This window comes from Pedobacter sp. KBW06, assembly GCF_003852525.1.
Classification (GTDB): domain Bacteria; phylum Bacteroidota; class Bacteroidia; order Sphingobacteriales; family Sphingobacteriaceae; genus Pedobacter.
In genome coordinates, this window is sequence record NZ_QAJL01000002.1 from 632,300 (window position 1) to 747,642 (window position 115,343).

Annotated in this window: 99 protein-coding genes and 2 tRNA genes (2 of these 101 running past the window's edge); 48 read left to right on the forward strand and 53 right to left on the reverse strand. The window is 42.3% G+C overall.

The window, feature by feature from the left end:
- Positions 1 to 719, forward strand: the 3' portion of a protein-coding gene (locus DBR43_RS12795) for an alpha/beta hydrolase (protein WP_124581381.1). It extends 274 nt beyond the left edge of the window; the window shows 719 of its 993 coding nt (coding positions 275-993); its start codon lies off the left edge, out of view; it ends in the stop codon at positions 717 to 719.
- On the opposite strand, the gene DBR43_RS12800 is transcribed toward DBR43_RS12795, so the two are convergent.
- The 7 genes from DBR43_RS12800 to DBR43_RS12830 form a co-directional block, all read right to left on the reverse strand.
- The gene (locus tag DBR43_RS12800) at positions 716 to 1,678 is read right to left on the reverse strand and encodes a YpdA family putative bacillithiol disulfide reductase (RefSeq protein WP_124581383.1); all 963 of its coding nucleotides are present in this window, start codon (positions 1,676 to 1,678) and stop codon (positions 716 to 718) included. The genes DBR43_RS12795 and DBR43_RS12800 overlap by 4 nt on opposite strands.
- A gap of 21 nt (positions 1,679 to 1,699) precedes the next feature.
- Positions 1,700 to 3,115 (reverse strand): MBL fold metallo-hydrolase, encoded by a 1,416-nt coding sequence (locus DBR43_RS12805; RefSeq protein WP_124581385.1) that lies wholly within the window; start codon positions 3,113 to 3,115, stop codon positions 1,700 to 1,702.
- Between the two features lie 96 nt (positions 3,116 to 3,211).
- Positions 3,212 to 3,871 carry a formylglycine-generating enzyme family protein gene (locus tag DBR43_RS12810; RefSeq protein ID WP_124581387.1) on the reverse strand — a complete coding sequence of 220 codons (660 nt, stop codon included), beginning with the start codon at positions 3,869 to 3,871 and terminating at the stop codon, positions 3,212 to 3,214.
- Between the two features lies 1 nt (position 3,872).
- Entirely contained in the window at positions 3,873 to 4,892 is a 1,020-nt protein-coding gene (locus tag DBR43_RS12815; protein ID WP_124581389.1) for an asparaginase, read from the reverse strand.
- A gap of 3 nt (positions 4,893 to 4,895) precedes the next feature.
- Positions 4,896 to 5,663, reverse strand: a complete 768-nt coding sequence (locus DBR43_RS12820) for a TatD family hydrolase (protein ID WP_124581391.1) — start codon at positions 5,661 to 5,663, stop codon at positions 4,896 to 4,898.
- A 106-nt stretch (positions 5,664 to 5,769) separates the two neighbouring features.
- Complete coding sequence (locus DBR43_RS12825; RefSeq protein WP_124581392.1) at positions 5,770 to 6,810, reverse strand: FKBP-type peptidyl-prolyl cis-trans isomerase; 1,041 nt, start codon at positions 6,808 to 6,810, stop codon at positions 5,770 to 5,772.
- Positions 6,811 to 6,977: 167 nt separating this feature from the next.
- Positions 6,978 to 7,988 carry a DHH family phosphoesterase gene (locus DBR43_RS12830; RefSeq protein WP_124581394.1) on the reverse strand — a complete coding sequence of 337 codons (1,011 nt, stop codon included), beginning with the start codon at positions 7,986 to 7,988 and terminating at the stop codon, positions 6,978 to 6,980.
- Positions 7,989 to 8,095: 107 nt separating this feature from the next.
- Here DBR43_RS12830 and DBR43_RS12835 point away from each other — a divergent pair, with 107 nt between their 5' ends.
- From DBR43_RS12835 to DBR43_RS12845, 3 genes are all read left to right on the forward strand, one after another.
- The gene (locus DBR43_RS12835) at positions 8,096 to 8,515 is read left to right on the forward strand and encodes a nucleoside-diphosphate kinase (RefSeq protein WP_073232224.1); all 420 of its coding nucleotides are present in this window, start codon (positions 8,096 to 8,098) and stop codon (positions 8,513 to 8,515) included.
- Between the two features lie 118 nt (positions 8,516 to 8,633).
- Complete coding sequence (locus DBR43_RS12840; RefSeq protein ID WP_124581396.1) at positions 8,634 to 9,362, forward strand: FKBP-type peptidyl-prolyl cis-trans isomerase; 729 nt, start codon at positions 8,634 to 8,636, stop codon at positions 9,360 to 9,362.
- A gap of 52 nt (positions 9,363 to 9,414) precedes the next feature.
- Complete coding sequence (locus DBR43_RS12845; protein WP_124581398.1) at positions 9,415 to 9,594, forward strand: hypothetical protein; 180 nt, start codon at positions 9,415 to 9,417, stop codon at positions 9,592 to 9,594.
- 4 nt (positions 9,595 to 9,598) lie between these two features.
- Here the strand turns inward: DBR43_RS12845 and DBR43_RS12850 are convergent, their stop codons facing one another.
- Positions 9,599 to 9,889: a DUF721 domain-containing protein gene (locus tag DBR43_RS12850; RefSeq protein WP_124581400.1), complete on the reverse strand. Its 291-nt coding sequence runs from the start codon at positions 9,887 to 9,889 to the stop codon at positions 9,599 to 9,601.
- A complete protein-coding gene (gene recF / locus DBR43_RS12855) occupies positions 9,882 to 10,985 on the reverse strand; it encodes a DNA replication/repair protein RecF (protein WP_124581402.1) in 1,104 nt (367 codons plus the stop codon). The genes DBR43_RS12850 and recF overlap by 8 nt, the downstream gene beginning before the upstream one ends.
- A gap of 204 nt (positions 10,986 to 11,189) precedes the next feature.
- Here recF and DBR43_RS12860 point away from each other — a divergent pair, with 204 nt between their 5' ends.
- The 3 genes from DBR43_RS12860 to ytxJ all read left to right on the forward strand — a co-directional run bounded on the left by DBR43_RS12860 (position 11,190) and on the right by ytxJ (position 12,974).
- A complete protein-coding gene (locus DBR43_RS12860) occupies positions 11,190 to 11,858 on the forward strand; it encodes a tetratricopeptide repeat protein (protein WP_124581404.1) in 669 nt (222 codons plus the stop codon).
- Between the two features lie 76 nt (positions 11,859 to 11,934).
- Positions 11,935 to 12,426 carry a 6,7-dimethyl-8-ribityllumazine synthase gene (gene ribH / locus DBR43_RS12865; protein ID WP_124581406.1) on the forward strand — a complete coding sequence of 164 codons (492 nt, stop codon included), beginning with the start codon at positions 11,935 to 11,937 and terminating at the stop codon, positions 12,424 to 12,426.
- Between the two features lie 215 nt (positions 12,427 to 12,641).
- A complete protein-coding gene (gene ytxJ / locus DBR43_RS12870; RefSeq protein WP_074612045.1) occupies positions 12,642 to 12,974 on the forward strand; it encodes a bacillithiol system redox-active protein YtxJ in 333 nt (110 codons plus the stop codon).
- Here ytxJ and DBR43_RS12875 read toward each other — a convergent pair.
- Positions 12,964 to 13,368 (reverse strand): OsmC family protein, encoded by a 405-nt coding sequence (locus DBR43_RS12875; RefSeq protein WP_074612044.1) that lies wholly within the window; start codon positions 13,366 to 13,368, stop codon positions 12,964 to 12,966. The two genes, ytxJ and DBR43_RS12875, sit on opposite strands and share 11 nt — an antisense overlap.
- 352 nt (positions 13,369 to 13,720) lie before the next feature.
- On the opposite strand from DBR43_RS12875, the gene lipA reads away from it, so the two are divergent.
- From lipA to DBR43_RS12890, 3 genes are all read left to right on the forward strand, one after another.
- Complete coding sequence (gene lipA, locus DBR43_RS12880) at positions 13,721 to 14,599, forward strand: lipoyl synthase (protein WP_069379571.1); 879 nt, start codon at positions 13,721 to 13,723, stop codon at positions 14,597 to 14,599.
- Between the two features lie 61 nt (positions 14,600 to 14,660).
- Positions 14,661 to 15,212 carry an RNA polymerase sigma factor gene (locus DBR43_RS12885; RefSeq protein ID WP_124581409.1) on the forward strand — a complete coding sequence of 184 codons (552 nt, stop codon included), beginning with the start codon at positions 14,661 to 14,663 and terminating at the stop codon, positions 15,210 to 15,212.
- 1 nt (position 15,213) lies between these two features.
- A complete protein-coding gene (locus DBR43_RS12890; protein ID WP_124581411.1) occupies positions 15,214 to 16,083 on the forward strand; it encodes an anti-sigma factor domain-containing protein in 870 nt (289 codons plus the stop codon).
- Here DBR43_RS12890 and DBR43_RS12895 read toward each other — a convergent pair.
- The 4 genes from DBR43_RS12895 to DBR43_RS12910 form a co-directional block, all read right to left on the reverse strand.
- Entirely contained in the window at positions 16,080 to 17,027 is a 948-nt protein-coding gene (locus DBR43_RS12895; protein ID WP_124581413.1) for an NAD(P)H-hydrate dehydratase, read from the reverse strand. The genes DBR43_RS12890 and DBR43_RS12895 overlap by 4 nt on opposite strands.
- Before the next feature lie 10 nt (positions 17,028 to 17,037).
- Positions 17,038 to 19,881, reverse strand: a complete 2,844-nt coding sequence (gene uvrA / locus DBR43_RS12900; RefSeq protein ID WP_124581415.1) for an excinuclease ABC subunit UvrA — start codon at positions 19,879 to 19,881, stop codon at positions 17,038 to 17,040.
- Positions 19,882 to 19,995: 114 nt separating this feature from the next.
- Positions 19,996 to 21,048: a 2Fe-2S iron-sulfur cluster-binding protein gene (locus tag DBR43_RS12905; protein WP_124581417.1), complete on the reverse strand. Its 1,053-nt coding sequence runs from the start codon at positions 21,046 to 21,048 to the stop codon at positions 19,996 to 19,998.
- Positions 21,049 to 21,133: 85 nt separating this feature from the next.
- Positions 21,134 to 21,988 (reverse strand): lytic transglycosylase domain-containing protein, encoded by an 855-nt coding sequence (locus tag DBR43_RS12910; protein WP_124581419.1) that lies wholly within the window; start codon positions 21,986 to 21,988, stop codon positions 21,134 to 21,136.
- A gap of 175 nt (positions 21,989 to 22,163) precedes the next feature.
- Here DBR43_RS12910 and DBR43_RS12915 point away from each other — a divergent pair, with 175 nt between their 5' ends.
- Both DBR43_RS12915 and DBR43_RS12920 read left to right on the forward strand, forming a co-directional pair.
- Entirely contained in the window at positions 22,164 to 23,687 is a 1,524-nt protein-coding gene (locus DBR43_RS12915) for a pseudouridine synthase (RefSeq protein ID WP_124581421.1), read from the forward strand.
- A 240-nt stretch (positions 23,688 to 23,927) separates the two neighbouring features.
- The gene (locus tag DBR43_RS12920) at positions 23,928 to 24,998 is read left to right on the forward strand and encodes a lactonase family protein (protein ID WP_233602961.1); all 1,071 of its coding nucleotides are present in this window, start codon (positions 23,928 to 23,930) and stop codon (positions 24,996 to 24,998) included.
- A 65-nt stretch (positions 24,999 to 25,063) separates the two neighbouring features.
- Here DBR43_RS12920 and bshA read toward each other — a convergent pair whose 3' ends face one another.
- The 3 genes from bshA to tilS form a co-directional block, all read right to left on the reverse strand.
- Positions 25,064 to 26,209 carry an N-acetyl-alpha-D-glucosaminyl L-malate synthase BshA gene (gene bshA, locus DBR43_RS12925; RefSeq protein WP_124581425.1) on the reverse strand — a complete coding sequence of 382 codons (1,146 nt, stop codon included), beginning with the start codon at positions 26,207 to 26,209 and terminating at the stop codon, positions 25,064 to 25,066.
- A gap of 71 nt (positions 26,210 to 26,280) precedes the next feature.
- On the reverse strand, positions 26,281 to 26,763 hold the full coding sequence (locus DBR43_RS12930; RefSeq protein WP_124581426.1) for a hypothetical protein: 483 nt from the start codon (positions 26,761 to 26,763) through the stop codon (positions 26,281 to 26,283).
- Positions 26,764 to 26,820: 57 nt separating this feature from the next.
- Positions 26,821 to 28,203 carry a tRNA lysidine(34) synthetase TilS gene (gene tilS, locus DBR43_RS12935; protein ID WP_124581428.1) on the reverse strand — a complete coding sequence of 461 codons (1,383 nt, stop codon included), beginning with the start codon at positions 28,201 to 28,203 and terminating at the stop codon, positions 26,821 to 26,823.
- Between the two features lie 261 nt (positions 28,204 to 28,464).
- Between tilS and DBR43_RS12940 the strand changes: the two genes are divergently transcribed.
- Positions 28,465 to 30,882 carry an OstA-like protein gene (locus tag DBR43_RS12940; RefSeq protein WP_124581430.1) on the forward strand — a complete coding sequence of 806 codons (2,418 nt, stop codon included), beginning with the start codon at positions 28,465 to 28,467 and terminating at the stop codon, positions 30,880 to 30,882.
- On the opposite strand, the gene DBR43_RS12945 is transcribed toward DBR43_RS12940, so the two are convergent.
- Together DBR43_RS12945 and DBR43_RS12950 are read right to left on the reverse strand one after the other, a co-directional pair.
- The gene (locus DBR43_RS12945) at positions 30,845 to 31,432 is read right to left on the reverse strand and encodes a non-canonical purine NTP diphosphatase (RefSeq protein ID WP_124582078.1); all 588 of its coding nucleotides are present in this window, start codon (positions 31,430 to 31,432) and stop codon (positions 30,845 to 30,847) included. The two genes, DBR43_RS12940 and DBR43_RS12945, sit on opposite strands and share 38 nt — an antisense overlap.
- Positions 31,432 to 32,016 (reverse strand): hypothetical protein, encoded by a 585-nt coding sequence (locus tag DBR43_RS12950; RefSeq protein WP_124581431.1) that lies wholly within the window; start codon positions 32,014 to 32,016, stop codon positions 31,432 to 31,434. Before DBR43_RS12950 ends, DBR43_RS12945 begins: the two co-directional genes overlap by 1 nt.
- A 112-nt stretch (positions 32,017 to 32,128) precedes the next feature.
- Between DBR43_RS12950 and DBR43_RS12955 the strand changes: the two genes are divergently transcribed.
- From DBR43_RS12955 to DBR43_RS12965, 3 genes are all read left to right on the forward strand, one after another.
- Complete coding sequence (locus DBR43_RS12955; RefSeq protein ID WP_124581433.1) at positions 32,129 to 32,719, forward strand: hypothetical protein; 591 nt, start codon at positions 32,129 to 32,131, stop codon at positions 32,717 to 32,719.
- Positions 32,720 to 32,782: 63 nt separating this feature from the next.
- On the forward strand, positions 32,783 to 34,147 hold the full coding sequence (locus tag DBR43_RS12960; RefSeq protein WP_124581435.1) for a peptidylprolyl isomerase: 1,365 nt from the start codon (positions 32,783 to 32,785) through the stop codon (positions 34,145 to 34,147).
- 4 nt (positions 34,148 to 34,151) lie between these two features.
- Positions 34,152 to 35,114, forward strand: a complete 963-nt coding sequence (locus DBR43_RS12965) for an AAA family ATPase (protein ID WP_124581437.1) — start codon at positions 34,152 to 34,154, stop codon at positions 35,112 to 35,114.
- Between the two features lie 79 nt (positions 35,115 to 35,193).
- Here the strand turns inward: DBR43_RS12965 and DBR43_RS12970 are convergent, their stop codons facing one another.
- From DBR43_RS12970 to mutL, 7 genes are all read right to left on the reverse strand, one after another.
- Positions 35,194 to 36,078: a glycerophosphodiester phosphodiesterase gene (locus tag DBR43_RS12970; RefSeq protein ID WP_124581439.1), complete on the reverse strand. Its 885-nt coding sequence runs from the start codon at positions 36,076 to 36,078 to the stop codon at positions 35,194 to 35,196.
- Positions 36,079 to 36,189: 111 nt separating this feature from the next.
- Positions 36,190 to 37,047 (reverse strand): DUF4440 domain-containing protein, encoded by an 858-nt coding sequence (locus tag DBR43_RS12975; protein ID WP_124581441.1) that lies wholly within the window; start codon positions 37,045 to 37,047, stop codon positions 36,190 to 36,192.
- Between the two features lie 79 nt (positions 37,048 to 37,126).
- Positions 37,127 to 38,587, reverse strand: a complete 1,461-nt coding sequence (gene cysS / locus DBR43_RS12980) for a cysteine--tRNA ligase (protein WP_124581444.1) — start codon at positions 38,585 to 38,587, stop codon at positions 37,127 to 37,129.
- Between the two features lie 18 nt (positions 38,588 to 38,605).
- A complete protein-coding gene (locus tag DBR43_RS12985; RefSeq protein WP_124581446.1) occupies positions 38,606 to 39,718 on the reverse strand; it encodes an endonuclease/exonuclease/phosphatase family protein in 1,113 nt (370 codons plus the stop codon).
- Positions 39,718 to 40,581, reverse strand: a complete 864-nt coding sequence (locus tag DBR43_RS12990) for a rhomboid family intramembrane serine protease (RefSeq protein ID WP_124581448.1) — start codon at positions 40,579 to 40,581, stop codon at positions 39,718 to 39,720. The genes DBR43_RS12985 and DBR43_RS12990 overlap by 1 nt, the downstream gene beginning before the upstream one ends.
- The gene (locus DBR43_RS12995) at positions 40,574 to 41,323 is read right to left on the reverse strand and encodes a rhomboid family intramembrane serine protease (protein WP_124581450.1); all 750 of its coding nucleotides are present in this window, start codon (positions 41,321 to 41,323) and stop codon (positions 40,574 to 40,576) included. Before DBR43_RS12995 ends, DBR43_RS12990 begins: the two co-directional genes overlap by 8 nt.
- Positions 41,324 to 41,328: 5 nt before the next feature.
- Positions 41,329 to 43,185, reverse strand: coding sequence for a DNA mismatch repair endonuclease MutL (mutL, locus tag DBR43_RS13000; RefSeq protein WP_124581452.1), 1,857 nt, complete (start codon positions 43,183 to 43,185; stop codon positions 41,329 to 41,331).
- Between the two features lie 331 nt (positions 43,186 to 43,516).
- On the opposite strand from mutL, the gene DBR43_RS13005 reads away from it, so the two are divergent.
- The 4 genes from DBR43_RS13005 to DBR43_RS13015 all read left to right on the forward strand — a co-directional run bounded on the left by DBR43_RS13005 (position 43,517) and on the right by DBR43_RS13015 (position 47,628).
- Complete coding sequence (locus tag DBR43_RS13005; RefSeq protein WP_124581454.1) at positions 43,517 to 45,151, forward strand: amidohydrolase; 1,635 nt, start codon at positions 43,517 to 43,519, stop codon at positions 45,149 to 45,151.
- Positions 45,138 to 46,955 (forward strand): serine hydrolase domain-containing protein, encoded by a 1,818-nt coding sequence (locus DBR43_RS13010; protein ID WP_124581456.1) that lies wholly within the window; start codon positions 45,138 to 45,140, stop codon positions 46,953 to 46,955. Before DBR43_RS13005 ends, DBR43_RS13010 begins: the two co-directional genes overlap by 14 nt.
- A gap of 107 nt (positions 46,956 to 47,062) precedes the next feature.
- Positions 47,063 to 47,221, forward strand: coding sequence for a hypothetical protein (locus tag DBR43_RS33185; RefSeq protein WP_199757035.1), 159 nt, complete (start codon positions 47,063 to 47,065; stop codon positions 47,219 to 47,221).
- Between the two features lie 8 nt (positions 47,222 to 47,229).
- Positions 47,230 to 47,628, forward strand: coding sequence for a DUF1579 domain-containing protein (locus DBR43_RS13015; RefSeq protein WP_199757036.1), 399 nt, complete (start codon positions 47,230 to 47,232; stop codon positions 47,626 to 47,628).
- Positions 47,629 to 47,709: 81 nt separating this feature from the next.
- On the opposite strand, the gene DBR43_RS13020 is transcribed toward DBR43_RS13015, so the two are convergent.
- Positions 47,710 to 48,672 carry an isopenicillin N synthase family dioxygenase gene (locus DBR43_RS13020; protein ID WP_124581458.1) on the reverse strand — a complete coding sequence of 321 codons (963 nt, stop codon included), beginning with the start codon at positions 48,670 to 48,672 and terminating at the stop codon, positions 47,710 to 47,712.
- Between the two features lie 266 nt (positions 48,673 to 48,938).
- On the opposite strand from DBR43_RS13020, the gene msrA reads away from it, so the two are divergent.
- Together msrA and DBR43_RS13030 are read left to right on the forward strand one after the other, a co-directional pair.
- Positions 48,939 to 49,529, forward strand: coding sequence for a peptide-methionine (S)-S-oxide reductase MsrA (gene msrA, locus DBR43_RS13025; RefSeq protein ID WP_233602962.1), 591 nt, complete (start codon positions 48,939 to 48,941; stop codon positions 49,527 to 49,529).
- 247 nt (positions 49,530 to 49,776) lie between these two features.
- Positions 49,777 to 50,253 (forward strand): copper resistance protein NlpE, encoded by a 477-nt coding sequence (locus DBR43_RS13030; protein WP_124581461.1) that lies wholly within the window; start codon positions 49,777 to 49,779, stop codon positions 50,251 to 50,253.
- Positions 50,254 to 50,426: 173 nt separating this feature from the next.
- On the opposite strand, the gene DBR43_RS13035 is transcribed toward DBR43_RS13030, so the two are convergent.
- The 3 genes from DBR43_RS13035 to DBR43_RS13045 form a co-directional block, all read right to left on the reverse strand.
- Positions 50,427 to 51,128 carry an AIM24 family protein gene (locus tag DBR43_RS13035; protein ID WP_124581463.1) on the reverse strand — a complete coding sequence of 234 codons (702 nt, stop codon included), beginning with the start codon at positions 51,126 to 51,128 and terminating at the stop codon, positions 50,427 to 50,429.
- Positions 51,129 to 51,409: 281 nt separating this feature from the next.
- A complete protein-coding gene (locus DBR43_RS13040; protein ID WP_124581465.1) occupies positions 51,410 to 52,699 on the reverse strand; it encodes an SGNH/GDSL hydrolase family protein in 1,290 nt (429 codons plus the stop codon).
- Between the two features lie 23 nt (positions 52,700 to 52,722).
- Positions 52,723 to 53,937 carry an OmpP1/FadL family transporter gene (locus tag DBR43_RS13045; protein WP_124581466.1) on the reverse strand — a complete coding sequence of 405 codons (1,215 nt, stop codon included), beginning with the start codon at positions 53,935 to 53,937 and terminating at the stop codon, positions 52,723 to 52,725.
- Between the two features lie 327 nt (positions 53,938 to 54,264).
- Here DBR43_RS13045 and DBR43_RS13050 point away from each other — a divergent pair, with 327 nt between their 5' ends.
- From DBR43_RS13050 to DBR43_RS13060, 3 genes are all read left to right on the forward strand, one after another.
- Entirely contained in the window at positions 54,265 to 54,897 is a 633-nt protein-coding gene (locus tag DBR43_RS13050; protein WP_124581468.1) for an NAD(P)H-dependent oxidoreductase, read from the forward strand.
- A gap of 167 nt (positions 54,898 to 55,064) precedes the next feature.
- Complete coding sequence (locus tag DBR43_RS13055) at positions 55,065 to 56,240, forward strand: DUF4105 domain-containing protein (protein ID WP_124581470.1); 1,176 nt, start codon at positions 55,065 to 55,067, stop codon at positions 56,238 to 56,240.
- A gap of 95 nt (positions 56,241 to 56,335) precedes the next feature.
- Positions 56,336 to 59,053 (forward strand): carboxypeptidase-like regulatory domain-containing protein, encoded by a 2,718-nt coding sequence (locus tag DBR43_RS13060; RefSeq protein ID WP_124581472.1) that lies wholly within the window; start codon positions 56,336 to 56,338, stop codon positions 59,051 to 59,053.
- Here the strand turns inward: DBR43_RS13060 and DBR43_RS13065 are convergent, their stop codons facing one another.
- A complete protein-coding gene (locus DBR43_RS13065) occupies positions 59,054 to 60,604 on the reverse strand; it encodes a PspC domain-containing protein (RefSeq protein WP_124581474.1) in 1,551 nt (516 codons plus the stop codon).
- Positions 60,601 to 60,939, reverse strand: a complete 339-nt coding sequence (locus DBR43_RS13070; RefSeq protein WP_124581476.1) for a PadR family transcriptional regulator — start codon at positions 60,937 to 60,939, stop codon at positions 60,601 to 60,603. Before DBR43_RS13070 ends, DBR43_RS13065 begins: the two co-directional genes overlap by 4 nt.
- A 375-nt stretch (positions 60,940 to 61,314) precedes the next feature.
- Here DBR43_RS13070 and DBR43_RS33190 point away from each other — a divergent pair, with 375 nt between their 5' ends.
- Complete coding sequence (locus DBR43_RS33190; RefSeq protein WP_199757037.1) at positions 61,315 to 61,473, forward strand: hypothetical protein; 159 nt, start codon at positions 61,315 to 61,317, stop codon at positions 61,471 to 61,473.
- A gap of 95 nt (positions 61,474 to 61,568) precedes the next feature.
- Here DBR43_RS33190 and DBR43_RS13075 read toward each other — a convergent pair whose 3' ends face one another.
- The gene (locus DBR43_RS13075) at positions 61,569 to 62,711 is read right to left on the reverse strand and encodes a putative sensor domain DACNV-containing protein (protein ID WP_124581478.1); all 1,143 of its coding nucleotides are present in this window, start codon (positions 62,709 to 62,711) and stop codon (positions 61,569 to 61,571) included.
- A gap of 24 nt (positions 62,712 to 62,735) precedes the next feature.
- Entirely contained in the window at positions 62,736 to 64,982 is a 2,247-nt protein-coding gene (locus DBR43_RS13080; protein WP_124581480.1) for a TonB-dependent receptor, read from the reverse strand.
- 147 nt (positions 64,983 to 65,129) lie between these two features.
- Here DBR43_RS13080 and DBR43_RS13085 point away from each other — a divergent pair, with 147 nt between their 5' ends.
- Genes DBR43_RS13085 through DBR43_RS13095 form a run of 3 tightly spaced genes read left to right on the forward strand, consistent with a single transcriptional unit; the run spans position 65,130 to position 67,446 of the window.
- A complete protein-coding gene (locus DBR43_RS13085; protein WP_124581482.1) occupies positions 65,130 to 65,792 on the forward strand; it encodes a metal-dependent transcriptional regulator in 663 nt (220 codons plus the stop codon).
- Between the two features lie 49 nt (positions 65,793 to 65,841).
- The gene (locus tag DBR43_RS13090; RefSeq protein ID WP_233602963.1) at positions 65,842 to 67,134 is read left to right on the forward strand and encodes a DUF2130 domain-containing protein; all 1,293 of its coding nucleotides are present in this window, start codon (positions 65,842 to 65,844) and stop codon (positions 67,132 to 67,134) included.
- A 12-nt stretch (positions 67,135 to 67,146) separates the two neighbouring features.
- The gene (locus DBR43_RS13095) at positions 67,147 to 67,446 is read left to right on the forward strand and encodes a hypothetical protein (RefSeq protein WP_124581484.1); all 300 of its coding nucleotides are present in this window, start codon (positions 67,147 to 67,149) and stop codon (positions 67,444 to 67,446) included.
- A gap of 1 nt (position 67,447) precedes the next feature.
- Here DBR43_RS13095 and rlmF read toward each other — a convergent pair whose 3' ends face one another.
- From rlmF to DBR43_RS13130, 7 genes are all read right to left on the reverse strand, one after another.
- Positions 67,448 to 68,389 carry a 23S rRNA (adenine(1618)-N(6))-methyltransferase RlmF gene (rlmF, locus tag DBR43_RS13100; protein WP_124581486.1) on the reverse strand — a complete coding sequence of 314 codons (942 nt, stop codon included), beginning with the start codon at positions 68,387 to 68,389 and terminating at the stop codon, positions 67,448 to 67,450.
- Positions 68,390 to 68,433: 44 nt separating this feature from the next.
- Positions 68,434 to 69,837 (reverse strand): alkaline phosphatase, encoded by a 1,404-nt coding sequence (locus DBR43_RS13105; protein WP_124581488.1) that lies wholly within the window; start codon positions 69,835 to 69,837, stop codon positions 68,434 to 68,436.
- Between the two features lie 85 nt (positions 69,838 to 69,922).
- Positions 69,923 to 70,963: an endonuclease/exonuclease/phosphatase family protein gene (locus tag DBR43_RS13110; RefSeq protein WP_233602964.1), complete on the reverse strand. Its 1,041-nt coding sequence runs from the start codon at positions 70,961 to 70,963 to the stop codon at positions 69,923 to 69,925.
- Between the two features lie 88 nt (positions 70,964 to 71,051).
- Entirely contained in the window at positions 71,052 to 72,581 is a 1,530-nt protein-coding gene (locus tag DBR43_RS13115) for a SusD/RagB family nutrient-binding outer membrane lipoprotein (RefSeq protein ID WP_124581490.1), read from the reverse strand.
- Between the two features lie 11 nt (positions 72,582 to 72,592).
- On the reverse strand, positions 72,593 to 75,922 hold the full coding sequence (locus DBR43_RS13120; protein ID WP_124581492.1) for a SusC/RagA family TonB-linked outer membrane protein: 3,330 nt from the start codon (positions 75,920 to 75,922) through the stop codon (positions 72,593 to 72,595).
- A gap of 236 nt (positions 75,923 to 76,158) precedes the next feature.
- A complete protein-coding gene (locus DBR43_RS13125) occupies positions 76,159 to 77,292 on the reverse strand; it encodes a FecR family protein (protein WP_124581494.1) in 1,134 nt (377 codons plus the stop codon).
- 87 nt (positions 77,293 to 77,379) lie between these two features.
- A complete protein-coding gene (locus DBR43_RS13130; protein WP_124581496.1) occupies positions 77,380 to 77,949 on the reverse strand; it encodes an RNA polymerase sigma factor in 570 nt (189 codons plus the stop codon).
- 253 nt (positions 77,950 to 78,202) lie between these two features.
- On the opposite strand from DBR43_RS13130, the gene DBR43_RS13135 reads away from it, so the two are divergent.
- The 4 genes from DBR43_RS13135 (at position 78,203) to DBR43_RS13150 (ending at position 79,625) form a co-directional block, all read left to right on the forward strand.
- Positions 78,203 to 78,559, forward strand: a complete 357-nt coding sequence (locus tag DBR43_RS13135; protein WP_124581498.1) for a diacylglycerol kinase family protein — start codon at positions 78,203 to 78,205, stop codon at positions 78,557 to 78,559.
- Positions 78,549 to 79,274: a DNA repair protein RecO gene (gene recO / locus DBR43_RS13140; protein ID WP_124581500.1), complete on the forward strand. Its 726-nt coding sequence runs from the start codon at positions 78,549 to 78,551 to the stop codon at positions 79,272 to 79,274. Before DBR43_RS13135 ends, recO begins: the two co-directional genes overlap by 11 nt.
- A 125-nt stretch (positions 79,275 to 79,399) precedes the next feature.
- A tRNA-Val gene (locus tag DBR43_RS13145) sits at positions 79,400 to 79,474 on the forward strand.
- Between the two features lie 76 nt (positions 79,475 to 79,550).
- Positions 79,551 to 79,625 (forward strand) — tRNA-Val (locus tag DBR43_RS13150).
- Positions 79,626 to 79,693: 68 nt separating this feature from the next.
- Here the strand turns inward: DBR43_RS13150 and DBR43_RS13155 are convergent.
- Positions 79,694 to 81,172 (reverse strand): TPM domain-containing protein, encoded by a 1,479-nt coding sequence (locus DBR43_RS13155; protein ID WP_124581501.1) that lies wholly within the window; start codon positions 81,170 to 81,172, stop codon positions 79,694 to 79,696.
- A 230-nt stretch (positions 81,173 to 81,402) separates the two neighbouring features.
- Here DBR43_RS13155 and DBR43_RS13160 point away from each other — a divergent pair, with 230 nt between their 5' ends.
- The 5 genes from DBR43_RS13160 to DBR43_RS13180 all read left to right on the forward strand — a co-directional run bounded on the left by DBR43_RS13160 (position 81,403) and on the right by DBR43_RS13180 (position 87,983).
- A complete protein-coding gene (locus DBR43_RS13160) occupies positions 81,403 to 81,813 on the forward strand; it encodes an HYC_CC_PP family protein (protein ID WP_124581502.1) in 411 nt (136 codons plus the stop codon).
- 76 nt (positions 81,814 to 81,889) lie between these two features.
- Positions 81,890 to 83,272: a TolC family protein gene (locus DBR43_RS13165; RefSeq protein WP_124581504.1), complete on the forward strand. Its 1,383-nt coding sequence runs from the start codon at positions 81,890 to 81,892 to the stop codon at positions 83,270 to 83,272.
- 12 nt (positions 83,273 to 83,284) lie between these two features.
- Positions 83,285 to 86,434, forward strand: a complete 3,150-nt coding sequence (locus DBR43_RS13170; protein ID WP_124581506.1) for an efflux RND transporter permease subunit — start codon at positions 83,285 to 83,287, stop codon at positions 86,432 to 86,434.
- A 5-nt stretch (positions 86,435 to 86,439) separates the two neighbouring features.
- A complete protein-coding gene (locus DBR43_RS13175) occupies positions 86,440 to 87,528 on the forward strand; it encodes an efflux RND transporter periplasmic adaptor subunit (RefSeq protein ID WP_124581508.1) in 1,089 nt (362 codons plus the stop codon).
- 5 nt (positions 87,529 to 87,533) lie between these two features.
- Positions 87,534 to 87,983: a hypothetical protein gene (locus tag DBR43_RS13180; RefSeq protein ID WP_124581510.1), complete on the forward strand. Its 450-nt coding sequence runs from the start codon at positions 87,534 to 87,536 to the stop codon at positions 87,981 to 87,983.
- Positions 87,984 to 88,097: 114 nt separating this feature from the next.
- Here the strand turns inward: DBR43_RS13180 and DBR43_RS13185 are convergent, their stop codons facing one another.
- Positions 88,098 to 89,057 (reverse strand): hypothetical protein, encoded by a 960-nt coding sequence (locus tag DBR43_RS13185; protein WP_124581512.1) that lies wholly within the window; start codon positions 89,055 to 89,057, stop codon positions 88,098 to 88,100.
- A gap of 216 nt (positions 89,058 to 89,273) precedes the next feature.
- Here DBR43_RS13185 and DBR43_RS13190 point away from each other — a divergent pair, with 216 nt between their 5' ends.
- Entirely contained in the window at positions 89,274 to 89,840 is a 567-nt protein-coding gene (locus DBR43_RS13190) for a hypothetical protein (RefSeq protein WP_124581514.1), read from the forward strand.
- Positions 89,841 to 89,929: 89 nt separating this feature from the next.
- On the opposite strand, the gene DBR43_RS13195 is transcribed toward DBR43_RS13190, so the two are convergent.
- Positions 89,930 to 90,274, reverse strand: coding sequence for a nuclear transport factor 2 family protein (locus DBR43_RS13195; RefSeq protein ID WP_124581516.1), 345 nt, complete (start codon positions 90,272 to 90,274; stop codon positions 89,930 to 89,932).
- A gap of 159 nt (positions 90,275 to 90,433) precedes the next feature.
- On the opposite strand from DBR43_RS13195, the gene DBR43_RS13200 reads away from it, so the two are divergent.
- Positions 90,434 to 96,808, forward strand: coding sequence for an alpha-2-macroglobulin family protein (locus tag DBR43_RS13200; RefSeq protein WP_124581518.1), 6,375 nt, complete (start codon positions 90,434 to 90,436; stop codon positions 96,806 to 96,808).
- Between the two features lie 103 nt (positions 96,809 to 96,911).
- On the opposite strand, the gene DBR43_RS13205 is transcribed toward DBR43_RS13200, so the two are convergent.
- Both DBR43_RS13205 and DBR43_RS13210 read right to left on the reverse strand, forming a co-directional pair.
- Positions 96,912 to 98,015 (reverse strand): DNA alkylation repair protein, encoded by a 1,104-nt coding sequence (locus tag DBR43_RS13205; protein ID WP_124581520.1) that lies wholly within the window; start codon positions 98,013 to 98,015, stop codon positions 96,912 to 96,914.
- 19 nt (positions 98,016 to 98,034) lie between these two features.
- A complete protein-coding gene (locus tag DBR43_RS13210; protein WP_124581522.1) occupies positions 98,035 to 98,883 on the reverse strand; it encodes an AraC family transcriptional regulator in 849 nt (282 codons plus the stop codon).
- Positions 98,884 to 99,018: 135 nt separating this feature from the next.
- Between DBR43_RS13210 and DBR43_RS13215 the strand changes: the two genes are divergently transcribed.
- Together DBR43_RS13215 and DBR43_RS13220 are read left to right on the forward strand one after the other, a co-directional pair.
- Entirely contained in the window at positions 99,019 to 100,020 is a 1,002-nt protein-coding gene (locus DBR43_RS13215; protein ID WP_124581524.1) for a zinc-binding dehydrogenase, read from the forward strand.
- 41 nt (positions 100,021 to 100,061) lie between these two features.
- Positions 100,062 to 100,550 carry a cupin domain-containing protein gene (locus DBR43_RS13220; RefSeq protein ID WP_124581526.1) on the forward strand — a complete coding sequence of 163 codons (489 nt, stop codon included), beginning with the start codon at positions 100,062 to 100,064 and terminating at the stop codon, positions 100,548 to 100,550.
- Positions 100,551 to 100,598: 48 nt separating this feature from the next.
- Here DBR43_RS13220 and DBR43_RS13225 read toward each other — a convergent pair whose 3' ends face one another.
- Positions 100,599 to 101,420 (reverse strand): ATP-binding protein, encoded by an 822-nt coding sequence (locus tag DBR43_RS13225; protein WP_124581528.1) that lies wholly within the window; start codon positions 101,418 to 101,420, stop codon positions 100,599 to 100,601.
- A gap of 431 nt (positions 101,421 to 101,851) precedes the next feature.
- Here DBR43_RS13225 and DBR43_RS13230 point away from each other — a divergent pair, with 431 nt between their 5' ends.
- From DBR43_RS13230 to DBR43_RS13240, 3 genes are read left to right on the forward strand one after another with little or no spacing between them, the layout of a single operon-like run.
- Entirely contained in the window at positions 101,852 to 102,997 is a 1,146-nt protein-coding gene (locus tag DBR43_RS13230; RefSeq protein ID WP_124581530.1) for a glycoside hydrolase family 105 protein, read from the forward strand.
- 41 nt (positions 102,998 to 103,038) lie between these two features.
- Entirely contained in the window at positions 103,039 to 104,337 is a 1,299-nt protein-coding gene (locus DBR43_RS13235; protein ID WP_199757038.1) for a PQQ-dependent sugar dehydrogenase, read from the forward strand.
- Positions 104,338 to 104,344: 7 nt separating this feature from the next.
- The gene (locus DBR43_RS13240) at positions 104,345 to 104,779 is read left to right on the forward strand and encodes a c-type cytochrome (protein WP_124581532.1); all 435 of its coding nucleotides are present in this window, start codon (positions 104,345 to 104,347) and stop codon (positions 104,777 to 104,779) included.
- Between the two features lie 9 nt (positions 104,780 to 104,788).
- On the opposite strand, the gene DBR43_RS33195 is transcribed toward DBR43_RS13240, so the two are convergent.
- Genes DBR43_RS33195 through DBR43_RS13255 form a run of 4 tightly spaced genes read right to left on the reverse strand, consistent with a single transcriptional unit; the run spans position 104,789 to position 106,511 of the window.
- Positions 104,789 to 105,022 carry a hypothetical protein gene (locus DBR43_RS33195; protein ID WP_199757039.1) on the reverse strand — a complete coding sequence of 78 codons (234 nt, stop codon included), beginning with the start codon at positions 105,020 to 105,022 and terminating at the stop codon, positions 104,789 to 104,791.
- Positions 105,023 to 105,034: 12 nt separating this feature from the next.
- Positions 105,035 to 105,484 carry a type 1 glutamine amidotransferase gene (locus tag DBR43_RS33200; protein WP_199757040.1) on the reverse strand — a complete coding sequence of 150 codons (450 nt, stop codon included), beginning with the start codon at positions 105,482 to 105,484 and terminating at the stop codon, positions 105,035 to 105,037.
- A 2-nt stretch (positions 105,485 to 105,486) separates the two neighbouring features.
- The gene (locus DBR43_RS13250; protein ID WP_124581534.1) at positions 105,487 to 106,218 is read right to left on the reverse strand and encodes a YggS family pyridoxal phosphate-dependent enzyme; all 732 of its coding nucleotides are present in this window, start codon (positions 106,216 to 106,218) and stop codon (positions 105,487 to 105,489) included.
- A 59-nt stretch (positions 106,219 to 106,277) separates the two neighbouring features.
- Positions 106,278 to 106,511, reverse strand: coding sequence for a thioredoxin family protein (locus DBR43_RS13255; RefSeq protein ID WP_124581536.1), 234 nt, complete (start codon positions 106,509 to 106,511; stop codon positions 106,278 to 106,280).
- Positions 106,512 to 107,055: 544 nt separating this feature from the next.
- On the opposite strand from DBR43_RS13255, the gene eboC reads away from it, so the two are divergent.
- Positions 107,056 to 107,949, forward strand: a complete 894-nt coding sequence (eboC, locus tag DBR43_RS13260) for a UbiA-like protein EboC (RefSeq protein WP_233602965.1) — start codon at positions 107,056 to 107,058, stop codon at positions 107,947 to 107,949.
- On the opposite strand, the gene DBR43_RS13265 is transcribed toward eboC, so the two are convergent.
- A complete protein-coding gene (locus DBR43_RS13265) occupies positions 107,942 to 109,387 on the reverse strand; it encodes a PQQ-dependent sugar dehydrogenase (protein ID WP_124581537.1) in 1,446 nt (481 codons plus the stop codon). The genes eboC and DBR43_RS13265 overlap by 8 nt on opposite strands.
- 226 nt (positions 109,388 to 109,613) lie before the next feature.
- Here DBR43_RS13265 and DBR43_RS13270 point away from each other — a divergent pair, with 226 nt between their 5' ends.
- Positions 109,614 to 111,998: a phosphocholine-specific phospholipase C gene (locus tag DBR43_RS13270; protein WP_124581539.1), complete on the forward strand. Its 2,385-nt coding sequence runs from the start codon at positions 109,614 to 109,616 to the stop codon at positions 111,996 to 111,998.
- Between the two features lie 62 nt (positions 111,999 to 112,060).
- On the opposite strand, the gene DBR43_RS13275 is transcribed toward DBR43_RS13270, so the two are convergent.
- The gene (locus tag DBR43_RS13275; RefSeq protein ID WP_124581541.1) at positions 112,061 to 112,306 is read right to left on the reverse strand and encodes an isoleucyl-tRNA synthetase; all 246 of its coding nucleotides are present in this window, start codon (positions 112,304 to 112,306) and stop codon (positions 112,061 to 112,063) included.
- A 239-nt stretch (positions 112,307 to 112,545) separates the two neighbouring features.
- Here DBR43_RS13275 and ileS point away from each other — a divergent pair, with 239 nt between their 5' ends.
- Positions 112,546 to 115,343 carry the 5' portion of an isoleucine--tRNA ligase gene (gene ileS / locus DBR43_RS13280; RefSeq protein WP_124581543.1) on the forward strand. Its footprint extends 598 nt past the window's final position, so 2,798 of the gene's 3,396 nt are visible here — the first part of the coding sequence; its start codon is at positions 112,546 to 112,548; its stop codon lies beyond the right edge, outside the window.

Genomic DNA, 115,343 nt, shown 5'->3' on the forward strand with positions numbered 1-115,343 from the left:
GAAATCCTGTGCACCTTCATTTAGCAAAAGAAATTAAAGCCAACCTATACCTCGCCCGTCTTGCAGACCATGGCGTGGATACCACTGCTGCGATGGAGTATTTCACCGCCGACCGCCTCTGGGAAAGCGCCAAACAAGCCATGGAAATTGGAAAGAAATTAGGAAAGAAAATTATTCTTGTCGGCACCTCTACCGGAGGAACACTGGCTTTAAAGCTGGCTGCAACCTATCCGGATCAGATCAACAGCCTGATTCTCATTTCTCCAAATATTGAGATCAATGATAAAATGGCTTTTATGCTCAATGCACCCTGGGGATTACAGATCGCCCGCTTAGCACTTGGAGGTAAAGAAAGGGTAATCGAGGGAGAGTCTGCCACTTATGAAAAATACTGGTACACCCGTTACCGTCTGGAATCTACCGTACAACTTCAGGAACTGGTAGAAACCAGTATGAATAAACAGACTTTTGAAAAAGTGAAACAACCTGTTCTACTGCTTTATTATTATAAAAACGAACAGGAACAAGATCAGACAGTAAAAGTATCTGCGGAACTGAGCATGTTTGATGAGCTGGGTACACCAAAAGATTTAAAAGTTAAAACGGCGATCCCTAACGGAGCAAGCCATGTATTGGGTTCCCACATTACATCCAAAGATATTCCGGCAGTAGAGAAGGCTATAGATAGCTTCACACACACCGTATTGAAGATTAACTAGGACTGAGCAGCTATATGGGCAAAGATTTGCTCCGCATGCACCCTGCTGTTTTCAATAAACCATTTGTGGGTATCCATCCCACCACAGACCACTCCTGCCAGGTATAAGCCTGGCAGATTGCTTTCCATGGTTTCCGGATCATAGAAAGGCTGACTGCCATCTCCCATCTCCACGCCCAACTTTTTCAGCATGCCAAAATCAGGCTGATAGCCAGTCATGGCGATTACAAAATCATTCTCAATGACCTGCTCTCCTTCCGGAGTTTTAATTACGACCTGATCCGGCGTAACAGACAGTACTTCTGAATTAAAATGAGCGGTGATCTCTCCTTCTTTAATCCTGTTTTCGATATCTGGCCTTACCCAATACTTCACATAAGAACCGATCTCTCCGCGACGAATGACCAGGGTTACCTTTGCCCCCTTCCGGTAAGTTTCCAGTGCGGCATCTATGGCAGAATTATTTGCGCCGATCACCACCACATTCTGAAAAGCATACAAATGCGGATCTTTGTAATAGTGGGTAACTTTAGGCAGCGTTTCGCCCGGAATCCCCATCAGCAAAGGGATATCATAGAATCCTGTAGCAATGATAACCTGCTTTGCTTTATAAGTTGTTTTGGAAGTTCCTACTTCAAACAGTCCATCCGTCTCTTTCCTTACTTTCTCTACCCTTTCAAACAAATGGATATTTAAAGAGAACTTTTCAGCTACTCTCCTGTAATACTCCACGGCTTCATTGCGGTTAGGTTTCGGATTGATGCTTACAAAAGGAACATCACCGATCTCCAGACGCTGGGAAGTTGAGAAAAAGGTCATAAAAACCGGATAGTTGTACAAACTGTTAACCAGGGCTCCCTTCTCCACGATGACATAACTCAGCCCGGCCTTTTTCGCTTCAATAGCACAAGCCATACCTATAGGGCCGGCACCGATAATCAGTACATCGTAGTCTTTCATCAATTTCTTATGTTTTTGTGGTTAAGCCTTCATTGCTTTTGAGGGACAGGCAAAGTCTGTGCGTTTTAAACCCGTAGATTTAATCGCTCCATAACCACCCGCAACATCAATCACATTTTCTACTCCACGTGCTTTTAGAATCGAAGCTGCAATCATAGACCGGTAGCCTCCTGCACAATGAATATAATAAGTCTCCTTATGGTCAATTTCATTCGTCCATTCGTTGATATAATCCAGGGGACGCGTTAAAGTCTGTTCCAGGTGCTCCGCTTCATATTCTCCAGGTTTCCTGACATCAAGCGCATTAATGTTTTCATTATTATTCAATACCTGCTCAAATTCTGATGCAGAAATAGAGCTGATGGTATCCAGGTCTTTACCAGCAGATTGCCACAATACAATTCCATCAGATAAGAAACCTATGGTATTGTCGTAACCAACTCTTGCCAGACGTGTAATCGTTTCTTCCTCTTTTCCCGCATCGCAAACCAACAATAAAGGTTGCTTTAAATCGGTGATCAAAGCGCCTACCCATGGGGCAAACTGTCCGTTAAGTCCAATATTTACCGAAGAAGGAATAAAACCTTTAGCAAAAACCTGCGGATCTCTGGTATCAAGAATCACAGCTCCGCTCAGGTTGGCCATGGCTTCAAATTCATCAGGAGATAAAGGCGTCAGGCCTTTTTCATAAACTTCGTCAAAACTCTCATAACCATGTTTGTTCATGGCTGCATTTTTAGCAAAATATTGTGGTGGAGGTAAAATACCTTCCGTTACTTCTTTTATAAACTGTTCTTTTGTTTCCGCTTTCAATGCATAGTTCACTTCTTTCTGGTGTCCCAGTGTATCGAAAGTCTCCTTACTCATATTTTTACCACAGGCAGAACCCGCCCCATGGGCAGGATAAACAAGGATATCATCCGGAAGGGTCAAAATCCTATTTTGTAAGGAGTCATATAAAGTAGCAGCCATGTCTTCCATCGTCAGTTCTCCTTTCTGAGCCAGATCAGGGCGACCAACATCCCCGATAAACAAGGTATCACCTGTAAAAATACAATATGCTTTACCCTCCTCATCTGTTAACAGATAAGTAGTGGACTCCGGCGTATGGCCTGGTGTATGTAAAGTGGTAATGGTCAGTGCGCCGATCTTGAATTGTTCTCCATCTTTTGCAATCAGCGACTTGAAGCTCGTCTGAGCGGTCGGTCCGTAGACAATCTCAGCTCCTGATTTTTCGGCAAGGTCCACATGTCCGGACACAAAATCCGCATGAAAATGAGTTTCAAAAATATACTTTATCGTTGCATTGTCTTTTTGCGCACGTTTCAGGTAAGGTGCAACCTCACGCAAAGGATCAATGATTGCTGCTTCGCCGTTACTCTCTATGTAATAAGCCGCCTCTGCTAAACAACCCGTATATATCTGTTCTATCTTCATTCCTGTCTATATGCTATTGAAATACAAAATTAAGGTTATAATTGAAGTACCGCAAATATTCCCTTATTAATGACATAACTATAGGGAAGGAACGGATCATAAAGATCTGGCGAGCCGGAAACCAAGGTCATCAATTTTAAACGAGGTTGGATGGCTGCGCCTGCGGTTTGTGGCCAGACACCCTCTCGCTTCATCGCACCAGCCCCCTCCGCGAAAGATGCGGTAAGAACCGTAAACTTCTTCGTCATAGATATCCGAGCACCATTCCCAGACATTTCCAAGCATATCATACAAACCCCAGGCATTCGGAACCTTTGTACCAACTTCATGGCTGCTGTTCTGGGAATTCGCCTTATACCAGGCAATTTCGTCAAGATCACCATACCTGGCTTCCAACCTTCCTGCTTTACAGGCATACTCCCATTCGGCCTCCAGCGGAAGCCGGTATCCATTAGCTTTGAAATCAAAGAGAATATCATCGCCAATGAGGTAACATTCATTGAGGCCTGATTTTCGGGAAAGCAGGTTACAGAAAGTAATGGCATCTTTCCAGGTGACCTGTTCCACAGGATTTTTATCTCCATGAAAGAAAGATGGAGATTCTTTTGTAATAGAGGAATACAGGTCTTGAGTTACCGGATATCTGGCAATCAGGAAAGAGTCAATTTTCACCGCCCATTCCTTTTTGATCCGATCGTCCCTCAATACAATTTCCCCGGCGGGTATTGCAACCAGTAAATCCTTATCGATTTCCATATTAGCTGGCCGTCAGCTCGCCTCTTAAAGATTGTTCCATTAAAATTGCAACTTCTTCATTTGGCAAGCCCTGCCCCATCAGGTACATCAGTTTAGTGATCGTTGCTTCAAAAGTAGTATCATAACCACTAATGACCCCCATTTGCTGAAGTTTCTTACTCGTTTCATACTTACCCAATTCCACAGAACCTCTTTTGCATTGTGTAATATCGATAATCAGCTTACCACTGTTAACGGCATCCTGCAAACTGGAAATGAACCATTCGGCAGTCGTCGTATTTCCGGAACCAAATGTTTCCAGCACAATGGCATCTACACCTGATTTGGTAATCGCATGAACGGCCTGTGATGAAATTCCAGGATAAAGTTTTAATACACCAATATTTGAATTGAAGCTGGTATGTACCTTAAGCGCTTCAGTAGGTTGTTTTGCAATGTAATTCTTAAAAAACGACAGGTGTACGCCTGCTTCTGCAAGAATCGGATAATTTGGGGAACGGAAGGCTTCAAATTTCTCCGAATTGTATTTAATGGACCTGTTACCGCGAAACAACTGGTAGTCAAAGTAAATACATACCTCTGGAACCATTGCCTTTCCCTGTTTTTTCATGGCCGCTATTTCCAGTGCCGTAATCAGGTTCTCTTTTGCATCTGTTCTGATCTCCCCTATTGGCAATTGAGATCCGGTAAGGATGACAGGTTTAGAGAGATTTTCTAACATAAAGCTCAATGCAGATGCGGTAAAGGACATGGTATCTGAACCATGCAGCACCACAAATCCATCAAACTCTTCATATTTATCCTGAATCAGCTTCGCCAGCTGCTCCCAAATCAGGGGATCCATGTTAGAGGAGTCAAGAATGGGATCAAAAGAATACACCGAAAGGTCATAATTTAAGCGGGCCAGTTCGGGTACATTTTGTTGAATCTGTTCAAAGTTAAAAGGTATAAGGACACCGGTTTTAGGGTCATTTACCATCCCTATGGTTCCACCGGTGTAGATGATCAGTATTTTGGTCATTGATTAAATGTTAAAGATGCTCCTGGAATTTGCTGTGGTTACTTCAGCGATTTCCTCTATATTGGTCTGGTAAATATCTGCTAATTTCTCGGCAATATGAACAAGATAACTGCTTTCATTTGGTTTCCCGCGGAAGGGAACCGGAGCCAGGTAAGGAGAATCCGTCTCTAAAACCAGGTTTGCCAGGGGAATCTCTTTCAACACTTCATCAAGGCCTGCTTTTTTATAGGTCACCACGCCACCAATTCCCAAATAAAAACCAAGGTCTATGGCTTTTCTGGCTTGTTCCAGATTACCCGTAAAGCAATGCAAAATCCCTCTTAACTTATCGTCTTTCTCTTTTTCCAGGATCTCAAAGATCTCGTCAAAGGCCTCACGACAATGAATAACGATGGGTAAATTAAGGTCCTTTGCCCAGTTAATCTGCTCAGTAAAGGCAATCTGTTGAATCTCCAAAGTGGTTTTATCCCAATGAAGGTCAATGCCGATTTCACCAATGGCATAGATCTCCCGGTCTGCAATACTTTCACAAATCTCGTCCAGTACCAACTCATAATCTTCTTTTACATCGCAGGGATGTAAACCTGCCATGGCAAAACAATGACCAGGGTATTTTTTAACCAGGTCATCAATCTTTGCGATCGAAGCAATATCAACATTGGGTAAGAACAAACGTTCTACTTTGTTATCGAAGCAACGTTGCATCAATAGGTCCAGTTTTTCAGGGTCTGTCTCGTAATATAGGTGGGTATGGGTATCCGTAAAAAGCATAGACAAAGTTAATAAAAAAACCCTGTCCGGAATATCCGGACAGGGTTTGTATTTTATGGGCAACACCCGGTCATGCTTTCAGACCACGATGTTCCTTTTTATTTTATTAGTGTTTGTGACCTTCATGCCCTGCTGCTGCTGGTGCAGTTGCCGGAGCTGTGGTTACCGGTGCAATAGTAGCACCTGCTACACCTGCCGGAGCAGCTTTAGGTTTTTTGATGTCAGATAATTCAACTTCAAATACCAATGGAGAGAAAGGACTGATACCGCCTTGTTGCATACCACCTTCACCATAAGCAAGGTTTGAAGGAATGATCAACGTCATTTTTCCACCTTTACCAATTAATTTTAAGCCTTCATCAAATCCTGGGATTGCACGACCTAAAGTGATCGGACGAGGACCATAAGTAGCCATAGGATTGTGTTTACCTGATTCCTTAGCGATTTTCTCATCACTGGTATCAAACACATTGTCTTTACCATTAGATTTTTTAGTCGTTAATTTACCAGTATAGTTTACCATCATGGTATCACCTAAAACAGGTTTTTCTGCGTTACCTGGTTTGCTGATTACATATTGTAAACCTGATGCTGTAGTTACTGTTTTAAGGTTGTTATCAGCGATATATTTTTTGATTTTTCCTGCTTCAGCACCTTTCAATCTTTCGATGTTTGCTTTGTAGTCTTTTTCAAAGAAATCTCTTGCTTTTTTCTGGAAAGTAGAGTCAGCCTCACCTTTACCTTTTTGCAATACTTTTTCTACTTTAATTGTAAATACAAGATATTTATCTTTTGTATTTGCTGGTTTTGGTTGTCCTGAATATTTAGCAACAGTATCTAAGTCTAATTTGAATGTTGCACTATCACCTTCTCCAAATAAAGTCAACACATCATTCATATCGCCTGCATATACTTTTTTCTGAACAGGGAACACTTGAGGTGCATCCATATCCCAGGTATTAACAGTTACTGAATCTTTTTCAGTTTTCTGAATAAAGTTCAATTTAACGATATCACCTTCTTTGATTTTATCTTTACCGCCATCTTTATGGATGGTGTACATAAGGCCTCCCGGGCCTTTTTTGTATTGGTTACAAGCAGCTAATCCAAGTGTGGCTGCGAAAAGAATTACTATACCTTTCTTCATGTGGTTTTTAAATTATTTTTTTTCGTTTTATGTTTATTTTTCTTTCAGCGGTACTCAAGAGGGCTTCGCCGTTTTTCGTTTTATGTTTATTTTTCTTTCAGCGGTACTCAAGAGGGCTTCGCCGTTTTTTATTTCCTGTTTATTTGCCAATAAAAAGACAATGTCTTTTACTGTAATAACTGCGTTTTATAATCACTTAATAACGCCTTAAATTCCAGCACAGTATCTTCCAGATTTTGGTCAGAATACCCACCTGCAGCGTTCCTGTGGCCTCCTCCGTTAAAATATTTCTTGCAAATTTCATTGGCAGGAAAATCACCGGTGGAGCGCAAAGATAATTTAACTTTATCAGTTCTTTCAATAATAAATGCAGCTAGTTTTATTCCATTTACAGACAGGGCATAATTTACAATTCCTTCCGTATCACCCGTTTGAATATTGAATGCTTTTAACTCTTCTTTCGTCACGGTAATGATCGCAGTCCGGAGATCCCGAAGAATTTCCAGCTTATTACTCAGGCAGTGGCCAAGGAAACGCAGGCGGTTTTCAGTAGCATTATCGTATACCAGCTGATGAATCCTCCAATGTTCAGCACCACAATCGATCAGGTCTGCTGCAATTCTGTAAACAGTCGAATCGGCAGAAGGAAAACGGAAAGATCCTGAATCGGTCATGATCCCTGTATATAAGCAGGTCGCAATATCCTTATTCATGAATTCCCCTTCTTTCAGTTCATTTACGATAAAATCATACACCAGCTGAGCTGCTGCACAGGCGCTGATACTCCAATGACGATAGTCATCAAAATCTTCAGGATCCAGATGATGATCGATCATGATCTTATAAGCATCCGATGCCCTTACCAATTCTCCAAGCTCATTGATCCTGCTCAGCGTATTGAAATCCAGGCAAAAGATCATAGAGGCCTCTTCCACTAATTTAGCAGAGCGCTCCTGTTGCTCTGTATAAATAATTACATCCGAGTTATTTGGAAGCCAATGTAAAAAGTAAGGATAGTCCGTAGGCGTAATCACCGTAACATGGTGCCCCTTTTGGATCAGATAAGCATATAAGCCCAGAGATGAACCCATCGCATCACCATCAGGTTTATGATGGGTGGTAATTACAATTTTCTGCGGCGTAGCCAGCAATGATTTTATTTCAGAAACAGATAGCATATTTTTCGTTGCAAAGCTAATGATTAAATGATAAATGGAGCGTATTATATTTGAAGCTTTAATATTAACAGTATAAAATGTAATTTTGCAAAAAAATTGAAATTAAGATGAGTACAAACAGAACATTTACCATGATTAAGCCGGATGCTGTTGCAAACGGACACATCGGTGCAATAATCAATGACATTACTGCAGCAGGTTTTAAAATCATTGCATTAAAATATACTAAACTAACTGACGAAACTGCTGGTCAGTTCTATGCAGTTCACAAAGAACGTCCTTTCTATGCTGATCTGGTAAGCTTTATGTCTTCAGGACCTATCGTTGCTGCGATCTTAGAAAAAGACAATGCAATCGAAGACTTTAGAAAACTAATCGGTGCAACTAACCCTGCTGATGCAGCAGAAGGTACCATCCGTGCTAAATATGCAAAATCTATTGATGCAAATGCGGTTCACGGTTCTGATTCTGACGAAAATGCACAGATTGAAGGAGATTTCTTCTTTACTGCTGCTGAGCGTTTCTAGTATTCAGCCGACATAAAACATTAACGGTAACCGTTAAAAAAATAAGCACCCCAACAAGGTGCTTATTTTTTTAAGGATACTTTGTACCTTTCCAACCAAATTAAAACCATTGAAACTGATGAAAAGAATTTTTATCACCTTATTACTCCCTTTTTGTACGCTCATCACAATGGCGCAAACAAAAGGAAAAAAGGCAACTGCTCCTAAAAAAGCAACTACACAAAAAGCAGCAACGAAAGTTATCTTTAACAGCAGCCTTGATTCTGCCAGTTATGCATTCGGAGCAAACATGGCCAGCAGCATGAAAAATGATGGCTTAGGCGCTTTAAATTACGACCTTCTGGTTAAAGGGCTGAAAGATGCTTTTGAAGGAAAGACCTTACTTATCAGTAAAGAGCAATCGCAGTTGCCGATCAGCAACCTCTTTAACGGACTGAGTAAAAAGAAATTTGCGGTCAATATTGCCGAAGGAAAAAATTTTCTGGAAAACAACAAGAAACAACCAGGTGTGCAGGTAACCCCGAGCGGATTGCAGTACATCGTGATTAAAGCCGGAGACGGAATCAAACCTAAAGTTACCGATACTGTTTTGGCGCACTACAAAGGCACCTTATTAAACGGCAAACAATTTGACAGTTCTTACGATAGAAACGAGCCCCTTTCTCTTCCTTTAAACAGGGTAATTGCCGGATGGACGGAAGGAATTCAACTAATGCCTGCTGGTTCTAAATACAAATTCTTTATCCCTTACCAACTGGCTTATGGCGAGCGTGGTGCCGGACAGGATATTCCACCATACAGCACGCTGATTTTCGAGGTTGAACTCTTAAAGGTAAATGGTAAATAAGGCGATCAAAACCATCCGGAGATTTGTTTGTTAGTCTATAAAGCAAAAACTTATGATGACAAAAAGATATTTCCCTCTGGCAATTATTGCATTATTATCAACGACCCTTGCAAGTTGCGAACTCGTTCAAGGCATATTCAAAGCCGGCGTATGGACCGGAGTTATCGTTGTAGTATTGGTATTGGCTTTGGTCATCTGGCTGATTAGCCGGATTTTCGGTGGCCGAAGCTAAAATCCTAAAGAAATACGATTTCTATGATTACTTCAGAACCGGCGCGTTCATTTAATTTTTCTATGATCCCGGTTCTGACCATCATCAGCTCATTCTTAATCACCGAAGACTCTATCCTCACAAACAATTTCTTTTGACTGATGTAAATCTGTGTCGTACGGTTCCCGATAGCCACACCCATCAGCTCCGGCCAAAGTGCAATAATGGTGGTCTCATCGAACTTGCCTTTGAGCTTATATACATTGAGCATTTTTCCGATACCTTCTTTTAAGGTGATGTCATTAGGTTTACGCATGATTTACTGCTCCATTATTTACTTCAAACAAGGTGACTGCTACATCTATTTTATTAAATACCGCCATCACCCTTTCTCTTCCTGTATCGGTAATAAAAATCTGTCCAAAATCCTGATGGGACACCATTTCCATCAATTTATGCATCCTGCTATCGTCCAGTTTATCAAAAATATCGTCCAGCAGCAGCAAAGGCTTGAATCCTTTAAATCTCTGAAGATAAGCATATTGCGCAAGCTTTAATGCAATTAAAAAAGATTTTTGTTGCCCTTGAGAGCCGAACTTCTTCAAAGCCATTCCTGTAATCGTAAAGATCAGCTCATCTTTATGAATTCCGGTAGTAGTTCTTTCCAGAATCTTATCTTTTTCAATGGATTGTCCAAGCAATTTAAGAAAAGGGGTTTCGCTTAACTGCGACTGGTAAAACAAACTAACCTCTTCTTTATCTTCCGTCAAAAACTGGTAGTACTTATCAAACAAAGGAATAAAATCCTTCATAAACTGTTCGCGTTTGGCAAAGATTTTATTGCCGGATTGCACAAGCTGCTCATTGTAAATTTCCAGTAAAGTAGGGTCGTAACTTCTGGTTACTGCAATCTGCTTCAACAGCGCATTTCTGTTTAAGAGATGTCTGTTGTATAAAATGAGTTCATCCAGGTAATGTGCATCAGTTTGCGAAATCACATTGTCCATAAAACGACGACGCTCTTCACTCCCATCCATAATGATATTGGTATCATAAGGAGAGATCATGACCAAAGGGAACAAACCAATATGACTGGCCAGCTTATCATACTCTTTCTTATTCCGCTTAAATTGTTTCTTTTGGTTTCTTTTTACACCACAGGTGATCTTCTCATTTTTCTGCTCGCGCTCGAAATCCCCCTGGATCATAAACAGATCTTCGGAAGTCTTAATCTGCTGGCTGTCTATCGGATTAAAGTATCCTTTACATAAACAGAGGTAATGTATCGCATCCAGTAAATTTGTTTTGCCAGCACCGTTATTACCCACAAATGCGTTCACAGTTTTTGAAAAACTGAGACTGGCATCTGCATAGTTCTTAAAGTTGAGGAGTGTAATGTTTTTTAACCACATATTATTATGCCGCAAAGTTACCTTTTATTTCTCTTCTCTTATTCCGTAATATTTCAGTTATTTTAATGGCTCTCTACTAGAATATTAAACATCAGGCAGTTCTGTTTGGAACTACCCTTTAATAAAGTTTAATAAATCCGCAAAAAGGGGTTGATACTTTGATGTAAAAATGTATTTTTGCAATCCTTAATTTTTTTAAATAAAATGTCTACAACAGAAAAAGAAGTAAGTCACCCGGTAAAGAAGGGTTCCTTTTTAGAAGAAAACTCAAAAAGCCTTTTGTTCATTGCAGGCGCTGTAGTGTTATTGATTGGAGTTTACCTTTGGTATCAAAACGTATATTTAAAAAACAGAGCTTTAGAAGCTTCTGCAAAAATGTACAAATCAGAACAGTATGTTGGAGTCGATTCCCTTGCCAATAAAGCAATCAATGGCGCTTCGGGTTATCCAGGTTTAGAGAAAATTGCGGAAGAGTACGACAATACCAAATCAGCAAACCTAGCCAACCTTTATCTAGGTGGTATCTATTTGCGTAAAGGTGAATACAAAAAAGCAACTGAAGCTTTAGGTAAATACTCAGAAACAGGAAGTCCTGTTGCAGATCCATTGGCATTAGGTCTATTAGGTGATGCTTACAGTGAGTTGAAAGACTTTAAACAAGCTGCAACTTATTACAAGAAAGCTGCCGATAAAGCCAGCAACAAATTCACTTCTCCTTTGTTCCTCAAAAAACTAGGATTAGTTTATGAACATCTTAAAGATTTCAAATCTGCAGAAGATGCTTACACGAAAATCAAAACTCAATACCCTGAAAGCCAGGAAGCAGCAATGGCAGATGAATTCATCGCCCGCGCTTCAGCTCAGATAAAATAATTGAGCAAAAAATATTATGACAAAGGTTAGCCATTACGGCTAGCCTTTTTTTGTACCCTTTACTTATATTTGCAAAATGGCAACACAACTTAAAAACCTATCTGACTTTTCTCATACGACGATTCCCAACGGAAGTGCTTTTAAAATCGCGATCGCCGTTGCAGAATGGAATGCAGAAATCACCGGAAGCCTGTACAATGGCGCTTTACAAACCCTGATGAACAATGGCGTATTGGCAGAAAACATCGTTTCTATTGCAGTACCGGGTACCTTCGAACTAACTTCAGCTGCGGATATTTTGCTGCAAAAGCACAAAGATCTTGATGCAGTTATCTGCCTGGGATGTGTGATTCAGGGAGAGACCAGACATTTTGACTTTATCTGCGATGCTGTCGCTCAGGGCATCACACAGGTCAGCATAAAATATAGCAAACCCGTAATCTTCGGCGTGCTGACTACAAATGACCAACAACAGGCAATTGATCGCGCAGGCGGTAAACATGGCAATAAGGGCGACGAGGCGGCGATTACAGCACTAAAAATGGCAGAGCTGGTAGCTACAATTTAGCAACACCTTGTTTCTTCATATTAAAATCTGTAAATTAGTGGAGAATTTTTATAAAAATTAACCTCATGAAAAAAGTAGCCATATTATTGCTTGGCGTATTCTTAACCATAGCGCTTCTGGAAGCCTGCTCAAACCGGCTTTGCCCGGCATACGGCTCTTATCCGGAAAGCAGGAGAAGAAGGTAAGCAACAAACATACATTTTAGGAGAATATTGATGCAGTGGAAATTTATAACTGATTTGGCACAAATCAGTGACATACAAAAAGAGACCGGGTATAGCTTAATTTTTAAACACAGCACCCGTTGTTCGGTGAGCATGATGGCAAAAAGACGCTTTGAAATGGACTGGGAAGCCATCCCTACGGATACTTCCTTATACTTTTTAGATTTAATCAGCTATCGTGCGATTTCCGCACAAATAGCTGAGACTTTTCAGGTTCACCATGAATCCCCGCAAATCTTATTGATTAAAGACGGGGAATGCGTTCTTGATGCTTCACATAGTGACATTTCCGCAGAGGAAGTTGCCGAAGTGATTAATAATTAAAAGAAACTGTTTTCTTAAGATCAGGATGTAAGCTGAAAGCTACCGGACAGGTATTGGCCGATCTTTCAATGATCTTTTTATCCTTATCAGAATAATCATTTGCAGGGAATTGGAAGTTGACCACAATTTCCGAAACCCTTCTTGGATTTTCAGCCATGATCTTCGTAATCTCGCAGGTCGCACCATCGATGTTAAATCCATGTTCATTTGCTGCAATTCCAACAATAGTCAACATACAGTTTCCCAGCGAGGTAGCCAGCAAATCTGTCGGTGAGAAAGCAGCTCCCTGCCCTTTATTATCTATAGGTGCATCAGTAATGATTTCATTTCCTGAACGTTCATGAACGGATGTGGTTCTTAGACCACCATTATAGGTTATTTTTGAAGTTGCCATCGTTTATATTTTAGACTACAAGATTAACATAATTTTTCAAAGGAGGCAATTCAATTCAGCTTTTCCACCTCCCCTGGTCTATAACAAATAAAGCCCTTCCTTATCCGGTGTTTCGGCATTCCCTTTAAATCCTACTGATTTGCGGTTTGGTAAAATTGATCATGAATTGATCTTCAATAGGGGGGTTGATAGATCCTTGATTGGTCTAACAGACCTGTTAACAATGACACACCAGTCAATTGACGCTGAATTTTAATAAAACACATCTGAATATCACCCAAAACAGAGAACATTACATCCGGCAAACACTTCATTTTTATAACTATTCAAACCTATTGCTTAACTTTGCACTATGATCGCACTTCCGGTTGTTTCCGCAAACCCAGTACAACGTAAACCAGATTGGCTTAGAGTTAAGCTTCCTGTAGGTAAAGAATATGCACAAGTACGTAGTCTTGTAGACACACATAAGCTGCACACCATTTGCGAAAGTGGCAATTGCCCTAATATGGGTGAATGCTGGGGCGCAGGTACCGCTACCTTTATGATTCTTGGAAATATCTGTACCCGCTCCTGCTCTTTCTGCGCAGTAGCAACAGGCAGACCATTGGCAGTAGATACCGATGAACCTAACCGTGTAGCTAATTCTGTGAAATTAATGCAGGTAAAACATTGTGTAATCACTTCTGTAGATAGAGACGACCTGAAAGATGGCGGATCCATCATCTGGGCCGAAACATTACAGGCAATCAGAAGAGAAAGTCCTGAGACAACACTGGAAACCCTGATTCCTGACTTCAGAGGGATCTGGGACAACCTATACCGTGTATTGGAAGAAAGACCAGAGGTGATGTCACACAACATTGAAACAGTAAGACGTTTAACCAAACAGGTCCGCATTCAGGCAAAATACGACAGAAGTTTAGAATGTCTTAAACGCATTTCTGATTTTGGTTTAAGAACAAAAACAGGCATCATGCTTGGATTAGGAGAAACTGAAGAAGATGTATACGAAGCCATGGACGATCTTGTTGCTAATGGTGTTCACATCCTTACTTTAGGTCAGTATTTACAACCCACCCGTAATCACCATCCGGTATTGGACTGGATTCATCCTGATCAATTTGCAAAATACAAAGAAGTGGGAATGGCAAAAGGCTTTAAATACGTAGAGAGTGGCCCGCTGGTACGTTCTTCTTACCATGCCGAAAAACACCTGTTTGATTTATAATTTTCAGAATACCAAACAAATTTTATTTTTTCCTGTTTTTCTTTCTGTATATTAGCTGAACTTGACCGCAACAAAGAAAATATCCCTCTCCGAAGAAGAACTCGTTCGGGCCCTCAAAAGCCAGGAAACAGTTGCTATTAAAGCATTGTACGATATGTATTCGGGAGCGTTGTTCGGTGTCATTTCAAGAATTATCCTCCAGGCCGAGGTTGCGGAGGATGTATTACAGGAAACTTTCATAAAAATCTGGAAATCTGCAGATAGTTATGATCCCGGTAAAGGGCGTCTATTTACCTGGATGATGAATATTTGTAGAAATTTAGCCATTGATAAACTCCGTTCCAAGGATTTTAAAAACGCTAATAAAAACCAGGACATAGAAAATAACGTAGATTTCATTGACACTCAAAAAGAGGTCACTTTCAATGCCGATGCAATTGGTTTAAAAGACATGGTTACGTCACTTAAACCAGAATTTAATCTGGTATTAGATATGGTGTATTTTAAGGGATATACCCATGTGGAAGCGGCGGAAGAATTGGATTTACCATTGGGTACGGTGAAAACCCGGATCCGGATGGCAATTATGGAATTAAGAAAGAATTTTAATTAAGGTGGAAGAGGGAAAAGCATATATCGAATCAGGCATACTTGAGCTTTATGTTCTTGGCGAGTTAAACGAGCAGGAGCAATATGAAGTGGAAGCAATGGCAGCAAAATACCCTGAGGTAAAACAGGAGATTTCTGCAATTGAGCTTGCTATGGAAGAATATGCAATTCAACATTCGGTTCAACCCTCACTAGGATTGGAAAATAAAATATTAGAGAAAATCGGAGTGGCACCAGTGGTCACAACTGAAATTCCTGAAAATATAACTCCATCGGATCCACAGGAAACTAAAATCCTTCCTCTATATCCTGAAGGTTATGAATCAAAACTAAAAACACTTCGGATTGCATTGATCGCCTGCGCCTGCCTCCTTATCGTAGCTGGAGTTGCACTTTACTCTGCACATACAGAACTCGGTACTGCCAAAGATCAAATCATTGCCCTCAATCAGGACAAACAGAAATTCGCCAATACGGTGAATTATATGAAAGAAACCAATCAGGAATTAAAGACCATTGCCGACATGCCAAATGATCCCGATTGGAAGGTGGTTAAACTTGCCGGCACAAAAATGGCTCCTCAAGCTAAAATGATGGTCTACTGGCATACTTCAGGACGCCATGTTATGGTAGACAATTCCAAAATGGGGCTTCCTCAAAACGACCAGGCACACCAGTACCAGCTTTGGGCTTTGGTAAACGGAAAACCGGTAGATCTTGGCGTATTTGATGTTAAAGCAGATACTACACACATTCTGCTTAAAATGAAAGAAATCGGATCAGCACAGGCTTTCGCCGTGACTTTGGAAAAACGTGGTGGAGTAGCAAGCCCGACGATGGATCAGATGATCGTTATGGGCGGAGTATCTATCTAATCTTCCGGTTTAAAATCTGTAAATCTTTTCACTGCTTTTGGAACCTGTTGCGCCACCTGCGATGCGGTGACATTAATATGGTCTTCAGCCAGCTCATCTCCTGCTTTTCCGTGGAAGAAACAAGCCAGAATTGCAGCAGCCTTAACACTATACCCCTGGGCAACATAAGCAGCAGTTAAACCTGTCAGGACATCTCCCATCCCCCCCTGCGCCATAGCAGGATTACCGGTTTGGTTGATCATCACATCTCCCTGCTGATCAATAATGAAAGTAAATTGATTTTTCAGGACAATCACTGCACCTAACTTCTTAGCCTCAATTCGGGCTGTCTGTAGGCGTTCCCACCAGTTTTTATGCTTCCCAAACAGGTTGTCAAACTCTTTTACATGAGGTGTAAGGATCGAATCCTTCGGTAAATGATACAACAAGTCCTGATGTTCCGCCAAAAGGCCCAGCGCATCGGCATCGGCAATGATTGGTCGCTTCAATGCAAACAAGCCCTCCAGCACCGCCATACCGTCCAGCAGCTTTCCAATTCCGGGACCTATGGCAACAGCATTATACTTCTTTAAAGATTTCGTCTTAATGAGCTGCTTTCTTTCCAGAAACATCACCTCTGGCAAGGCGGAATTTAACGCGGTTAACCCACTTTCCGGAATGGAAAGTGTTATCAGACCTGCGCCGCCATAGAGGCAGCCTTTTGCAGACAACATGGCCGCTCCCATTGTCCGGATTTCTCCGGCAATGATTAGCGCATGACCATACGTTCCTTTATGTGAGAAGGGCATTCTAGGCTTCAGCAACCCCCTGATATCTTCTTCTTCTATTAACTTATAAGGAGAAGCAGATGCTTCTGCACTTTGTTTATTTAATCCCCGATCTACCACCTGTAATTTACTCAATGGATCTGTATCGGGCAGAAAAGTATTCAGGAAGACTGACATAACTTTAAATTTATAAGCCCATTTCTTTCTTCAAAAATTTACCGGTTAAACTTATTGGGTTTTGTACCAATCCTTCAGGAGTTCCTTCAAATATGATTCTACCGCCACCTGCGCCACCTTCTTCACCTAAATCGATTACCCAATCTGCTACTTTTACGACATCAAGGTTGTGCTCAATCACCAATACGGTATTCCCTTTCTCTACCAGCTCGTTCAGCACACCCAATAAAACATTTATATCCTCAAAATGCAGGCCAGTTGTGGGTTCATCCAAAATATAAAATGTTCTGCCCGTATCTTTCTTAGATAATTCAGTAGCCAGCTTAACCCGCTGAGCCTCACCACCAGAAAGTGTTGTAGAGGACTGTCCTAAAGTGATATAACCTAAGCCCACATCTTTTAGCGTTTTGATCTTCCGGTAAATTACCGGCATGTTCTCAAAGAAATCACAGGCATCTTCGATACTCATGTCAAGTACATCACTAATGGATTTACTCCGGTAGCGAACCTCCAGGGTTTCCCTGTTGTACCTCTTTCCGCCACATTCTTCACATGGTACCTGAACATCGGGAAGGAAGTTCATTTCTATAACTTTCATTCCACCCCCCTGACAGGTTTCACATCTTCCGCCTTTTACATTGAAAGAAAAACGACCAGGCTTATAACCCCTGATCTTTGCTTCCGGCAATTGTACAAATAAGTTTCTGATGTCGGAAAATACGCCGGTATAAGTAGAAGGATTCGATCTTGGCGTACGTCCGATAGGCGCCTGATCGATCTCAATTACTTTATCTATTTCTTTAATCCCATTGATCTTCTCGTAAGGTAAAGGATGTTTCTTCGCCCTGAAAAAATGATGGTTTAATATCGGATATAAGGTTTCTGTAATCAGGCTTGATTTTCCGCTTCCGGAAACACCGGTTACTGCAATGAACTTTCCAAGAGGGAAATCTACAGATACCTCTTTCAGGTTATGCCCACTCGCCTTAATAATCGACAACTTATGTCCGGTTCCTTTTCTGCGCTTTTTAGGCACTTCAATCTCTTTTTTACCATTCAGATAAGCCGCAGTCAGGGTATCAGATTTTAAAATCTCTGCAGGTGTTCCCTGAGCAACAATCTGACCACCGCGAACTCCTGCTGCCGGTCCCACATCAATCACGTGATCGGCTTCCAGGATCATGTCTTTATCGTGTTCTACCACCAACACCGTATTTCCAAGATCACGCAGGTTTTTAAGCGCACCAATCAGGCGCTCATTGTCACGCTGATGAAGACCAATACTTGGCTCATCCAGAATGTACATCACATTCATCAGCTGCGAGCCGATTTGTGTAGCCAGACGAATCCGTTGTGCCTCTCCTCCTGATAATGTACGTGCAGTACGGTCCAGAGAAAGGTAATTCAAGCCTACATCCGTCAGGAAGCCTAATCTCGCCCTGATCTCTTTAAGAATTTCTTTAGCAATCGTATTTTGTCTTTCATTTAGGCGGCTTTCTACATCAAGATACCAGTTTTTCAGGCTGTTGATGTCCATTTCTGCCAGTTCGAAGATGTTTTTTCCGTCAATTTTAAAATGCAGGCTTTCTTTCTTTAACCTTGCGCCATTACAAACCGGACAGGTTTTCAGCTTACGGAAAGTCTCCATATCATCAACGGCACCCTCTCCTTTTTTCTCCTGTTGTTCTTCCAGTAATTTGATGATTCCATCAAAGGTAATCTGGTAGTTCTGAACATTCCATTTGTTGTATTCCACCGCCACGCTCAATAATTCATGCGAACCATTTAAGATGATATTGATGTGTTCTTCACTTAATTTCTCCAATGGCGTAGACAAAGAGAAGTTGTATTTTTTTGCCAAAGCTTTCAGTACCTGGAACACCCATATGTCGCGGTATTCTCCCAGAGGGGCCAATCCGCCGCTCATAATGCTCAGCTTAGGATTCGGCATTACCGATTCCTTATCAATAACGAAGATATAACCCAGTCCGTCGCAGTTCTCACACGCCCCATAAGGAGAATTAAAAGAGAAACTGTTCGGTTGTGGTTCATCGTAAGAGATTCCCGTTGTCGGGCACATTAGAAAACGACTGAAATGGGAAACATTATTGTCCTTATCGCTGATTTTGATGATTCCTTTTCCAAGGCGCATCGCCGTTTGGAGGGAATCTTGTAATCGTTTCTGGTCTTTTCTATCGATAATAAGCCGGTCTACCACAATCTCGATGTCATGGATCTTGTAACGGTCTACCTGCATCTTCGGGCTAATGTCCTGAATATCCCCATCCACGCGGACTTTAACATAGCCTTGTTTCCGAATCTGTTCAAACAACTCCCTGTAATGTCCTTTACGCCCTTTTACTACTGGTGCAAGGATATTAACCGGCATATCTTCAAATTTGTTGTAGATATTACCGAGGATCTGATCTTCGCTCATACGCTCCATCTTCTCCCCTGTATTGTAGGAGAAAGCATCCGCTGCACGGGCATATAGCAAACGCATGAAATCGTAGATTTCTGTGATCGTTCCCACAGTAGACCTTGGGTTCTTACTGGTCGTTTTTTGTTCAATGGCAATCACCGGGCTTAAGCCGGATACTTTATCCACATCCGGGCGCTCCATTCCTCCCATAAACTGACGGGAATACGCACTAAAGGTTTCCATATACCTCCGCTGCCCTTCTGCATAAATGGTATCAAAAGCCAGTGAGGACTTTCCACTGCCACTGAGACCGGTAATAACTACCAGTTTATTCCGTGGAAAGGAAATGTCTATATTTTTAAGGTTATGTACCCTGGCTCCATATACTTCTACATCCTTTTGCTCGCCCAGGTCAACGGTATTTTTGCTCATATTTTTATTAAAACTGTACTGATATCTATATATTTAGGATAACAAATTTTCAGCCACAAAAATGCTAAAAATTTTATCAAAAGAAAAGTTTACGCAAGGCAGACCTGAGAATGTTTACCAAACCAGTGTGGTGCCATTTTCAGTAGGGTGACCCGTACAAACCAGCACTCTGCCTGCTGCGATTTCATCATCCATTAAAACTTCATTATAATCCATTTCCACACGCCCCTTGATACAATTGGCAGTACAGGTGCTGCAGATGCCAGCATGACAGCTATATGGCAGGTCTATTTTCTGTTCCAGTGCCGCATCAAGAATACTCTGATAATAAGGCACCTCAATTTCATGTACTTTCCCGCGGTAGTTCAGGATCACGGAATAAGTATTGGTATCCCTGACTTTCTTTTCGGTCATGTCGTCTTCATCCGCTTCATCTTCCGGAAGCACAAAAGTTTCTCTTTTTATCTGCGTTCTGTCGAAACCCAGATTCAGTAAAGTGATCCTGCATACGTCCATGTAATCGACTGGTCCGCAGGTGTAAAGTAAGACATCTTGTTTTTCAAATTCCAGCTGCTCTGCCACAATTCGTTCAATCAACTGCCCGTTCAGGCGGGCCATCAATAAATTCTTCGACTGACTGAACAGATAAATCAGTTTAAAACGATCCGGATACTGCACTTGTAAAGCATTGAGTTCTGCATAAAATAATGTTCCTTCTGCAGATCTGTTGCTATAGATTAATATGACTTTGCTGTGTTTTTCTCTGGTGAGTGCCGTCTTTAAAATCGAGAATAAAGGAGTGATCCCCACACCTGCAGCAAAAAGAAAAACTGTCCTTCTGATTTCCTGATCCGGAAGATAGCTGAATTGTCCATTGGGCTCCAATGCGTTTAAAAGATCTCCTACAGCAGTTTTATGGTGTAATAATCTCGAAATTGCACCATTTTCTACCCTTTTAATCGCTATAGACAAAGGTTCGTCCACATCCGGGGAACTGCATAGAGAATAAGAACGCCTCAGTTCTTTCCCTTTTTCCTCAAAAACCAGGGTCAGGAACTGACCGGCAAGATAGTCAGGTTTCAGTCCTTCCAGGGGTTCAAAGCTGATGATTAATGTCTCCCCCGGACAATAGGTCATCGCGGTAATGCGCAGTTTTAACAATCCCATATCGGGTAAAATAGTAAAATTCCAAGAAAAACAAAAAGCCGGAATAAATTCCGGCTTCCCCCATTTGTGTGTCTTTTATCTTTTACTATTCCGCATTTGCGGTCTTTTCTGCATTATTTGCAGCTTTTTCAGCATTGTATGCCAACAGGGCTCTTGGTGCTTTATAACCATATCTACCAGGAAATTCCAGAATCTGCTTCATGGAAATCAATTTGTATACATAACCCGCTGTTTCACGGTTCAGTTTCATCTTGAAATAATTGTCCTGTTTTTGCCTGTTGATCTGCTTTTGCATGTGGCCGTCACCTACATTATATGCAGCTGCAACCAATGTCCAGCTATCAAAAATGCCGTAAAGCTCTTTGATATACTTTGCCGCTGCAATTGTTGACTTACGTAAGTTGTTACGCTCGTCTACATTTGAGTTGACTTTCAAACCAAAACTACGGGCCGTACCTGGCATAAATTGCCAAAAGCCTGCAGCACCTTTAGGTGATACGCCTGCCTTTAATCCTGATTCAACTAAAGGGATGTATTTAAAATCCTCCGGAATGCCATAAGCGGCGAGGATTGGTTCTATTACAGGAAACCACTCCGCTGCCTTATTGTGCAAACGATTGGTCTGTAATTTACTGTGACTGAATGCAGCAAGAACTTTTTTCATTTTACGTTCCACCCTGGCATCGCCCAGTGGAAGTGTCTCTTCTGCAAAATTTAACCGGGCAATTACTGCTACCGGTTCTTCGATTTTTGGTGTTAATGTATCTGTATTCTTTGTTGTTTTTTCTTCTTTTAAAAGACTTTCTGCTGCTTGGGGCATGTTGTAAGCAAACACTTTTGCCATAACCAGTAATGCAATTATTACCGTACATGTTATTATGTGTTTCTTTATCATTTTCCTCCTTTTTTTGGTTAATAATTTTAAAACGTTTGCAAACATACGGTATATTATGTTAATTATCAACCTTTTACAAAAACTGCACTGAAAATCAGCGTTTAAACACCCATAGGCTATGATTTTTTACATCTTGTACAAATCCGAAAAATTCAGCTATAAATTGACCGATTTTTATTAAATTTGCAGCCGCATAAATTATGCGGTTATATAGCGTATCATGATCAAAGACAACAACAGGAACAGTCGGGATGACAAGTCCAAACCGGGAAACAGAAGTACAACAGGCAAGAGTCGTAGTGGAACAGACAGTTCTTACAAAGGCAAAGGCAAGTTTGACGACAAAGAGGGGAAGGATAGTAAGTTTGGTGGCCCGAGAGATTTTAAACCAAGAGAAGGCGATAGAAAAGACTTCAAACCAAGAGAAGGAGACAGGAAAGACTTTAAGCCAAGAGAAGGCGGTTCCAGAGATTACAAACCAAGAGAAGGTGGATCAAGGGACTACAAGCCAAGAGAAGGTGGCTCAAGAGATTTCAAACCGAGAGAAGGTGGTTCGAGAGATTTCAAACCAAGAGAAGGTGGGTCAAGGGATTTCAAACCAAGAGAGGGAGATTCAAGAAGCTTCAAACCAAGGGGAGATAATGAGTCGAGAGACTTCAAACCAAGGGAAGGTGGATCAAGAGATTACAAACCTAGAGAAGGTGGTTCGAGAGATTTCAAACCAAGAGAAGGCGGTTCAAGAGATTACAAACCAAGACCACACAGTGCAGGAAGCTCAAGAGATGTTCCTCCTACAGATAAAACCCGTAGTTATATAAAGAAAGACAATTTCGGAAGTGGTGATCAACCTTTCAGAAAATTCGATGATAAAAAAGGATCTGCTTCCAGAAGTACGGACAGCAGACCATTCAGAAAAAGAGAAGACGACAATTCAAAACCAGGATTTAAAGCACGTGGAGAACGTTCTGAACGCGACGATAGCAATACCGTTATGCGTGGCAGAAAAGCTCCGATCGTAAAAGATGACGGACTGATCCGTTTGAACCGTTACATTGCCAATTCAGGCATTTGCTCACGCCGTAAAGCGGATGAGCTGATTGCAGCAGGTGTAGTATCTGTAAATGGAGAAGCTGTTTCGGAACTGGGACATAAAATTGACCCCGCGAAAGATGAAATCCGTTACAACGGGGAATTATTGAAACGCGAAAAGAAAGTTTACGTTTTATTGAACAAACCAAAAGATTACATCACCACAACTGACGATCCTCAGGAACGTCGTACCGTGATGCAACTGGTAGATAAAGCAAGCAGAGAACGCATTTATCCGGTAGGAAGATTAGACCGCAATACAACAGGTCTTTTATTGATGACCAATGATGGTGATCTCGCAGACAAACTATCACACCCTAAAAACGGCATCACTAAGATCTATCATGTGGAATTGAGCAGAAGCTTAAGCCAGGGAGATCTGAACAAAATTCAGTTCGGTCTTGAACTGGAAGATGGCATCATCAAACCAGACAATGTATCTTATGTAACCGGAGGTAGTAAACGTGAGGTTGGTATCCAGATCCACAGTGGTAAAAATAGAATCGTAAGAAGAATATTTGAGCACCTGGGTTATGATGTAGTAAAACTAGACCGCGTTGTTTATGGTAACCTGACTAAAAAAGACCTTCCACGTGGAAGATGGCGCTATTTAGAAGAACATGAATTGATCCAGATTAAACACCTGATCAAGTAAAAAAATACCTGAAGAACCGGTTACACCAAACGTAACCGGTTCTTTTTATTTATATCCCTCCCGAATACGGTATCGTCCCCTGCCCGACCTCCTTTACTGCCCTCTCTTTTCGGAAAACAGACTGAATCTCCCAACAATCTGAACTTATTTCCTATAATTTCAAGTTTAATATGATATTATTGCTAAATAATAAATATTCAAATGAGAGCACTTTTGTTTTTCCCAGTAATACTTCTAGCCATGCAAAGCTATGCACAACAAACAGATTACAACCTGATCATTGGAACCTATACCAATACCGGGAAAAGTGAAGGAATCTATGTTTATGATTTCAATACGAATACCGCCGATTTCAAAGCAAAAAGTATCACCAAAAATGTAGAAAACCCGAGTTATCTGGCTTTAGGAACCGGAAACAAAACCATTTATGCCGTTAATGAAACCGGAGAAACTAGTGCAGTCAGTGCTTTTCGTTTTGATGCAGCATCAGGTAAGCTGACTTTCTTAAACAAACAGGCAACGGGTGCTGATCCCTGCTACGTCATCGCTGATCAAAAGAATGTCATCACGGCAAACTATTCAGGAGGAAGTCTTTCTACGTTCGGTATTAAAAAAGATGGTTCCTTATCTGCGTTAAAACTACTTACACAACATACAGGAAAAAGCATTGTTAAACCTCAGCAGGACCAGCCACACGTCCATATGGCTCAGTTTACGCCAGACGGCAAATATATTGTCGTGAATGACCTGGGAACGGACAAGATCTTTTTATACAAATACAACCCAGGCCTTAATGAAAAGGTACTACAAGTACAATATAGCATTGATGTAACACCGGGAACCGGCCCAAGACACCTTGTATTCAGCAAGGATGGTAAATATGCTTACCTCGTTGGGGAAATCAACGCAGGGATCACCGCATTCAGTTATAGCGATGGGAATCTGAACGAAATTCAACAAACCAAACTCACAGAAGATGGATTTACAGGACAAAACGGTGCGGCAGATATCCACCTTTCTCCTGACGGTAAATTTTTGTACGCCAGCAACAGGGGATCAGAAAATAAGATCACCATTTTCGCCATTGAAAAAGGAGGCTTGTTAAGCATCAGAGGATATGCCAGTACACTTGGTAAGGGCCCAAGAAATTTTGTCATTGACCCAAGTGGAAAATACCTGCTGGTAGGACACCAGTACACGAATAATGTGGTTATTTTTGAACGTAACCAGGAAACAGGCGATTTAAAAGATACCGGCAAGAGAATTGAAGTTGGCGCTCCAGTATGCCTGCTGTTTGCTCCGGTAAAATAACTGTCAGATCCTGAAATAATTGATCATAAAAAAGCCCTTTGGACTATCCAAAGGGCTTTTTAGGTTTAAACCGTTTTCAGTTTATGCGCTTCTTCTATTACCTGATTGTAATAATCGATATATACCGGCAGGATCTTCTTCAGGTCAAAGTCCTGAGCCCTGATGAAGGCATTCTCTTTAAATCGTTGTAATACCTCGTCATTCTCCAGAATCTGAATTCCTTTGGCGGCCATATCCTCGATATCGCCTACATTGCTCATAAATCCACAGAAACCATCGATATTCAACTCTGGCAAACCACCGGCATTGGAAGTAATCGCAGGAACTTTACAAGCCATGGCCTCTAACGCTGCCAATCCGAAGCTTTCCGATTCCGAAGGCATCAGGAACAAGTCTGATACCGATAAAATCTCTTCTATTGCATCCTGTTTTCCTAAGAAACGAACATGTTCACAAATTCCCAGTTCGCGGCACAGCTGCTCATTGTAAGCACGTTCCGGACCATCCCCTACCATCAATAATTTGGAAGGGATCTTTTTTTGAATCTTCTCAAAGGTCCTGATCACATCACCTGTACGCTTCACTTTCCTGAAGTTAGAGGTATGGATCAGAATCCGCTCATTATTCGGGGCTATGGCTTTTTTAAAATGATCTTTAGGTTTCAGGCTAAATCTGTTGAAATCGATAAAGTTAGGAATCACTTTGATCTCATTTGTGATCTCAAAATGTTTCTCCGTATCTTCTTTCAGGTTCTGCGAAACGGTTGTTACACCATCTGATTTGTTAATCGAAAAGGTAACCACCGGTTTATAGGTTGGATCTTTACCCACCAGGGTGATGTCAGTTCCATGCAGCGTAGTCACAAATGGGATGTATATTCCATAAGTTTCCAGAATCTGCTTGGCCATAAATGCAGCAGAAGCATGTGGAATCGCATAATGTACATGCAGAATGTCCAGCTTTTCAAAGCGCACTACATCTACCAGTTTACTCGCCAGTGCAGATTCATAGGGAGCATAGTCAAATAAAGGATAATCCCTTACGGACACTTCATGATAGAATAAGTTGGCAGAGAAAAAGTCGAGGCGGGCAGGCTGACTATAAGTGATAAAATGGACCTGGTGACCTTCGTCAGCAAGTGCTTTACCTAGTTCAGTAGCAACTACTCCACTACCTCCAAAAGTTGGGTAACAAACGATACCTATTTTCATTCTAGCGAATTTGTTTTACGATGCAAAGTACAATACTTAAACTGAGCTTTGTGTTAAACAATTGCAATTATTTAAGATTTCATCTGGTCCTTCAGGACCAGGTACATTTCATTAGGGCGTTGTGTTCCGATAAAGTACTCAAAACCATCACGATCAGTAAGTACTACCGCATCTTTTCCTGAAGAATAAAAGCGCACACTTCCTTTACGGTGCAGGTTATACACGGGATTATTGAATAAATAATTGCTGTATGTATCTTTTCTAACACTTTTAATGGTATGCAGATCAATCTCCACCTTTCTGGCAGACCATAAACCGTCGATCATGATCTTTTTATCATCAATGATCGTTTTATATTGAATCATGAAAAGGAGAATAATAGAAACGCCGATAATTCCAAAACCTACGACTAAAAATAAATCCTGGGTATTGTCGCGGTCACGCTCATAGACATAAGCAGCAAAACAAAATGCAGCCATAACCAACCGAATACATATTCTGATGTAATCGCGGCCTATATATTGTTTCTCCAAAAATGCGTATCGGTTCCCCATCTATATAATTTTCAATAAAGTTACTTGTTTTTTCCTTTGCTTAGCAAAACAACCTGCTTAAGATTGTTTAGAAATTGTAATATGTAGATTTCTAAAAGTCAATATTGTTACATTTTTCGTCGCTGGAGTGATCTTATACCGGTTATCCTGTCTCAGGCCCATCACCCAAATAATTTCGCCATTCCCATTTACCAGGATAGGAATATCATCTTTCCTCGTCACCGGCACTTTTTCGTCAATAAAGAAGTCGCTTAGCTTTTTAAAGCTGTTCATCCCGATCGGTTTAAACTTATCCCCGTTTTGTCTGTTTCTTAATACTAACGGATAAATCAGCTTTTCCGCATCAAGGTAGGCTTCAAAATGGTCTTTTTTAAACGAATACGTTTCTTCAAATTTCGATTTGGGAAGGGTAACCATCCTCAGTTCTCCCTCAGGAAGCGAAGTAGTCGGATCCTGGCTGTGTATCATCAGGTGCTGTCGGGGCATCGCCCCCTTATCTTTCAAGGCAACCAAAATTAAATCCTCCCGATCCAGTGTCAACTGATGGGAAGGGCTAAAAAATGAAATCCCACTTTGTTTATCCAGGGCCTGCAGCACATCTGCCACCAGGTGTTCAGAAAAACCATATGGCTTCAATACCTCGAACAACAGCAGTTTCTGTGGAGACAGGCTTTTAACTTCCGCAATGGAAAGGTGAATTCCATCCTGTTTTTTCATGAGGAGGCTCCGGCTTAAATCTGCCACTACTTTTTGCAGCACGAGTTCCGTATCGGCAAAACGCTGAATGTTGTGCTGAAAGGTGACTTCCAGGTTCCCATTAATTTCTTTCAACCGGGGCAATACCTTTAACCTGATTTTATTCCGGGCATAGTTCGTACTTAGGTTGGAACTGTCTTCCACATAGTCGAGATGTTCTCTTTCCATCAGTTCATTGATTTCCGTTCTGGAGAGAAACAAAAGAGGCCTGATTAAATGTCCTCTTTTAGGCAGGATGCCATGTAATCCCGCGATCCCGGTACCACGGGTCAGATTAAGGAGTACCGTTTCGATGGCATCATCCTGGTGTTGCGCAAGGGCGATAAAGGCATAGCCTTCCTTACTTCTCAACTCTTCAAACCATTGATAACGCAAATCCCTCGCCGCCATCTGTATCGAAACCTTATGTGCAGCGGCATACTCTTTTGTCTGAAAATGCTGCACATAAAAAGGGACATCGAGTGTTACGGCCAACATTTTCACAAAATGTTCATCACGTACAGATTCTTCTCCCCTCAAATTAAAATTACAGTGTGCGATACCAAAATCATATCCGGAGAGTTTAAATAGATGAACCATTAAAACAGAGTCTCTGCCCCCGCTTACGGCCAGAAGAATCCGGTCATTTGCAGTGAAAAGAGCATTTTGGCTGATGTAATCTTTAAAATTCTGAAGAGGTAACATCTTTCAAAAATATTTAATTTAAACCACAATGGGATACCTTAGAAAAAAACAATAATTTAAAGACTGGTAATCACCCGTTCATACCAGCCTGATCACCGTAAAAAAAGCCGATATCTGCCAATGAAACCTGTATCTTCATGACCAGTTCGGAGCCCCTAAACCGAATTTATGAGTTCTTGAGAACCTTTAAAATCAATAAATAACGCTAAAAAAACAAATATATTCCGATGGAAATGGTACGCAAAAAACTAACTTTGTAAAGTGCAAAAATTACGCCTTTTTTTAATTCTATTCCTGCTCCCGTTTTCTTTGCTCGCGCAACAGAAAACAAAGATTTCCCTGTTAAGTTTCACTACGACAACAGTAAAGAAGAGTCCTTCCGGCTCGGTTTCCTATATAAGAAACCCTGTGTTCAAACAAGATAATGCCACACTTGCCTGCGACAGCGCGATATTTTACGAAGAAAAAAACATGTTTGATGCTTTTGATCATGTGCATATCAACCAGGCCGATACCATCAACATTTATTCTGACCGGCTTACTTATGATGGAAACACTAAAAATGCCCATTTAACAAGTAATGTTAAAATGATCGATAAAGAATCCATATTGACGACCAACATTCTGGATTATAACCTTGGCAGCAAGGTAGGAACTTACGTAACCGGAGGTAAAATTGTGAGTAAAGATGTCACGCTAACCAGTAAAAACGGCTATTATTTTTCGAACAGCCGTGACGCTTACTTCCGTTATAATGTAGTTGTAGTTACTCCTGAATCTACCATCAAATCAGATACCTTAAGATACAATACCCTCAGCAACTGGGCTTATTTCTACGGCCCCACCAACATCATCGGAAAGGACGACAACCTTTATACCGAAAACGGAGCCTACAATACCAAAACACAATATGCTTACTTTGGAAAGAAAAACCTATACACTCAGGGTTCCAAATCTTTAAAAGGCGACAGTTTATATTATGATGGAATTGCCGGATACGGCAAAGCGGTAAGAAACATCGTATTTAAAGATACGACCGATAAAACCGTGATGTATGGACAACTGGGGTATTATTACAAAATAGACCAGCGCACCATTGTGACGAAAAATCCTTACATAGGATTAGGCACTTCAGATTCTGTAATGGTGGGCAAAAAGCTTCGTCCCGACAGCTTGTGGATGGGAGCCGATACACTGGAAACACAAATGGTCCTTTTAAAAACATTGAAACTCATCTCCTCTCCGGTACTTAAAAAGGACAACGAAATGGGCGAAGAGGAAAGAGATGAGAAAAAAGTTGGAGATAAAAAAGGGATAACAGCCGCTGCACCCACACAGAAAGGGCAAAAAAAGGGCGAAAAAAATGATAAAACCCCAAAAACAGAGAACAAACCTATTGCCATTAACGACAGTACGAAAGTAAAAATCCCCGGATTAACGGACAGCCTTAAAAAAGACAATATTCTACTGAAAAAAGACAGCATTCCGATAAAGAAAAAAGAAGTCCCCATTGTCAAAAAAGCACAAAAACAGGTCCTCGCCGACAGCACCATACTTACCGTATTGAAGGCTGCTGAAATTATTCAGCCTGCAACGGCAAAAGATTCGGTTAAGCTTGCTAAAGCGGACCCTAAAAAGGCCAAAACTACGGATGTCAAAAAGGGTACTGATCCAAAAAAAGCAACCGACCTGAAAAAAGGAACGGGAGGAAAAACGCCTGTCGCAAAGCCAGGTACAAAACCTTCAGTTCAGGACTCCCTTCCCTTTAATCCTGCTGATACGATCAGAACCAGGGCAATTAAAGCCTATCACAATGTAAGGGTGTTTAAGTCGAACATGCAGGCAAGGGCCGATTCCCTGTTTTATACCAGTTCAGATTCTACATTACGCTGGTATGGAAGTCCGGTCCTATGGGCCGAAGGATCTCAGCAAACCGGCGATACCATTTACCTGAAACTGAAAAACAAGCAGCTGAATACTTCACAGGTACTCAACAATGGTTTCATGGTGAACGTAAACCTAGATTCAGCAAGATACAACCAGGTCAAAGGAAAACTCATTACCGGCTTTTTCATCGATGGTAAACTGAACCGGATGTTTGTGGATGGAAATGCAGAAAGTATTTATTTCAACAAGGAAAAGGACAGCATTTACACAGAAATGAACCAAACGGTGAGCGCCAGGATAAAAATTATTTTTCAAAATAAGGAAATCAAGGACATCATCACCATTAAGGATACTGAAGGAGCGAGAACACCAATAAAAGAGCTCAAAGAAGATGTATTTCTAACCGGATTCACCTGGAAACCTGAGCTTAGGCCATTGTCAAAGAAAGAAGTGATCAATGGAAAACCTAAGCCTAAACCGGGAGCAAAGAAGGCTCCGGGGCCTAAGGGACCAAAAATGCCGCTGAAACCTAAGGACAAAGATGATCCGGCTGCTGTTCCGGAAAAAGGAAATGTGATCCCTAAAGTACCATCGAAGCAAACAGCTGAGAAAGAAAATCTTAAAACAGATTCTACAAAAACAGGCACCACTAAACCCGGAACGATAAAGCCAGCTGCAATTAAAGCGGATAGCATTTCCAAATTACCTGTTAAAGCGGACAGCCTGAAAGGCCTTCCGCTCAAAACCGATACGATTAAAGTACCGGCTGTTGTTCCTTTAAAAAAGCAATAAGCTTACGCATGGCGATGGCCCGGTGACTGATCTGATTCTTCTGTTCCATGCTCATCTGTGCAAAACTCTGCTCATATCCTTCAGGGACAAAAATAGGATCGTATCCAAATCCCTGGTCGCCGATAGGATTTTCCCGGATATATCCGTTTATTACCCCCTCAAAAAAGTAGTTCTTTTTCTCCTGAATCAAAGAGATGACCGTTTTAAAACGAGCCTTTCTATTGCTTAGCCCTTCCATTTTCTGAAGCACCAGTTTCAGGTTCACCTGATCATCTTTCTGTCCTGAATACCTTGCAGAATAAATCCCCGGTTCATTGTTCAAAGCTTCGATTTCAAGCCCGCTATCGTCTGCAAAGCAATCCAGCTGATAGTTTTCCACTACATAGCTGCTTTTCAAAAAAGCATTCTCTTCAAAAGTATCACCCGTTTCCGGGATATCTACTGTACAGCCGATATCTGAAAGGTTAAGTACCTTGTATTCGTTCAGCAAAAGCTTGCCGACTTCTTCTGTTTTATGTTTGTTGTTGGTAGCAAATACCAGTTCTTTTATCATAATCCTAATTGTTTAAGGCTGCCCCATAATACTTTCTTTCCTGTCGGATCTTCCTCCAGCGTTTTCAGCTCCGAGGAGAAAATTAATCTTACCCCTTCCTCCACTACAATGCTGTTCTGAGGATATGCTTTCATTTTCAACTGTTCGGGTGTCACACCAAAAGCAAAGATCAGTACACTGGAAAAATGCCGCTGTAATTGTGCATAGCTGGTGCCGGCATAACCGGCATAATTCAACAGGGCAAAATCATTGGCGCTGAGGTTCACTGATTTTACGATCTTGCGCAATAACTCTCTTCCTTTTTCGTCGCTTACCTCATGCTCAGAATCATTCACGAGAATAAGAATATTGCGGCTGTTCTTACCCAGGAATTTAAAAGATGGAATTTCTTTCGGCTCTTCGACAAGGCCCGGAAACGAAACCACAGGGCTAACCGGAGCCTCTTCAACCACAATAACCGGCTGATCTTCAGAAACAACCACCTCATCCACCGATAAAATCTCCTCTCCCCTAATCAAATAAATATCATCTGTGAAAAATAAACGCAGAGCGTCTCCGTTAGTTGTAAGTTGGCTGGCCATTAATGCTGATTTTATGGGAAATCTTTTTTCTGTTAAAATTAGTTAAATATCTTATTATAGCGCCTTTATTTGTTACTTTTATGCCTTAAAATATATATAGTATATATCTTTCGTGAGAAAAACTTATTGCATTATTATCTTCAGCCTGACCTTTGCCGGCGCATTTGCACAAAATGTGGCAAGTATCAATGGGAAGCCTGTGGGCAGCAAAGAATTTATGTGGGTTTACAAAAAAAACCACTCTGGAACTGCAAACGCAGCATTTAAAGAGCTGGAAGATTATTTGAACCTTTACCTGAATTTCAAGCTTAAAGTACTCGATGCCATAGAAATGGGCTTTGATAAGGATACGGCCTATCTTACAGAGATAAAGAATTACGAGGCTGCGTTGCGTACCCGGAAGAAGATCTCCAACACAAAAGCAACGTATTCGATGGTCATGAATGAATATAAGAATGCGGTACTGATGTTTAACATTTCGGAACTAAAAGTTTGGGATAAAGCACAGAATGATGAAGGCCAGCTCCGCAGTTTTTACGAAAGAAACAAGCTCTTTTATAACGATGGTTCGTTCGAAGAGCTTAAAGGAAAAGTCATTAATGACTACCAGGAGGCCCTGGAAAGAGAATGGGTGGTTGCATTAAGGAAGAAGTATCCGGTGAAAATATACGAGGCGGAATTAAGAAAACTGGCTAAATTATAAATATACCGCCTGAAGATTATTAATATTAAATTTGCAAAAAGAATATAATTGAACGTACATAGAATGAAGAAATTTTTAGCGATTGCAGGCGGATTGATCTGTTTGTTTTTGAACGCACAAGCACAACCAGCAAAGAAAAATATAGATAAAGTGGTTGCAGTATTAGGGAATAATATCATTTTATTATCGGACCTGAACCAGCAATATGCGCAATATCTGAATTCGGGAAACCCGGCTGATGAAAAAGTAAAATGCTATATTTTGCAGCAGATGCTTGCTCAGAAACTGCTGAAACAACAGGCAGAAATTGACTCCATCACTGTGGAAGAAGCTCAGGTAGATGAAGAAGTGGATAAAAGAATGCGTATGCAGATCCAACGTGCCGGCGGACAAGAACGTCTGGAGCAATTTTTAAACCGTTCTGTTCTCCAATATAAAGATGAGATCAGACCTGATTTAAAAGAGCAGCTGATCTCTAACAAGATGCAGGCCCACATCACTCAGGACGTAAGTATTACTCCGCTGGAGGTTAAAAAATATTTTGATTCTTACAAAAAAGACAGTCTTCCTGATATTCCTACAGAGTTTGAGGTTGGAGAAATCGTGCTTCACCCAAAACTAACCAAGGCAGAGAAACAAAAATTCTATGATAAAATTGATGCTTTAAGACTTAGGGTAAAAAGCGGTGAAGACTTTGCTTTCCTTGCAAAATCTTACTCTGAAGATCCGGGATCAGCACCTGATGGTGGTGACTTAGGTTTCTTTGACCGTACCAGAATGGTGAAAGAATTTACCGCATGGGCTTTCAAACTGAAGGCTGGCGAACTCTCTCCTGTTTTTGAATCAGAGCATGGTTTCCACATTTTACAGGTAATTGAACGTCGTGGTGAACAGGTCCAGGCCCGTCACATTCTGATTCGTCCTCAAACTACTCCACAGAGTTTAGATCGAGTGAAGCTTCAGGCAGACAGTCTTTACACCAATATCAAGACAAACAAAATCTCTTTTTCTACTGCAGCATCTTTATATTCTGACAACAAAGAATCCCAATACAATGGTGGTATGATCCTTTATGCAGATAACGTAACCGCAAGAACGACCTTTATCCCTGCTGACAAGCTTGATCCTAAAGTATTCTTAGTAGTCGATACCATGAAAGTTGGTGAGATCTCTCAACCCGTACTTTTCACCGGACAAGATGGTAAAGAAGGCTACAAGCTCCTTTACCTTAAATCTAAAATCCCACCTCATAAAGGAAACCTGGAGCAGGATTATGCCAAGTTTAAAGAAAGGGCACAACAAAGCAAAATCGACCGTATCCTGAGTGAATGGTTCGAAAAAAGAAGAGAAAATACTTACATCAGAATTGACGAAGATTACAACAAATGTGATGAGTTAAAAATCTGGACTAAAACGGCTAAAAAATAGGTCTATGCAGTTTGATAACGATATAAAAGCCGTAGACGCATTACATCAATCGTACAAAGATATTAAGGCCGAGATCGGCAAAGTAGTCATTGGACAGGATGATGTTGTAAAATCCGTTTTAATATCCATTTTCAGTAATGGTCATTGTTTACTCGTTGGGGTTCCCGGCCTGGCAAAGACCTTACTTGTTCAAACTGTGGCCAATGTCCTGGACCTTAACTTTAACAGGATCCAGTTTACGCCCGACTTAATGCCCAGTGACATCATTGGTGCAGAAATACTTGGGGAAGACAGAAATTTCAAGTTCATTCCCGGACCCATATTTTCGAATATCATCCTTGCCGATGAGATCAACAGAACACCGCCCAAAACGCAGGCTGCCTTACTGGAAGCCATGCAGGAAAAAGCGGTAACTGCGGCTGGTCAAAGACATATTTTACCCAATCCGTTCTTTGTCCTTGCCACACAGAATCCAATTGAGCAGGAAGGTACTTATCCACTTCCTGAAGCACAGTTAGACCGCTTCATGTTCAATGTACACCTGGACTACCCTTCTTTCGAGGAAGAGCTCACGATCGTCAAAAATACGACAAGCAATCAGGATGTTCAATTGAAAAAAATCATCAATGCACAGCAAATTCAGTATTTCCAGAAACTGGTAAGAAACATCCCTGTTGCAGACAATGTAGTAGAATATGCAGTTAAACTGGCCACCAAAACCCGCCCGCATACGCCTTCTGCCACTGAAGACATCAATAAATACATCAGCTGGGGTGCAGGCCCGAGGGCTTCTCAGTTCCTGGTGATCGGTGCAAAATGTCATGCTGCAATATCTGGTAAGTATTCTCCTGACATTGAAGATGTACAAGCTGTTGCAGAAGCCATTTTACGCCACCGTATCGTGCGAAACTATCGTGCTGAAGCCGAAGGCTTAAGTATTGAACAAATCATTAAAAATCTATATTAATCTGACAGCAGGTTAAAACAAATACTAAGTAAAAGGGCCTTGAAAAAATTCAAGGCCCTTTTACTTTTATACAGAAATCTTACTGCTCCAGAAGTTCCGCCTTAAACAAGTTCGGATAGTCAGTCACAATGCCATCCACACCAAGATCAATCAGGTATTTCATCTGTTTTGTCGAGTTAACCGTCCATGGAATGATCTTAATTCCCGCGGCATGACAACGGTCTACCAGACCTTTACCTACCAGTACAGAATACGGGCTATATACCGTAGGGTTAAATCCCAACTCCTGAATGTTATTCTCAAAATCTTCTTTTTCATCAATCAGTAAAGCCGTTTTGATCTTGGGATAATGCTCGTGCAGGTACTGGAGTGTGCGGACATCAAAAGATTGAATCGTAACCCTTTTTTCCATTTTCTTTCTCTTTACCACGTCCATGATCAGGTCTACAAATTCTGCAGGTTCCGGCTGGAACTCATTGTCTCCTTTAGGAATGGTCTTCGTTTCTATGCTGTAATTTGGCTTCGCCAGTCGATTTATTTTCACGTAGCTTTCCACAGAATCAATCGTTTCTTCCAACAAAGGCTTATAAGCTTTGAATTTTTGCTGTCCAGGAAACCGGTTATGTACCTTACTTCCTACATCATACTTTTTCACATCCGCATAATCCATCTTATAGATATTGTGCTTTTTCTGATCCTTTAAGCTGATTTCCTTTCCGTCTGGTTTCAGACTAATCTCCGAATTGAAATAAGGTTCCTGAGAAAGTACCACCTGCTTATCCTTCGATATCACCGCATTCATAATTAAGGTATTTACGCCCAGATCCAGGGCCTTAATCATTCCCGGAATCGTATTCTCAGGCATGATCCCCCGAGCGCCTCTCTGCCCCTGCAAATCGAATTTCTGGGCCTGACTTTGGAAAGCCAGCATAGTGGCTGCAACGAATAGTATACTTTTCTTCATAAATGTCTTTGTTTACCATTGATAACGGGAATAACTACAAATCCTTATCCCGGATTAATACAGCAATAGCATATAAAAAAAGNNCTTTTTTTATATGCTATTGCCTTTTGACTAACGTTCAGCAGGTGTAAAGACCTGTACAATCAGGTTCCAGTTATGATCTGCCTGACGTTCATAAATAAAAAGGTAGTTGAAGCTTTCTCTTAGATCTGCTTTATAATCTACCGTAGCTACACCATAAGTATAAGCAAGATCGCCACCGTCTGCTTTATTTGCTTTGGTAGTTTTCAAAGTTATATTTTTGACCATTCCATTGAAGAAAGCCAACGCTTTGTCTTTTCCTATGATCGGCTCATATCCGGGAAACAAAACCCTTGCATCGGGGTTTAAGAATCCGGCAAAAGCGGCGATTCCGTAAGATTTCAACATCGTATTCAATGTTTTCTCGGTTGTTGCAATGATGTCAACTCCTGCTGCCCTTTGCTTCTCACCAGCGAACTTAGGTTTATAAAAATCTTTAGGCTCAATAAATAACGGCTCCACCTTGTTTAAAGGTTTGTTATGTGTGATTCCCAGGTCCATTGCCAACTCCCACTTTCCATCTTTCGCTTTCCATACTGAAAGGTACTGGCCATAGGTTTTAGTCTCCCCATCAGCAGTAAAAGGACCGGTCGTAAACCCCCAGTCGCCACTTCTTGCTACTTTAGCATAAACCGGGTTCCAGCTCAACCCTTTATTACCTCCCTGCCCCGCATAAAAAGTTTTCGCATTTACCGGGTTGGGTCTGAATACCAGGGCATCATCTGCAGAATAAGTGGTAAATGCAGTCTTTGCACCATGTTTAGCCAGGTCTTCTGCAAATTCTTTTTCAGCTTTAACCAGGGATTTAGTGCTTCCATCCGATTTTTGTGCGTAGGCACCAAGGGTCATAGAAACCGCTATAATTGTATATAAAAATTTATTCATCATGTTTTAGGTATAGTTTGGGCACTAATATAATCGTTGTACAGCTGTTGACCTTTAAAAAGTAATTAACAATTAAACAATGTTAAGCTTTGTTCCAGGTGGTACCTTCTTTACTATCCTTCAACTGGATGCCCATACTTTGGAGACCCAGGCGGATTTTATCAGATGTGGCATAGTCCTTATTTTCTTTAGCCGTCTTTCTTAGCTCGATCACCATGTCCAGCACCGAATTCAATTCCAGATTGGAAGTATCTTCCGCTTTCAATCCAAAAATGTCAGACACGAAATCTTTCATCAGCTTTTTAAGCTTATCCAGTTCTATAGCAGAGATGGTTCCTTTTCCATCATATACCGTATTGATGATGCGGACGGCTTCGAACAGTTCTGCAATCACCACAGGGCTGTTGAAATCATCATTCATTGCTTTCAAACAGTTGTCCATAATTGGACCGATCTCAAAATCGCTGCTTTCCGAAGGGCTTAATTTATCCATCAGGCTGATGGCATTCATCAATCTTTTGAATCCTTTTTCTGAGGCATCTAATGCTTCATTAGAAAAATCAAGCGTACTGCGGTAATGTGCCTGAAGCATAAAGAATTTAACTGTCATCGGGCTAAAGCCTTTTTCCAGCAATACATGCTCCCCTTTGAACAACTGCTCAGGAAGGAAACCATTGCCTAAAGTTTTAGACATTCTGGTTCCATTTACCGTTAGCATATTGGTATGCATCCAGTATTTAGCCGGTTGTTTATGACTGCAGGCCTCAGATTGTGCAATTTCATTCGTATGATGTGTTGCAGCAAGGTCCATTCCTCCTCCATGAATGTCAAATTCTTCACCAAGGTATTTCGCACTCATCGCTGAACATTCAATATGCCAGCCCGGGAAACCTTCGCCCCATGGAGAAGCCCAGCGCATAATCGTTTCCGGCTTCGCTTTAATCCAAAGCGCAAAATCCAGTCGACCGCGCTTCTCATCCTGTCCACCCAGTTCCCTGGTATTGGCCAGCATGTCTTCCATGTTTCTGTTGGTAAGAATGGTATAGTTATACTCTTTACTATATTTTTCTACGTCAAAATATACAGTTCCGTTAGCTTCATATGCATATCCGTTGCTAATGATCTCTTTGATCATTTCGATTTGCTCGATGATATGTCCGGTAGCAGTAGGCTCAATGCTTGGCGGCAGGGTATTGAACATTCTCAGAACATCATGAAATCCAAGGGTGTACTTCTGTACAATTTCCATTGGCTCCAGTTGCTCCAGCTTTGCTCTTTTTGCAAATTTATCATCACCCTCATCACGATCACCTTCCAAATGGCCGGCATCTGTAATGTTCCGCACATAGCGAACTTTATACCCACTATACGTTAAGTACCTGAAGATCAAATCGAATGAGATAAACGTACGACAATTCCCCAAATGAACGTCACTGTAAACAGTAGGGCCGCAAACGTACATGCCTACATGAGGCGCGTTTAGCGGTTCAAAAATTTCTTTTTTACGCGTAAGGGTATTGTAGAGCTGTAGACCTGTATCCATTTTGCAAAGGTAAAAATTTTAGGGGTTTAATATCAAATCGCTGCGAACAGGAAAGTGGTCTGACAATTTTGCCGGGATCACCAGGTGATTCATCACTTTGATGTCCTTTGTCGCGGCAATATAGTCGATCTGAAAGTTGGGGAATTTACCATTATAAGTTCGCCCTAATCCAGTTCCTTGCTCCTGAAACGTGTTGTTTAATGATTTCGTTAATTGGGTTACCGCATAAGATGCGGGTGTATCGTTAAAATCGCCGGCAATCAGGAAAGAACTCTGGCATTTTGCCATATGCTCCTTCATAATATCCACCTGCTCACTTCGTTTCAGAAAAGCATTCCTGAGCAAAGTCAGAATGCGCTTGGAAGGTTTAATTTCTGCATCCATCTTTTTCTTCACCTTATCAATATAGCTGTAATCCTGCTTATCAAAAGAGATGGACTGTAAATGCAGATTGTACACTCTGAGTTTCTTTTTGTTCACTTCCACATCGATATAGATCGAAGCATTGCCACCGAAATTTGGGCCGAAAGCAATCGTCCCTTTATCCTGAATCGGGTAACGGGAAAAGATGGCCAGACCTGTAGCTTCATAATTGTTCTCGCTTGAAGGAACGAAATAGAAATACCGGGTATTCAGAATCCTTTTCAAGCTATCGGTAATGTCAAAAGATCCTTTCCTGCGGGTAAAGTACTCCTGAAAGCAAATGACATCCGGATTCTCTTTACCAATCAATTCCAGCATCTGTTGTTTCACAGACTCAATATTTTCCTGCCCATAGGGTTTAAAACTATGCACATTATAGGTCATCATACGCAGTGCTCTGGGATCAGATTTAGGACCTTTCCCTGTTTCTCCGGAGATCCCCATCGTGGCGGTCAATGCCTGCCATCCCATGAGGATTAAAACCAGCGTAGCTCCTGCAAAGATCCATCGCTTACGGATGCACCACCAGAGGATCATAAACATGTTCAGAAACAAAATAAAGGGGTAAGCTAAACCGAAAAAAGCAATCAATTGATACTTTCTGGGATCGAACCTGCCAGCCATAAAGCCCAGCAGTAAAGTCACCGCCAGCAGAACTGCCAGGAAACGAACCAGTTTATCAAGAAATGTCGGTTCAGATTTCTTCATTAATGTTTACTTGCCTTAAATAAAGTTTCTTTTTCTGCCCTGCTTAACTGATCGTATCCTGATTTAGAAATCTTATCTAAGATTGCATCTATTTCCTGCTGATTAACCCCTGTACTTCTGGAGTTTCCGGAAGGTTTTGCCTGTTCATTTCTAACCACCTTCAATTTAGATTTTCTTTTAAACATACTACTCCAGTCTTTACCGTTTTGCAGCAGCTTAATATAAGCAAATCCCATCAGCGCCCCCCCCAGATGTGAGAAACTTCCTCCTGCGTTTACAGAGGCAATGCCGATCAGGTCCAGGGCAATATAGCCGATCGCCAGGTATTTTAATTTTACATCTCCAAGAAAAAGCATGCGAATGCTATAATCAGGAACCAATGTCGCTGTTGCGACAATGATAGCCGTTACTGATGCAGAAGAACCGATGGTGGTAGCATCAGCTATACTTCCCGAAAAAACCGGAAAAACATTGTAAGCCAGAATAAAAATCAAAGCTCCCACAACTCCTCCTGCCAGGTATACAAAATGAAACTGTCTTGGCTTCAGGAAATCCAGGAAAATTTTCCCCATCCAGAACAACCAAAGCATATTGAATAACAAGTGCATCACTCCTTCATGGAAGAACTGATAAGTAATTACGGTGTAAAATCGGGTTGGCAGCTTATCAATCGATGCCGGAACACCTACATACTCCCTAACGAGAAGAGAAAAGTCTCTGAACTCCGTTCCCGACAGGAAAAAAGGAAGACCTACCAACGCCACTACTAAAAAAAAGAGCACATTGATGCCTATATAAAAAAACAAGGGGTTTCCTGAGTGGAATACCTTGTACTTCAGGTCCTGGAAGAGATTCTTATTCATAATACTTATAAAATCTGTTGTTATCCTTGTCTTTCCATAATTTCACCAGTATAAAGCCTAACAACGCGCCACCGAGGTGTGCATAATGGGCTACAGAGTCACCTGGAACACGTGCTACGCCAAGTGAAAGTTCCATTAGAATATATACGGGAATAATAAATTTAGCTTTCACCGGGATCGGGATGAACATGATGTACATCTCTGTATTCGGGTATAGCATTCCAAAAGCCACCAACAGTCCGAAGATCGCTCCGGAAGCACCTACCATAGGAAAACCGTAAATACCTGCCAGTGTGTACTTACCCATATCTGATATACCAGGAATCGCCATTGCATCCATGTTGGCAGCTGCGGTAGCTCCAACATCTGCTATTACAGGATTATTAAAAGCTGAGCCCGTAATCTGATAGACTTCATAAGCCTGCACGCCCATTTGAAGTGCCACCGCACCTAAACCTGTGATCAGGTAAAAGTTAATAAAACGCTTGGCACCCCATCTGCTTTCTAAAACGCCTCCAAACATGAATAACGCAAACATGTTGAAAAAGATATGTCCCCAACCACCATGCATAAACATGTAAGTGATCAGCTGCCATACCCGAAAGTAAGGCGAGTCAAAATAATAGACGCCTAAAACGCGCCCCAGGTCCATAGAGCTGGCCAACAACTCGGTAGCAGCAAAGAACAGCACATTGATAATGAGCAGATTTTTAACAACTGGTGGTATATGAATGTTATTCATTGTATCTATTTATCAAATTTCTTATCCAATTCTGTCAGGCCAATGGTTTGGATCACTGGCTTTCCACTAATGCTAAAGTTAGGAGTTTGACAGGCAAAAAGTTGCTCAATGAGCGTATTCATTTCCTGTTGCCCCAAGGCTGTTCCGCTCTTAATGGCACTATTCCTGGCCATACTTTTTGCCAGGGCATCTCTTCTATCCAGTTTCAATTCCTGTTGTGAATTTTTAAAACCTTCGATCAGGTGTTCAAACAATTGCGTTTCATTCACATTGTTACTGCCAAGGTCTACCGGAATCCCTTCGATGATTAACGTATTTTTACCGAACTCTCTTACTTCAAAGCCCAAACTTTTAATGTCTTCCAGTAAACTTTTTGCAAGCTCGTAGTCATTCGGACTTAAAGTCACGGTTTGCGGGAAGAGGCTTTGCTGAGAAGCGCCTTTCCGGTCCTCCAGGTTTTTGCTGAAACGCTCATATAGAATACGTTCATGTGCGGCCTGTTGATCAATTAGCATTAACCCTGACTTAATCTGGGAAATGATATAACGGTTGTGCAGCTGCATCAGTTGTTTTTGTACGGGCACCAGTGAATCATCCGGCAAAGGTGCTGTCCCCGGCAGGTCTATAGCCGTTTGTTCTGCCTCCGTATGGTTAGCGATCTCATATAATGAGCCCCAGTTTTTTGTACTTGGTGTAATCGCAGCACTTGAATTTCTGGAAAAAACCGTCGGTTCCTTGGCAGGACTTGCCTCAGCGAAAGGGTTGAAATTCGGATTAAAGCTAATGCTTGGTGGTACAATTTCTTCCGGAGCTTTATGTGTAATCATTCCGCTGAATCCGGTTTCCTGATCAAAATCAATCGTCGGACTGATGTTAAACCTACCGATAGACCGTTTTACCGCCGAATGAAGGATCGCATAAATAGACTTTTCATCCAGGTATTTGATCTCTGTTTTTGTAGGATGCACGTTTACATCGATCTTTGCAGGGTCGATGTCTATAAACAACACATACAAAGGAAAATGGTCATCCGGCAACAGGTCTTCATAAGCCTTATTGACCGCATGGTTTAGATAAGTATCCCTGATGTAGCGGTTGTTGACAAAGAAAAACTGCTCTCCTCTGGTTTTCTTGGCAAACTCAGGTTTCCCAATAAATCCTTTCAGGTTGATAATGCTCGTTTCTTCCTCTACAGGAATCAGTCGCTGGTTATAATTATTTCCAAATAAATGGACTATTCGTTGTTTCAAAACAGAAGAAGGCAGACGGAAAATCTCCACGCCATCATGGTGCAGGCTAAAGGCAATCGTAGGATTGGCCAATGATACCCTTTGAAATTCTTCCAGTACATGACGCATTTCTGCGGGGTTACTTTTCAGAAAGTTTCTTCTCGCCGGAGTATTATAGAAAAGATTTTTGATGCTGATGCTTGTTCCTTCGGCAGTTGCCACTGGCTCCTGTTTCAGAAAAACAGAGCCTTCGATTTCCACCATTGTTCCCAGCTCATCTTCATGCCTGCGGGTTTTCATTTCTACCTGGGAAATCGCAGCAATAGAAGCCATTGCTTCACCTCTAAAGCCCATTGTACGAATGGCAAACAAGTCTTCGGCTTTGCGTACTTTAGAAGTTGCATGGCGTTCAAAACACATGCGTGCATCTGTAACACTCATTCCACAACCATTGTCGATCACCTGGATCAACCCTTTGCCGCCATCTTTTAAAATTAACTGTATCTTGTTTGCACCTGCATCTATCGCATTCTCCAAAAGCTCTTTCACGGCTGATGCCGGTCGTTGCACCACCTCTCCGGCCGCGATCTGGTTGGCAACACTATCCGGTAAAAGTTGTATTATATCTGACATTTATTTCTCGCTGGTAAAGGTGGCTAATTTAAGGAAAATAAGCCTCAATCCTTGTTTTTCATTTGTATATAATTTGTCTTTTTCATTGTTATCAAGCCTTCGTCGCCAGTTTTATCCTTCAAAATAGCAAAATTCTTTAGAATCTTCGCACAACGATGTAGTTCTCGTTTTCATTGTTCCTTTTTCTATCTTTAACTCCTGAAACCAACATCATCTCAGAGGTCTTTCAAAGACATCAAGATCATGATCGGTTCATATTCGCTAAACCTGGAATACGAGTTCCTGAGCTCATTTATAAATCGATAAAAAGTCAGAAAAAAAACATAAACCAATGAAAAACCTCTTCGCGACCCTGACCATCACTAGCTTACTCCTCAGCAGCTGCAACGCTCAAAAAGCAGATTTAGTTGTCTACAACGGTAAAGTTTATACAGTAAATGAGAAATTTGACACTGCAGAAGCTTTTGCAGTGAAAGACGGCAAGATCATCGGGGTCGGAAGCAGCGCTGAAATCAGAAAACAGTTTACCGCAACTGAAGAAGTCAATGCCGCCGGAAAGAGCATCTACCCCGGCTTTATCGACGCGCATGCTCATTTCTTCGGTTATGGGGAAAGCTTACAAACTGCAGATCTCAGGGGTACCAACAGCTGGGAGGAGGTTACACAACGCCTGGCTCAATTTGCAAAAACACATCCTGAGGGCTGGTTAACCGGCAGAGGCTGGGACCAAAATGACTGGGCCGACAAACAATTTCCGGACAAAGCACAATTGGACCTGCTCTTTCCTGATCGCCCGGTATTGCTCAGCAGAATTGACGGTCATGCCGCGATAGCCAATCAAAAAGCGCTGACGATTGCCGGAATTACCCGGAGTTATACACTTACCGGTGGAGAAATTGTGGAAAACAACGGAAAACTGACCGGACTACTGATCGACAATGCCGTTGATCTCGTCAATAGCAAAATTCCGGGATCAACAGCTTCCCAGGCAGAAAAGATATTACTCGATGCACAAGCCAAATGTTTCGCTGCCGGACTGACCACCATTGACGATTGCGGTGTAGATGCCAGCTTGGTTAGCCTCGTTGAAAAACTCCATGCATCAAAAAGCTTAAAAATGCGTTTATATCTGATGCTATCAGACAGTGAACCGAATTACAATTATTTATTCAGTCGCGGGGCAATCAAAACCGACCGCCTTAATGTCCGCGCTTTTAAAGTTTACGCAGATGGAGCTTTAGGTTCCAGAGGCGCATGCCTGTTGCACCCATATCATGACATGCCGAATAAAACAGGCTTTATGCTCAGCAATCCAAAACACTTCGAGGAAGTTGCAGAAAAGATCGCCAAACACAATTTTCAAATGTGCACCCATGCCATCGGCGACTCCGCCAACCGCAGTATCCTGAAAATCTACAACAAAGTCCTTGGCGGAAAAAACGACAAGCGCTGGCGGATAGAACATGCCCAAGTGGTTGCGCCTGAAGATTTCGGGCTTTTTGGTAGCGCCAATGTGGTTCCTTCTGTTCAGCCCACCCATGCCACATCTGATATGTACTGGGCCGGAGACCGCTTGGGCAAAGAACGCTTAAAAGGTGCTTATGCCTACAAACAATTGATGCAACAAAATGGTTGGTTACCTTTGGGTACAGACTTCCCGGTAGAAGACATCAACCCTATCTTCACGTTTTATGCGGCAACGGTTAGAAAAGATTCAAAAAATTATCCTGCAGGAGGCTTCCAAATGGAAAATGCGCTGAGCAGAGAAGAGGCCCTGAAGGGAATGACCATTTGGGCTGCTAAAGCCAACTTTGAAGAAAAAGAAAAAGGAAGCATTGAAAAAGGGAAATTTGCCGACTTCATCATCCTTGATCAGGACCTGATGAAGAGCGATCCTTCAAAAATATTAAACACACAAGTATTAAAAACCTATGTTAACGGAGAAAAAGTATATGAGAAAAAATAACCTTGCAGGGATCATCACCATTAGTTTCATTGCCTTATTTACCTTCAACGCCTGTGCTCAGAATCACCAGCAAAACCAACAACAATTATCTCTTCTCCGAACCATCAGTAACAATACCGTATTGCTGAACAATCAGGAAAACACCATCCCTTTGATCGATCTGGACAAAAAGAACATTGCTTCAGTCAGCCTTGGCTTTGCTTTTCATACCTCATTCGACAGCCTGCTGAACAAATACACCAAAGTGAGCAGCTTCTCCTCTGATCAGTATTTAAATTCAACCACACTAAATGATCTGGAGGACGACCTGAAGTACTTCAACCTGGTGATCATCTCCCTTCCAGTCTCAGCAGTTAACGATCCCAGAAATACCGGCTTCATCACCAGCCTGGCGAAAAGTAAAAAAATTATCATTTCCCTATTCGGAGAAACCGGAAGCCTGCTCGCGTTTGACGGACTCAGCGCCCCGCTGATCTGGGCAAATCAGAATAATGAAGAGGCAGCCATCACCATTCCTCAAATGATCTTTGGCGGAATCGGCATCAGCAAAAAACTAACTGCCAATTATTCTCCAAAATATACAACAGGATCAGGAACACTAACCAGCACCACCCGCTTAAAGTATACACTTCCGGAAGATGCAGGCGTCAACTCAGACAACCTGAAAGAAATTGACAACATTGCCAACGAAGCGATCCGCGCTCAGGCAGCTCCCGGAATTGTGGTACTGGTTGCCAAAGACGGAAAGGTCATTTTCAACAAGGCTTATGGAAACCACACCTACAACAACGGACTTCCGGAAAAAGTAACAGACATTTTTGATCTGGCCTCCTTAACAAAGACCACCGCCACGACCCCAACGGTAATGCGTCTTTTTGAAGAACACAAACTGAACCTGGACACAAATATCGGAGCTTATATTCCAAAAGCAAGGTTATCACCTATGAACAACATTAAGGTTCGCGAGGTCATGTTGCATCAGGCAGGATTTATCCCTTATATCCCTTTCCATAATTTTGTAAAAGCAGGAGATTACAGCAGGGATTCCAGCGCTGCTTATCCCACCAAAGTCGCCGACTTCTATTACATCAAAAAGGGGTTCTTCAAAGATTTCATGTGGCCGAAAATGCTAAACTCCCCGATTCAAACCCGCGGAAAGTACGTATACAGCGACATCAGCATGTATGTAATGAAGGAAATCTCCGAACGCCTGAGCGGAATTCCCCTCGACACCTATGTCTGGGAAAACTTCTATAAACCACTTGGAATGCAAACCGCAGGCTTTCTACCCCGCAACCGCTTTACCAAAGATCAGATCGTTCCTACAGAACAGGATACTTATTTCAGAAAAACTTTACTGGAGGGCTATGTACATGATCAGGGTGCTGCATTGGCAGGAGGCGTTTCCGGACATGCAGGTTTATTTGCCAGTGCAAACGACGTGGCCATCATTTACCAAATGCTGCTAAACAAGGGCACCTATGGCGGTAACCGTTATTTTCAACCACAAACCGTAGACATGTTCACTCAAAAACAATCCGATGTAAGCAGAAGAGGACTGGGCTTTGACCGCTGGGATCCGGATGCGAGCAAAAAATACCCTTCAGAACTCGCCTCTCCTCAAACTTACGGACATACCGGATATACCGGAACCTGCGTATGGGTAGACCCGGCGAAAGGCCTGGTATATGTCTTTTTATCCAACAGGGTAAACCCCTCGGTATCAGAAAAATTAGGCAGCATGAAAATCCGGCCAAGAATTCAGGATGCCATTTACAAAGCAATAGAAAAGGGAAGCGACTAAGAAAACCCAGGCAGATCGAATTGTAACATTTTTGATAACTTTTATTTTGATACCTTCCGAATTAAAGGTAAATTAGTTAGGACCATACAAAACCAAAAACTAATGAAATGAAAAAGTTAACATTAACTGTTATGGCATTGCTGATGCTTGTCATAACCTGCCGGGTTCAGGCACAGGACGACGCCATGATGAAAGCATGGCAAGCCTATATGACCCCTGGCGATGTGCACAAAATGATGGCTAAGGGCAATGGGATGCAGAAGTAACGATGTGGATGGTACCCGGAGCACCCCCGGAAAAGAGCAAAGGAAGCTCAGAAAATTCAATGATTATGGGTGGACGTTATCAAAAATGTCTTTTTAAAGGAACCATGATGGGGATGCCATTTGAAGGAATGAGCATTATGGGCTATGACAATTCAAAAAAAGCCTTTGTCAGCAGCTGGATAGACAACATGGGCACAGGCATCATGCACATGGATGGTACCTGGGATGATGCTTCCAGGTCGATCAACTTTAAAGGTACCTGTGTAGATCCGATGACAGGGAAAGACACCAGTATTCGTCAGGTGATGAAGTTTGTGGATGACAACAACCAGATCCTGGAAATGTATTGTAACATGGATGGAAAAGAAATGAAAAACATGGAGATCAAATATTCAAGAAAAAAATAAGCTTGAATTCTATCTATGAACTTCAACAAAAAAGGGTCCTTAACTTTCATTAAGGACCCTTTTATAGTTTATCAGAATGGATTATTTCTTCAATCCGATTTCTCTTAAACGCTCATCAAGATATTCTCCTGCAGTCATATCTTCATATACTTTCGGATGTGCCTCATCAATGGTAGATTCCAGACTTGTTAAATCCATATCTGAACGTGGATGTAAGAAGAAAGGAACAGAGAAACGGGAAGTTTTCATCAGTTCACGTGGTGGGTTTACCACTCTGTGCGTAGTAGAACGTAATTTGTTGTTGGTTAAACGTTGCAACATATCTCCAACATTGACTACGATATCGGTATGACCGGCCTTGATTGGCAACCATTCGTTGCTGCGGGTCAGGACTTCTAATCCATCCGCACTTGCACCAATCAATAAAGTGATCAGGTTAATGTCTTCATGTGCACCTGCACGAACTGCATCATCAGGTAAAGCATCCGGATTTTCAATTGGAAAATAATGAATTCCTCTTAGAATCGAATTGCCATTATGTACATGTTTATCGAAATAATCAATCGGCAGGGACAGATAGGTAGCAATGGCACGTAAAAGGTGTTTACCATTGTCTTCTAAACGCTGATAGATTTCGCGGGTTACTTCATTGAATTCAGGAAGCTCTTCTAATACCTCATTATCCGGATATTCTGCTTTAATCACATCTCCATCGGTCACTTCCTGACCAATCTGCCAGAATTCCTTCAGATCTGCGGTTTTAGCACCTTTAGCCGTTTCCTTTCCCGGGCTGGTGTATCCGCGCTGACCGGCAAGCTCTACCTTTTCGTATTTCTTTTTCTGCTCCGGGCTCAGTCCGAAAACTGCCTGAATATTTTTGTATAGCTTATCAATTAACTCCTGACTTACACCATGATTAGTGATGGTTACAAAACCAGAATCATTGAAGGCCCTGCCCAATTCGTCAGAGAACTTTTTACGCTGTGCTTCATCGCCATCGATGTAAGAGCTCAGGTCTAAACTTGGAATATAAGGTGTTGACATATTGATTTATTTATAGGTATTAACAGCATAAATTTAAGAAAGAATTGTTAATAAACGTTAAATAACAATACTTATCTTGCGTAACATTCTGCAAATAACGAGATTAAGTTATACACATTTTTCTGATTGAAAAATCAAATTATCAGTCAAATGTAATTTAGGTTACGAAGGGTATCCTGCAAAAACTATAAAGCCTACTCTTACGTAATATATCTTGAAAAGTGTTTTTTCAACTTGTATTTACAATCATGAAGTATTTATCAATTATGATCCTAGTTCTCTTATCAGCATTGTCAGCAGACCAGGCTGATGCACAGTCTAAAAAATTACAGAAAGCAACTTTTGGAATGGGATGCTTCTGGTGTTCAGAAGCACTTTTCCAGCGACTTGACGGGGTCAGCAGTGTAAGGTCCGGCTATGAAGGCGGAGATGTGGCCAACCCTTCTTATGAAGATGTCTGTACCGGAACAACCGGACATGCAGAAGTAATTGAGGTTACTTATGACCCGCTTAAAATAAAATACGACGAACTTTTAGAAGTTTTCTGGAAGAGCCATGATCCGACTACTTTAAACCGTCAGGGGGCAGATGTAGGCACTCAGTACCGCTCTGTGGTTTTCTACCATAACGACGAACAGAAACAAATTGCAGAGAAATATAAAAAAGAACTGAATGACACCCGTGCTTTTGGAAAACCGGTGGTCACCGCGATCAATAAAGCAGCAACCTTTTATCCGGCAGAGAGCTATCACCAGGATTATTTCAATAAAAATGGAAGTCAGCCTTATTGCCGTATGGTCATCCTTCCTAAACTGGAGAAGCTGGAAAAGATCTTTAAAGCAAAACTGAAACACTAAGCTAACAGTTAAAAGCTAAAAGCGGTTTGGATGTTAAACATCCAAACCGCTTTTTTGTAAAACAAAATCCTTTCCCAGCCGTTAAAACAGATACAAACTCATTACCCGTGAAACCATCATCAGCATACTACTTACAAAAAGCAATGAACCTCGCTTGCGAGCTCATGAATAGCATTGAAAATAATAAATATCAATGAATAATATGCTTATGATAGCTTCATAACGATTAAAAAACAATTAGATCCTGATGAAAAAACAAATCTTAACTCTCGCTACGGTATCCATATTACTATGGAGCTGTACTAATGAAACAAAAAAGACGTCTGATGCAGACAGTACTGCAAAAACGGAAAAAACAGACAGCACTGTAAAGACAGCAGATGAAGCCATCAACGATGGCCATAATGCTCAGAATTCGCTGGACTGGAATGGCACTTATAAAGGAGTCCTTCCCTGCGCAGATTGTGAAGGCATCCAAACAGAACTTACCCTTAACCAGGACATGACCTTTGTACTCAAGACAAATTACATGGGCAAAGACACAAAGTTTCCTCAGGATAAAGGAACATTCAAATGGGACAGCACTGGTTCAAAAGTAGAACTGATCGGGCTAAAGGATCAGCCAAACACTTATTTTGTTGGAGAAAATAAACTGATACAACTGGATATGGAGGGAAAAGAAATCACCGGAGCACTCGCAGACAAATATATCCTCAAGAAATAAATGACAAAGCGAACTGATCAGTCAACTTTAGTTCATCAAAGAAAGGCCCTGTAAACATCAATGTTTTACAGGGCCTTTATCATTTGTGTGCTATTGATCCCTGCTCTCCCCGTATTTCCATTTTGAAGGATCAAAAAGAGTCATCTGATCAGATTTGGGACCAAAATATCTGTTTAAGATTTAGCGGCGTATTTCACTTCTTCATAAGGCTGAACTAAAACCCATCCTTCGCCCATAAATTCCAGCTGGAAAGATTCCCCACTACCTCTTCCAATAAATGAACCGAATGTTAAATTCGTTTTGATTTTTGGCGTTAGATTTTCAGACCAGGCTACAGTAGCATTTGGATCGGTAAAAACAGGCTGACCAGGAGTCACTTTTAATAGAATAGGCTCTCCATGGGTAGTGATGGCAATATAACCTGAACCGGAAAGTTTCACTTGAAATAAACCTCCGGACATCATTCCGGCAACACTTTTAAGCATTTTGATTTCATTCTGAATACTTTCTTCCAATGCCAGAACATCATTGCCATTTACAAATATGGCTTCATTTTTCAGTTTTATGATCTTTACTTTCTTACCCTCATCGGCCAGATATAGCTTTCCGGTTCCGGCAGCATACATTAAAGACGTTCCTTCTCCGGATATCGCCTTTTTAAGTAAGCCGCCAAGTCCTTTACTCATCATGCCTTCTCTTTTGAAATCGACATTACCGATATAAGCCACCATGGAGCCGGCCTTAGCCATTATCCTTTGATTATTAAGATTAACCTCCAATAGGGAGGGCTTTTCCAATTCAAAAAAATCATTTTCGTTAGGATCTTCTGCAGCCTCCAGAATAAATTCATTCAGTGTGTATTCTCTTTTATTCATGTAATTTTTTTATTTAATCTTATACGTTGCATGAATATAGAAACTTAAAAGTTCATACTATTAAAAACTGCGTAAAAACGCATGTCAAATTCGCAGCAGAAAACAGTTATTATCCTTAAGCGTAAAACGTCAGATTTTCATAAGGCATAATCAACTCCTTTTTTCAGGCACTGATCAACGGCGATTATAAATTCAGGGAAGCATGTCAAGTTATTCAGAGCTCAAAAAAAATGGGATTTGAACTTCTGGTTCAAATCCCATTTCGGCATAATAAGGTATTATTAAGGGAACTTCACCCCTCTATATTTAGTCACATCCACAATCGGGATAGAAGAACCGTATTTTGAATTAATAGATCTGATAAACTCATTGGCTACAATTGAATAACCAAGCGGAGTCAGGTGAATTCCATCTAAAGAGAAGATATTACCAGTAATAAAGGCCGCACTGACTCTCACTCCGTTAACATCCTTACCTGCGCCATATTCTTTTAACAGTGCATAAGCATCAACCAAGGCCAAACCTTTAGCCGCAGCAACAGATTTGATTGTCGTATTATAAGCATTTGTATAATCAGCAACTATTGCCGCCTCATCCTTGTCCAATACCCATTTACTTTCAATTGGATTTAATGGGTGTAAACCATAAGGAATTCCTCCCGTAGGTACGCCGATCACACCAGCAGAAAGCAGGGGAAGTACGAAATAATCCTGAGCCGTTGCTGCTCTGGTAACGTTTGCGCCTGTCTTGATATAAATTGCAGTCACTGTAGGCGCAGTTGCCTGTACCGTTGCTAATATTGAAGCCAAAGTAACCGTATTAAAATAAGGTGTACCTAACACATCCGGGATCGTTGCAACCACCCCTTTGGCACCTTTATCCGTCATCTTATTGGCAGCCAGATTGTATAAAGCGGTAAAAGTTGCTTTAGGTGTTGGCTGATCCGCAGGATTTGCACCTCCGGAACTTGCATATCCCAGGATGTCATTATTCCCTAACCACATGCTAAAAAAAGTATAGGGATTAGCGGTTACAAAGTCCAGATATGGAGTCGTATTTCCAGGAGCATTTCCTGGCAGCAATCTTTCATAGAATCCATTCAGGTTACCATATTGAGGAACGGTAATGTGCAATAGCTTAATCCCCGGAACACCATAGTTGTTAAGATCTCCGGTATACTTCGTAAAAAGCGTTACGGCACCAGATTCCGGTCTTACTGCCAAATTGGTATTCTGCATTACGATTTGCGGTAATCCTTTCGCATCGAATCCTTTTAATACCAGATGACCGGAACCATCCGCTTCGCTATCTTTAAAAAACGGAGTAGAAAAAGATCCGCCACCTACAGCTTTCATCTGTTCGGCGATCATTCCGGGATAAGAGTTTTTCTGTCCGTCCAGGAACAATCCGTTATCCGCATAACCGGAAGTCAGGGAATTTCCTACGGCGATGTATCTTGAAAAATCAGCCGAACCTTTGGTAGGCGTAATTTCTTTGAGCTCTGGTTTGCAGGAAGCCATTCCAAGAAGAGCGACCGCAAAAATACTTTTATATATAAAATTTGATTTCATTATATTTTTTCTGAAAAGGTTAACTACCATTTATAAGAGAAAGAGATACCTGGGATATACGCTGCAGTTTTAAACTCACCGCTCAAGCCTGTTTCAATATTAGTTTCATTTCTGGCTTTCACATTTTCATATAGGAAAGACAAATCAATAAGGAACCTTTCAGATGCCTTAAATCCAAGACCCGCGCTTAACAGAAGGCGGTTCGCATCCGGAACTTCCGGTGTTACATACCCTTTTCCTACCGGTGTAAATGCATAAGCAATACCCGCACGCAGGGCTAACCTTGTGGTGGTTTGATTTTGAATACCCAGACGTAAAGCTGCTGCATCGTGGTAATTTCTAGGTGATTTAGTGTCAGGAATCCGGGCATTGTTGTCATAGTCAAAAGCCAGTTCTTTGTATTTACTCCAGTGCACCCAGTTTGCATCTACTGCAATCGTTGTTTTTTCGGATGGATAAAAGCCCAGTCCAATGGAAGTTGTGGCCGGTAAAGGAAGTTCTGCGTTAAATTTCGTTGGCATGCTCGCTTTCAATGCGTCAGGAACATCAAAGATGGCATCACCATTTTTAACTGTTGCCGTGATCTGCGAGCGGTGGGTAATACCGATAGAAACACCGGATACCGTTTGAACATAGATCCCTGCATTCCAGCCAAAATCCTTTGCATCACCTTTTAGTTTTGCAGTTGAGGCTTCTCCATTTGACTTCGTGATTGGAACTGCTCTTCTCAAATCAACTTTCCCTAAGGAATATACCAAACCTCCACCGATACCAATATTGTCGGTAATTTTCAAACTAAGCGTTGGCTGGATATAAATGGCTTGTAAATCAAGAGAGGTTACTGTATATTTTCCTGTCCAGTCTTCTTTCCAGTGCATTGCTCCACCAAACGGGGTGTAGATGCCAATACCAAACCTAAGGCGGTTAGCTGGTGAACCGAATACAGCATAACCCATTACAGGGGTTGCTATTTTATCTTTATTGTATTCCGTAATGTTGGAGCCATTTTCGCGAAATGCTGTTTTAAGATACAAGGGACTGATACCAGCCTGAATACCATTTTTCTTTAGGAATGAAACTGCTCCCGGGTTAAAAAACACAGCAGCTTCGTCCAGGGCAACGCCGGTTCCGGCACCTCCCATGGCGGTTTGCTTTTGCCCTTGAAGGTTTACCTGGAAGGATTGGGAGTAGCCTAGAATAGGCACAGCCAGTAAAAAGCTTAGTAGGATCTTTTTCATATTTGGATAGGGTTAAATTGATATTCGGTTCATCTCAAAGAAACATTTAATGTCGATCTTATTCTAGATTAACAATTTCAATCTGATTGAGTTTGCAGCAAAACAATTATGCTTGCATAACAATAAACGATTTTACGGAATAAAAAAAACTAATCCAAATGTTATCGCATACTTTTTGTCACAATCAAGTATCATCTAAAAGTAAAAAGCAAAAAACAATGGACAAGATATCAGTAACATACCTACATTTGCTAACAGTGTTATTTATTTAGTCGCTATATAACTTGCACGCAAAAAAAGAAAAATTTTAGATAAAAAAATAAGAATATGAGCTTAATTGAAGCATTAAAATGGCGTTATGCCACAAAAAAAATGAATGGTGAGAAAGTTTCACAGGATAAGGTTGACCAGATCCTTGCTGCAGCACACCTTGCCCCTACTTCTTCTGGTTTACAACCTTTCAAGATTATTGTGGTTACCAATCCTGAATTAAAGGAAAAAATTAAAGCAGTTGCTTATGGACAGTCTCAGATTACAGATTCTTCACATTTGTTAATTTTTGCTGCATGGGAAAATTACACTGAAGAAAACATCAGAAACGTATTTGCTCATGGCAACAGAGAGCGTGGCATGCCTGAGGATTCACATTCAGACTATGTCAACAACCTTGTCGCAACTTATACAGCAAGAACTCCTGAAGAAAACTTCACTCATGCTGCAAAACAAGCCTACATCGGTTTCGGTGTTGCCCTTGCGGAAGCTGCTTTATTAAAAGTTGATGCAACACCAATGGAAGGTTTCAATCCGGCAGCATTGGATGAGTTGTTAGGCTTAAAAGAAAAAGGACTTCGTACCACCACTTTATTACCCCTTGGATACAGAGACGAAAGTGGCGACTGGTTGGTGAACCTTAAAAAGGTACGCACACCATTAGAAGATTTTATCATTGAATTTAAATAGGCAATAAAAAGCATCTTTGTGACCTGGTATAGTCGAGCTATACCGGGTTAATTATTTCTACCTTTTTCTTATTTTACATATCCTCTAAAGATAATCCTCATTTTATATTCTATTAACAGGGTATTGGCATCTTTGCAATAGATTTTTCGCTCCAGATTGCCCCCCTAATGAGAATATTAAAAAGGTTTCTAATCCTCAGCATTTTTTTCTTACTGTGTCAGAAAGCAAGTATATCAAGCCCGGTCCCCAATTTCCACGACGTTTCGGTCAGCCTGCTGACCTGCGAAAAAACTGACCGGTATATTTATGCCTTGTTTGGCCATAGCGCCATCCGGATCAGGGATGAATCCTCTCAGCTGGACCTGGTTTACAACTATGGGACCTTTGATACCAGTGACCCGGGATTCTACGTCAACTTTCTCCATGGCAGGATGAAATACTTTCTGTCCCGGACAGATTACCAGACCTTTATCCGCTCCTACCTGATGGACGAACAATCAGTTACGGAACAAAAGCTGCAATTGAACGAAACCCAGAAAAGTAAGCTGATTTCCATATTACAGACACAAATAAAGCCCGAAAACAGGTCTTATAATTATGATTTCGTCAGGCAAAACTGCTCCACTAAAATCGTCGACCTCTTATCGGAATCTATAGGTCCTGATTTTGACCAGTCCCTATCTGAGGTCAGCAAGGGAAAAGGAGCTTCCATCCGGGAACTGTTAGGCGCCTACCTGAAACACAATGAGTTTGAAATGATTGGCATGAACAGCTTTCTCGGCAAACAATCGGATACCCTTACCAACAGGGCCCTCAGTTTATTTTTACCCGATACCCTGCGAAAAAGAATCGATGGGATGCAATTCCCGAAAAGGAAGTTCTCCGGACCCATCACTTATTTATATAAGGCCAATCGCAATACCAGCAATGCCAGCTCCCTGATGAGCACCTTGTTTTATGGCTTAAACTTACTGCTGTTATTTCCTATCCTCGGCAGGCTGCTGATCGATATCCGAAAGTATCCTTTATTGAAGCTTTCGGCCTCCTTCCTGAGCGGATCTTTTCTCCTGCTCCTAAGTGCTGCCGGCCTGCTCCTTATCTACCTCTCAATCTATTCGGAACTGGATCTGATGCGACATAATTTCAATATCTTATGGTGTCATCCATTTTATCCGGCCTTGTTTTTCAGGAAAACGTCGAAGATGGCTGCAATCATCTTCCTCGCCGGGATACTGACATTTATCTTCTTATATATCAACACTGTGCCTTTCCCTGCTTTGTTCCCACTTTTAATGCTGCTGATCTTATGGCTAAGCTTCCATATTTTACCCGGGAAGCGATAAACCGAATGTCAAAAAGTGTTAAACATGACGGTTAATATGGCTATTCAACTCATAAATGAATATATTAGCCATATTAACCGTATTGAACTATTTTGATGAGATTTATAAACTTCTTTATTGCCCTTATACTGCTATCCGCTACTGCGCATCTTTCAGCCAGTGCACAGCAAGACAGTGTCGTCCTAGACAATATCATTAGCAAAACCAAGAAACTTTCGGATGAACATCCCGTAGAAAAGGTCTATGTCCATTTTGATAAACCTTATTATAGCGTTGCTGACACCATCTGGTTTAAAGCTTATGTGACAATGGAGCAAAATATTCCTTCACAGCTTAGTAAGATTGTTTATGTGGACGTAGTGAATGCCAAAGACTCCCTGGTACAAACCCTTAAACTGCCGACAGTTAATGCGGTAGCCACCGGAAACATTCCGCTTACACCCGGAACCTATAAGCAAGGAAACTATTACATCAGGGCCTATACCGTATGGATGCTCAACTCGAGCGACAAGTTCTTTTTCAGTAAGACGATTCCTATTGGAGAGGCTATTGACAAACAACTGATCACTCATTTCAGCTATAAGAACACACAGAGCGATAAAAGCCAGAGCATTGAGGCCATGGTCCAGTTTAAAAACCCGGATAAAGTAGCACAGGCAAATAAAACGGTCAATTGGAAAGTGATCTCTAATTATGATGTGGTTAGTAAAGGAAAAGGAACAACAGACCAGAACGGGATTCTAAAAATAAAGATTGAACCCAAAAAGAATGAACTCATCACCAATGGGGAACTGATTACAGAACTCAATCTGACAGATAAAGATATCGTCACCAACAGCTTTAATTTAAGGCCGGTAGCGACCACACATGACATTCAGTTTTTTCCTGAAGGCGGAGAGATGATCAGCGGTTTGGCCATGCGGGTAAGTTTCAAGGCTGTAACCGCTAAGGGCTTAGGCATAGACCTTAAAGGAACAGTTACTGACAATCAAGGAAATACGCTTAGCAATTTCAGCTCCAGTCACCTGGGAATGGGCTCTTTTTACCTGAATGTAGAAACGGACAAAAGCTATAAAGCAAACATTACATTTAAAGATGGTACAAGCAAAAGCTTTGATTTGCCTAAAGCATCACCCTCAGGCATCATCAGCCAGATCACCAACACAGACCCGGCGGCTTTTAACCTTAAGATCCTGGCCAACGACACCTATTTTCAACAGAACAAAGGAAAGACGTTCTTTATTGTAGCTACACAGGGTGGCATCATCTATTATGCTGCAAAAACACGCCTGGCCACACAGGTCAATTCAGCAAAGATCCCTAAGGATAAATTCCCTGCAGGAATTGTTCAGGTCACTTTATTCTCCGAGTCCGGAGAGCCAATTAACGAAAGACTGGCCTTCAACTACCCGATAAACGAAGTCCTCTCCCTTAAATCAGACCTTCCATCTTATAAACCGAGACAAAAAGTAAAGCTGACGGTTAGCCCTAAGAATGCAACTCAGCCACTGGAAGGAAACTATTCCATCTCCGTTACCGACGAAACTAAAGTTCCGGTTGACGAAGACACAGAGACGACCATATTAAGTTCTCTTTTACTGACTTCAGATTTACAGGGTTACGTTGAAAAACCAAATTATTATTTCACTAAACCAGATGAGAAAAAACTGGCCGATCTGGATCTCCTCATGTTGACTCAGGGATTCCGCCGTTTTGCATTTAAAGATATTCTGGCCAATAAATTTCCACCTGTAACCTATTTGCCGGAGCAGGACATGCGCATTACAGGAACATTAAGGGACCGTACGGGAATGCCGGTAAGAAAAGGGGCTTTACGTTTAACTGTTCCGGGAACGAATATTTCTTCGGAAGCAGTGACCAGCCCATCCGGTCTTTTCGCTTTCCCGAACCTATCAATTCCGGATTCCTCAGAAGTATTGATCAACGCCAAATACAGCACAAATGGTTCCAACCTGATGATCATGCTGGATGGATCACCTTTACCTGAGGTTAGCAAAAACCCTTATCCTGCAGAAGAAGTAAGCAATATAGACAGTACCCTATCTGCCTATCTAAGCAACAGCAAGCGTCAGTACAACTACCTGCGTACCTTAAAAGAAGTAAAAATTGAAGGGGCTAAAGTTAAAAAACCGAGTCATGCGGATCATTCTGCATTGGCAGGGCTGAGTTCAATCACTGGAACAGTGATCGATGGAGAACGCCTGAAAGATTGTAACTCTATTGCGCTCTGTCTGCAAACCATGGCCATGGGACTTACCTTTTTTGAAAATAATTTCTATGTCACCCGGGATTATCAGGCCGGAAGCAGGGTTCCTGTCCAAATTTTCATCAATGGAATGGCAGTAGATTATCTGGCTCTATTGAGCGTTGTTCCTACTGAAGTAGAATCCGTAGAGGTCTTTACCAAAGATGAACTTGGAACGGTAAACAGAATGTACAATACCAATGGGGTATTGGTAGTAAATACAAAGAAGATCAAGAAAACCACCATGAGCATTGCGGATCTGAAGAAAATGCTGCCTCAGCAGAACATGTTAAAATTCAATCCAAAAGGCTTCAGCAAACAGAGAGAGTTTTATATGCCAAAATATATCAACCCGGCAAACACATATAATTTTAATGATTTAAGAACAACCATTTACTGGAATCCAAAGGTAATTACTACCGGAACAGCGCCGCTGAGTTTAGAGTATTTTAATGCAGATGGCAAAGGAACTTACAGAGCAGTAATTGAAGGGGTAGACAAATTCGGTAATGTTACCCGATCTGTCTACCGCTACACTGTAAAATAGTTATTCGTTGTCTGAATCTTTACGTTCATTCATACACTTTAAGCCTGTATCTGTCATGATCCACTCTGTAAATTCAGCAGTTCCATCTTCATTACAGTCCCAGTAGTTGTACCCGTTTAAAAACCATTCCAGATCACGACTGATTTTTAAATGGGTACCTACAGGTACCCTCAGCATCAACCTGACTTCCTGGTTCCTCCAGCTGGCTTTTTTAGTCAGCTGCAAGCGGGAACTGAAATTCAACAGAGAATCCTTTTGTACAAATTCATAACGAATATTTTGCGCCTGCTTTAAAGCAGCTTCAAAAGTTTTCCCCTGTGCACTGTAATTTCTAACCAGTTCACTTTTTCCGTTTTCACTTTTTTCAATTCTAAGGTTGACATTTCTTGGCTCATCAAAAGGACCATGATGGTCGTTTAAAATTTTGCGTCCATTTTTATTGTAGGACTCGATCTGATAATTAACACTATCTTCCTTACTAAAGAACCGGGTTTTATCTACCGTTAGGAAAATGGTTTTACGGGCAACCAATGGCGTAACCTGTGCCAGTTCTGCACTTTCTTTAAACTCGGTCGTGATTTTAGCGATGTAAAATATACTCACGACTACACCTCCCAGCCAGATGATCAACAGACCAAAGGAAAGGGTTTTATTAATCGCCCTGCCATTGAAAGCCACCCGAACCGAAAACAATACCAGGGCCAGTAATGGAACTGCAAAAACAATAAATACAGCGATCACTAAAGAACTGAGGTAATCCTCATTGACCATGCTCACCGGGAAATAACTGTAAACATTGGAGTCCCAGATTCCAAATAAACCGGCAACCGCTGCAATCAGAAACAAAAGGAATAAAGAACCAAAAATGATAATTCCTACCGCAATGATTTTGAATAATGTCTTTCCTGCACCCTGAATAAAGCTGCCCAGAAATTCAAAAAACTCAGCAATAAAACCGCGTGACTGCTTCATCAGTGGGTTCAGATGGCTGTTGGCAAAGCCTCTCAGGTTAGGTTCTTCCCCTCTCATCGTCATTTTCTCCGACTTGCTTTCTGCCCTTGGAATAACGATCCACATGATGAGATAAGCGAGTACTCCGGATCCTCCGATAAACATCGAGATCAAAGCTGCCAAACGGATCCAGCGGGCTTCAATATTCAGATAGTGACCGAGACCAACACATACACCTGCAACCATCGCCTGATCAGTATCTCGGTATAATTTCTTTACGCCATCATACGGTGGGATATGAGCAAGCGGGTCTTCAGCTCCTTCTGATTCCTCAGAGCTTTCGAAATCTTTTACCGAACCCATTTGGGCAGTTACTGATTTAACATCTTCTATATTGATGGCCTGTTTTTGCTGGGCAGACAAGATCTCGCCAAACATTTCGGCAATCCTGTTTTCAATATCTGTAACGATCTCATAATCATCTGCATTTTTTGAAAAATGGTGTTTTACTTCGTTCAGGTAAATGGTCAGCATTTCGTAAGCATCCTCTTCGATGTGAACGATGGAGTTACCGATATTTATGTTAAGTGTCTTCTTCATGAGTTGGTTAAATTAGTTTTGGACGTGTTTATTGCATAAACCAACTCCTGCCAGGTATGGTCCAGCTGACCGAGAATGGCTTTCCCCTCGGCCGTTAACAGGTAGTATTTCCGGGGAGGCCCTGATGTAGACTCGACCCAGTTATAACTCAGTAAGCCATTATTTTTTAAGCGGGTAAGTAAGGGGTACAAAGTCCCCTCTACGACCAACAATTTGGCTGACTTTAATTCTGCGATAATATCAGAAGCATAGATCTCACCTCTGGATATGATCAGGAGCACACAGTATTCCAGTATGCCCTTTCGCATTTGTGTTTGCGTATTTTCTGCTATCATAATACAAAGTTATATGTTTTATATAGTAATATGCAATACATAGTACTATAATAAATCACAAAACCAACACAACAAACTCATTATCAGCGTAATAATTTAACAAACCAATTTTATAGAAATCAATAATCAGGGCAAAATCAGGATTTTAAAACCGAATTCAGAGAATAAGCAGTGTTTAAAATCTGTATATCCTTTTATGGCTAAAAAAAGGACAACATGGAGAACTTATGGACAACAACTCACTATAAATGAGGGACAAAAGTCACAAACAAGTCCCAAAATAACGGAAGAAATGAAAATTATTAACTTTTTCACATTCCATTAAATTTTTGGCTCGCAGTTTGCATTAAATGAATTACTAAAAAACAGCCAGCTATGTTAAGTAAACCCTACTCTATTCTTCAGGTTTTTGCAAGGCAAAAAGAGGAAAAAAAAGAAAGGCCACTCACTAAAAGTGAATGGATACAGGTAGACCGTGTAGTGATCATCCTGCTGTTTGTGGCGGTAATTATCGGGGCAATCCTCTTTTCCTGATCCCGAAAATTTTAGCCTTTAGATTAATTAATTTTTAATTAAGCGTTCTCCAGGGTACGCTTTTTTTATGCGCATTGGTTTCGCTTTAAGCCTGCTTATAACAAAAGGGTGTCGATGCGGTGGGCCTGCACCCTCCCCTGACTTTCAGACCAGGTATAAATGGTAAAATGCCCATCCTGAGAAGCAACCAGGGCAGTCGCATCCCTCTGGTCATGCACAAACTGCGCGGCAGAAAGGTGTCTTGTTCCACCAACTTTGGTTGGATGAACCACGATCGCATCTCCCCCTTTAATCGGTTCAGAGAAAGAGAGTTCATCAATATTCTCTTTTCCTTTTGCCCTACCGATTTTGGCACCGAAAGAAAGCAGCTCATAATCACTGCTGATTACCGTCGCACCATCTACAGCAGTCAGACCTGCAAGATGTTCGACCTCACGCTTCAATGCCGTTTGCCAGAAAATCTGACTGGCCTCTTTACGGTCTTGCTGAAGCAGTTTAGACAAGCCGGTAAAGGCCGGCTGAACATAATATTGAATCGGCTTAATGATCGACTGAAGCCAGTTGTTGGTTTCTGTGGGTACTACCAGCAATGTACCACCCCTCCCATGACTCCTCATAGAAACGGCCAGCTGAATCATTACGTTAACCGAATCGTTCCAGTAAGAAGGCGCAGTAAGGTCCAGTAAAGAAAGTAACATCGGCGGGCAATCGGCCATATTGGTATTGTTTTCGTCTACCATTTTCACCTGATCACCTTTGAGTACTGCAATATTGGTAAACTTACCGAAACCATAAATCCTGCGGTGTTTGATCACCAGTAAAGCCGGTTCAGATACATCCAATACAAAACAGAAGTTTGGAATACTAACAGTAGTTCCCCAGATGAACAATTCATCGTCTTCCAGCCAGACCCCCAAATGGATCCCCGCCCTTTCTACACCTGGGGCAATCTTGGTCAGAATCCCGGGGCTCAGTGGCAGGCGGTGTTTAAAAAGCAAAGGGTTACCCGCTTGCTGAGGAGGTAAATAAGCCAGTGATATTTTCGGGGAATGTCCCTCCTCTTTGCGCAGGCTCGCCCAAAATGTAGCATCAATGATGGCTTCAACCACATTGGCTGTTGGCAATGGTGCCAGATCATCTTCGCCGCTTTCTCTGGCCGCGGAAAGATGTGCTGCAAAAATAGCTTCAACTTTTGGGGCAATAACCCGTGCTGCCTGATAGGTCGACTGGTAGATCATGCCATAAAGTTAAGCTATTCATGTTTATTTTATAGTATACCTAATGCCAAAAAATCCCCGGATATTCTGATTCGGTCCGTAGACATAAGCAGGATCAAAAGACAGCCCATAAGGAGTGCTCACATCAGGTTTATCAAAGGGGTTATTCGCACCGGCAATGATAAATGGATTTCCTCTGTTTGGGGTCCAGTTGAGTAAGTTTTTTACCCCACCATAAAGCTCAAATTTGTTAAAACCGCTGTGAGTGAACTGAATATTCTGAATACTCCATACCGGAGAAAATTCTCTTCTTGGATCTGAAGGTCCTGCTAATGGCAAACGCATCGGGCTATAAATATTTCCCGTATAGTCGATGCCCAGATTCAACTTCCTGATTTTATAAGATACAGCCCAATTTCCTGAGAACTTTTCCGTCAGAATCTGTTGCTTTTTAATCCCATGCTCATATGTGGCTACATCCTGATACGTTGCACCCAATACGAATTTCAAGCCGTTATTCAAGGCGATATCTATATTAGCAGTCAAGCCTTTACTCACGGCGTAACCGTCCAGGTTGTTGTAAATGATTTTGTTGGGATCAGTATCATAGTCTCCATTAATTTTATTATTGAAATAAGTATAGAATGCTGAAGTCTCAACTCCAAAGAAAGTACCATCAGCAGCATACATTTTCCTCAGGTAATTCAGGTTTACATTATAGGACTTCTCAGGTTTCAGCTGGCTGACAATCGTTACATCTCTTGCTCCGGTTAATGCAGCATGGTCTTCCGTGAAAATGTTCACCACTCTGAATCCAGTACCCGCATTTAAACGAAGGATATTATTGTCGTTCAGATTCCACTTATAAGCAAATCTTGGGGTAAAGATATTTCCATGTAAAGAATTGTAATCGTAACGGAAGCCTGCCAGAAATTTATGTTTTGGGGCAATCGTGATTTCATCCTGTACAAAAACTCCAGGCAGCCAAATGTTTTTTGCCGGGTTATTCAGTTCCGTAGCTGGAGTATTGTCGTCATAGTACGTATAGCGTAATGCAGTGCCGACCAGCAAATCATGGTTCTTTATTTTCTTATCCCAGGTAAGCTGTCCGAAACCAACCTTTTGTGTTGCGATATAAGATTTGATGCCATAGCGGCTATCCTGATCGTGGTTATTATACGAAAAAGCAAAGAAAATTTTCTCCTTTACAGGAAGCTGGTAATTCCCAATAAATTCCCATCTTTTGGTATAAATACTTTCTCCATAAACCTGATCTCCACCACGGTATGATTTATTCCAATTCGTTTCACCTCCCCACCTGTCTTCATATAAATAGCGTCCGGCTATGGTAAACAAACGGTTTTCCTTGCGCCGAAAATTCCATTTCTGAAAAACAGAAACCCTGTCCTGTAAAGTGACATCAGTAAAATTATCATGGTTATGGTCTACGACATTTCCAAATTTAAAATAATTAACCCCCGTCAATGCTGTTGCAGATCCGACTTTAGTTTTCAGTCCAAGATCAGCGTTGAATTCCTGATAAGTGGTTCCAAAGATATCCGCAGAAAGCAAAGGCGCATTCTGAGGTTTTTTAGTGATGATATTGATCAGGCCTCCTACCGCCTCGCTTCCATACAGGGAAGAAGCCGGACCTTTCACTACTTCAATTTGTTCTACCAGAGAATTTGGGATACCGGAAAGACCATAAACTGTAGACAAGCTGCTCACGATGGGCATCCCATCGATAAGGATCATGGTATAAGGCCCTTCCAGGCCATTGATGTGGATATCGCCGGTATTACAAATATTACAATTCAGCTGTGGCCTTACCCCATTTACATTTTGCAAGGCTTCAAAGATGCTTGGCGTTGGGTTTTTTCTGAAGAAAGCCGGGGTATATACCTCTACCGGCACAGGACTTTCCAGCCGGTTCACTTCTTTTAAAGTTCCGGTCACCACCACTTCATTCAGGTCGTTCTGAAAATTACTCAGGTCAAAATTCAGATTTACCTGTTCCCCTTTTTTCAGGACAATGGTTTTGGTCATTTTCCGGAAACCTACTGCTGTTGCCTGCACTTTATAACTTCCCGCAGGAATTGAGGCCAGTTTATACATACCCGCGCTGTCGGTCATGATGATGGATGCTGTTCCCTGTAAACTGATATTCACCAGGGGAACCGGGCTACCTTCGGAAATCACCTTTCCTTCAATAACTCCCGTTTGTGCCCAAACAGAGGTTCCAAAAAATATAAATAAAATAGTGGCTGCGGCTCGAATAGAGATTGCTTTCATTCGCATTGATTTGTTGTTAAAATGTGTGTGTTGTTAAGATATCCGGGACGGCCGATCCCTCTTGTCTTCATAATTATACTACAAAACTATAAAAGTTAGACTAGTCTAACAAATATAATCTGACATTTATTGTTTTATATTTGCAGCATGCTATCTTACACGGAAGAAAACTATTTAAAGGCTTTGTTGAAACTAAGCTTTCAGAATGAAGATAAACCTGAGGCCGGGACCAATGAAATGGCGGCTTATCTGGGGGTTAAACCTGCCACGGCAACAGACATGCTGAAAAAGCTGAAAGAAAAGGAATTGGTTACTTACAAGAAGTATGGGAAGATCTTATTAACTGAAACCGGAAAACAAAACGGAATCGCCATTTTAAGGAAACACCGTTTATGGGAAACCTTTTTATACGAAAAGCTTGATTTCAGCTGGGATGAGGTTCATGAAGTGGCAGAGCAACTGGAGCATATTCAATCGGCAAAGCTGGTAGATAAGCTGGAAGAGTTCCTCAATTTCCCGGAGTTTGATCCGCATGGCGATCCGATCCCCAAGGCAAACGGAGAAATCCCAACGATTGATAAGATCTTGCTTTCCGAGCTGAAAGAAAATGAATTGTGTAAAGTCGTAGCCGTAAAAGACACCTCTACGGTGTTTCTTCAGTATCTTGAAAAACTGCGCATCACGATAGGCACCCCGATTAAAGTACTGGAACGCATCGACTTTGACGGTTCCTTAAGCATTCAGATTGCCGGGGAAGAAGCGCGAAATGTATCTATGAAGTTTGCAGAAAGTTTGTTTGTAAAGAGATAGTCGTAAATTTGTATTCATTCAATTCATCCGTTCCCATTACATTCAAGATATGTCAACAGAAATAAAATGCCCTAATTGTGCACACACTTTTCCTATAGAAGAGGTAATGGCTGAGGAATATAAAAAAGACCTCAGAGAGAAGATGGTCTCTTTTACCAAACAAAAGGACGAAGAATACAATAAAAAACTGAATGAGTTAGGCCAGCAGCAGAAACAGCAGGAGCAGGTATTTGAACAGCAGCACAAGCTCCAGGCCCAGGCTTTCGAGCAAAAGCTGGCAGAAGAAAAGAAAGTCCTTCAGACCGCACTGGAAGAGAGTTTAAGAAAAAGCATTGCCAGCGATTTTGAAAACAAACTTCAAATGATGAACGCGGCCAATAAAGAGAGTGAAGAAAAGCTGAAGCTTGCCCGCGCCAAAGAGCTGGACTTCCTGATGAAGGAAAAAGCAATGAAGGAGAAGGAAGAAGAAATGGAGATCCAGCTTCAACGCAAACTTCAGGAGCAACGCGCTGAAATGGTCGAACAGATCAGAAAACAGGAAACCGAAAAGAATAACCTCAAAGATACCGAACACCAGCTCAGGGTAAAAGAACTGGAAAAACAACTCGATGACCAGAAAAAACTGGCCGAGGAAATGAAGCGTAAGGCCGAACAAGGCTCTATGCAATTGCAGGGCGAAGTTCAGGAGCTGATCCTGGAAGAGCTCTTACGCAATGCTTTCCCTTTTGACCTCATTACCGAAGTCGGCAAAGGTGTAAGAGGAGCAGATTGTGTACACCATGTCAGAAATCAATTCGGGCAGGAATGTGGCAAAATCATTTATGAAAGCAAGCGAACCAAGGACTTCTCCATGGAATGGATTGAGAAACTGAAAAAGGACATGCGCAGCATGGGGGTTGATGTGGCAGTAATCGTGACGCAAAGCTACCCTAAAGGCATGGATTGTTTTGGAGAAAAAGACGGGGTCTGGATTTGCTCTTTTGATGAAGTAAAAGCAGTTTCTTATATCCTCAGAGATGGTATTGTCAAATTGTTTGGTGCCATAAAATCCCAGGAAAACCGTGGGGATAAAATGCACATGCTTTACGATTACCTGACCAGCAATGAGTTTTCAGAACAGTGGAAAGCCATCAGAGAAGGTTTCATGAGCATGAAACTCTCCATCCAGAAAGAACGTGATGCGATGGAAAAACTCTGGAAAGCCCGTGAGAAACAACTGGAAAAAGTAATGTTAAACGCAGCACATATCCGTGGTTCCATCGAAGGGATTGCCGGAACAGATACCATTCAGCTTAGCCTTACTGATGATGAAGACGATGATGATGCCCTGCTATTAGAATAATAATTTCTGCCGATGATCTACGCAAAGAAGAAAGTCCAAAATACCGCAAACCTGGCTGCTCAGACAGCTAAGATCATTGCCAACGTAAAAGAACTGGAAGAAAAGAACCTGATCCGGCTGGAAGAAAAGGAGATATATTTATATCCTGATATCTGGAAGGATACAGCAACAGCATTGAACTGGATCAAATGCCTGCATCTTTACTATATGCTTAAAAGACGATTTAAAGAAAGTGACCCCCTGTTGTTCAAACATATGGAAACAGGGGAATTAATTGGTTCTTTTAAAAATAAAAAAGCGAAATTAATGTAAGCTACCACCTGCTTTTTTTCCAGTTTGCCTGCTCCTCAGGACTTAAGAAAGTCCAGGCTACAAAACGGCTGATCTTCTGCCCCTGGGCCATCTCTATCGTTCTGATCTCTACCGGACGTTGTCTTTCCAGAGAACCATAAATAAAAGGCACATTCATGCTTTTTGAAACGAGCGTGGAGAACCAAAAACATTGCTTGGCTAAGGCGGCACTCTCTTCGATCATCTTCCGGATGAAGCCAACTTCACCACCTTCACACCAGAGCTCGGCCTGTTGCCCGCCAAAATTAAGCACCGGATCTTTCCCTCTCTGCTTACCGAGGTTCCTCACTTTACGCTGGCTTCCGGCCTGCGCCTCCGCTGCAGAAGCATGGAAAGGAGGATTGCACAAGGTAAAATCAAAGAGCTCTCCGGGTTTTACCACGCCTTTAAAAATATGATTTTTGCTGCTCTGCAGCCTTGGAAATACCGCGGCAGATAATGCCGGGTTTATAGAGGCAATATTCTTCGCTGATTTAATGGCGTAACTGTCCACGTCAGAACCGGCAAAGGTCCATCCGTACTCCTGATGGCCAATGATCGGATAAATGCAATTTGCCCCCAAGCCAATATCCAGGCCTTTCACATGTTTTCCTTTGGGCACAACGCCTTCATTTACGGAAGCCAGTAAATCGGCAAGGTAATGAATATAATCTGCCCTTCCGGGAATTGGCGGACATAGATAACCTTCCGGAATATCCCAATGGTCTATCTGATAGAAATGTTTCAGTAATGCTTTATTCAAGAGCTTCACCGCCACAGGATCCGAAAAATCTATCGATTCATCACCATAGGCGTTAAGGGCAACAAAAGGATGCAATTCCGGCAGACTTTTAATCAGTTCCGGAAAATCATACCTGGACCGATGCTTGTTTCTTGGATGTAAGACTTGTTTTTCTATAGACATTACCTTCGACTAAATAATTCGTCAAAGGTAATGTTATTTTAATTTCAGGCCTTCACTAAATAATGTTCCGCTACTTCCGCAGCATGTAACATCATGTTATGTACCTCTGTATTTTTGATAAGTGGCCTTAACTGCTCACTTCCAGGTCCAAACATTGCAATCTCTACAAAATCCGCAGCATGGTCCATTCCTGCCCAACCTACAGAAGTATGTTTAAACTGCATCTTTGCCATTTCATAGAAAGGCAGTTTTTCGTCGTTATACAATTGCCCTTCCTGAATATCGGAGAAATGAGTCAGCAGGTTTTTAGCTTCTGCATCGGTGATCAGCATTCCCTGACCGCTTTTGATCAGTTCGATCACCTGTGCAGGGCTTGACGTCCGGTTCAATTGGTTCAGCACCCACTGATTGCTGTGTTTAAATAACTGAAGACTATCGAAGTTCTTGTCGGCTTTACTACCCGAGAATAAACCAGGATTTGCATTGGCATGATCGGTCGTTATGATTACCAATGTTTCTCCGTCTTTTTCCGCAAAGTCTATTGCGATGGCTACAGCTTCATCAAAAGCCAATTGGTCGAAAATCAGTCCGCCGATGTCATTTCCATGAGCCGCCCAGTCTACCCTTCCGCCTTCTACCTGTAATACAAAACCATCTTTATGGTCTTTCATTAAGGAAATTGCCTTACTGGTCATTTCTGCCAGCGAAGGAACATCTTTCAGCAGCTGAGGTGTATTTTTACGGTCTATTTCATAAGGCAGTCCATCAGGAGCAAAAATCCCTAAAACAGGGGCATTCCCTTTATAGCCCGTCATCTCTGCCTTATTTTCGACTATTTTAAATCCTTGTGTTAAATATTTAGGGAGTAAACTTCCATTTTTTCTTTTTGGTCCGAAATAATCGGCACCACCACCCATCATCACATCAAACTTCAGGTTAAGGTACATTTCTGCAATCTCTTCCATCCCATTGCGGCTATTGATGTTCACACAGAATCCGGCAGGAGTAGCATGAGTAATCGGAACAGTGGTTACACAACCTACTTTCTTACCTGTTTCTTTAAATTTCTGAAGGATTGGCTGTGGTTTTTCACCATTCGGACCTACATTCAGGGAACCATTGTTAACGCGCATACCGCCTCCCCAGGAGGAACTTGCCGCAGCAGAATCAGTCACCATAGAACTGGCCGACGCCGTATCCATTAAACCACGGGTCACTTTAGCATCACGATATAACTGCATCCAGGTGCTTGTTTTACCAAAAGCGCGCTGTGCATAAAGATCAGCCATATTCAACGTTCCCTGGCTCATTCCATCACTGACCAACATAATGATGTTCTTTGCCTTTTTTCTTAGCCCAGCTGGTTTCGCCAATACATCGCCTGCAGATAAAAATGGCAAACCCAATCCGGCCAGCAATCCTCCCTTTAATAATGATCTTCTATTCATTCTGTGTGTTTTGAGCAAAAATATGGTCCCAAGGCGACCTCAGGCTTAACTGCCCGTTAAGCTATTGTTAACAATAAAGTTCCGGCTATTCCTGTCTGAGTTTAAACACAGTCAGGACTCCCTTATGGTCGCTTGGCCAGACTCCCTGCGGTGTAATGAAATAATCTTTGGTCCTTTCCTCTACCCTTTGGTTCCTCAGAATAGAAGATTTAGGGCCCACAACCGAGCTGCGCACTGCTTTGAGAGATTTGTCAGGATAGTAATAGATAAAATCGATCCGTTCTCTTTCGTCTGCATCCGGTGCCCAGGTCATTTTCTTTACTTCCAGATCTTTATTGTCGGAGGGAAAGGTAAAACCAGGATAGTTTAAAGGGTCAGGATGAACGACACGATAGCTGTCTTTAAAACCATTTTTGTACAAAGTCTTAGAATTTTGCCATGGAATGATCATCCCATTATGGTCAAAACTATTTTTTGTAGAGGCTATCCAGTCTAAATGAGAAGCTTCGTTAAAATCTCCACCGAGAAAGACCAGCCTTCCTTTTTTGAGGTCTTGTTTGGCTTCAGTAACAAAGCTTTGAATTGCTTCATCTCTTTTGGAAGCGAGGTTATCCGCCAGGACAGTATCTTTGTTCAGGACCGGTGCATTAAGTTTTTTCCAGGTCGTTCCGCTATACCCCCTGGGCAGATAAACGGCATAATTTTCATAATCCAGATGTGCTGAATAGAGCGCAATTTCCCTTCCTCCAATGTGGGTGATCATTTTATAAATACTTCCCTTTTCTTTAAATACCAGACTGCTATCTGTAATCGGATACTTACTCAATACGCCAGATCCGCTGCTGAAAAAGGAATAATACGATTGTCCCCTTAGGGCAAGATCCTTCAGGATCCGTTCATTAAACCTGGTGTTTTTATAATTCCTCACCTCACTAAAGGTCACCAAATCGGGTTTTAAAGATGCGATTTCGTTAACGATGGCTTCATATCCACCAGGCAATTGCGTTCCTTCCTGCCAAATATTGAGTTGTAATACCTTAAGCTCCAGCTCCTGGCCAGAGGCCGTCTGAATCAAACAAAACAGCAAAGCACTTGCTGAAAACAGTTTTCTCAATGATTTCATCATTTTAAATGTATTTTGAAATAAGTGATATAAAAAACCGGCCGCCCTAAGCAAATCACAAAAGGCGGCCGGTAGGAATTGAGCGTTACAATTATTGTAAGATCCACATTAAACCATTACTCTTATCGTTGCCGGAGTATTGCCTGCTTAAGGCAGCCTTAAGGTTCTCTACGTTGTACTTATACTCCTCTGAAGGGTACAAATAACGCACAGGGATTTTAGTTTTATCATCGGGATTGGTATTTGTCGCAGGATCTATCGGAAGATTAGGATAACCTGTCCGTCTGTAATCATAATAGGCATCATAGGAATACTGCATAAAATACATCAGATATTTCTGCATCCAGACTTGTTTAAGCTGGCTAGCCGGGTTTGCAGAAAAGGCCACAGCTGCTCCTTTCAAATAATCCGCAATATAAGCCGGGGTCATTTTTCTTCCACTATGGTACTTTACGTCATCAGGCGTTGCCTTTACGATAAACTCCATCGACTGCGTAATTCCATCTTCGTAATAAGCTTTACCATTACCAGGAATCCAGCCTCTGATCGCCGCTTCAGCAAGAATAAAGTTTTGCTCATTATAACCAATACGGATGTTTGGCTCTCCTGCCGCGTATCCTGTATACCTCAGGTTATACTGAGAATATTTGTTTGCATTGTAAAGCTTCACTACATCTGAGAAATCAATGACCGGACTCGTTCCCTGATAAGCGTCCCAATCACCCGCAGCCTTTGATTCCGACTCCAGTTTATATCTGGAAGGTGCCGCATAATAGAACAAACGATAATCATTGTATTTCTTCAATGTATCTGTCAGCACACTTGAAATCATCCCATAAGTGGTAAACTTACTTACCGCGTTGTTGTAAGGATAAATCTGTCCGGCTCGATCCGAATACACCAATTGAAGGTTGTCGTTATTGCTGCGCAGTAGAGGTTCTGTGGCTGCGATTTTAGCGAAGCTTTCTTTGATTTTAAGATCCTGATCTGCTTCTTTTTTTGACAGACTGATGAGGACCTTCAACCGGAAAGCATTCACCACCCTGCGCCAGGTGTCAACATTGCCATTAAGAATAGGATCTCCGCTAAAGTTTTTTGCACCATTGAAGGAGTTTGATGCCGTTTCCAGATCTTTTAATACCTGGATCATCACGTCTTTCTGGGTATCGTATTTTGGGCTAACAATTCCCTTTTCTGCCTGAAGTGCTTCAGAGTATGGAATATCACCTACGCTCAAAGAAAGGTAATACAATTTATAGGCTTTGATGAACAAGCCAAGGCCTGTATATGCCTTTTTATCTACCTCTGGCGCGAGGTCAATCATCTTCTGCACATTGGTTAAGACCTGTAAACCGTCAAAGCTGGCAGCTCCAAAGCTATTGTATTGTTCTCCCTGTGCGATCTCGCCCCAAACAATGTGTTTACTCGTCATTGCTGCATAAAGAAAATTCTTGTCTGCTGAGGAACGGGTGATATTGAGGATCAGGTTGGTGGCCAATAAGCCTGGCGTCGTTACTGCAGGGGAATTCGGGTTGGTATTGATGGAGTCGAACTTTTTACAGGACTGCAGAAAAATTATTCCTGCTGCCAGTAAAAGAACGCCTTTATTAAATATTTTCATGTTCGTAATTTTTAAAAGTTAACTTTTACATTGAATCCCATATACCTTACTGATGGGGAGTTTAGGTTATCTATTCCTTTATCAGGATCAGCATACTTCCATTCTTTGGTCCACAACAACATGTTTTGTCCGACGAAACCCACTGAAGCATTCCTCATTCCCAGCTTTTTCACCAGTTCTCCGGGAATTGCATAGGTCAGGCTAAGCTCTCTCAGCTTAAGGAAGGTTTGTAAAAAGTAATTCTGTGGCGCGCCGGTATAGGCATTGGAATGATATTTTTTAGTATAAGCTTCATAAGATACCCCAGTTGTATTTGGAGCAAATACCCTGGTGTCATTAATGATATTTCCATATACGTCTCTGGTAGCGGTACCGGATACTACCGTTACCCCGTTTGCCACATATGATTTCTTTCCATTAACCACTTCATCATACCTCCAGGAATTGTCGCTGTCGATATGAGCTCCTGAATTCCATAATGCCTGAACAGTATTCGAATAGCTGCGTCCGCCAACCCTGCCATCAAAAGAGAAGGAAAGTGAAAAGTTTTTATACCTGAAATTATTATTAATCCCCCAGATCCAGTCAGGGTCAGTATAAGCCAAGACACTATTCTGAGGACTGCGAACCGGCAAACCGTTTTGTAAGATCGGCTGACCATCAGGAGCAGTATCCCATTTCGCACCTGATTCCCAATCCCATCGGCTGCCTTCTTTTACCCATTGTTCTTTGGAAGAATAAACGGGGTCTAACTTCGCGTAATACATTCTGTTCGTTGCCCAGTTCAGCCCTACTGTCCAGCTAAAATCTGTGTTCTTGATCGCTGTTCCTTCCAGGGAAAGCTCGACCCCTCTTCTGGATAATTCTTCCTTCGTATTGATCAGTACGTCTCTGAATCCGGAGGCACTACTGATTCTGGAAGAAGTAATTCTATTGTAGTAAAGGTTATTGAAATAGGTGGCATCAAATCTGATTTTGTTTTTCAGGAAAGCAAAAGCGGCACCGACTTCATAAGTTCTGTTCGTTTGCGGCAAGATGTCCACACCTCTGATTTTTGTTGGAAAGACACTGGAACTGGCCCCATTCCAAACATTGGTAGAAATTCCGTAGCTGTTGTTTACTTCATAAATTCCAGGATCTAATTTTGTCTGTGTCCATGCTCCACGTACCTTGGCCAGGTCTACCCATTCAGGCAACTTAATGATTTCGGAGAACACCAAACTTCCTGAAACCGAAGGATAGAAATAAGAGCGCTGATCAGCCGACAAAGTCGAAGACCAGTCATTACGGCCGGTAAGGTCAAGATAAGCGAAGTTCTTATAGGATAAAGAGAGCTTTGAATACAATCCGTTAACCTGTTTTTTGCGGTTCATCAAAACATCGCCATCAGGATGGATATAAGAAGTTGTTACCGGATCAACCGATGCGGCAAGGGAATAAAATCCAGGAACACTGATTCCGTTCGCAGTTGAAACCCTCACCCCCTGATGCTGGGTATAGTATAAACTTCCTCCCACCATACCATTGATATCAAAATCACCAAGTTTGGTATTCGCTGTTAAGATGACATCATTGTTGATGCTGAATCCATTGTTTTTGATCAGACTGTAATGACCTTTTTTATTCCATCCACCTACAGCGCTGATTGCATTACGGTACTCATCTGTATTTCCATAACTATCCACACCTGTGCGGATCATGGCCTTTAGCCAGGGTTTAATCTCATAACCGGCATTTACATAACCATTGATCAGGTTATAGTCATTCCCATGAAGGATTTCATTGGCAATAAAATAAGGATTGTCATACCAGTTGTTTTCCATCCAGTTTTGCTGCACATTTTCCTTACCGTTTACCCAGTAGTTTTTATAATCCCGGACATCATATTCGGAACCGGTCCAAACGACAAGGTTATACAGATACCCACCACCATTATACTTGGACCCTACATTGTTAGGATAATATCTTTTATTGAAAGTAAAACCTCCATCCAGGCTAAATTTCCCGGCTTTCATATCTCCGGAGATGCTGGCGATAATTTTATTTAATTTACTGTTCGGGTATTGTCCTTTGTCGTAAACATGGGTAAATGAGGTACGAAAACTTCCATATTTTCCTTTTTGAGAAATGCTTAAGCTGTTGTTCAGGATATAGCCCTGCTGCATAAAATTCTTAAGGTTTTCTTTTCCTTTAGAAACCAATGGCATTTCTTCGAACTGGTATGTGGAAGGGTTATATTGTTTAGCGGTCCTTCCGATGTCCAGTTTATCCCCCCAAACATAATCTCCAACACCATATTTGCCACCACCGCCAGAGCTATAGGCGGTCTGCACTTCCGGAAAAGCAAGGAAGCCTGAAGAGAACATATTGCTGCTATTGAACGCAATGTCTAATCCTCCTTCTTTGTTTCCTCTTTTGGTGGTGATCATGATGGCACCATTTCCACCACGGTTACCGTATAGTGCAGATGCTGTGGCACCCTTCAATACATCAATACTTTCCACATCATCCGGAGCGATGTCACTTAATGAAACATTCGCATAGGGTACCCCATCGATTACCAATAAGGCTTCGGCGCCCCTGAGTCTGATGGTTGGGCTTTCTCCAAATTCTGTACTGTTTTTGATATTTAATCCTGCTACCTTACCCGTTAAAGAGGTGGCCACATCTACGCCCTTTACCGAAGTCAGTGTATTTCCCTGTACTTTCTGCACGGCATAGCCCAAAGATTTTTCTTCTCTTTTGATCCCCAGGGCCGTTACAACTACCCCCTCCAGGCTTACCGTAGATTCCTTTAACGTAATGCTGATGCTGGTTTCCTTTCCAACAGTAAATTCCTGGCTCTGATAGCCGATCATACTGATCAGCAGGACCTCATTTTCCGCAGCTACAATTTTAAATGTTCCTTCCCCATCAGTCAGGGTTCTTTTTGTCGTGCCCTTAACGGCGATAGAAGCGCCAGGCAATGGTCCGCCAGTTGCGTCAACCACCTTACCGACGATGTTTACAAAGGAGAAATACGTGCTTACCTTTTCAAAAGAAGACATTTCCTTTTTCCGGATGATGACACTCTTGTCTTCAATGTTATATTTAAGTGGCTGTCCTTCAAAAATCACGTTCAGGACTTCAGTAATCATCATGTTCTTCACATCGATGCTCACTGGTTTTGCCTCTTTAAGGATCGAGGTTGTAAAGAGAAAATCATAACCACTTTGGGATCTTATTTTATCAAAAACCTTTTTCAGGGGGGCATTTTTTTCAGATAAAGTAATCCTTTGCGCATAAGAGCTGGCACTTACCTGTAAGATGGTCGTGATCAAAAGCAGGGTACTCAACTTCATAATCAGCAAAAATTTAGCTACAGGCCGCCTTGGCTCCCGTAGGGATTTAGGGTAAAAATTGTACATTTGATTAGTTTTTAGCGGTTTGCCCTTTCATTTTCCAAGATGCGTCAGGCGATCGCGGTTCATTAATATATTCCAGGATGTATTGATCAATCTGAACTACAGTCAGGATTCCGATTCCAGTCGGTCTCCTGGCTTTTTTGTTTAGCAAAGATCATCTGTTGTTGTCATGGTTATGGCATCACGATGACCCTCCTTCCTTCAACTTTAAACCGAACAGCTCCGGTAGAGGACAACAGGCTTAACACCTGACTGATATTTTTATATCTAGATATCCCACCATTGAAGCGTTCAGCAGTGATTTTACCATTAAACTCAATGTCTACATTATACCAGCGCGACAACTTGCGCATCACACTTTGGATCTCTTCATCATTAAAATCAAAATAACCGTTCTTCCAGGCCAGTACTTCCTGAAGATTTGCAGTACCAACCGTTAAACCTTTATTCTGAGCAACAGATTGCTGCCCTGGTTTAAGGACTTTTTGCGCTCCGGAATTGGATACCCTTACTGAACCTTCAAATAAAGTGGTCCTTACTGCCTGTTCGTTGGTATAACTGTTTACATTAAAATGAGTCCCCAGTACTTCCAGTTCCTGGCCCTTACTCCTCACATAAAAAGGTTTATTTTTATCTTTTGCGACTTCAAAATAAGCCTCCCCGTTTAACTCCACTTTACGCTGTTTGCTGTTTGCGAAACTGGTGGGATATTTTAGAGAAGAGGCTGCATTGAGCCAAACTACGGTCCCATCCGGTAAACTCACCTGGTATTGTCCGCCATTAGGCGTTTCGATCGTGTTAAATCCCGAAGCATTCCCGGCTTTTTGCTCAGAAATGGTATAAATGAGTTGTCCATCGGCCTTTTTGGTGATGGTGATCCCGGATTGTTCTGCAAGGGTTCCGTTTTTTGCGTCTGTTAAAGCGATGCGTTTTCCATCCGCCAAAACCAGATAAGCTTTATTTCCACCGGGGGCGATGTCATTGCTCTGGCTGATTTTAGATTCCACCGGAGGCGCAAGGTTAGTATTGGAGTTGTAAAAATAGATCCCTGCCCCGATCACCATAAGAATGGCCGCAGCGGCCGCAATACGGCGATAAACAATAAACCTGCTTTTTGGAGCAGGCACCTGCTGCCCGATCATTTCCCACATCAGCTCCTTCGTTTCCGAAAGCTCTTCCTGAATCGGGTTGATCTTATTTTTTCTTGCCTGTTGGTTGTACCAGGATTCGATAACCGCCTCCTCTTCCGGAGTACAATTGCCTTCTTCATACTTTTTCAACAGCAATAAAATACCGTCTTTGTTCATATTTGATTTATAAAGGGATGATGCTTTACCCTGATAAGACACGCTGCGGGAGCGAAGGGTGTACGCAATAAGAAAAAATATTTTAATTTATAATTTCAGTAACACCAACAGCACCGTTACCGGCAGGTGTAACTTGAGCCTCAGCAGACGTAAGGCCTTATTGATTTGCTTTTTCACAGTTCCTTCAGAGATGTCCAGGTGTCTTGCAATTTCTGCATGAGGAAGGTATTGCTTCCTGCTCAGGTCAAAAACTTCCCTCATTTTAGGTGGCATCTGACTCAAGCCCTCTTCAATCAGTTGATGAAGTTCTTTGAAACGCAGCTGTTCTTCGGTGCAGGGAATGCCTTCCTGATAAAAGTGACCTAAATCGGCGAGATAACCCAGTTCAACTTTCTCCCTGCGGATCAAATTCAGAATGGTATTTCTGACGGATTTGTACAAATAAGCATTGAGGCTAATGTGCAGTTCCAATTGGGCAGATTTCTGCCATATCCCTGTAAATACCTCCTGAACAACATCACGGGCAAGGTCAGCCTCTCCTAACATACCACGCGCATGGACATAAAGCACCGACCAATACCGATTGTAAATTTCAGTAAAAGCCGCATGATCACCGCCTTTTAAACGGGCAAGTAATTGTTGATCGCTATGTTCCAATTCTCGTTCTCATGTTAAATATCCCCGCAGGCGCTTGTATGCCCGTGCTTTGTTTCCCCCCTGGGAATCTCTTGTGTTTCTGAGCGCTGGATTTTACTGCGACAAAAGTAAAACAGATTCCATGCTTCAAGTTTAAGCAATTGTTAAGGTATTGTTAATAAACATTAAAAACAAGAAGCCGAATTAAAATTGGATATGTTGGAAAGCATGACGTACTTTGCAGGAGGACCAATCCTCATTTGGACGGCATGATATGACTAAGTTTATAAAAAGTTTCGGTTATGCGTTTTCAGGAATTGCCCATGCCTTTAAAAGCCAGCTTAATTTCAGGTTCCATATTGCAGCATTGATTGTTGTTGGCATTGCGGGATGGTATTTTCAATTGTCCACCGGCGAATGGCTCTGGATCGTTGCTGCTGCCGGGATCGTATTGCTCTCTGAATTGTTCAACACTGCTATAGAAGTTCTGGTAGACCTGGTTTCTCCGGATATTCATCCAAAAGCAAAGATCATTAAAGATACGGCTGCCGCTGCAGTATTGATTGCTGCCATTACTGCCATACTTATCGGGCTGATCATTTTCATTCCTAAAATAGCCCATGCTGCATAAAACCCGGGGAATTATACTTAAAACGACGCTCTACAGTGAGAGTAGTGTCGTGGTGCAAATGTTTACCGAGAAATTCGGAATCCAGTCTTACATGATCAACGGAGTTAGAAAGCCAAAGGCGAAGATCAGGATGAACATGCTGCAACCGCTTCACCTGGTAGAAATGATCGTTTATCATAAGGCGAATAGCAGTATCCAGCGGATTTCAGAGTTAAGGCCAACGCCCATCTTCCGCAGCATTCCTTATGACATCATCAAAAGCACCATCACCATTTTCCTGAATGAAGTTTTATACAAAAGCATCCGGCAGCAAATGGCAGATGAACATTTGTTTGATTTTATATTCAGTGCCGTATGCTGGTTTGACGAGTCAGAAGAAACCAACGTAAATTTTCACCTTGCTTTTTTGCTAAAACTCTCCCGTTATTTAGGTTTTGCACCGAGTACAGAGACAAAAAGCGACCAGAGTTATTTCGATTTGCAGGAAGGAGAGTTCAAATCTCTTCCCCCTGTACACCCTTATTTTATAGATAAAGCCGATGCCGCCTTATTTATTTCGCTTTATATTTCACCTTTTGAAAAAATAAATGAAATTAAATTAGAAAATAAAACAAGACGCTCTATTCTTGATAAAATACTGGTTTACTACACCTTACACACCGCATCTTTCGGAGAAATCCGCTCACATCAGGTCCTTGAAGATGTGCTCTCTTAAAAAAGCTGAAAAAACTTTTGCAAAAATGATTTTAGGGTGTATATTTGCAATCCCAAAACGAAGGGAACTTTGACAAACGAATACGGCTTACTCAGCTGGTTTAATACAAAAAGAGTAGAATCAAGGGGAGATTAGCTCAGCTGGTTCAGAGCACCTGCCTTACAAGCAGGGGGTCACTGGTTCGAACCCAGTATCTCCCACTAAAAGCCTCAGAGAAATCTAAGGCTTTTTAAATAGCAACCTTACTCGGTTGGATATAAAAAGAGTAGAACCAAAGGGAGATTAGCTCAGCTGGTTCAGAGCACCTGCCTTACAAGCAGGGGGTCACTGGTTCGAACCCAGTATCTCCCACTAAAAAACCTGTTCATCAATGATGAACAGGTTTTTTTCATTTATATCATTGTTGTTTTCCTCAGCCTTTACCAGCTGCTTCCGGAACCAGCACCTCCCGAAGACCCTCCGCCCCAACTACCTGATGAACCGGAACTGCCGGAAGAACCTGAGCCATTGTCGCCGGAACTGCCATTACCCGACCCTATCGTAAAACTAAAGCTCCGTCTCCTGATCGGCTCAGATTTATTAAATTTAGCCTTACAAAACTGACATTCATATTCATTAAGACTAAGCCCTTCCTGTTTCGAAGTCGCCTTCTTTTCTGTTTTAGAACTCAGTCTCTTTCCCGTCATATTCCCGCAGGAGCTACATTTCACAATCCCGGAATTCCCGTTCAGGTATTTAACCTTGAGCAGGTCATCGCAGTCCTCTGCGCGCCAGACATCATAAGAAACTGCCCCCAGCCTATGCTCCATCCTTTCTGCCTCCGACAAGCCATTCTTTTCTTCCTCCCGAACCAGTTTCATATTTGACTGACATTTTTCCGAATAATAAGGCGCATAACGAAGCCGCCGCAGTTTAATTTTCAGCCTTATAAACTGAATCATCAACAGCGGCAATGGGAATAAAAAAGTATAGTAGATAAGGTCTTTCATTTTTAACTTCAGCCCGTCGTAGCGCTCTGCCCGGCTCTTCTTATCATCTTTCATCGCATACATGATTTCGCCGGTAAAATAAACACTCATACAAATGCACCAGCAGCCATAAAGAATTGCGATCATCACCCGGTAGTTAAGATAGACATTTGTAAACACGGCCAGTAACGTGACAATGAGTGCCGGGCCGAACAATAAGAAAATACCCCACCAGCAAGAGGTATTATGAAGTACGCGCTCACCTGCAGGCGAGCAGACATAAATGGTATAAATAGCGATATAAACGATGAGCACCAGGAAATCCTGAAACAAGACCCTGAGCGGATACACCGGCTTTTCTTCCGATAACGATCCATTACGCGATATCAGTTCTTCTTTTGATGCAGACAACCGGGCTGCCACTTTTTCGACTCCTGATAAAACGGCCCCATCATAATCTCCTGCTTTTAGTTTAGGGAGCATCTCCTGCTGTTGAATCCGAAAAGCGATCATATCCGGGAACACACCTTCCAAACCATAGCCTACCTCAAATTCAACCCTTCTCTGATCTTTAATCAGTAAGATCAACAAGCCATTATGTGTATCCTGGTCGCCAATTTTCCAGGTTCTGAACAACTTATTCGCAAAATCCTTTGGAAGGGCATTTCCAATTGAATTGACAAGAACAACTGCCACCTGAGCTTTCTTTTCCTTATCCAGTTTCGTAAGGATCTCATTGAGCCTGATTACCGTAGCCCCACTGATCATCTGATCTTCATTGCTCACATAGCCTTTTCCATAATCCTTTGGATTAAGAAGGCTATCAACAGATCGGTCAACACCATTACGCACAGATACTTCAGCCTTTAAAGGCTGGCAAAACCATAAGGTAACCAATAGAAAAAACTGAAAAACCGGGCTTCTGAACATTAAAATTGGCTATATACGATTGGTTTTATACCAACCTCATTAAAAGAAATAAAATTTAACATGCGATATAAAAAATGCTTTCTGACCTAACCAACAACCAAGCCAAACTACAATTCCGGTAAAAATCTTCCATGAAAATACATTTTCAGTCCTCCAGCTAAAATTATATAAATCATTTTCAGAATTCTATAAGATCTTTTTTAAAGAGAACAGCATCTTTGTTTCCTGTTATGAGAAGACTGTTCAGCCTGTTTCTTTGCATTTTGTTCCTGACCGTATCCACCGGATTTACGGCCAGTGCTCATTTTTGCAATGGCATCAAACAGGAGATTCAGTTTTTTCCCGACGATCATCAAAATAAAGTATGTCCGGTTTGCGTGATTAAAACCAAACAGAAAACCAGGAAAGACAATTGCTGCAAACATGAAAAAGAGCAAATCAAACTCACAGAAAAAGTAGAGAAGATTTCACAGCAGCAAAGCCTGTTTAAGTTTTCCGGAGAAACCGTTCTTCATCAACACCCTCTTCCTGCTTTCGGCGGAAGCTCTGTTTCAACAGAACTTAAAGTTCCTTCATTTTATTTTTCTACTCCCAAAGAGCGGCCCCCGCTCTATGTATTACATTGCGTATACAGAATATAGACCATCCCCTTTTTGAAACCTGTAGTATGTTTCCATACTAAGTCGTCATGATGGTTTAATTTCTAATTATTATACAATGAATATCAGATTCATTGCGTTAGCGGCATTTTGTGGCTTATCGACGCTGTCGTATGCCCAAACTTTACAACTGCCCGACGCATTACAACGTTCTATACAGAACTACGAAAAGATTAAAGCAAAAGAAGCCCTGGTCCTGGCTTCCCGCGAAAATATTACTTATCAGAAAAGTCAGCATTTACCAGATTTCAGCCTGTTGGCACAACAGAGCTATGGGACCATCAATGCCCAGAACGGGCCGATGTATGCTTATGGGGGATTAGGTAGTGCCGCCAGCTCTATGCCACTTGCAGAACAGAACTGGAATGCCGCTTTTGGTTCCCTTTACCTGGCCAACATCAACTGGAACCTCTTTACTTTTGGCCGGATAAAAAACCAGGTTCAGATCGCAAGGACAGATGAAAAAGTAGCCATTGCAGATCTGGAGCAGGAAAAGTTTCAGCACCAGGTAAAAGTTGGCGCCGCTTATCTCAACCTGCTGGCCAGTCAGCGGATCAAATATGTACAAGAGAAAAATCTGGATCGCGCTCAGGTATTCATGACCACCACGGTAAGCCGTGCAGCAAGCGGACTGATTCCGGGAGTAGACGCATCTCTTGCCAGGGCAGAAGTTTCCAACGCCCAATCTGCAAGGATTAAGGCCTATGATATGGAGCTGGAATACGCCAAATCGCTTTCCGTACTGCTTGGTGAACAGTACCAAAGCTTTTCCCTGGATTCTGTTTTTACGCGTACAACCCCGCAACTGACAGACAAGAATCCCTCAGTAAAGCAACACCCGATCTTGTTATGGCAAAAAAGTAAAGTAGAAAGCAGTGAACAGGCAGAAAAGCTTCATCGCTCGAACAAACTTCCCTCTTTATCTGCTTTTGGTGTACTTCAGGGACGCGGTTCAGGGTTTGAATGGAATTATGTACAAGACAACAGTGCCTATTCCAGGTCTTACGGAAAAGGAGCAGGAATAGACCGTGGCAATTACCTCACGGGATTGACCCTGAGCTGGAACCTGACCAATCTTTATCGGTTCTCCGCAAAGACAAGGGAACAAAAATACAGGACACAATCCCTTCAAAATGAGTATCAGCTCATCAATGAGGATTTATCTGCACAAACACAACTCGCCAATGCCAAATTAAAAAATGCAATAGAGAATTTTGAAGAGACGAAAATCCAGATTAAAGCCGCATCCGATGCCTACCGTCAGAACATGGCTTTATACCGGAATGGATTGACCACCATTGTAGACCTGACCCAATCCCTCTATGCACTGAACCGGGCGGAGATTGACTTTGAAATTGCCCGGAACAACATCTGGCAAGCCCTGCTCATCAAATCTGCCGCAATGGGGGAATTGTCTATTTTATTAAATGCCATCCAATAATCCCGAACAAACATGAATTTAATACGCTTAGCACTGCGCAAGCCCATTTCCATTATGGTGATGGTACTCGGGCTTTTGTTCTTCGGGATCAAAGCCTCTAAGGATATCAAGATTGATATTCTTCCGGAAATGAACCTTCCTGTGGTCTATATTGCCCATTCCTTCAATGGCTATACACCGCAGCAGATGGAAGGTTATTTCACCAAGATGTATGTGAACATGATGCTCTTTACCAGTGGCATCAAAAGTATAGAAACTAAAAATACACAGGGGCTCACCCTGATGAAACTCAACTTTTATGAAGGAATAGACATGGGCCAGGCCATCGCAGAGATCAGCGCCTTGTCCAACCGTTCGCAGGTATTCTTACCTCCGGGTGCACCTCCACCCTTCATTATCCGTTTCGATGCTTCTTCACAGCCCGTGGGCCAGCTCGTTTTCAGGAGTGAGACCAAGACCAATAATGAGTTACAGGATATCGCCAACTTTACCGCGCGCCCCTTCCTGATTGCCATTCCCGGACTCACCACAGCTCCTCCTTTCGGCGGAAGTCCGAGAACTGTCGAGATCAATATTGACCCCAATAAATTACGGACCCACCAGCTTTCTCCGGACCAGATCGTAGAAGCAATCAGCCGCAATAACATCACGGCCCCATCGGGAAATGTTTATATCAATGACATCAACTACCTGACGCCAACAAATAACACCATTAAAGCGGTAGAAGATTTCGGCAATATCCCAATCTTTAAAGGCAAGGTCGACAACGTCTATATCCGAGATGTGGCAACCGTAAAAGACGGTGCAGACATTACCACAGGTTACGCCCTGATCAATGGCAAGCGTTCTGTATACATCAATATTGCAAAATCCGGAAACGCTTCTACCTGGGATGTCGTGAGCAACCTGAAAAAGGCCATTCCAAATATCCAGAATAACCTGCCCGGCGACATCAGGATTTCGTATGAATTTGACCAGTCGGTGTATGTGATCAATGCCGTAAAAAGTTTAATTGTAGAGGGCGCATTAGGTGCCATATTGACCGGATTGATGGTCTTATTGTTCCTCGGCGATCGCCGTTGTGCCATCATTGTGATATTGACCATCCCGATTTCCATTATTTCCGGTGTTCTCTTCCTCAAGCTCTTCGGACAAAGCATTAACATCATGTCCCTGTCCGGACTGGCCCTGGCCATCGGAATCCTGGTAGATGAAAGTACAGTAACGATAGAAAATATCCACCAGCATCTGGCCATGGGAAAACCGAAATCACTGGCCATCTGGGATGCCTGTAAGGAGATTGCCTTCCCGAAACTGTTGATCCTGTTGTGTATCCTTGCCGTATTTGCACCGGCCTTTATCATGACCGGAATTCCGGGAGCCTTGTTTATGCCATTGGCCCTCGCCATCGGCTTCTCCATGATCTTCTCCTTCCTGCTATCGCAAACCTTCGTTCCGATTCTATGTAACTGGCTGATCAAACCACTTTCGGCAGAAGAACACAGTAAAGAAGGCCGTTTTGATCGTTTCCGAAACCGCTTTATTGCCTTTCTGGAAAGCCTGCTCCCTAAACGAAAACCCGTGATTATCATCAGCTTTCTGGCAATTGGGGCCCTGATTTACCTGATGTTCAGCATCACCGGAACAGACGTACTGCCTGCTGTAAATTCCAGTCAGTTTCAGGTACGGGTAAAAGCACCGGAAGGTACGCGGATCGAGAAAACCGAGCAAAAGATCAAACAGATGCTGCGTGAACTGGAAACCATTATCGGAAAAGAGCATATCGCAATATCCTCGGTATTTATCGGACAACATCCTTCCTCTTTTGCTGTAAGTCCTATTTATTTATACAACGCAGGGCCGCATGAAGCACTTATGCAGGTAGCATTAAAGGATTATTCCGGAAACACAAATGAATTAAAAGACCAGATCCGGGCACACATGAAAAAGAAAATGCCGGAACTGCAGCTTTCTTTTGAGCCGATCGAGCTGACCGAAAAAATTCTGAGCCAGGGTACCAATACGCCGATTGAAGTGCGTTTCTCAGGAATGATGAAAAAGAGAAATGTCATGTATGCCAATAAGCTCCTGGCAAAACTAAAGGAGATCGATTACCTGAGAGATCAGCAGATCCCTCAATCCTTAAACTATCCGGCCATGGCGATCAATATAGACCGCGTTCGTGCGGCACAGCTGGGAATTGATGCACAGGATATCGCCCGTTCGCTGATTGCTTCCACTGCATCTTCCCGGTATACCAGCAAGAACATGTGGGTAGAAGGAATGATGGGAATTGCCTACGACGTACAGGTCCAGACTCCTCAAAATGTACTGAACAGTAAAGATGAGCTGGCAAATATCCCTCTATCCAAAAATTCTGACCGTCCGGTACTGGGAGATGTGGCGACCATTATGCCAACCACCGCCCTTGGTGAAAGCTATAACCTGGGGACAATGGCCTATACTACGGTTACCGCCAATCTGCACAATCAGGATCTTGGCAGGGCACAGAAGGATGTCAACGCGGCGATCGCTTCCTTAGGAGAAATCCCGAAAGGGCTGAACATTTCTGTCGCAGGAATGTCCCCGGTACTGGACGAAACAATGGAAAGCCTGATCAATGGTTTATTGATCGCTGTACTCGTGATCTTCCTGATGCTGACGGCAAATTTCCAATCTTTCAAAGTCTCTTTCGTGGTCCTGACTACCGTTCCTTTTGTGGTACTGGGATCCCTGGTTCTCCTTAAAATAACAGGTTCTACACTCAACCTGCAATCTTATATGGGCATCATAATGTCCGTTGGGGTCTCTATTGCCAACGCCGTATTGCTGATCAGCAATGCGGAAACCCTAAGGTTACAAAATGGAGATGCTTTTGCTTCGGCGATGAAAGCGGCCTCCCTCAGGATCCGTCCAATCATCATGACCTCCATGGCGATGATGGCAGGAATGCTGCCAATGGCGATCGGACATGGCGAAGGTGGTGATCAGGTATCGCCGTTAGGCCGTGCAGTGATCGGAGGCTTATTTGCCTCTACCTTCTCTGTGCTTATCTTATTACCTCTGGTATTTGCCTGGGTACAGGGAAAAACGAGCACCATCTCCCCTTCCCTTGATCCGGAAGATGAGAACAGCGTCCATTTTATTAAACCAAACCATTAAGAAAAATGAAAAGATTAACTTATATCCTTGCAGGATTGGCGCTGACTTTCAGTGCCTGCAATAATGAAAAGAAAGAAACCGCAAAGACTGCGGCAATGCCGATGATGCCAGGCTTTGAGACGGTTTCCATCCAGAAAAGTAACCCCAGGGTATCGCTGAAGCTGGCAGGAGAACTCCTCGCAGATCAGGAGACGGAATTGTATGCCAAGGTACACAGCTACGTACAGCAGATCAATGTAGACATTGGCTCAAAAGTAAGCGCGGGCCAGGTGCTGATGGTACTGGAAGCTCCGGAGATTCTCGCCCAACTTGCCACAGCAAAATCCAAACTCCATGCACAGGAAGCCATTTACATTGCCACTAAAGCAAATTACGACCGGATGTTTGATGCAGATAAAACCGAAGGGGCCATCTCCAAAGATGCCCTGGACCAGATTACTGCAAAAAAACAAGCCGATGAAGCAACGGTAAATGCCGCAAGGTCTGTTTACAATGAGCTAAAGGCCATGAACAATTACCTGGTCATCCGTGCTCCTTTTAGCGGCACCGTGACCGACAGAAGTGTAGATCTGGGGGCTTATGTTGGTCCTATGGGCAAAGCTGCCGATAAGCCCTTGCTTGTCATACAGAACAACCATAAACTTCGCCTGTCTTTATCCGTTCCTGAATCAAGTACTCCTTACCTGAATGTAGGAGATACGATCCGGTTTAGGGTAAAATCTGTACCGCAAAAGATGTATGCAGCGAGAATCTCCCGTAAATCGGGTGCCCTTGACCTGAAATTACGGTCTGAAAAGATTGAAGCAGATTTCATGAATACAGGCCAGGACCTGAAGCCATTAATGGTTGCAGAGACAAACATCCCTTTACAAGCCGGACAAGCCACTTTCTTTATCCCGAAAACAGCATTAGTAGATGCGAATCTGGGCATCTATGTGATCCGTGTTGAAAACGGAAAGACAAAGAACATCCCTGTTAGTAAAGGACGCATGATGCCCGACAAAGTAGAGGTATTCGGCGAACTCAGCGAGGGCGACCAAATCCTGCTAAAAGCAACTGAAGAAATCGAAGAAGGAACATCCATAAAAAAATAGAAATTATGAACACATTTAATCAATTATGCTGTACCCTGGCCTTATCCAGCGTACTTTTTGCCGCCTGTAATTCCACCGCTCAACCGGTAAATACCACAACAAATAAAGAAGCCGTCAGCACAAAAGCAGCAATACCGGTGGCTCCTGCAGCCCTTACCAGGGGACCTGAAAAAGGAAGCCGGGTGCCCAACAGTGAGGTCTGCATGGTAAATGATGCCTATATGGGGAAAAAACAAATTGAAGTTCCCTACAAAGGGGATATGTTTTATGGCTGCTGCGAGATGTGCGTAGAGCGTATTCCAAAGGATGAAACAGTCAGGATCGCAACCGATCCCCAAACTGGAGAAAAGGTAAGTAAGGCAACCGCCTATATCGTCCTGCTCAGTGAAGAGGGCAGTGTAGCCTATTTTGCCAATGAGAAAAACTACAAAGATTTTGTAGCCAGTCATCAATAAAAGCGGAATAAGAGGATTTCTTGATTCCCTGCCAGACAGGTACAGCTGATCCTGTACTTGTCTGGCTTTTTAATTTCATTTCGGAACGGCAATCAAATGATGAAGGAATCGAGGTCAATTCCGCTCTCCGGAGATTTCTTTGATCAAAGCATCACACTCCTGAAAAGCCTGATAAATATATTTATTCCGGTGTTTCTCTCCCTGCCCGCTAAATGAAACCGACTTACGCATCAGGCTTTGCATCCATGCTTTGGTTTGCAGGCAATAATTAGGATCTTCTGTTTTCAAAAAGTTAAAGGTATTGAAGCGGTTGAAACAGATTTTAGTCCCGTTCATTTCTGCGAGATAGGCAATGGTGCCTAAAACATCACAATTGTACCAGTTAAAAGTATGCGCTGTATCTATGGTCTTTTTACTGCTCATGGCATACATGTTCATATCCGTAAGACAATAGCGCAATTGTACCACCAGCTCCTCCGCTAAAGCATGATCACTGATATACCCCGCTTCATAAGCATACCTGATCTGTTCTAAACTTCCATGAATGCTGTTCTTGGCCCAGATTTCCGTACTCGGGATTTCCAGATAAATGCGGCTTAATTCCTGAGCTATCGCCGTAATGTTTTCCGTAACAAATGACCGTTCAAACTTCTGGGGAGTACTGCTCAGGCTCTCGAACCAGAAGAACAGTTTAAAGGCCGTAAGCTCCGGGTACTTAAAAAGGTGGAACAGGGGAATATCATCTGTCACGATCGTCAGGTGTTTTTCTTTACAGGCATGGATCAGCTTGAGGTTGGTCAACAGGTCAAGAAGGTAATCTTCCATGTTTGGCTCCCCGCCTTCAATTTTAGGGTAGCTGAAAGTTACTGTGGGCGTTTCGTCAGGCTGATATACAATCGGTACTTTAAAAGCATCTGCCAATTTCACCATTTGCTGGAGGGTAAGTGCGCTCTTATTCCTGATCTTTTTATACGCTTCATTTAAACTGATGTTTAAGCAGTCGGCGATGCTTTGGGCGGGATTCTGATAGGCTGGCAAAGTCAGCTTCAGGCGGTCAATAAAATTCTGTTGCATATTTGATCATCAAAGATTATTATTTAGCGAGATTGACCAGACAATTATTAGCTTTTCAAGCCAACTTCATACTTTAAGATTATTTATCAGGTGAAACATCTCTTTATCTAAGGTAACAATTAATCTTAAAGATTATTAACTGAGCCACAGCACTCTTTTAAGAATAATCCGCCCTTTCTTTTGATGCTACATTTGAGTTCACTAAACACGAATCAAATGAAAAAGTATGTCATTTTAATCAGTACGGCTCTTGGCCTGATTGCCGGAGGAAAGGCCTATGCTCAGGATTCCGATTCTTTGGAATTTGAAGAATACAACAACCTGTACATCCAGGTGGAATTCGGCAGGAACAACGACAAAATCAATATGCTGCAAGGTGGGATCACTTTAGAAATGGGTAAAAATTATTATAAAATTAAAGTAACTTCTGCCGTGGAACCAAAGTACAAGACGAAGCAATACCTGGGAAAAGTTCATCCCGAAATCTCAGACATCAGTTTGATCATGGGAAGAAGTTTCAAGCTGATGAAATATCAGCGATTCCATTTTGGAACTGGTTTATCGGCCGTCACCCATGTCGTCAGAGGCAACAGCCAGATTCCAGGCGCTCCTCCTCAGGAGGAAAATTACAAACAACGCTATACGGTAGGCCTGCCGGTAGAGCTTAGGTACAGTTTTAATTTTAACAGGAATATTGCAATAAGCTGTACCGGACACATTAACGCCAATCCAATAAAAAGCTTTACCGGACTGTCAGCAGGAATTATGCTGGGTTTGTTTTAAAGCTAAACACCCCTCATCAGAGAAGAACTCAGGCTGAGCTCTTCTCTGATTTTTGAACAAGGCCACGACACGCGGCGGTTTACTTCCGGCTATTTCTTTTCCTGAATGAAATAAACCTTCTTGATCAATCCATCGGCAAGTTCGTAAATGACCAGCACTTCCGTCGCCGTCCCTCCTTCATGGGTAGTCACCCTTTCCTGATCAATCACTTTATCATCAAATACAATGCGGTTTAAAATTTCTGCATGAAGGTTTGGCGAATGGTCAAAAACATTCCTGTACAGTTTTTCAACCCCTGTAATCCCCTTAACCAATGGCTCACTTTCTCCAAAATCAAAGAGCTGAATGTCATCCGAAAAGAAAGTCATCATTTTAGCCAGGTCCCGCTCATTGTAAGCATTCACCTGATCCTGAATTATTTCATCGATCCTCATTTATTTTTTATTATCTTAATTCCATAAATATTAGCAACTAAATTAAACTATTATTTACTGGAGAATGCCCGGTAGATTAAATAAAATACATTCCCTGATAATATGAACTTCCTTATGGAATTACTAAGGTAACTCCATCTTCTATTAAAATACATACTTATGAAAGTTACGCTACGTATCTCTTTTTTACTCCTCTGCTTTGTTTCGATTGCTCAAAGCGCCTTTTCACAACAACCTACGGCAAACAATTATATGAAGGAATTCGATAAAATAGATTCTTTAGCCAGCATCGCTCAGGCAAATAAAGCTTTACCCATTCTTGAAAAGTTAATGAAACAGGCCAGAACGGAGGGGGACGCTCCTATGCTGGTAAAATCTGTAATGTATCGGATGCTATTTCAGAGTTACCTGAAAGATGATGCTTTCGAGGAAATCCTGAATGACCTGCGGAGCGATATCAAAATCGCAAAGCAACCTGAAAAAAGCATTTTACAATCCTTGCTTGCAGAAATGTACTGGAAGTATTACCAGCAAAACAACTATCGCATTGCGAAACGGACCATGGTCGAAACGAAGCTCAGTGACGAGATCGGCACCTGGTCTGTCAGGCAAATCACCAATGAAGCTGCAAAAACATACCTCAGCTCTCTTTCTGAAGTCGGCCTTTTACAAAATATTAAAGTAGGCGTATTTAATGAAATTCTTACCGGCGACAGCAGTAACCGGGATTTAAGACCCAGTCTTTACGATCTTCTGGCCCACCGTGCATTAGACGTGTTCATGAATCCGCAAATTGACATTACCAACACGGATATGGAGGGCATCAATTTCGACGACCCCATCTGGTTCGCAGACCATAAGACATTTTCAGCGATAAAAATCCCGCAGGCCGACAGCAGTTATTTTTCAGCGGAGGCTTTAAAGGTATTTCAGCAGCTCATTAAAGTCCATGATCAGCAGAGCAGTACCGCAGCTCTGACAGAGATAGAACTCAAAAGGCTAAAGTTTATCTACGGAAGAAGTACCGGTGAACATAAAGACAGTTTGTATTTCAATGCATTGGAATCATTAGGAAAAAAAGCAGAAAACAATCCATTGTATGCAGACATATTATTCCAGCAGGCTCAGGTTTACAAAAATGGGGGGCAGCAAGACAGCAGCAAACAAAACCTGATCAAAGCGATGGCACTTTCGGAAAAAGCCATCAAAATGTATCCCGGGAGTCAGGGTGCAAACAATGCAGCCAATTTAATCCGGGTCATCGAGACGGAAACCATAAAAATAGAAATAAAACAGGCCAACCTCCCGGAGCGTCCGATCCAGTTTTTAATCAGCTACAAAAATATAGACACGGCACATCTAAAACTTTATAAACTTCCTGCTGCAGAAAATGAGTCTTATCTGGAATTCCGGAACAAGGATGCCTACCAGCTTTTTCTTAAAAAAGAAAAACCATACAGAAGCTGGTCTGTTCCGGTCCCTTCCTTAAAGGACTATCAGGAGCATCACCTTTCTGATCAGATGGAAGCCCTTCCAGTGGGCAATTATCTGCTGATCGCGCAAAATACCTTCGATTCAAAAAAGGAAAAATACACGAATAGCCTGAATCCGTTTAAAGTCACCGTCCTTGCAGTGACCAGCAGAACATTGTCAAAAGACTCAACACAATATATCGTTTCCAATAGCCTTACTGGAAAACGTTTAAAAAATGCAGCTGTTCTGGAAAAAAATGAACGTTACGAGAAGGGAATAGCTAAGCTATATGATGGCGCTTCAATGAAAACAGATGAACATGGCGTGGTAATGTTCAGGCAGAATCCTTATGTCCGAAAAGTGCAGGTCAGTTATAAGGGAGATACCCTGATGGTCAATGCCTCGAACGGCTATTACTACTATGGAGAGGAGACAGAGAAAGAACAGGTGGTCCTCTTTACCGACCGTCCCATTTACCGCCCCGGGCAAACCCTCTTCTATAAAGGGCTTTTCATCAAAAAAGAAGATACAAAAAACAGCATTGTGGCAGGACAAAAACTCGAGGTTACTTTCAGCGATGTAAACGGTAAGGAGCTTGAAGAAGTATCCGTAACTACTAATGAGTATGGCACATTCCAGGGCTCCTTTAGCATCCCCATGGGAAAAATGAATGGCAGCATGGAATTAAGCACGATTTATGGAAGTATTGAGGTGCAGGTGGAAGAATACAAACGCCCGGGTTTTGAGGTCTTATTTGATAAATCCACCCAGAAATACAAGCTCAACGACAGCATATTGGTTAAAGGAAAAGCAACTACATTTTCCGGTTATGCCATAGGTGCAGGGAAAGTAAAATATACGGTTTTCAGGAACAGCAGGTTTCCTCATTACCTTTATGGTTCCAGAGGAACTTCACCAAAGCAAATCGCCATTGGCCAGACGGAGACCAAAGCGGATGGCAGTTTCAGCCTCCAATTCTTTGCAAGCACAGGACAGCCAAAGGCAGACCGGTATACTTATTCAGTGAAGGTAGAGGTAACCGACATTAACGGGGAGACCAGAACAGGAAGCCAGGACATTCAGGCGGGAGATAAAGACCTGCTCCTGGACGTGGGAATACCAACGGATCTCTTTCTAAGTTCGAAAGCAGATAGCATCCCATTTAGCATCACCAACCTGAACGGAGAACCTGTAAAAGCAAAATTAAAAGCAGAATGGTTTTTACTGGAATCTCCGGGCAGAATACCTAACAACAGTCCCTTCAGCGTTAAGCCGGAAAAATATACACTGAACAAAGCTGAGTTTATTAAGGCCTTTCCAAATGAAGCCTATGCAGGAGATGACAACCCTTTAAACTGGCCGGAAAAAAAGATTGATCTTACACAAGACATCAGTGCTGAAAAAGGAGCCGGAAACTTTAGCCTAAGTGCAAAACAATTGATCCCTGGTTTTTATAAAGTGAAGTTCAGCGCCTTTAATGAAGATAAGGAGCGTATTGATCTGGAGAAAATAGTGCGCATTTACCATCCTGAAGCCAGTCAGATACTAACGGAACAGGAATGGCTGGTCGCAGAAAAGACACAGATTTTACCCACTGAAACTGCCATCTTCAGATTGGCGGGAACAACCCCCTCCGGAACAGCTTATTATGAAGTTTACTACAAAAACAAAATTGTGGATAAAGTGTGGATAACCCTATCCACCAAACAAAGCATCATCAAAATAAGCCCCCGGCCAGAATTCCAGAACGACTTTGCAGTTCAGTTTACCCTTATTCAAAACGGCATTGTTTATAACTGCCTGCAGACAGTAAATATTATTGATCCCGGAAAAGCATTAGACATCAATTTCTTAACCTTCCGGAACAAATTACAACCCGGTGAAAAAGAAAGCTGGAAACTCCGCATCACAAGCAAAACAGGGGAAAAACAAATGGCAGAACTGGCCGCCACACTTTATGACGCATCGCTGGATGAACTTAAAAAGATGGACTGGAATGCTCCCCTGATCAACACTTACGACTATAACCGCTATACCTGGACATCAGAACGAAACGCCCTTAGAACCGGATATAAACTCTGGTTCTTAAATGACCATGATGATTATTTTTCCGAGATATTCCGACGATACGAAGACCTGAACCTATTTGGATATAACTATTATGGTGGCGACTATAATCCCGGCTACCGCAGTTATCTGGATAAAATTAAAATCAGAAGCATGTCTCAGGAAGGGCTTAAAAAACTGGCAGAGCTGCAAAAAGGCAGTCTTATCTATGGTGTAGTCACCGATAAAGAAGGTTACAGTTTGCCTGGAGTAAGTGTAAAATCCGGTAAAGCAGCAGCGGTTACTGATGCATACGGCATCTACAAAATAAATGCAGCTTCGGGACAGCAAATAGAATTTAGGGCGCTCGGATTTAAAACATTTACCATAAAAGCAGGTAAAGCAAAAAGACTGGACGTGAGCTTAAGAGAGGATGGCTCAGCCTTGAGTGAGGTGGTCGTTACCGGATATGCAGCCCAAAAGAAACAAATGAAAACCGCCTCTTCCGCTCAGATACGCGGAATGTCCACGTTGGCGGGAAAAGTTTCAGGCCTGGTTAGCGAATCTGCCCCGGCTCCGGGTTTTCTGCCAAAGCCGGAAGCAGCAGTAGTTGCAGATGCCGGAGGTTATGATGACCCGGCGGCAAACAGCGATAAACCGGCAAAAGGTCTGGAAAAGGTAATTCCGAGAACGAACTTCAATGAAACAGCTTTCTTCTATCCGCAGTTGCACACGGACAAAAATGGAGAGATCCAAATTGATTTCACCATACCTCAATCTTTAACCCGTTATAAAATGATGGGTTTTGCACATACCAAAGACCTGAAAACAGCCAGTATCAGTCGCGAACTCCTTACTCAAAAACAACTGGCCATCTCTGCAAATGCACCGCGCTTCTTCCGCGAAGGGGATACCATCCTTTTTACGGCAAAGCTGAATAACCTGAGCGGAACAGTATTAAAAGGAGAGGCCATGCTGGAACTGAGGGATGCAGTTACTAACAAAGTTATCCACATTATGTCTGCAGGTGTTAAAGAAGGACAAACTTTTGAGGTCGCCAACAAAGGCAATGAGGTCTTGAGATGGTCATTACAGATCCCTTCGGGTATTGCGGCCATCACTTATAAAATCATTGCACAATCCGGTAAGTACAGCGATGGGGAAGAGATGACCATTCCCGTGCTTCCCAATGGAATGATCCTTACGGAGACCATGCCCCTGAATGTACGTGGAAATACCAGCAAGACTTTTAACATGGAGAAACTGCTGCAATCAGGCAGCTCTAAAACCTTAAAAAATCAAAGCCTGGCCCTGGAATTCACTGCAAACCCGGTATGGTATGCCGTACAGGCGCTTCCTTATTTAATGGAATATCCATACGAATGTGCAGAACAAACCTTCAGCCGTTTCTATGCGAATAGCTTTGCTACAGGAATCATCAATAGTGCTCCCAAAATAAAACAGGTCTTCAGCCGCTGGCAGCAGGAAAAAGATGGGGCAGCACTATTGTCCAATCTGGAGAAAAATCCGGAACTGAAGTCTATCCTCCTGGAAGAAACCCCATGGGTAAAAGATGCAGGCGAGGAAACCGCACGTAAAAAAAGACTGGCATTGCTATTTGACCTGAACAGGATGACTTACGAGTTGAAAGGCAATTTTGAAAAACTGGAAAACATGCAACATGAAAATGGTGCTTTCGCCTGGTTCAACGGAATGGCCGACGACCGTTACATCACCCAGCATATTGTTTTGGGCATGGGACAATTAAAGCACTTGAAAATGATCGATGAAAAAGCCTTTCCTGGCTTTCCAAAAATGCTGAATAAAGCCATCATTTACCTCGATGCAAAGCTAAAGGATGATTTTCAGAAAGAGGTGCCGGGAAAAGGAATAGACTATCTCCCACTCCACTATTTGTATGCAAGAAGCTATACCGATCAGAAAAACAACGATCCTGTCTTTAAAAAGGCAGTTACTTATTATCTGAACAAACTCAAAACCAGCTGGAAAAGTATGGACGCCTATCAACGCGGTCAGGCAGCCCTGGTGTTGGCCAGAAACGGGAATAAACCAGAAGCAATGAACATTGTCCGCTTCCTCAAAGAAAGTGCCCGTAAGAACGAAGAGATGGGCATGTATTGGGACAACAACCGCAATGGCTGGTGGTGGTACCAAAGTCCCATTGAGACGCAGTCATTGCTGATAGAAGTATTTGATGAGGTAGCCAATGATGCGGAATCCGTAGAGGAAATGAAAATATGGCTGTTAAAGAACAAACAAACCAACGACTGGAAAACTACGAAAGCTACCGCTGCCGCCTGTTATTCCTTACTTCTTCGCGGAACCAGTATGCTGGAAGAGTCCGCAGCACCTGAAATCTCGATCGGAAATCAAACCCTTGCACAGTTAGGCCTGGACGATACTAAGAAAGAAGCAGGAACCGGTTACCAGAAACTGACCATTGCCGGAGAAAATGTAAAACCAGAGATGGGCAAAATTGAAGTTAAAAACAACAATAAAACCATTGCATGGGGAGGCGTATACTGGCAATATTTTGAACAGCTGGATAAAATCACGCCCGCAGAAACAGGAGTTAAAATTAAAAAAGAACTGTTTTTACAGAAACAATCAGGCAAGGGCGATGTATTGACGTTGCTAAGCCCAACAAATGTATTGACGCCCGGCGACCTGCTCAAGGTCAGGATCGAAATTCGTGCAGACCGGGACATGGAATACATCCACTTAAAGGACATGCGTTCCTCAGGATTTGAACCGGTAAATGTGATCTCTGCTTATAAGTATCAGGACGGACTGGGCTATTATGAAAGCACAAAAGATGCCTCCACCAATTTCTTTATCAGTTACCTCAGAAAGGGAGTCTATGTGTTTGAATATGCTTTAAGGGTAAGCCATGCAGGAAACTTCTCCAATGGAATTACCAGTTTACAGTCGATGTATGCTCCGGAATTCAGCACCCATACTGCAGGAATAAGAGTTACAGTAAAACCTCAGTAAACTTAAATATCCTGCTGTCTGAAATAAATTCAGGCAGCAGGATATTTTTCAACTGCAAATACGGCCATTGGCAACCGGCATTTTGTTATTGCCCAAATTCAAATTACAGGCTAAGTTCAAAATCCAGGATCTCTTTCTCTTCCCCATTTACAATCACCGACAATTGTTGCAGCCCCGGATAAAACGTTCTGGTGGTGATCAATTTAAAACTTTGCTTGCGGGATACCTTTACTTTTTCGTCTGCCTGGTAAACCTTCTCGCTGATCTTGAACACCTTTTTTGACAAGCTTCCGTTTTGCCTCCGGTAATACAATCCATACTCTAAACGGATCGTTTGTTCTTTTTGCTCCTGATTGTGGAGGTAATAAGAGAAATGCAAATCGCCACCAATCGGAGTTACCGGTGTTGAAATCTCAAATTCAGTGATCTGAATGTCTTTACTTTCCAGGCCATAATGTTTTAATATTTCCGGATGTCCCTGCTTCAGCAATGTCCTGCAACCATGCTTAATGATGGCATCCGTTTCTTTATGCAACCCTTTCCATCGTTTTGCCATTGCAATAACGATATCCGGATTATCCTTGGCAATGTCGTTGATGTGGTTCGCCACACTCCTTCTCACCCATTCTGAAGGATCATTTTTCAGGTTTTCCAGCAGTGGTAAAACAGGAGTTGGATTCTTTTTAAGCTCAGGTAAAGCCATTGCCCATGGCAACCTCGGCCTTGTACCCTCGCTCGACAAGCGTCTGACCTTATGGTTTTCATGAAAGGACCATGCGGTCATCTGCGCCAGCATCCGATCTCCATATTTCAGGATAAAAGGCCTTACGGAAAATTCACAACTCACAAACTGGGTAATGAATTCAATCGCCCTCACAGAATTTTCATAGTCATTCATTCCATAAGTCTCGATATAATCTGGCAGAAACATAAATGCCAGTCCGTCTTCTCCGCTATTGTTTCTCCGTAACCCGCTAATGATGTCAAAAAGCAGGTCTACAGTTTGCCCATAGTCTTCCGGAAGAAAGGGATGTAATACCTGGGCGGTATGCTTCATCCTTGCTTTTAGTTCTTTATGCTCAAAATCTTCATCAAAGATCTGACTGATAAATTTTTCTTTATCAAAAGAAGGAACGGTTTGCAGAAGGACATCAGATAATCTATCGTAAAATGCCGGGGAATATATGTCTTTAAGAAGGCTACTCATAATCGTTTTTTTAATGTTGTTAAGCTGCGCTGACTTTGTTTCTGATTTCGCGCATTCCCCTGTGGTAATACTTTTTCATCATTTTATTCAAATGACTACTATCTGTGAAACCCAGTTCATTTGCGATTTCTTTAAATGAATTGGAGGTCAGTGCCGCACGGGCTTCCGCAATTTTCAGCTTCGACCTGAGGATATAATCACGAAAGCTTTCATTGGCATTTCTTTTAAAATACTCGCTAAAATAGGTTTCAGAAATATGGAAACGGGAGGAAATCCCCTCTACGCTCACCTTCTCCTGATCCAACAGGTTAAAATGAATGAAGTGAAGCATGTTTACAAATCGTTTGTCAGAAAAAGACTGACCATGGAGCAGTTGTTTCTCAATATTTCTGGAAATGATCACCAATATGGAGACCAATAGATTCTGTACCAAAAATACCGAACAGCTGTTGTCGCTGTAATGTTCTGAAACGATAAGGTCCAGCAAGGATTTCACATGTTCCTTATCCGTAGGATTGTCAATCAGTCCGGCCTCCCCCTGGTTATAATTCCCGATGATAAAATTGAGCCGGTTAAACCAATCGCTGTAGTTCACAGAACTGGACTGATGATAGGTAGAGAAATAAGTACTCGTAAAACGAACAAAAAGAAAACGTGTTTTCTTTTTAATCCGGTAACGGTTACAACTTGCAGATGGCAACAGAAAAATCTCTCCTTTAACATAAGGATGAATGCTCTGATTTACATACTGTTCTCCTTCCCCATCCAATATATACACCAGTTCAAAGAAATTGCTCAGCTTATCGCGTTTCTCCCAGCTCTCATGCGTTTCAATACTCACAGAGAAGTTTTCGTGGTTAATTTCCATGCTGCAAGATAAGACACATTGCGGGTTAAAATTAAATATCCAGTCAATTTACTGCTTTTTCCCCTTGCCGTACCTATCGGCAGATTAGAATATCTGCAATTTTGCAACCAGCTATTAAGCAAGACCTTACACAGAATGAAAGCAGCAGTTTTAGACCAGAATAATTTCACACAGCAGATAGAAGCGCTACAAACCCCTGAAATTTTACCGTACCATGTTTTAATCAAAATCAAGGCGGCCAGCATTAACCACCATGAACTGTGGTCCATCAAGGAGCAGCGCAAAAAAAGCCCTGATTTGATCGTTATGGGTTCTGATGGTGCCGGAGTAGTAATCGGGACCGGTGTTCACAGCAACCCGGAGTTAATGGGACAGGAAGTCATCATTAACCCTTCTTTAGAATGGGGCAGCAATCCCCGGACATTCGGTACGGACTACCATATCCTCGGCTTTCCACAGCAAGGCACCTTTGCAGAATACCTCTCCATCCATGAACGCTATGTGGTTAAAAAACCCGGCCACCTCAGCTTCGAAGAAGCAGCAGCCATCCCCCTTGCCGGCCTGACCGCCTACCGGGCGCTATTTACAAAGGGGCAAATCAGAAAAGGCAACAAAGTACTCATTACCGGAATTGGTGGCGGCGCAGCACTGCTGGCAATGGCTTTTGCCATCCATGCCGAAGCTGAAGTATATGTGAGTTCAGGAAATGAAGATAAATTAAATACTGCCCTGACACTGGGTGCAAAAGGAGGCGCAAATTATAAAACCGAAGGATGGGCTAAAAAGCTGCTCGAAACTTCAGGAGGTTTTGACCTGATCATAGACAGTGCCTCCGGTCCCGGCTTTCCGGAACTTGTTTCCCTGGCCAATCCTGGGGCAAGAATTGTCCTTTATGGTAGAACTGCGGGAATGATCCCTACTCTTGATCCGCAGCAAATCTTTTTGAAACAGCTTTCCATTCTTGGAACCAGCATGGGCAATGAAGAAGAGTTTGAAGCCATGGTAAAGTTCGTCGGCCTTCATCAGATCAAGCCTGTGATCGATTCTTCTTATCCATTGGCAGAGATTGCCCAGGCGTTTGAAAAGATGAAATCAGGAGATCAGTTCGGAAAAATCATCATCAACATCCCCTCCTAAACCACCTCAATTGAAAATCATTTAATAAAAACAACCCTAATATGACAAAGATGACCGCCATTCCAAGAAGGATAGTAACAGGGCATAAAGATGGCCTTTCTGTAATTGTCGAAGATAAAAAGGTGACCAATGTTTCTGAACACATCCCCGGATTAATCATTTCAGACATCTGGGCAACGAATGCCATGCCCGTAGACCTGAATCAGGACATCAGTGTGGAAAACACCCTCGTTCCAAACCCACCTGCAAACGGCACCTATTTCAGGTATGTGCACATTCCACCGGATAAAGAACTGGGCATTCCGGAGCGTACGAAAGAAAACGGGCCGCATCCTTTAATGCATAAAACAGCAACGCTCGACTATATCATCATCCTGTCCGGAGAGATCTATTTGATCCTGGATGAGGAAGAAACCCTATTAAAAACCGGGGATATCGTTATTCAAAAGGCAACAAACCATGCCTGGAGCAACCGCTCGGAACAGCCCTGCATCCAGCTCGCCATTTTAATTGATGCTAAAGAAAACTAAGGTTTGACCCAAATAACGCTCAAATAAACCTTTAGCAATGCCAGAGGTTTATTTGAGCTGATAAGCCATGACTGTCTTTTTATAGAAAGTAGGAATGTAGACGATCTTTTTCACCGGATCATATCCGATATCCGCGGTGTTCTTCTTTTCTAAATGAGTATCCAGTAAAAGATCGACTTTCCCATCGGCATAAACATAATATACAAATCCTCCCCAGCTGGAACAGAGAAAGTCGCCATTTCCGATCGGCTCCAGACCATCTCCTCCATTTGGTAATTCTGCGATCTTGCTGATCTTCTTCTCTGCATCGGCTTTCAAAAAGCTTTTCCCGCCAAGGATATACAGATCTGTACCAATTGCTTTTAAGCCGTTGACCCCATTGATACTGTCCAGGTATATGGTAGGAACATCATTCTCGATCTTATAAATTCTTTTGGTTCTGGAATCCGAGACATAAACAATGCCTTTATCGCTCACCGTAATGTCATTCAGAAATTTTGTGTTTTCTATCGCAATTTTGCGAAGTACTTTTCCTTTAGCGATGTCAATCACCACCACATCGGTCAGGTCCGCAGCATACATCAGGTTTCCGAATGTAGCCAAACCTTTCGGGGAATTTAATCCTGAAATCCAGTTGAGGTCAATCACTTTGCCGTCCGGTTTGATTTTTCCAATCCCCCCAATTCCGTCCTTATCATTCGGGTTATTTCCCATAATAGAGACATACAGCACTTTGGCTTTCAAATCAGGAAGAACAGATTCAGGAAGGTTTACCACACTGTCGGTTTCCCAGAGTTTATGTAAGCTATGCTGCGCTTTCAGCTGTAAAGACAGGGTAATGATTAAAATCAGAGAGAGATACTTTTTCATTAGAATATATTTGTTTTTTATTGATTTTCAAATGTTATCAGGAACCTGCAGGTTCTGTCTAGCGTTTCTGAAGCGATCATGATCCTATATAACTATTCAACGGCAGGCTTAAGTCCGGTTCATTTTGTTAATTGGCCAGCAAGCACATACAGGTAATTTTTGTTCATAGATCATCATGATCAATCCCGCATCAGTTATTGTTCTGCTGCCGGCATTCCTGCAATTGAGCAATTATTGAATTAAAATTACTGTTCCAATTTAGCTAATTAATAAACTATATTAACAAGAATGATCAATAATTCTATCAAATCAACAAATTAAGCCCGCTCTTCAGGTTTACCCATTTTCCGAAAATCAAATAAAAGCTAACTTTAAATACCTAAACAGGTAAACATCAGCATAGGTGTTTATCATCAGACAGCTAAATCTTCATGAATAAAAATATTTTCTTAGGCATAACCGGTCTTATATCTTGCATCTTCTTTTCCGGAACAGGTCTGCTGCGGGCCCAGTCCAGCTCTGCAGATTTAAAAAACTGGCCAAAGGGCAGCTCTCCCAAAGAGATAGGTACCAGGGTGGCCGATCATTTTGTCGTTACGCCGCATACCAATTTTGGTAAATCCACTCCACCAAGAGTGATCACCTATCCCGAATCCTGCGCCTGGTACGGCGCACTGACCTTCGCCAAAGCCAGCGGAAATAAACAGCTAACGAAGAATCTTGCGGAACGTTTTGAACCCTTATTTGGGGCAGAATCAAAGATGATTCCCGTGCCCGACCATGTGGATTACTGCGTTTTTGGTGCTGTACCCCTGGAGTTATATCTTCAGACAAAGGATAAAAAATACCTCGACCTTGGGACATCGATTGCGGAGAAGCAATGGGGACCACCGGAAGGGCCACGTGTAAAAGAGGAATCACATGAGTTTTACAAACAAGGTTATACCTGGCAAACGAGGTTATGGATTGACGACATGTATATGATTACCGCATTACAGGCACAGGCATTCCGCGCAACGGGAAATCAAAAATACATTGATCAGGCAGCCAAAGAAATGGTGTTTTACTTAGATCAGCTTCAAAAACCCAATGGCTTATTTTACCATGCTCCGGATGTTCCCTTCTATTGGGGCAGAGGAGATGGATGGATGGCTGCAGGCATGGCAGAGCTATTGAGCTCCATGCCGAAAAAGAATCCAAACAGGCAGCGGATCATGAAAGGTTATACCGATATGATGGCCTCGTTACTCAAATATCAGGGAAAGAATGGCATGTGGAACCAACTCATTGACGACCCTGAAGCATGGCCGGAAACCTCTGCAACGGGAATGTTTACTTTCGCTATGATTACCGGAGTTAAAAACGGATGGCTGGATAAAGAAATTTATGGCAAAGCTGCCAGGAATGGCTGGTTAGGACTCGTTTCTTATATCAATGAAAATGCAGAAGTGACCGATGTTTGTGAAGGCACCAACAAGAAGAACGACCGCCAATACTACCTGGACCGGAAGCGCAATACCGGCGATCTGCACGGACAAGCACCGATCCTATGGTGTGCAACGGCATTATTGCGTTAAACCGGCCGCAAGAAATATATTAAAATTGACAAGCCAGTACTATGATAAAGAAACTAATGATCATTCCCTTGCTTAGTGCCGGAATTTTCTGCTCCCTATATGCTTTTAAAAATAACCCTTCCGCAGGCAGACAGCATCGCCCGCCAAAAACCGATGCCGATAATGCAGGCTTAAAACTCCCTTCCGGATTTGGGGCCTTGGTGGCGGCCGACAGCATTGGCAAAGCCAGACATATTGTGGTGACCAAAGAAGGGAACCTCTATGTAAAACTCGCAAAACCTGTTAAAGAGAAAGGGATCATTTACCTGCAGGATAAAAATGGCGATGGCCGGATGGACGAGCAAAGCGGCTTTGGAAATTACGGCGGAACCGGCCTTTACTTAAAAGATGGGGTATTGTATGCCTCTTCAAATGACGAAGTTTTCAGTTACCAGCTGAATGAAAAAAATGAGGTATTGGATCAGCATAATCCGGCAAAGCTGATCAGCAAATTGAAAAAAGGAAGGCAGCATGATACCAAATCGATCGTTCTGGACAATTCAGGTAATATCTATGTGAACATTGGTGCGTATTCCAATTCCTGTCAGCAGAAAGACCGAACGCCAGGTTCTCCCGGAATTAAGGGTTGCCCGATATTAGATTCTGCCGGAGGCATATGGCAGTTCAAAGCAAATAAGCTCAACCAAAGTTATGGCGATGGTATTCGCTATGCCACAGGTATAAGAAATGTGGTGGGCTTAGACTGGAATCAACAAAACAACACTTTATTTGTCATGCAGCATGGCCGTGATCAGCTCAATGGCCTTTGGCCGGATCTTTATGACGAAAAAAGATCCGCACTGCTTCCTGCGGAATGTTTGTATATGATCAAAAAAGGAGACAATGCCGGCTGGCCCTACGTCTATTACGACCAGTATCAAAAGAAAAACATACAAGCACCGGAATATGGAGGCGATGGTAAAAAAGAGGGCAGCAAGGAATATATCAATCCGGCACTGGCTTTTCCCGGTCATCTGGCTCCCAACGGACTGTTATTCTATACCGGAAATCAGTTTCCGGAGAAATACAGGAATGGTGCTTTTATTGCTTTTCATGGTTCCTGGAACCGGACTCCCGAAAAACAGGAAGGGTTTTACGTTGTCTTCGCCCCATTTAAGGATGGAATGCCGACAGGAGAATGGGAAATATTTGCTGATGGCTTTGCCGGAACAGATCAGGTAATGTCGCCCAGAGATGCCAAACATCGCCCCTGCGGACTGGCACAAGGACCCGATGGTTCTCTTTATGTAACTGATGATGTTAAAGGTACCGTATACCGGATTTTATATAACGGAAAATAAGATATTCATGAAGAAGTTCCTCCTTACGATTCTGTTCATACTCCCCTTAGCTTTATTCGTGCAAGCTCAAAAATCGGGTAAAGCAATATCCTCTCCCGCAGCTGCAAGAGATCAACTGCTGGAAGGGAAGAAAGTCTATTCGAAATTTTGCGCTTCCTGTCACCAGTTAGATGGCGGAGGTGTTCCCAATCTAAACCCTCCTCTAAGTAAAACCATATATGTGCTTGGGGACAAAAGCAGGCTGATCAGGATCATTCTCAATGGCTCCAATGAAAGCCTGGAAATTGATGGGGAAACTTATTCCAACCCCATGCCACAGCTGGACATCCTCAAAGATCAGGAAATTGCAGATGTGCTGACCTATATCAGAAACAGCTTTGGCAATAAGGCGGCTGCGGTTACTGCCCCGGAAGTAAAAGCCCTGCGATCAAAGAAAAAATAAAGGACCTGGTTAGAGGATAAATTTGTTCAGGATGGCTTCCATCAGATCATGGCCCTGCTGAAAATAAGACTGTTCTTTAAGCATGGCCCTTTCTTCCTGAATAAATTGTCCGGGAACCAGTTCCTCCCGCCCTTCTTCTACCATCCTTTTTACGGAATCTGCAGTGACTTCCAGGTGAAACTGCAAAGCCAGCACATGCTCCTGGTATAAAAATCCCTGATTGCGATTGGCAGAGGAGGACAATAAATCATAGGCTCAGTAGGGGATTTCAAATTGATCACCATGCCAATGAAATACCGTTGGCTGATCTCTGAACAGAGATTCAAACCAGGGAACTCCCGTTGCTGCAGGAGCAGGACAAACCGGATACCAGCCGATCTCTTTATGCCTTGCGGTATTTACGAAGGCGCCCAGACAAAGGGCGATTAGCTGCGCTCCGAGACAAATGCCCATCACCTTTTTCCCGGCGTTTATTGCGTCTTCTATAAACACTTTCTCTTCATGAAGCCAGGGAAAGCGGTGGTCATCGTATACCCCCATTGGTCCGCCCATAACGATCAACATATCGATCTCCTCCAGTTTTGGGAGAACAGGATTTTCCTCATAAAAATGCGTCGCGGTCAGCTGAAAACCCTTTGCCTGTAACCAGGTTCCGATATATCCCAGGCCTTCAAAAGACACATGCTGAAAATAATGTACGTTCATAGTTAACTTTCTTTTTCGTTCCAATAGTAACTGTCAGGATATATTCTGGGGCCAAATATTGCGGTGCCGATACGTATGATGGTTGCCCCTTCTTCAATTGCTGTTTCCAGGTCCCCACTCATTCCCATAGACAATTCTTTCATTTCTACGCTCGGTATTTCTTCCCCTCTGATCTGATCACTCAGATTTTTCAACAATTGAAAGGAAGGCCTCACTTTTTCCGCATCTGCATCAAATAGTCCGATGGTCATGAGCCCCTTTATTTTTAAAGTACCATATTTTGCTGCTTCCCTGACAAAAGCGGAGGCGTTTTCCGGGGCCAGGCCGAATTTGCTGTCTTCATAAGAAGTATTGACCTGTATCAAGACATCTAGATATCTGCCTTCAGCCTGCAGACGTTTATCCAGTTGTTGTACCAGTTCCATTCTATCTACAGATTGGATGCAGCTTACGTATTTCAAAACTTCTTTGATCTTATTGCTTTGCAAATGTCCGATAAAGTGAGCCTGATGAGAAATATCAAGCAAAGCAGCGTGTTTTTCTTTCAGTTCCTGAACTTTATTTTCAGCGATAAGGGTCTCACCGAGCAGCAAAGCTTCTTTTATCTTTTCTGCTGAAACGGTTTTTGTGGCCAGCAACAACTGTACGGTTGCAGGGTCTCTTCCAGCTTTCCTGCAGGCATGTGTGATCCGCTGATGGATAATGCTAAGGTTATTTTTGATGATTTCATTCATAGATCTGATCCTCCTTTCATTTGATAATTTCATAAAGAAAGCCCAGGCTGCCGAAGCCATTATCCTTTTACATCTGCCATCGAAGCACCAAAATTAAGGTGCAATACATTTCCGGATGGGGTAAGTAAGGCCGGCACCGATTTTACGCCTGCTTTTTCAGCTTCTTCAATCCGGTTTGCGCTTTCTCCAAGATGAACTATTTCGACTTTGTCGTCGCCAATGAGGGCTATAATTTCCTGCTCTGCACTTAAACATACAGGGCATCCTGCGTGATAAAAAATTGATTTTGCCATTTTATTAAAGTTTAAACGATAAATTTGTTAATGTTAATAATTAGGACAAAGTTTGTAAATCCTGATCTCGCATAAATCATCCAGTTTTTAACAAAACGGATGGTCCAGATACAATTCCTGGAAAGAATGCAGGAGAAAACAATCACAACAGGGATCAAAACTTATATTAATCCCATAAAAACGCATTTTTTCTTTTAAAAATTCAATGCAAAATATATTGACGGATGCTTGCATCTCTGTTCGGGATTGCGTCGTACCAAGTCCACAGTAAGTCCACAGTGAGTCCACGTTGAGTCCACGTTTTACCGTCAAAAGCTGGACTCAGCCTGGACTCACTATAGAGTTTCCCCGGATCCGGTTAAAACGCTTCCCGGCGGATGGTCCAGCTTAACATGAAAAATACACAAGAAAAGGCCGGTTAAAGTAACAAATAGCGTTTTTATATGTTTATTTGTAATTAAATACCAACCTAAACCTATTTTTAATTGTTATACTGCGGGATAGTCGTTTTTTATTAAAATAATCTGCTTTAAACTTAAATTCCTTGACGAACCAACTGGCCTATATCAAGATCATGCGCCCGGCGAATCTGGTGACCTCCGTTGCTGATGTCCTTGCTGGTGTAGCCATTTCAGGTTATTTTTTAACAACAGAATTTGAGATCCAACATGTATTCCCCATTTTGTTGCTTTGTATTTCTACGATAGGTTTGTACAGTGGAGGGGTTATTTTTAACGATGTATTCGATGCAGAAAGAGATGTAAAAGAGCGGCCAGACCGCCCTATTCCCAGCGGAAGCATCAGCAAAAAAGATGCGGCTGTATTTGGTGGAATCTGTTTTACCGTCGGCATTATGGCCGCAGCAATGGTCAACCAGACCGCTTTAGCCCTTGCCGGTCTGATTATGATTGCAGCACTCACTTACGATAAATGGTCTAAGCACATGACCGTAACCGGCCCGATCAACATGGGCCTCTGTCGCGGATTGAACCTGCTTTTAGGGGTAAGCATATTTTCCCGCTACCCCGAAATATGGTGGCTGGTGATCGCAACCATTCCCATTGTATACATTGCCTCCCTTACCATCATCAACAGAAGAAAAGGAAATGAAAAAAGTAAGCGGACGCTTTATCTTGCCGCATTCCTTTATGCTTTTGTCATTGCCTGTATCCTCTTCATCGCGCTTAGCAAAGGATTCTTCCTGCTGACCATTGTATTTGTGATTCCTTTCTACCTGATGATTTTCAACCCTCTGTTTAAAACGCTCGACGATCCCATTGGAAGGAACATCGGGAAATCGGTAAAAGCAGGAGTAATTGCGCTAATCCTATTGAACGCCGCCTGGGCCAGCGCCTTTGGCATCTGGTACATCGCAGTGATCATTGTAGCCTTACTCCCGCTGTCCTTATGGTTAAACAAAACTTTTACCGTTAATTAACCGGCACAAGTTTATACACAATACCCGGAGATTCTACCGCAATATACATGAAGCCATCTGGCGCCATCCTCACATCTCTGAGCCTTCCGATGTTCTTGAAAAGAATTTCTTCTTTAACCACTTTATTATTTTTCAATACACTTCTGTTCAGGTATTCAAAACGTAAAGAACCGGTAAGCAGGTTTCCTTCCCATCCTTTATAACGACTTCCCGTTACAAAGGCCATTCCACTTGGCCCTATTGAAGGAATCCAATAATGCAAAGGCGCGGTAATCCCCTCTTTTTCGGAAATATTGCTGATGATCTTTCCGTTATAATTGATTCCGTAGGTCGCGATTGGCCAACCGTAATTTTTACCGGGCTGGATGATATTGATTTCATCCCCTCCTCTTGGACCATGCTCATTCTCCCATATGGCCCCCGTTTGAGGGTGAATGGTCATTCCCTGAGGATTACGGTTTCCATAAGTAAAAATAGAAGGCTCGGCACCTTCGGTTTTTACAAAAGGATTATCGGAAGGAATGCTTCCGTCGCTTTTTATCCGGTGGATCTTTCCAAGGTCATTTCCTTTGATCTCCTGAGGATTTTGTTTTTCATTTCCCCTTTCTCCGACAGCAATATACAAATAGCCATCTTTGCCAAATTGCATTCGGGAACCATAATGATGCTGCGTTCTGGACCAGGGCTTTGCGACAAAAATATCCTGCTGATCCTTTAATTCATTTCCTTCCAGTTTTGCTTTCAGGATTGCAGTCGTGGCCAATACCTTTCCATCTTCGGTTTTAAATTTAGAGTAAGACAGGTAAATGAACTTATTGCTGGCAAACGCAGGGTCAAGTACCACATCCATCAAGCCTCCCTGTCCTTTTGCCAGGACCTCCGGAACTCCCCCAATGGCCTGCAAAGACTGGTCTTTTTTCACTTTGTAAAATTTGCCATTGCGATCCGTGACCAGCAATTCCTCGCCGGGCAGAAAGGCCATCCCCCATGGAATGTCCATTCCTTTTGCTACGGTATCCAGGCGAATGGTCAGTTCTTCCGTCTTAAAAATATTGCTGACAGGTTTTTTCGTTGCACCGTACCGGTCTACATTTTTTATTCCTTTAATGATGTAATCTGAAAGTTCTCTGATCTCTTTATCCGTAAATGTCGAATCAAAGGCAGGCATTCCCTCATTCGCATATCCGTTCTTTATCGCTTTAAAAAGATCTTCTTTTGTATTTCCATGTTTCCATTGGCGGTCCACAAAAGCATCCATCTTTTCCCCATGACAACCACCGCAATAATTCCGGTAGTTCAATGCTGCTTTTTCTTCCAGGGAATGGCTGCCTTTAACAGCCATTGGTTTAGACGGCCGTACAGCCGCTTTGTCTTCAGGACTCAAAATTGAAGTCAATACTCCGCCAATGACCAGCGCCCCGCCAAGATACTTTATCATAAGAAATTTAGTTTAGGTGTTTAAAGCTGTAAAATAGCATAAAAATGTGAATAAATCATGTCCTGAGCCAGTCCTTGTGGTTAAGCAATCTTAGCGTAAATGTTAAGCGAAGATCATCAATCCACCTACGGTAACATCTTAAGCGTCATTGCCTTTATTTTCATCTCAAAAAATTATTTTTAATCTTCAATCTTGTTACATTTGAACATACACACAAACAAACACAATGGATTCAAGAAGATCATTTTTAAAAAAGGCAGCCTTGCTATCCGGGGCCGCCGGACTCCCTAATGTTATTCCAATGTCTATCCAAAAGGCGATGGCCATCAGTGCCGACCCGGGATCTACATTTTATGACGCCGAACATGTCGTTTTTCTGATGCAGGAAAACAGGTCCTTTGACCATATGTTTGGAAAACTAAAGGGTGTCCGTGGCTTTAATGACCCCCGAACCTTTACCCTTCCTGACCAGAACAAGGTATGGCTTCAGAAAGACGCAGAAGGAAAAACATTCGCCCCTTTTCATGTCGACATCAATAAGACTAAAATCACCTGGCAAGGTGGCCTTCCGCATTCCTGGGCGGATCAGCTTGCAGCACGCAACAATGGAAATTACGACAAATGGGTACCGGTAAAATCACATATGTGCCTCGGTTACTACGACCGTACCGATGTGCCTTTTTACTATGCCATGGCCGATGCTTTCACGATATGTGACCATAACTTTTGCTCGTCCTTAACCGGAACGACCCCAAACCGCCTGTTTTTCTGGAGCGGAACAATCCGTCCGGAACAAAACGGCACTTCTGTTGCCGCCGTTAACAACTCCCAGGCGGAGTCCCGTGAGAATGCCTATGTGGATTGGGAAACTTTCCCTGAATTGCTGGAAGATAACGATGTGAGCTGGAAAATCTACCAGAACGAGATCTGGACTGCCGATTTAAAGGGTGACAGTGTAGACGACTGGTTGGGAAATTATGGCGACAATGCGATTGAATATGTAAAACGCTACAACGTTAAACTCTCTGCTTACTTTAGAAAAAACGGAGATCAGACCAGCAAACCGGCATTAACCGCCGCCGAAGTCACCGCAAAATACAACCAGCTGTCGGACCGCGAGAAAAACCTGATCGATAAAGCTTTTGCAACCAATATCAATGCGCCTGAAAATTACCTGGAGCTCGCTCCGTTTTCATTTACTGATGATCAGGGAAAACAACAAACCATCAACATCCCTAAAAACGATATTTTCCACCAGTTCCGCTCTGATGTAGACAATGGGAAGCTGCCTACCGTGTCCTGGCTGGTTGCCCCACAAAGATTTTCTGACCATACGAGCTCTCCGTTATACGGTACCTGGTATGTTTCTGAAGCCATAGACATCCTGACCAAGAATCCGGAAGTATGGAAGAAAACGATTTTCATCCTGACCTATGATGAGAATGATGGTTATTTTGACCACATTCCTCCTTATGTTGTTCCTAAGCCCGGAGATGCTTCCACAGGAAAAGTTTCGGAAAAGATTGATATCGCTGCTGATTACGAATCAAAAAAAGGCAGTCCGATTGGACTGGGATACCGCGTACCCATGTTGGTTGCCTCTCCCTGGAGTAAAGGCGGATATGTGAATTCCCAGGTATTTGACCATACGTCATGCCTGATGTTCCTGGAAAACTTTCTGGGTAAAAAGACAGGCAAGAAGATCAGAAGCAGTACCATCAGCAGCTGGAGAAGAAGCATCTGCGGAGACCTGACCTCCGTGTTCAGGCCTGCCAAAGCAGATCAGTCAAACCCGGTTAGCCCCCTGAAAAGAGAGGCTGTGATTACCGGAATCCAGAATGCAAAAAACAAACCTGCCCAGGTAAAACCTGATCCTTTAACAGCAGAACAGATTAAACAGATCAATGCCCATCCGCCTTTTGATCCAAACTCTCCTTCGGCCATGCCGCAGCAGGAAAAAGGAACACGCCCTGCTTGTGCACTTCCTTATCAGCCCTTTGCAGAAGCGGCACTGAATCCGGCCACACAGACCATTCAGGTTGACCTGGAATCGGGAAAAGGAAATTTCGGACAAAAGCTCGTTCCTGTAGGGACACCATTCCTGATGTACAGTCCTGCCCTGTATCAGGGAAAACCAGGAAAAACATGGTCTTATGCCCTCAGTTCCGGCGATAAGATTGGCGATACATTGAAACTGACAGATTTTGAAAAAGAGCATTATCATTTGTGTATCAGTGGCCCGAACGGATTTTTCCGCCAGTTTAAAGGAAACAAAAATGATCCTGCATTGAAAATCCGTTGTGAATACGAAGCTTCAGGAATGCTGACAAAAAAATTAACCGGAAACGTGCAGCTGGTCCTTGAAAATGAAGGAACAAAAGAGCTAAAGGTTACTGTTAAGGACAATACTTACGAAAAGAATAAAACAAAAGAAATCACCTTATCTGCTAAAGGAAAGGCGAAGATCATTGTTGATTTGCAGAAAAGCGCTTCCTGGTATGACTTTAGCCTTCATATCAAGGGTCATGAAGCATTTAGTAAACAATATGCAGGCCATGTAGAAACCGGCGAAGAAGGGATCACAGACCCTTATATGGGCGGCGTCTTATAAGCACAAAAAAATATGTTCAGCGCGGGGAAGGAAACATTGCGGTGTTATGCTAACTCGCGCTGCTATTCTATGGTTCCTTCTTCCTGTTGTTCCGGATCGAGTTCCACATTTCCTTCTTTATCTTTTTTAGCAAAGAATACCGGATATAAAAACAGTAATGCGCCCATTACAAATAAGAACCCTGCAAATTCCAGCATATAAATGCCCGATTCCAGGTGGTTTACATCCATCACCTTATAGGCAATGAGGGCAATGAGCCCCAACACAATGGCCATCACAGCTTTTTGAAGTTTCAATACTTTTATCATAACAGGAGGTCATTAAATGGTTAACAATCGTTAACAAAAACCACTCCAATTGTTAAAAAGAAAGGCCTCCGGAATTACACAGTCGCGGAATAAATCTATTTTTTTTCCTATTTTACGATCCTGATTTATAATAAAATCTGGATTGCAAAGGTCATCATTAAGATGATGATGATAAGACTACAATTTTTAATTCAAAAAACGTAACTTTGCATCCTTAATTTTTTGGAGATACTTGATTGATGTATAGGGAATTTAAACAACTGGAACTAGCTAAAATAGGAAAAGAGATACTTGATTTTTGGAAAGCGGAAAACATCTTTGAGAAGAGCATTTCTACACGTTCAAAATCGAACCCATTTACTTTTTATGAAGGCCCGCCTTCCGCAAACGGAATGCCTGGGATTCACCACGTAATGGCACGGGCCATTAAAGATATTTTTTGCCGGTATAAAACCTTAAAGGGTTTTCAGGTAAAACGCAAAGGCGGATGGGATACCCATGGGTTACCTATTGAGCTGGCAGTAGAGAAAAAGTTAGGCATTACAAAAGAAGATATCGGAAAGAAGATTTCCGTTGAAGAATACAATACGGCCTGTCGTGAGGAAGTGATGAAATACACTGACGTATGGGATGACCTTACAGAAAAAATGGGCTATTGGGTAGATCTTGAAAACCCGTATGTCACTTATGAAAATGAGTACATCGAGTCATTATGGTCGATCTTAAAGTCGTTTTACAACAAAGGACTTTTGTACAAAGGTTATACCGTACAGCCTTATTCTCCTGCCGCAGGAACAGGATTGAGCTCTCATGAGCTGAACCAGCCGGGCACGTATAAGATGCTGAAAGATACTTCCATCACTGCTCAGTTTTTCCTTAAAAAAGACCAGGAACATCCATTGATGGGCCAGCTCTTTGAAAATGAAACAGAAGAAACAGCGATCATCGCCTGGACAACCACACCATGGACCTTACCTTCCAACTGTGCTTTAGCCGTTGGAGATAAGATCACTTATGTGAAAATCAAAACGTTCAACCCTTATACCTTCCTGCCTGTCAGTGTAATATTGGCGAAAGACCTGGTCCCAAAACATTTCAAAGCAGATGCGAAAGACCTTTCTTTTGAAGACTATAAAGGCGGTGATAAATTAATCCCATGGACCGTAGCTGCGGAGTTTAAAGGTAAAGACCTGGTAGGCCTTCACTATCACCAGCTGATGGCTTATGTGACGAATGAAGACCTGGAGAAAAATGCATTCCGCGTTATTCCTGGTGATTTTGTGACCACAGAAGATGGTACTGGTATCGTACATACTGCTTCGATCTTTGGTGCGGACGATTTTCGTGTAGCCAAAGAGAACGGCGTTCCTTCGGTATTGATCAAAGACGAAAACGGCAATGAAGCTCCTTTGGTAAACAAACAAGGGAAATTTGTTAACGAAGTGACTGACTTTGCCGGTCGCTATGTAAAAGAAGAATACTATTCGGACGAAGAGCGTGCTGCTGCTGATTTTAAACCTACAGATGTGCTCATCGCCATCAAATTAAAAGAAGACAACAAAGCATTCGACGTTAAAAAATATGAACACAGTTATCCACATTGCTGGAGAACTGATAAGCCGATCCTTTATTATCCTTTAGACAGCTGGTTTATCAGAACCACTGCGGTAAAAGAGAAAATGGTGGCTTTAAACAAAACCATCAACTGGAAACCTGAAGCAACCGGAACAGGACGCTTTGGCAACTGGCTGGAGAACCTGGTGGACTGGAACTTATCACGTTCCCGCTATTGGGGTACTCCCCTTCCGATCTGGCGTACGGCTGATGGTCAGGAAGAGAAGTGTATCGGATCTATTGAAGAACTGAATGCAGAGATTCAAAAATCTGTCACTGCAGGTTTCATGGAAGCTGGTTTTGAGTTGAAAGACATGCACCGTCCTTATGTGGATGATGTGATCTTAACCTCTTCTACAGGCGAAAGAATGGTCCGTGAGTTAGACCTGATCGACGTTTGGTTTGACAGTGGAGCCATGCCTTATGCACAATGGCATTTCCCTTTTGAGAACAAAGAAGAGTTTGAAAATGCTTACCCTGCAGATTTCATTGCAGAGGGTGTAGATCAGACCCGTGGCTGGTTCTTTACTTTACATGCCATTGCGGTGATGTTAAGTGAATCCAGTGAGGAGATCAAAGCCATCAACGAAAGAGTAGGTAATCCTGGAGTGGCGTTTAAAAACGTAGTTTCCAATGGATTGGTACTGGATAAGAACGGCAACAAAATGTCTAAACGTTTAGGCAATGGAGTTGATCCTTTTTCTACGATAGATACTTACAGTGCAGATGCCACCCGTTGGTATATGATCAGTAATGCTTCTCCATGGGATAACCTTAAATTTAACCTGGATGGTATCGATGAGGTACGCCGTAAGTTCTTTGGAACGCTTTACAATACATATTCCTTCTTTGCATTATACGCGAATATCGACAAGTTTGTGATCGATGAACACAATGAAACACCGGTAGCTGAGCGCAGTGAACTGGACAGGTGGATCTTGTCTTTATTACAGACGCTGATCGCAGAAGTAGATGAGAATTATAAGGCTTATGAACCTACTAAGGCTTCAAGGGCAATTCAGGCTTTCGTAGACGAGCATTTGAGCAACTGGTACATCCGTTTGTCCCGCCGCCGTTTCTGGAAGGGAGAGATGACTGCGGATAAAAAAGCGGCTTATGAAACGTTGTATACCTGTCTGACAAGTATCGCACAGATCATGTCGCCGGTAGCGCCATTCTTTGCGGATTGGTTGTTCCAGAATTTATCTGTCGCAGACCATAATAATACCGTTGAATCTGTACATTTAACGCTATGGAAAGAAGCAGATACTTCACTCATCGACACGGAACTGAATGAGCGTATGGAACTGGCACAAAACATTTCCTCAATGGTGCTTTCTTTACGTAAGAAAAGCAGCATCAATGTTCGTCAGCCATTGGCAAAGATCTTAGTTCCGGTACTGGATCAGAAGTTTGCAACGCA

Coding starts and splice junctions, on each gene's coding strand:
- DBR43_RS12965 (WP_124581437.1), top strand. CDS start 34,152: ATGCAGTTTGATAACGATATAAAAGCCGTAGACGCATTACATCAATCG.
- DBR43_RS13060 (WP_124581472.1), top strand. CDS start 56,336: ATGAGATTTATAAACTTCTTTATTGCCCTTATACTGCTATCCGCTACT.
- DBR43_RS12910 (WP_124581419.1), bottom strand. CDS start 21,988: ATGTTTGCAAACGTTTTAAAATTATTAACCAAAAAAAGGAGGAAAATG.
- DBR43_RS13180 (WP_124581510.1), top strand. CDS start 87,534: ATGAACACATTTAATCAATTATGCTGTACCCTGGCCTTATCCAGCGTA.
- DBR43_RS13125 (WP_124581494.1), bottom strand. CDS start 77,292: ATGAACAAAGACGGTATTTTATTGCTGTTGAAAAAGTATGAAGAAGGC.
- DBR43_RS13070 (WP_124581476.1), bottom strand. CDS start 60,939: ATGATAGCAGAAAATACGCAAACACAAATGCGAAAGGGCATACTGGAA.
- DBR43_RS12840 (WP_124581396.1), top strand. CDS start 8,634: ATGAAAAGAATTTTTATCACCTTATTACTCCCTTTTTGTACGCTCATC.
- DBR43_RS13085 (WP_124581482.1), top strand. CDS start 65,130: ATGCTATCTTACACGGAAGAAAACTATTTAAAGGCTTTGTTGAAACTA.
- DBR43_RS33200 (WP_199757040.1), bottom strand. CDS start 105,484: ATGAACGTACATTATTTTCAGCATGTGTCTTTTGAAGGCCTGGGATAT.
- DBR43_RS12970 (WP_124581439.1), bottom strand. CDS start 36,078: ATGAAGAAAAGTATACTATTCGTTGCAGCCACTATGCTGGCTTTCCAA.
- DBR43_RS13185 (WP_124581512.1), bottom strand. CDS start 89,057: ATGCAACAGAATTTTATTGACCGCCTGAAGCTGACTTTGCCAGCCTAT.
- DBR43_RS12920 (WP_233602961.1), top strand. CDS start 23,928: ATGCAAAGCTATGCACAACAAACAGATTACAACCTGATCATTGGAACC.
- DBR43_RS13255 (WP_124581536.1), bottom strand. CDS start 106,511: ATGGCAAAATCAATTTTTTATCACGCAGGATGCCCTGTATGTTTAAGT.
- cysS (WP_124581444.1), bottom strand. CDS start 38,587: ATGGATACAGGTCTACAGCTCTACAATACCCTTACGCGTAAAAAAGAA.
- DBR43_RS13005 (WP_124581454.1), top strand. CDS start 43,517: ATGAAAAACCTCTTCGCGACCCTGACCATCACTAGCTTACTCCTCAGC.
- DBR43_RS13160 (WP_124581502.1), top strand. CDS start 81,403: ATGAGAAGACTGTTCAGCCTGTTTCTTTGCATTTTGTTCCTGACCGTA.
- DBR43_RS13220 (WP_124581526.1), top strand. CDS start 100,062: ATGACAAAGATGACCGCCATTCCAAGAAGGATAGTAACAGGGCATAAA.
- DBR43_RS13105 (WP_124581488.1), bottom strand. CDS start 69,837: ATGAATAGAAGATCATTATTAAAGGGAGGATTGCTGGCCGGATTGGGT.
- DBR43_RS13020 (WP_124581458.1), bottom strand. CDS start 48,672: ATGTCAACACCTTATATTCCAAGTTTAGACCTGAGCTCTTACATCGAT.
- msrA (WP_233602962.1), top strand. CDS start 48,939: ATGATCCTAGTTCTCTTATCAGCATTGTCAGCAGACCAGGCTGATGCA.
- DBR43_RS12905 (WP_124581417.1), bottom strand. CDS start 21,048: ATGGGATTGTTAAAACTGCGCATTACCGCGATGACCTATTGTCCGGGG.
- ribH (WP_124581406.1), top strand. CDS start 11,935: ATGGCAACACAACTTAAAAACCTATCTGACTTTTCTCATACGACGATT.
- DBR43_RS13275 (WP_124581541.1), bottom strand. CDS start 112,306: ATGATAAAAGTATTGAAACTTCAAAAAGCTGTGATGGCCATTGTGTTG.
- DBR43_RS12895 (WP_124581413.1), bottom strand. CDS start 17,027: ATGTCAGTCTTCCTGAATACTTTTCTGCCCGATACAGATCCATTGAGT.
- DBR43_RS13235 (WP_199757038.1), top strand. CDS start 103,039: ATGATAAAGAAACTAATGATCATTCCCTTGCTTAGTGCCGGAATTTTC.
- DBR43_RS12950 (WP_124581431.1), bottom strand. CDS start 32,016: ATGGCCAGCCAACTTACAACTAACGGAGACGCTCTGCGTTTATTTTTC.
- recO (WP_124581500.1), top strand. CDS start 78,549: ATGCTGCATAAAACCCGGGGAATTATACTTAAAACGACGCTCTACAGT.
- DBR43_RS12845 (WP_124581398.1), top strand. CDS start 9,415: ATGATGACAAAAAGATATTTCCCTCTGGCAATTATTGCATTATTATCA.
- DBR43_RS12985 (WP_124581446.1), bottom strand. CDS start 39,718: ATGAAGAAATCTGAACCGACATTTCTTGATAAACTGGTTCGTTTCCTG.
- DBR43_RS13055 (WP_124581470.1), top strand. CDS start 55,065: ATGAGAATATTAAAAAGGTTTCTAATCCTCAGCATTTTTTTCTTACTG.
- DBR43_RS12815 (WP_124581389.1), bottom strand. CDS start 4,892: ATGACCAAAATACTGATCATCTACACCGGTGGAACCATAGGGATGGTA.
- DBR43_RS12820 (WP_124581391.1), bottom strand. CDS start 5,663: ATGCTTTTTACGGATACCCATACCCACCTATATTACGAGACAGACCCT.
- DBR43_RS13205 (WP_124581520.1), bottom strand. CDS start 98,015: ATGAGTAGCCTTCTTAAAGACATATATTCCCCGGCATTTTACGATAGA.
- DBR43_RS13230 (WP_124581530.1), top strand. CDS start 101,852: ATGAATAAAAATATTTTCTTAGGCATAACCGGTCTTATATCTTGCATC.
- mutL (WP_124581452.1), bottom strand. CDS start 43,185: ATGTCAGATATAATACAACTTTTACCGGATAGTGTTGCCAACCAGATC.
- DBR43_RS13110 (WP_233602964.1), bottom strand. CDS start 70,963: ATGATGAAATCATTGAGAAAACTGTTTTCAGCAAGTGCTTTGCTGTTT.
- DBR43_RS12800 (WP_124581383.1), bottom strand. CDS start 1,678: ATGAAAGACTACGATGTACTGATTATCGGTGCCGGCCCTATAGGTATG.
- DBR43_RS13240 (WP_124581532.1), top strand. CDS start 104,345: ATGAAGAAGTTCCTCCTTACGATTCTGTTCATACTCCCCTTAGCTTTA.
- DBR43_RS13135 (WP_124581498.1), top strand. CDS start 78,203: ATGACTAAGTTTATAAAAAGTTTCGGTTATGCGTTTTCAGGAATTGCC.
- recF (WP_124581402.1), bottom strand. CDS start 10,985: ATGTGGTTAAAAAACATTACACTCCTCAACTTTAAGAACTATGCAGAT.
- DBR43_RS13065 (WP_124581474.1), bottom strand. CDS start 60,604: ATGAAGAAGACACTTAACATAAATATCGGTAACTCCATCGTTCACATC.
- DBR43_RS12810 (WP_124581387.1), bottom strand. CDS start 3,871: ATGGAAATCGATAAGGATTTACTGGTTGCAATACCCGCCGGGGAAATT.
- rlmF (WP_124581486.1), bottom strand. CDS start 68,389: ATGTCTATAGAAAAACAAGTCTTACATCCAAGAAACAAGCATCGGTCC.
- DBR43_RS13170 (WP_124581506.1), top strand. CDS start 83,285: ATGAATTTAATACGCTTAGCACTGCGCAAGCCCATTTCCATTATGGTG.
- DBR43_RS13090 (WP_233602963.1), top strand. CDS start 65,842: ATGTCAACAGAAATAAAATGCCCTAATTGTGCACACACTTTTCCTATA.
- DBR43_RS13050 (WP_124581468.1), top strand. CDS start 54,265: ATGAGCTTAATTGAAGCATTAAAATGGCGTTATGCCACAAAAAAAATG.
- tilS (WP_124581428.1), bottom strand. CDS start 28,203: ATGTTACCTCTTCAGAATTTTAAAGATTACATCAGCCAAAATGCTCTT.
- DBR43_RS12990 (WP_124581448.1), bottom strand. CDS start 40,581: ATGAATAAGAATCTCTTCCAGGACCTGAAGTACAAGGTATTCCACTCA.
- DBR43_RS13265 (WP_124581537.1), bottom strand. CDS start 109,387: ATGATAAAGTATCTTGGCGGGGCGCTGGTCATTGGCGGAGTATTGACT.
- DBR43_RS12995 (WP_124581450.1), bottom strand. CDS start 41,323: ATGAATAACATTCATATACCACCAGTTGTTAAAAATCTGCTCATTATC.
- DBR43_RS13175 (WP_124581508.1), top strand. CDS start 86,440: ATGAAAAGATTAACTTATATCCTTGCAGGATTGGCGCTGACTTTCAGT.
- DBR43_RS12915 (WP_124581421.1), top strand. CDS start 22,164: ATGATCAAAGACAACAACAGGAACAGTCGGGATGACAAGTCCAAACCG.
- DBR43_RS13270 (WP_124581539.1), top strand. CDS start 109,614: ATGGATTCAAGAAGATCATTTTTAAAAAAGGCAGCCTTGCTATCCGGG.
- DBR43_RS13215 (WP_124581524.1), top strand. CDS start 99,019: ATGAAAGCAGCAGTTTTAGACCAGAATAATTTCACACAGCAGATAGAA.
- DBR43_RS13210 (WP_124581522.1), bottom strand. CDS start 98,883: ATGGAAATTAACCACGAAAACTTCTCTGTGAGTATTGAAACGCATGAG.
- DBR43_RS13190 (WP_124581514.1), top strand. CDS start 89,274: ATGAAAAAGTATGTCATTTTAATCAGTACGGCTCTTGGCCTGATTGCC.
- DBR43_RS13010 (WP_124581456.1), top strand. CDS start 45,138: ATGAGAAAAAATAACCTTGCAGGGATCATCACCATTAGTTTCATTGCC.
- DBR43_RS13080 (WP_124581480.1), bottom strand. CDS start 64,982: ATGAAAGCAATCTCTATTCGAGCCGCAGCCACTATTTTATTTATATTT.
- DBR43_RS13165 (WP_124581504.1), top strand. CDS start 81,890: ATGAATATCAGATTCATTGCGTTAGCGGCATTTTGTGGCTTATCGACG.
- DBR43_RS13195 (WP_124581516.1), bottom strand. CDS start 90,274: ATGAGGATCGATGAAATAATTCAGGATCAGGTGAATGCTTACAATGAG.
- DBR43_RS13040 (WP_124581465.1), bottom strand. CDS start 52,699: ATGAAATCAAATTTTATATATAAAAGTATTTTTGCGGTCGCTCTTCTT.
- DBR43_RS13120 (WP_124581492.1), bottom strand. CDS start 75,922: ATGAAGTTGAGTACCCTGCTTTTGATCACGACCATCTTACAGGTAAGT.
- DBR43_RS33190 (WP_199757037.1), top strand. CDS start 61,315: ATGTTAAGTAAACCCTACTCTATTCTTCAGGTTTTTGCAAGGCAAAAA.
- DBR43_RS13015 (WP_199757036.1), top strand. CDS start 47,230: ATGGTACCCGGAGCACCCCCGGAAAAGAGCAAAGGAAGCTCAGAAAAT.
- DBR43_RS33185 (WP_199757035.1), top strand. CDS start 47,063: ATGAAAAAGTTAACATTAACTGTTATGGCATTGCTGATGCTTGTCATA.
- DBR43_RS12850 (WP_124581400.1), bottom strand. CDS start 9,889: ATGCGTAAACCTAATGACATCACCTTAAAAGAAGGTATCGGAAAAATG.
- bshA (WP_124581425.1), bottom strand. CDS start 26,209: ATGAAAATAGGTATCGTTTGTTACCCAACTTTTGGAGGTAGTGGAGTA.
- DBR43_RS12930 (WP_124581426.1), bottom strand. CDS start 26,763: ATGGGGAACCGATACGCATTTTTGGAGAAACAATATATAGGCCGCGAT.
- DBR43_RS12835 (WP_073232224.1), top strand. CDS start 8,096: ATGAGTACAAACAGAACATTTACCATGATTAAGCCGGATGCTGTTGCA.
- DBR43_RS12875 (WP_074612044.1), bottom strand. CDS start 13,368: ATGGCAACTTCAAAAATAACCTATAATGGTGGTCTAAGAACCACATCC.
- DBR43_RS13155 (WP_124581501.1), bottom strand. CDS start 81,172: ATGTTCAGAAGCCCGGTTTTTCAGTTTTTTCTATTGGTTACCTTATGG.
- DBR43_RS12825 (WP_124581392.1), bottom strand. CDS start 6,810: ATGAAGAAAGGTATAGTAATTCTTTTCGCAGCCACACTTGGATTAGCT.
- DBR43_RS12830 (WP_124581394.1), bottom strand. CDS start 7,988: ATGCTATCTGTTTCTGAAATAAAATCATTGCTGGCTACGCCGCAGAAA.
- DBR43_RS12860 (WP_124581404.1), top strand. CDS start 11,190: ATGTCTACAACAGAAAAAGAAGTAAGTCACCCGGTAAAGAAGGGTTCC.
- DBR43_RS13200 (WP_124581518.1), top strand. CDS start 90,434: ATGAAAGTTACGCTACGTATCTCTTTTTTACTCCTCTGCTTTGTTTCG.
- DBR43_RS13030 (WP_124581461.1), top strand. CDS start 49,777: ATGAAAAAACAAATCTTAACTCTCGCTACGGTATCCATATTACTATGG.
- ytxJ (WP_074612045.1), top strand. CDS start 12,642: ATGCAGTGGAAATTTATAACTGATTTGGCACAAATCAGTGACATACAA.
- DBR43_RS12805 (WP_124581385.1), bottom strand. CDS start 3,115: ATGAAGATAGAACAGATATATACGGGTTGTTTAGCAGAGGCGGCTTAT.
- DBR43_RS13045 (WP_124581466.1), bottom strand. CDS start 53,937: ATGAAAAAGATCCTACTAAGCTTTTTACTGGCTGTGCCTATTCTAGGC.
- DBR43_RS13115 (WP_124581490.1), bottom strand. CDS start 72,581: ATGAAAATATTTAATAAAGGCGTTCTTTTACTGGCAGCAGGAATAATT.
- DBR43_RS12975 (WP_124581441.1), bottom strand. CDS start 37,047: ATGATGAATAAATTTTTATATACAATTATAGCGGTTTCTATGACCCTT.
- lipA (WP_069379571.1), top strand. CDS start 13,721: ATGATCGCACTTCCGGTTGTTTCCGCAAACCCAGTACAACGTAAACCA.
- DBR43_RS13075 (WP_124581478.1), bottom strand. CDS start 62,711: ATGATCTACCAGTCGACCTATCAGGCAGCACGGGTTATTGCCCCAAAA.
- DBR43_RS12960 (WP_124581435.1), top strand. CDS start 32,783: ATGAAGAAATTTTTAGCGATTGCAGGCGGATTGATCTGTTTGTTTTTG.
- DBR43_RS13225 (WP_124581528.1), bottom strand. CDS start 101,420: ATGAAAAAGTATCTCTCTCTGATTTTAATCATTACCCTGTCTTTACAG.
- DBR43_RS13035 (WP_124581463.1), bottom strand. CDS start 51,128: ATGAATAAAAGAGAATACACACTGAATGAATTTATTCTGGAGGCTGCA.
- uvrA (WP_124581415.1), bottom strand. CDS start 19,881: ATGAGCAAAAATACCGTTGACCTGGGCGAGCAAAAGGATGTAGAAGTA.
- DBR43_RS13095 (WP_124581484.1), top strand. CDS start 67,147: ATGATCTACGCAAAGAAGAAAGTCCAAAATACCGCAAACCTGGCTGCT.
- DBR43_RS13250 (WP_124581534.1), bottom strand. CDS start 106,218: ATGAATGAAATCATCAAAAATAACCTTAGCATTATCCATCAGCGGATC.